The sequence below is a fragment of the Aliiglaciecola sp. NS0011-25 genome (assembly GCF_040370605.1).
Taxonomy (GTDB): Bacteria; Pseudomonadota; Gammaproteobacteria; order Enterobacterales; family Alteromonadaceae; genus Aliiglaciecola; species Aliiglaciecola lipolytica_A.
Window position 1 is genome coordinate 1 of sequence record NZ_BAABWR010000017.1, and the last position, 115343, is coordinate 115343.

At 41.6% G+C, this 115343-nt stretch carries 88 protein-coding genes and 1 pseudogene (1 of these 89 running past the window's edge); 58 read left to right on the forward strand and 31 right to left on the reverse strand.

Going from position 1 to position 115343, the window contains the following annotated elements; translation table 11 throughout:
* Both ABWV72_RS14990 and ABWV72_RS14995 read left to right on the forward strand, forming a co-directional pair.
* Positions 1-1477, forward strand: a 1477-nt coding sequence (locus ABWV72_RS14990) for a putative bifunctional diguanylate cyclase/phosphodiesterase (protein WP_353371466.1), incomplete at its 5' end; no start/stop codon positions are given.
* An 11-nt stretch (positions 1478-1488) separates the two neighbouring features.
* Positions 1489-4509, forward strand: a complete 3021-nt coding sequence (locus tag ABWV72_RS14995; protein WP_353371468.1) for a sigma 54-interacting transcriptional regulator — start codon at positions 1489-1491, stop codon at positions 4507-4509.
* Between the two features lie 6 nt (positions 4510-4515).
* Here the strand turns inward: ABWV72_RS14995 and ABWV72_RS15000 are convergent, their stop codons facing one another.
* Entirely contained in the window at positions 4516-6585 is a 2070-nt protein-coding gene (locus tag ABWV72_RS15000; protein ID WP_353371576.1) for a response regulator, read from the reverse strand.
* Positions 6586-7216: 631 nt separating this feature from the next.
* Between ABWV72_RS15000 and ABWV72_RS15005 the strand changes: the two genes are divergently transcribed.
* Positions 7217-8110: an MlaA family lipoprotein gene (locus ABWV72_RS15005; protein WP_353371470.1), complete on the forward strand. Its 894-nt coding sequence runs from the start codon at positions 7217-7219 to the stop codon at positions 8108-8110.
* Entirely contained in the window at positions 8100-10487 is a 2388-nt protein-coding gene (locus ABWV72_RS15010) for an efflux RND transporter permease subunit (protein ID WP_353371472.1), read from the forward strand. Before ABWV72_RS15005 ends, ABWV72_RS15010 begins: the two co-directional genes overlap by 11 nt.
* An 84-nt stretch (positions 10488-10571) precedes the next feature.
* On the opposite strand, the gene ABWV72_RS15015 is transcribed toward ABWV72_RS15010, so the two are convergent.
* Both ABWV72_RS15015 and ABWV72_RS15020 read right to left on the reverse strand, forming a co-directional pair.
* Positions 10572-11114, reverse strand: a complete 543-nt coding sequence (locus tag ABWV72_RS15015; protein ID WP_353371474.1) for a hypothetical protein — start codon at positions 11112-11114, stop codon at positions 10572-10574.
* A 37-nt stretch (positions 11115-11151) separates the two neighbouring features.
* Positions 11152-12156 carry a YHYH protein gene (locus ABWV72_RS15020; protein WP_303499360.1) on the reverse strand — a complete coding sequence of 335 codons (1005 nt, stop codon included), beginning with the start codon at positions 12154-12156 and terminating at the stop codon, positions 11152-11154.
* Positions 12157-12829: 673 nt separating this feature from the next.
* Here ABWV72_RS15020 and ABWV72_RS15025 point away from each other — a divergent pair.
* The 3 genes from ABWV72_RS15025 to ABWV72_RS15035 all read left to right on the forward strand — a co-directional run bounded on the left by ABWV72_RS15025 (position 12830) and on the right by ABWV72_RS15035 (position 17112).
* Positions 12830-14551, forward strand: a complete 1722-nt coding sequence (locus tag ABWV72_RS15025) for a purine-cytosine permease family protein (protein WP_342805070.1) — start codon at positions 12830-12832, stop codon at positions 14549-14551.
* Positions 14552-14564: 13 nt separating this feature from the next.
* Entirely contained in the window at positions 14565-16079 is a 1515-nt protein-coding gene (locus ABWV72_RS15030) for a mannitol dehydrogenase family protein (protein ID WP_353371477.1), read from the forward strand.
* A gap of 85 nt (positions 16080-16164) precedes the next feature.
* Positions 16165-17112, forward strand: coding sequence for a PfkB family carbohydrate kinase (locus ABWV72_RS15035; protein ID WP_353371479.1), 948 nt, complete (start codon positions 16165-16167; stop codon positions 17110-17112).
* A gap of 87 nt (positions 17113-17199) precedes the next feature.
* Here ABWV72_RS15035 and ABWV72_RS15040 read toward each other — a convergent pair whose 3' ends face one another.
* On the reverse strand, positions 17200-18129 hold the full coding sequence (locus tag ABWV72_RS15040) for a histone deacetylase family protein (RefSeq protein WP_353371481.1): 930 nt from the start codon (positions 18127-18129) through the stop codon (positions 17200-17202).
* A 69-nt stretch (positions 18130-18198) separates the two neighbouring features.
* Here ABWV72_RS15040 and ABWV72_RS15045 point away from each other — a divergent pair, with 69 nt between their 5' ends.
* The 3 genes from ABWV72_RS15045 (at position 18199) to ABWV72_RS15055 (ending at position 24333) form a co-directional block, all read left to right on the forward strand.
* Positions 18199-20877, forward strand: coding sequence for a bifunctional acetate--CoA ligase family protein/GNAT family N-acetyltransferase (locus ABWV72_RS15045; protein WP_353371483.1), 2679 nt, complete (start codon positions 18199-18201; stop codon positions 20875-20877).
* A 199-nt stretch (positions 20878-21076) separates the two neighbouring features.
* Entirely contained in the window at positions 21077-21946 is an 870-nt protein-coding gene (locus ABWV72_RS15050) for a tetratricopeptide repeat protein (protein ID WP_216049591.1), read from the forward strand.
* A 455-nt stretch (positions 21947-22401) separates the two neighbouring features.
* Positions 22402-24333: a putative bifunctional diguanylate cyclase/phosphodiesterase gene (locus ABWV72_RS15055; RefSeq protein WP_353371485.1), complete on the forward strand. Its 1932-nt coding sequence runs from the start codon at positions 22402-22404 to the stop codon at positions 24331-24333.
* A gap of 222 nt (positions 24334-24555) precedes the next feature.
* Here ABWV72_RS15055 and ABWV72_RS15060 read toward each other — a convergent pair whose 3' ends face one another.
* A complete protein-coding gene (locus ABWV72_RS15060; RefSeq protein ID WP_353371487.1) occupies positions 24556-26460 on the reverse strand; it encodes a propionyl-CoA synthetase in 1905 nt (634 codons plus the stop codon).
* 488 nt (positions 26461-26948) lie between these two features.
* Here ABWV72_RS15060 and ABWV72_RS15065 point away from each other — a divergent pair, with 488 nt between their 5' ends.
* The 4 genes from ABWV72_RS15065 (at position 26949) to ABWV72_RS15080 (ending at position 30720) form a co-directional block, all read left to right on the forward strand.
* Complete coding sequence (locus ABWV72_RS15065; protein ID WP_353371489.1) at positions 26949-27545, forward strand: YigZ family protein; 597 nt, start codon at positions 26949-26951, stop codon at positions 27543-27545.
* Positions 27546-27851: 306 nt separating this feature from the next.
* Entirely contained in the window at positions 27852-29015 is a 1164-nt protein-coding gene (locus ABWV72_RS15070) for an NAD(P) transhydrogenase subunit alpha (RefSeq protein WP_216049595.1), read from the forward strand.
* Complete coding sequence (locus ABWV72_RS15075; RefSeq protein ID WP_353371492.1) at positions 29015-29296, forward strand: NAD(P) transhydrogenase subunit alpha part 2; 282 nt, start codon at positions 29015-29017, stop codon at positions 29294-29296. The genes ABWV72_RS15070 and ABWV72_RS15075 overlap by 1 nt, the downstream gene beginning before the upstream one ends.
* 29 nt (positions 29297-29325) lie before the next feature.
* A complete protein-coding gene (locus ABWV72_RS15080) occupies positions 29326-30720 on the forward strand; it encodes an NAD(P)(+) transhydrogenase (Re/Si-specific) subunit beta (protein ID WP_216049597.1) in 1395 nt (464 codons plus the stop codon).
* Between the two features lie 400 nt (positions 30721-31120).
* Here the strand turns inward: ABWV72_RS15080 and ABWV72_RS15085 are convergent, their stop codons facing one another.
* Entirely contained in the window at positions 31121-32398 is a 1278-nt protein-coding gene (locus ABWV72_RS15085) for a YjiH family protein (protein WP_353371494.1), read from the reverse strand.
* A gap of 607 nt (positions 32399-33005) precedes the next feature.
* Between ABWV72_RS15085 and ABWV72_RS15090 the strand changes: the two genes are divergently transcribed.
* Positions 33006-34859, forward strand: a complete 1854-nt coding sequence (locus ABWV72_RS15090) for an acyl-CoA synthetase (protein ID WP_216049599.1) — start codon at positions 33006-33008, stop codon at positions 34857-34859.
* Between the two features lie 138 nt (positions 34860-34997).
* On the opposite strand, the pseudogene ABWV72_RS15095 reads toward ABWV72_RS15090, so the two are convergent.
* Positions 34998-35108: pseudogene (locus tag ABWV72_RS15095) on the reverse strand (short chain dehydrogenase); the annotation flags it as partial.
* Positions 35109-35487: 379 nt separating this feature from the next.
* Here ABWV72_RS15095 and ABWV72_RS15100 point away from each other — a divergent pair.
* The gene (locus tag ABWV72_RS15100; RefSeq protein ID WP_353371496.1) at positions 35488-35874 is read left to right on the forward strand and encodes a hypothetical protein; all 387 of its coding nucleotides are present in this window, start codon (positions 35488-35490) and stop codon (positions 35872-35874) included.
* Positions 35875-36277: 403 nt separating this feature from the next.
* Here the strand turns inward: ABWV72_RS15100 and ABWV72_RS15105 are convergent, their stop codons facing one another.
* From ABWV72_RS15105 to ABWV72_RS15130, 6 genes are all read right to left on the reverse strand, one after another.
* Complete coding sequence (locus ABWV72_RS15105; protein WP_353371498.1) at positions 36278-38317, reverse strand: serine hydrolase domain-containing protein; 2040 nt, start codon at positions 38315-38317, stop codon at positions 36278-36280.
* A gap of 188 nt (positions 38318-38505) precedes the next feature.
* Positions 38506-39963, reverse strand: a complete 1458-nt coding sequence (locus ABWV72_RS15110; RefSeq protein ID WP_353371500.1) for a flavodoxin domain-containing protein — start codon at positions 39961-39963, stop codon at positions 38506-38508.
* Positions 39964-39983: 20 nt separating this feature from the next.
* Positions 39984-40817, reverse strand: a complete 834-nt coding sequence (locus ABWV72_RS15115) for a DUF4198 domain-containing protein (protein WP_353371502.1) — start codon at positions 40815-40817, stop codon at positions 39984-39986.
* A 21-nt stretch (positions 40818-40838) separates the two neighbouring features.
* Positions 40839-41369, reverse strand: coding sequence for a DUF2271 domain-containing protein (locus ABWV72_RS15120; RefSeq protein WP_353371504.1), 531 nt, complete (start codon positions 41367-41369; stop codon positions 40839-40841).
* A 12-nt stretch (positions 41370-41381) separates the two neighbouring features.
* The gene (locus ABWV72_RS15125; protein WP_216049603.1) at positions 41382-41981 is read right to left on the reverse strand and encodes a PepSY-associated TM helix domain-containing protein; all 600 of its coding nucleotides are present in this window, start codon (positions 41979-41981) and stop codon (positions 41382-41384) included.
* A 329-nt stretch (positions 41982-42310) separates the two neighbouring features.
* Positions 42311-43333, reverse strand: a complete 1023-nt coding sequence (locus ABWV72_RS15130) for a 5'-methylthioadenosine/S-adenosylhomocysteine nucleosidase family protein (RefSeq protein ID WP_353371506.1) — start codon at positions 43331-43333, stop codon at positions 42311-42313.
* A 97-nt stretch (positions 43334-43430) separates the two neighbouring features.
* Between ABWV72_RS15130 and ABWV72_RS15135 the strand changes: the two genes are divergently transcribed.
* The 7 genes from ABWV72_RS15135 to ABWV72_RS15165 all read left to right on the forward strand — a co-directional run bounded on the left by ABWV72_RS15135 (position 43431) and on the right by ABWV72_RS15165 (position 50892).
* The gene (locus ABWV72_RS15135) at positions 43431-43571 is read left to right on the forward strand and encodes a hypothetical protein (protein WP_342805057.1); all 141 of its coding nucleotides are present in this window, start codon (positions 43431-43433) and stop codon (positions 43569-43571) included.
* A 62-nt stretch (positions 43572-43633) separates the two neighbouring features.
* On the forward strand, positions 43634-43957 hold the full coding sequence (locus tag ABWV72_RS15140; protein ID WP_353371508.1) for a hypothetical protein: 324 nt from the start codon (positions 43634-43636) through the stop codon (positions 43955-43957).
* The gene (locus ABWV72_RS15145; RefSeq protein WP_353371510.1) at positions 43935-44363 is read left to right on the forward strand and encodes a transporter substrate-binding domain-containing protein; all 429 of its coding nucleotides are present in this window, start codon (positions 43935-43937) and stop codon (positions 44361-44363) included. Before ABWV72_RS15140 ends, ABWV72_RS15145 begins: the two co-directional genes overlap by 23 nt.
* A gap of 483 nt (positions 44364-44846) precedes the next feature.
* Positions 44847-45680, forward strand: a complete 834-nt coding sequence (locus ABWV72_RS15150; protein WP_353371512.1) for a nitrate- and nitrite sensing domain-containing protein — start codon at positions 44847-44849, stop codon at positions 45678-45680.
* Positions 45681-45687: 7 nt separating this feature from the next.
* A complete protein-coding gene (locus tag ABWV72_RS15155) occupies positions 45688-46092 on the forward strand; it encodes a DUF2845 domain-containing protein (protein WP_216049608.1) in 405 nt (134 codons plus the stop codon).
* A 453-nt stretch (positions 46093-46545) separates the two neighbouring features.
* A complete protein-coding gene (locus tag ABWV72_RS15160; protein WP_353371514.1) occupies positions 46546-49884 on the forward strand; it encodes an MHYT domain-containing protein in 3339 nt (1112 codons plus the stop codon).
* A 15-nt stretch (positions 49885-49899) separates the two neighbouring features.
* Positions 49900-50892 (forward strand): response regulator, encoded by a 993-nt coding sequence (locus ABWV72_RS15165; protein WP_216049610.1) that lies wholly within the window; start codon positions 49900-49902, stop codon positions 50890-50892.
* Positions 50893-50972: 80 nt separating this feature from the next.
* Here ABWV72_RS15165 and ABWV72_RS15170 read toward each other — a convergent pair whose 3' ends face one another.
* Entirely contained in the window at positions 50973-51866 is an 894-nt protein-coding gene (locus tag ABWV72_RS15170) for an alpha/beta fold hydrolase (protein ID WP_353371517.1), read from the reverse strand.
* Positions 51867-52239: 373 nt separating this feature from the next.
* Between ABWV72_RS15170 and ABWV72_RS15175 the strand changes: the two genes are divergently transcribed.
* Positions 52240-53544, forward strand: coding sequence for a methyl-accepting chemotaxis protein (locus ABWV72_RS15175; RefSeq protein ID WP_353371519.1), 1305 nt, complete (start codon positions 52240-52242; stop codon positions 53542-53544).
* A 69-nt stretch (positions 53545-53613) separates the two neighbouring features.
* Here the strand turns inward: ABWV72_RS15175 and ABWV72_RS15180 are convergent, their stop codons facing one another.
* Together ABWV72_RS15180 and ABWV72_RS15185 are read right to left on the reverse strand one after the other, a co-directional pair.
* Positions 53614-55476 (reverse strand): glycoside hydrolase family 3 protein, encoded by a 1863-nt coding sequence (locus ABWV72_RS15180; RefSeq protein ID WP_353371521.1) that lies wholly within the window; start codon positions 55474-55476, stop codon positions 53614-53616.
* Positions 55469-57721 (reverse strand): glycoside hydrolase family 3 N-terminal domain-containing protein, encoded by a 2253-nt coding sequence (locus tag ABWV72_RS15185; RefSeq protein ID WP_342805049.1) that lies wholly within the window; start codon positions 57719-57721, stop codon positions 55469-55471. Before ABWV72_RS15185 ends, ABWV72_RS15180 begins: the two co-directional genes overlap by 8 nt.
* 348 nt (positions 57722-58069) lie before the next feature.
* Here ABWV72_RS15185 and ABWV72_RS15190 point away from each other — a divergent pair, with 348 nt between their 5' ends.
* Positions 58070-59530: an MFS transporter gene (locus ABWV72_RS15190; protein WP_353371523.1), complete on the forward strand. Its 1461-nt coding sequence runs from the start codon at positions 58070-58072 to the stop codon at positions 59528-59530.
* A gap of 13 nt (positions 59531-59543) precedes the next feature.
* Here ABWV72_RS15190 and ABWV72_RS15195 read toward each other — a convergent pair whose 3' ends face one another.
* The 5 genes from ABWV72_RS15195 to ABWV72_RS15215 form a co-directional block, all read right to left on the reverse strand.
* Positions 59544-60560, reverse strand: a complete 1017-nt coding sequence (locus tag ABWV72_RS15195) for a cupin-like domain-containing protein (RefSeq protein WP_353371525.1) — start codon at positions 60558-60560, stop codon at positions 59544-59546.
* 5 nt (positions 60561-60565) lie between these two features.
* On the reverse strand, positions 60566-61288 hold the full coding sequence (locus ABWV72_RS15200) for a SapC family protein (RefSeq protein ID WP_216049616.1): 723 nt from the start codon (positions 61286-61288) through the stop codon (positions 60566-60568).
* Positions 61289-61348: 60 nt separating this feature from the next.
* Positions 61349-62908: a tryptophan halogenase family protein gene (locus tag ABWV72_RS15205; protein WP_342805046.1), complete on the reverse strand. Its 1560-nt coding sequence runs from the start codon at positions 62906-62908 to the stop codon at positions 61349-61351.
* A 105-nt stretch (positions 62909-63013) separates the two neighbouring features.
* A complete protein-coding gene (locus tag ABWV72_RS15210; RefSeq protein ID WP_353371527.1) occupies positions 63014-65980 on the reverse strand; it encodes a TonB-dependent receptor in 2967 nt (988 codons plus the stop codon).
* A gap of 108 nt (positions 65981-66088) precedes the next feature.
* Complete coding sequence (locus ABWV72_RS15215) at positions 66089-68704, reverse strand: glycoside hydrolase family 16 protein (RefSeq protein WP_303499387.1); 2616 nt, start codon at positions 68702-68704, stop codon at positions 66089-66091.
* Between the two features lie 406 nt (positions 68705-69110).
* Here ABWV72_RS15215 and ABWV72_RS15220 point away from each other — a divergent pair, with 406 nt between their 5' ends.
* Together ABWV72_RS15220 and ABWV72_RS15225 are read left to right on the forward strand one after the other, a co-directional pair.
* Complete coding sequence (locus tag ABWV72_RS15220; protein ID WP_342805043.1) at positions 69111-70493, forward strand: malectin domain-containing carbohydrate-binding protein; 1383 nt, start codon at positions 69111-69113, stop codon at positions 70491-70493.
* Between the two features lie 73 nt (positions 70494-70566).
* Positions 70567-74007, forward strand: a complete 3441-nt coding sequence (locus ABWV72_RS15225) for a 1,3-beta-D-glucan phosphorylase, GH149 family (RefSeq protein WP_353371530.1) — start codon at positions 70567-70569, stop codon at positions 74005-74007.
* A 96-nt stretch (positions 74008-74103) separates the two neighbouring features.
* Here the strand turns inward: ABWV72_RS15225 and ABWV72_RS15230 are convergent, their stop codons facing one another.
* The 3 genes from ABWV72_RS15230 to ABWV72_RS15240 all read right to left on the reverse strand — a co-directional run bounded on the left by ABWV72_RS15230 (position 74104) and on the right by ABWV72_RS15240 (position 78105).
* Positions 74104-75906, reverse strand: coding sequence for a Kelch repeat-containing protein (locus ABWV72_RS15230; protein WP_353371532.1), 1803 nt, complete (start codon positions 75904-75906; stop codon positions 74104-74106).
* Between the two features lie 53 nt (positions 75907-75959).
* Complete coding sequence (locus ABWV72_RS15235) at positions 75960-76259, reverse strand: hypothetical protein (RefSeq protein ID WP_353371534.1); 300 nt, start codon at positions 76257-76259, stop codon at positions 75960-75962.
* Between the two features lie 274 nt (positions 76260-76533).
* Complete coding sequence (locus tag ABWV72_RS15240) at positions 76534-78105, reverse strand: sugar porter family MFS transporter (RefSeq protein WP_353371536.1); 1572 nt, start codon at positions 78103-78105, stop codon at positions 76534-76536.
* 203 nt (positions 78106-78308) lie between these two features.
* Between ABWV72_RS15240 and ABWV72_RS15245 the strand changes: the two genes are divergently transcribed.
* From ABWV72_RS15245 to ABWV72_RS15260, 4 genes are all read left to right on the forward strand, one after another.
* Positions 78309-79484, forward strand: a complete 1176-nt coding sequence (locus tag ABWV72_RS15245) for a sensor histidine kinase (RefSeq protein WP_216049625.1) — start codon at positions 78309-78311, stop codon at positions 79482-79484.
* On the forward strand, positions 79481-80299 hold the full coding sequence (locus ABWV72_RS15250) for a LytR/AlgR family response regulator transcription factor (protein ID WP_216049626.1): 819 nt from the start codon (positions 79481-79483) through the stop codon (positions 80297-80299). Before ABWV72_RS15245 ends, ABWV72_RS15250 begins: the two co-directional genes overlap by 4 nt.
* A gap of 248 nt (positions 80300-80547) precedes the next feature.
* Positions 80548-81588, forward strand: a complete 1041-nt coding sequence (locus tag ABWV72_RS15255; RefSeq protein ID WP_353371539.1) for an efflux RND transporter periplasmic adaptor subunit — start codon at positions 80548-80550, stop codon at positions 81586-81588.
* Positions 81588-84692, forward strand: coding sequence for an efflux RND transporter permease subunit (locus ABWV72_RS15260; RefSeq protein ID WP_353371541.1), 3105 nt, complete (start codon positions 81588-81590; stop codon positions 84690-84692). The genes ABWV72_RS15255 and ABWV72_RS15260 overlap by 1 nt, the downstream gene beginning before the upstream one ends.
* Positions 84693-84811: 119 nt before the next feature.
* On the opposite strand, the gene ABWV72_RS15265 is transcribed toward ABWV72_RS15260, so the two are convergent.
* Positions 84812-85651 (reverse strand): DUF2797 domain-containing protein, encoded by an 840-nt coding sequence (locus tag ABWV72_RS15265; protein ID WP_353371543.1) that lies wholly within the window; start codon positions 85649-85651, stop codon positions 84812-84814.
* Positions 85652-85972: 321 nt separating this feature from the next.
* On the opposite strand from ABWV72_RS15265, the gene ABWV72_RS15270 reads away from it, so the two are divergent.
* The 3 genes from ABWV72_RS15270 to ABWV72_RS15280 all read left to right on the forward strand — a co-directional run bounded on the left by ABWV72_RS15270 (position 85973) and on the right by ABWV72_RS15280 (position 90996).
* Entirely contained in the window at positions 85973-86446 is a 474-nt protein-coding gene (locus ABWV72_RS15270; protein ID WP_353371545.1) for a SixA phosphatase family protein, read from the forward strand.
* 85 nt (positions 86447-86531) lie between these two features.
* The gene (locus tag ABWV72_RS15275) at positions 86532-88469 is read left to right on the forward strand and encodes a tetratricopeptide repeat-containing diguanylate cyclase (RefSeq protein ID WP_353371547.1); all 1938 of its coding nucleotides are present in this window, start codon (positions 86532-86534) and stop codon (positions 88467-88469) included.
* 151 nt (positions 88470-88620) lie between these two features.
* The gene (locus ABWV72_RS15280) at positions 88621-90996 is read left to right on the forward strand and encodes a DNA polymerase II (protein WP_353371549.1); all 2376 of its coding nucleotides are present in this window, start codon (positions 88621-88623) and stop codon (positions 90994-90996) included.
* On the opposite strand, the gene ABWV72_RS15285 is transcribed toward ABWV72_RS15280, so the two are convergent.
* Positions 90997-91224 (reverse strand): YgaP family membrane protein, encoded by a 228-nt coding sequence (locus ABWV72_RS15285; RefSeq protein WP_342805031.1) that lies wholly within the window; start codon positions 91222-91224, stop codon positions 90997-90999.
* A gap of 228 nt (positions 91225-91452) precedes the next feature.
* On the opposite strand from ABWV72_RS15285, the gene ABWV72_RS15290 reads away from it, so the two are divergent.
* Both ABWV72_RS15290 and ABWV72_RS15295 read left to right on the forward strand, forming a co-directional pair.
* Positions 91453-91821, forward strand: coding sequence for a response regulator (locus tag ABWV72_RS15290; protein WP_216049634.1), 369 nt, complete (start codon positions 91453-91455; stop codon positions 91819-91821).
* A gap of 52 nt (positions 91822-91873) precedes the next feature.
* A complete protein-coding gene (locus ABWV72_RS15295) occupies positions 91874-93001 on the forward strand; it encodes a MalY/PatB family protein (protein ID WP_353371552.1) in 1128 nt (375 codons plus the stop codon).
* 25 nt (positions 93002-93026) lie between these two features.
* Here the strand turns inward: ABWV72_RS15295 and ABWV72_RS15300 are convergent, their stop codons facing one another.
* Positions 93027-94223: an Nramp family divalent metal transporter gene (locus tag ABWV72_RS15300; RefSeq protein ID WP_353371554.1), complete on the reverse strand. Its 1197-nt coding sequence runs from the start codon at positions 94221-94223 to the stop codon at positions 93027-93029.
* 269 nt (positions 94224-94492) lie between these two features.
* On the reverse strand, positions 94493-96673 hold the full coding sequence (locus ABWV72_RS15305; protein WP_353371556.1) for a TonB-dependent receptor: 2181 nt from the start codon (positions 96671-96673) through the stop codon (positions 94493-94495).
* Between the two features lie 152 nt (positions 96674-96825).
* Between ABWV72_RS15305 and ABWV72_RS15310 the strand changes: the two genes are divergently transcribed.
* Positions 96826-97488 carry a UPF0149 family protein gene (locus ABWV72_RS15310; protein WP_353371558.1) on the forward strand — a complete coding sequence of 221 codons (663 nt, stop codon included), beginning with the start codon at positions 96826-96828 and terminating at the stop codon, positions 97486-97488.
* Here the strand turns inward: ABWV72_RS15310 and ABWV72_RS15315 are convergent.
* The 3 genes from ABWV72_RS15315 to ABWV72_RS15325 all read right to left on the reverse strand — a co-directional run bounded on the left by ABWV72_RS15315 (position 97485) and on the right by ABWV72_RS15325 (position 99033).
* Positions 97485-98114 carry a tetratricopeptide repeat protein gene (locus tag ABWV72_RS15315; RefSeq protein WP_216049639.1) on the reverse strand — a complete coding sequence of 210 codons (630 nt, stop codon included), beginning with the start codon at positions 98112-98114 and terminating at the stop codon, positions 97485-97487. The two genes, ABWV72_RS15310 and ABWV72_RS15315, sit on opposite strands and share 4 nt — an antisense overlap.
* 181 nt (positions 98115-98295) lie before the next feature.
* The gene (locus ABWV72_RS15320) at positions 98296-98532 is read right to left on the reverse strand and encodes a TIGR02647 family protein (RefSeq protein WP_216049640.1); all 237 of its coding nucleotides are present in this window, start codon (positions 98530-98532) and stop codon (positions 98296-98298) included.
* 27 nt (positions 98533-98559) lie between these two features.
* A complete protein-coding gene (locus ABWV72_RS15325; RefSeq protein WP_353371561.1) occupies positions 98560-99033 on the reverse strand; it encodes a hypothetical protein in 474 nt (157 codons plus the stop codon).
* A gap of 184 nt (positions 99034-99217) precedes the next feature.
* On the opposite strand from ABWV72_RS15325, the gene ubiD reads away from it, so the two are divergent.
* The 21 genes from ubiD to rpsD form a co-directional block, all read left to right on the forward strand.
* Entirely contained in the window at positions 99218-100696 is a 1479-nt protein-coding gene (ubiD, locus tag ABWV72_RS15330; protein WP_353371563.1) for a 4-hydroxy-3-polyprenylbenzoate decarboxylase, read from the forward strand.
* A gap of 21 nt (positions 100697-100717) precedes the next feature.
* A complete protein-coding gene (gene fre, locus ABWV72_RS15335; RefSeq protein WP_216049643.1) occupies positions 100718-101416 on the forward strand; it encodes an NAD(P)H-flavin reductase in 699 nt (232 codons plus the stop codon).
* Positions 101417-101518: 102 nt separating this feature from the next.
* The gene (gene rnr / locus ABWV72_RS15340; RefSeq protein ID WP_353371578.1) at positions 101519-103927 is read left to right on the forward strand and encodes a ribonuclease R; all 2409 of its coding nucleotides are present in this window, start codon (positions 101519-101521) and stop codon (positions 103925-103927) included.
* A 2-nt stretch (positions 103928-103929) separates the two neighbouring features.
* Positions 103930-104670 (forward strand): 23S rRNA (guanosine(2251)-2'-O)-methyltransferase RlmB, encoded by a 741-nt coding sequence (gene rlmB, locus ABWV72_RS15345; protein ID WP_216049645.1) that lies wholly within the window; start codon positions 103930-103932, stop codon positions 104668-104670.
* A 311-nt stretch (positions 104671-104981) separates the two neighbouring features.
* Entirely contained in the window at positions 104982-106622 is a 1641-nt protein-coding gene (locus ABWV72_RS15350; RefSeq protein ID WP_342805024.1) for an AMP-binding protein, read from the forward strand.
* A 283-nt stretch (positions 106623-106905) separates the two neighbouring features.
* Positions 106906-108276, forward strand: a complete 1371-nt coding sequence (locus tag ABWV72_RS15355; protein WP_216049647.1) for a DUF4397 domain-containing protein — start codon at positions 106906-106908, stop codon at positions 108274-108276.
* Positions 108277-108573: 297 nt separating this feature from the next.
* Positions 108574-108942 (forward strand): 50S ribosomal protein L14, encoded by a 369-nt coding sequence (gene rplN, locus ABWV72_RS15360; protein WP_008846203.1) that lies wholly within the window; start codon positions 108574-108576, stop codon positions 108940-108942.
* 12 nt (positions 108943-108954) lie between these two features.
* Positions 108955-109269, forward strand: coding sequence for a 50S ribosomal protein L24 (gene rplX / locus ABWV72_RS15365; protein ID WP_216049648.1), 315 nt, complete (start codon positions 108955-108957; stop codon positions 109267-109269).
* A 16-nt stretch (positions 109270-109285) separates the two neighbouring features.
* Positions 109286-109825: a 50S ribosomal protein L5 gene (gene rplE / locus ABWV72_RS15370; protein ID WP_216049649.1), complete on the forward strand. Its 540-nt coding sequence runs from the start codon at positions 109286-109288 to the stop codon at positions 109823-109825.
* Positions 109826-109836: 11 nt separating this feature from the next.
* The gene (gene rpsN / locus ABWV72_RS15375; RefSeq protein WP_353371567.1) at positions 109837-110142 is read left to right on the forward strand and encodes a 30S ribosomal protein S14; all 306 of its coding nucleotides are present in this window, start codon (positions 109837-109839) and stop codon (positions 110140-110142) included.
* 12 nt (positions 110143-110154) lie between these two features.
* Positions 110155-110547 carry a 30S ribosomal protein S8 gene (rpsH, locus tag ABWV72_RS15380; RefSeq protein ID WP_216049651.1) on the forward strand — a complete coding sequence of 131 codons (393 nt, stop codon included), beginning with the start codon at positions 110155-110157 and terminating at the stop codon, positions 110545-110547.
* A 13-nt stretch (positions 110548-110560) separates the two neighbouring features.
* A complete protein-coding gene (rplF, locus tag ABWV72_RS15385; protein WP_216049652.1) occupies positions 110561-111094 on the forward strand; it encodes a 50S ribosomal protein L6 in 534 nt (177 codons plus the stop codon).
* Between the two features lie 12 nt (positions 111095-111106).
* Entirely contained in the window at positions 111107-111460 is a 354-nt protein-coding gene (rplR, locus tag ABWV72_RS15390) for a 50S ribosomal protein L18 (protein ID WP_216049653.1), read from the forward strand.
* A 9-nt stretch (positions 111461-111469) separates the two neighbouring features.
* Complete coding sequence (gene rpsE / locus ABWV72_RS15395; RefSeq protein ID WP_216049654.1) at positions 111470-111973, forward strand: 30S ribosomal protein S5; 504 nt, start codon at positions 111470-111472, stop codon at positions 111971-111973.
* Between the two features lie 6 nt (positions 111974-111979).
* On the forward strand, positions 111980-112162 hold the full coding sequence (gene rpmD / locus ABWV72_RS15400; RefSeq protein WP_216049655.1) for a 50S ribosomal protein L30: 183 nt from the start codon (positions 111980-111982) through the stop codon (positions 112160-112162).
* A gap of 3 nt (positions 112163-112165) precedes the next feature.
* Positions 112166-112600: a 50S ribosomal protein L15 gene (gene rplO, locus ABWV72_RS15405; RefSeq protein WP_216049656.1), complete on the forward strand. Its 435-nt coding sequence runs from the start codon at positions 112166-112168 to the stop codon at positions 112598-112600.
* Between the two features lie 5 nt (positions 112601-112605).
* A complete protein-coding gene (gene secY, locus ABWV72_RS15410) occupies positions 112606-113925 on the forward strand; it encodes a preprotein translocase subunit SecY (protein WP_216049657.1) in 1320 nt (439 codons plus the stop codon).
* A gap of 24 nt (positions 113926-113949) precedes the next feature.
* Positions 113950-114066, forward strand: coding sequence for a 50S ribosomal protein L36 (gene rpmJ / locus ABWV72_RS15415; protein WP_216049658.1), 117 nt, complete (start codon positions 113950-113952; stop codon positions 114064-114066).
* A 132-nt stretch (positions 114067-114198) separates the two neighbouring features.
* Positions 114199-114555, forward strand: a complete 357-nt coding sequence (gene rpsM / locus ABWV72_RS15420; protein WP_008846192.1) for a 30S ribosomal protein S13 — start codon at positions 114199-114201, stop codon at positions 114553-114555.
* A gap of 12 nt (positions 114556-114567) precedes the next feature.
* The gene (gene rpsK / locus ABWV72_RS15425; RefSeq protein ID WP_216049659.1) at positions 114568-114960 is read left to right on the forward strand and encodes a 30S ribosomal protein S11; all 393 of its coding nucleotides are present in this window, start codon (positions 114568-114570) and stop codon (positions 114958-114960) included.
* Positions 114961-114984: 24 nt separating this feature from the next.
* Positions 114985-115343, forward strand: the 5' portion of a protein-coding gene (rpsD, locus tag ABWV72_RS15430; protein WP_216049660.1) for a 30S ribosomal protein S4. Its footprint extends 262 nt past the window's final position; 359 of the gene's 621 nt are visible here — the first part of the coding sequence; its start codon is at positions 114985-114987; the stop codon falls past the right edge of the window.

Sequence of the window (115343 nt, forward strand, 5' to 3'; positions counted from 1 at the left end):
ATATGCGGTAGGGGCAACTGACTTTATTGCCAAACCTATTAGATGGCCAATTTTGGGTGAAAGAGTTAAGTACATCCTCCGTGCGAGTCAAGCCTTTGCAGATTTAGTAACGCAGCAAAAAGAACTCCATCAACTGGCTTTCTATGATACTTTGACTGGCTTGCCTAATCGCCAATACTTAATGCAAGATTTGCAACGTTTTCTTGCTTTAGCTCAGCGTAAACAACATCAAGCCGCAATGTTATTTATCGATCTTGATCGGTTCAAGCGGATAAACGACACCATGGGGCACAGTAATGGCGACAAATTACTGCGCAAAGTGGCTCATCGCCTACAAACTAATTTACGGGATAGTGATGTTTTTGCCCGCGTAGGACAGAGTCTCTCTTTAAATCAACCGCAACTTTCCAGTTTTGGCGGGGATGAATTTACCATTTTTTTAAATGGACTAAATGATGCGAATGAGGCCACCTTAGTAGCTGAAAGAGTTATTCGTAGCTTCAGTAAGCCATTTCAACTAGAACAGTTTGAAGTGGTAATTACACCCAGTATTGGTATTTCGGTATTCCCTAATGATGGAGAAGATGCCGAGACCTTACTTAAAAATGCAGACACAGCGATGTACTCTGCCAAACAAGCAGGCCGCTGTTGTTATAAGTTTTACCGTGACTCAATGAATGCTAAAGCTGCAGCTCGATTACAACTCGAGCAAGATCTACGTCAAGCGCTCAACGCCGGTGAAATCATACCTTTTTACCAACCACAAGTTTGTGCGCAAACGGGACACATACTGGGAGTTGAAGCGCTCGTAAGGTGGTTGCCAGCAAATGGAGGAATGATTCCGCCAGATGAATTTATCGCTATTGCCGAAGAGACCGGTTTAATTAATGTTTTGGGACAGCTTGTATTAGAGCAAAGTTGCCAGCAAGCCAAAATCTGGATGAACAACAATACGCCTGTCAGAGTGGCGGTGAATGTCTCAGGTCATCAATTTAGACAACATAATTTTACCGAAATCGTAGCTGAGGCCCTGCGTAACAGTGGATTACCAGCAGAGTTACTCGAATTGGAGTTAACTGAATCGGTGATTATGAGTGATGCCGAAGAAAATATTGCACGCTTGATTGAATTAAAAACCTTAGGGGTAACGTTAGCTGTCGATGATTTTGGAACGGGTTACTCGTCGTTGAGTTACTTGAAAAAATTCCCTATTGATATATTAAAAATTGATCGCTCATTTATGTGTGATTTGGACTCTGCACCTGATGATGTGGCGATTGTAGAAGCTATTTTAGCCCTTGCTCAAAGCTTGAATCTCGGTGTGATCGCCGAAGGTATCGAAGATGCTGGGCAAATAGAAATATTAAAAAATAGTAAACATTTATTGTTGCAAGGCTATTTATTCTCACGGCCATTGGCAGCTGAATATATAGCTCCTTTGTTAACTCAGAACTTTACTCACCTTATGCAAAAATAAGAATAATAACAATGAAACCTTGCAAGTCTGATGAAGCTGTTGAAGAAAATAAAGATCAAATAACACTGTTTATTGATGGTGATTTAGCCGCCGATTCTGAATATTCCGCGGCGATTTCTGCGCTCCAACACACCTTTGCTGCAAAGTACGATTTCGTTATTACAGCGCTGGCTGAGCAGAGTTTGCCAACGTCAATATTATTGCTTTGTCAAAATGAAGAGCACGGGACTTCTTTGAGCAACAGATTTAACTTGCATGGCTTGCAGGTATTTTGGTTACCACAAGACCCCTCATATCAACCGTTAAAACCATTAATAAACGGGCACTGGTATTTAGACTGGAAACAACCACCTACAGTCTTGCCAGTACTGTCGTTAATACAACAGCAGCATCGATTGCTGGCGGATTTCTCCACCACCAAGCAAAAACTATCGATGTTAACTGAGTGTTTAGGGGAAATGTCTTTGACCCTAAATTCGCATGGCCAAATAATTGAAATGAATGCGCCTTTACTAAAGGTTATGGGGGAGTCTGGGAAGTCAGTAATCGGTCAAACATTGCTTTCGTGTCTGCACATTCCCTCTTCAATCGCTAAACGTCGAATGACACAAATTTTGGCTGATTTAAGTCGTACTCACTCAATGACTAGGTTGCCACCATTTCCTGTTCAATTGAAAGATGCAGTGGTTATGCTCGATGGCTTTGTTGGCCCTTTTAATCATGATGACACTTTATTGATTTTAAGGCAGATCGCTAGTTGGCAGAATCAGGAGTGGTTAGAACAGTCGGCCGCAAAAAATACACCGGTAACGCTTTTGCTGGTGAATCCCGACGATTTTGCGGCATTTAATCAACAATATGGCCGCGATATAGGCGATCAAGTTTTAGCTGAAATTATACAATGTATGTCGGATTTATTGCGTTCCGCTGATTTTGCTAGCCGCTTTAGCGGAGCTGTATTCGCTGCTCATCTACCAGAAACGAATGAACAACAAGGTCAGGTTTTAGCATCTCGCATGCGTGAAATGCTGCGTAAAAAACGCTTTTCAGCTAAAAAAGTTAATTTGGATTTTAGTTTTGGCTTAGCCACTATTGAGTCAGAAGAACAGCTTAACGAACATTCTCCGTTAGAGCTTTTTCGACGAGCAAATGCCGCGCTACAAGCCGCGCGAAGCATCGGAGGCGGCACATTAGTTTGCTGGCAACCGAAATTCGACGCTAACATATTGGCTAATTTAGATCGCATGAGTGGTAAGTTTTCTGATGCCGCCGATGACGACTTCAAACTCATTACGCTGCAATGGGATATTATTCGTATTATCGGCAGTACACACGATTTGCAAAGCTTTTCTGAGCAAGTCTGTCAGCTCATCAGCAGCGGAATGTCATCGATGTATGCCGGATTATATTTAACCAAAGGCGATGGTTTAATTAATTTATCTTGCGCAAGTGAGCCTAAAGTAGAGGTGAAAAGTGTCCATCAATGGGTTACCACTAATATCCAGGTCGATAATCTAGATAATTTGACCGCTGTACCTTTACTTGAGCTGAACGCCACTACGCTTCAAGCTTCTGTACCTTTAGTGACTCGCGGTAAATGCCTAGGGGTTATTGTCTTGCGTTGGCATAGCAACCAGCAACCTGTGGCTAAAAAATACACTGAATTACTACAACAAGTCTCGGCGAACTTAGGTACTGCCATTGATCGAATTATATTGTTGGATCAAAGTCATAAACAGGGCAACAGCCCAGCGAAAAGTGAACCTGATAATCATCAAACCCACGAGTTGTTATTTGAATCTGCTGCGATGCGCACCTTGATGCAGCAGGTACAATTAGTAGCCCCAACAGATGCATCTGTGTTGCTTATCGGTGAATCAGGAACTGGTAAAGAAGTGATAGCCAGACAAATCCATAATCACGGATTACAGCCCAATAAACCCTTTATCACCGTCGATTGCAGTACCATAGTTAAACATCTGATTGAGAGTGAGCTTTTTGGGCACAGAAAAGGAGCCTTCACTGGAGCCACCAGTGATCAACCAGGAATGATTGCGCAAGCTGACGGTGGTACCTTGTTTCTAGATGAGGTAGGGGAGTTACCACTGGACATACAATCAAAATTATTGCGCTTCGTACAAGAGAAAACCTTTGTTGCCGTGGGCGATCAAAGGGTAAGGAAAGTGGATGTTAGACTGGTATTGGCAACCAATCGCAATTTATCAGATGAGGTGGCCGCAGGTCGTTTTCGTGCTGATCTTTACTACCGAATTAACGTTTTCACGTTAAATTTGCCTCCTTTGAATCAGCGTGGCGAGGACACCTTGCTGTTAGCGCGACATTTTTTGAAGAAGTTTAGTCAGCAATACAATAAACCAATTCTCGATATTTCGTCATCAGCAGTCGAGACATTACGTCGTTACAGTTGGCCTGGCAACGTAAGAGAACTTCGAAACTGTATTATGCGGGCTGTTATAACTTGCCCCAGTGACTATTTAGAATCTGAGCACTTGAATCTACAAGCGCCATCTTTAGAGCTGCAGCCCTCAGCTTCTCATGCCACGCCGAGTTTACAGACTGTAGAGCTTACCCAAGATGACGACGAAGAGCTGTTGCCGGCTTTAACCGTGTTGCTAAACAAGGTTGTCTGTCTGGCCACTCAACAACCAACATCTTTTCCGGTCACTGTTTGGTTAGAAAAACTATGGATTGAATTGTGTCTACAAAAATGGGGAAGCCTTTATCAAGTCGCACTCAAAGTTGAGCAGTCAGAATCGACTTTACGAAGACGCTCTGCAAAATTAAAAGATACTGCAATTGATCACCCTCTATTAGAAGAGTTAACTGTTGAATGCAGCTCGTTGCTGCAACGCTTCCTGGATGGAGACGCAATCCCCAATCTGTGGTCTACCTTAGAATCTACAATGTATGCAATTGTCGTTAGGCAACAGATAACCCAACAAGCAAAAGCCAAGTTATTGGATGTAACTCAACCCACTTTGCGTAAAATAATGCAACAATACCAAGGTTAATTTGGGTTAGTCTTTTAAGTACTTTTGAATCATAGAGAGCAGCGATACTTTATCAATTGGTTTGGACAGAAAATCGGTCATGCCTGCGGCTTTGCACTTTTCTCTATCTTCAACGTAAGCATTAGCTGTGAGTGCAATAATTGGCTTATTAAAGTTTAACTTTGTTTTTAATTTAACCGTCGCAGTTAAGCCATCCATAACAGGCATTTGTAAGTCCATTAAAATCAAATCAAATTGTTCAAATATACAGGCGTTAATAGCTTTTTCACCGTCGCTTACAATTGACACATCGTAACCAGCAGCTTCAAGCATTGTTTTGACCACTTCAGCGTTAATTTCATTGTCTTCGGCAACCAAAATTTTAAAACTACTTTGTGATGGTTCAGCTTTAGAATCCTGCAGTAAATGAGTTTTTTGTAATTGACGTAAATCACCCTCTAATTCTTGTCTGATAATAGGCTTAGCATGGGTGCGCCATATTACTTTTCGCACGTCTTCCGAACATTCTAAATCTTCGATAAGTGCTGAGACCAAAATGATGTAGGGGAGTTGCGTCCCCTTTTGTCTTAACAGTTCTTCAATTAAATCAACACCGCTCAAACCAGGCATCGATAGGTCGAGGATTAAGATGTCAAATTGTGAGGTGTCGGTGGTTAAAAATTGTTCCGCAGAATTGAAGGTAGAGGTGTTCATACCTTGTGATTTGGCAACATGCTCAATATATTCTCTACTCGTAATTAAATCATCGACAATGGCACACTTTAAATGCACTTGTGAGTGAATGTTTTCGACTTTCTCACTGTCTATTTCAATCGGTATTGATAGCGTAAAGCAACTGCCCTTAGCTAATTCACTTTGCACCGTGAGTTCACCTTGCATCAAATCAGCTAACTGCTTAGTGATAGCTAACCCCAACCCTGAACCTCCAAACAATCTAGTGGTGGATTGTTCTGCCTGCTCAAACTTATTAAAAATAGAAGACAGTTTTTGGGCTTCGATTCCAATCCCAGTATCTTTAACACTAATAGACAGCCAATACTTCTTGTTTTTAACGTTCACGCCAACAGAAAGGGTTATGCTGCCAACGTCGGTGAACTTAATGGCATTATTCAATAAGTTGTGCATGATTTGCGATAACCGCGTAGGGTCGCTTATGACACGAGTGGGCAAACTGGTTGTTTTGTGAAAATTGAAGGTTAAGTTTTTTATTCGACAATTCGCCGACTGCACAGATGCAACGTCATCGAATAGCTGAACTAAATCAAATGGTGTCCGTTCAATGCGTAACTTACCCGCTTCAATCTTTGACAGGTCAAGTACATCATTTATCAGCACCAACAATTGTTTGCCAGCGCTTTTAGCCTTTTTTAAGTAGTCATTACTTTTACTTGGATTATCGATGGCCAACTCTATCATGCCAAACAAACCGTTCATTGGGGTTCTCAATTCATGGCTCATATTGGCTAAGAATTCAGATTTCGCTTTATTGGCCTGTTTTGCCTGACGTGCTGACTCTTCGGCTTTGTGCAACGTTAAACGCAGCGACGCCAAACTACTTGTAATTTTGGCTTCCATAGGTCGAAAAATTAGAAGAGCTTCAAGCACTAATAATAGCAAGGTAAATAACCACAAAAACAATTCAATGTTTGCCACTCGCTCAACTCGTTCGCGCGCAGCCAACTCAAATTCCTGCACAACTTGATTAAGGGCAAAAAGAAGTTTGTCGGTTTCAGTTGTATTAAAGTGTGAAGGGATAGCTCCACATGTATCAGCAAGGCTACTAAAATTGAGTGCCGCTTCAGCGTAGTTTTGGCTTTTTAAATTTAACCCAAACTCACCAAAATACAGCTCTTGTACTTTAGCGGGCAAGTTTGGTAACTCACTTAGATAAACGCGATTACGCTCAAATGTTTCAACTGTGGATTGTAGCGCCTGACTTTGCTGCGATTTGTCATCTGGACAGGTTGATAGTCGAGTGACAAACAGTGCAATGCGTTGCGACAGCATGCGTTGTTGGCCTGCAATATTGACGATATAAGCATCATTCATTTGTGTTTTAATTATATACCGCAACATTAATGCAGAAACAGAGACTGTAGCCGCCACTAGGAAAAGTGCCACTATATAACGTGCTCTAATTGTTAAGTGTTTACTAAATAGAGTGGTTAACACATGATTTGCTTCTTTGAGATCGCTTATCAACTAGATTAGAGAGACGTGTGATAAATGCAACCCTTCGCGAAAAATTTTCGCCAAATTCAATATAAGAAAATGAACCCTAATTTTTGAGTAACCGCGCCTTTGTTGTTTTATTACAAAGTCAACTAGACCTTAATTACTGTAGCTATTTCTACTTGAGAGTAAGTTTTACAATTTTCTTTTCACTGAGGCCGCTATTAGTCATCCTAATCTGTGTTTCCAGTCCTTGATTAAACACATTGTATGGCCTAATTTTTTAATCATCAGCAGCTATTCGAAATCAGCGTAGGTAACGGATTTACTAGTCTGCCAAGAATATGATCGAATATTCACGCTTGATAGCGTACATCCTAATGCTATTAACTTTACAAGCATAAAAAAGTCGTAGCACTGTTTGGCAAGTATATTGCTATTTCAGATTAGTTCGCGCAATGGGAGTTGGCCAAAGCGTTGTCGACACACCTGTAGTTCTACAATTGGATGAGAACACCTTATGTTGGATTCAAATATGCTAAATCCGTTAAATAGATACATCACATTGGTATGCTTAATCAGTGTTCTGGTTGTCAGTGGATGCAGTTCTAGTCGTGTTGAGCAAGTCGATGCACAACCTCCAAGTAACCAGCAGATTACTATCAATACCTCCCAAGGGGAGCAGGTATTAACGCCTACAGTGGTCACTTATGATCCTGTTACGTTTGCGGACCCTTTGGAGTCAATCAATCGGCCTATTTTTGCTTTTAATGATGTTGTGTATCGTTATTTTCTAATCCCAGTTGGCAAAGGCTACGATGCTGTAGTGCCAGATCCTGTGCAAACCGGCATTGGTAATTTTTTCAGTAATTTACGGGAACCTCTCAATCTTTTAAATAATTTGGCCCAAGGTGAAGGTAAAAAATCGGGAACCAATTTGGGACGATTTTTAATTAACTCTACTGTGGGATTGCTGGGTTTGTTTGACCCAGCCGATGCTTGGTTTGATATGCCGGAAGAAACCGCAACTATAGGTGATACTTTGGCGTCGTATGATGTTGGTTATGGCAATTATTTGGTGTTACCAATCCTCGGTCAGTCAGATTTCAGGAACGCCTTTTCTACTCTTAGTGAAAGTATTTTGAGTCCCGTTCATGTGATTTCTGACTCGCCTGAATCAAGCTATTTACAAGGACTAGATGGTTTCAACGACTTTGTCCCTACAGCTCCCTCTTATGAAGAATTAAGAGCGCAATCTGATGATCCTTATACTTTTTTCAGAAATATGTATCTTCAGAGCGTAGAAAGGGATGAGCAATTTGAAGGTGCGCCTCAACAATTTTCCCCTTCACCTGCGAACAGTGAAAAAAATCGTAATAAAACCACTAATCTAGATTCACAGCAGAGGGCGGACAGTAGTGAAAAGTAATTTAGCGCAACTGTTGATCCGTCACAGCAAATGGATTCTGCTCGCATTTGTTATCTTGGGGATTATTTCGGCCTATTTTGCACAGCGATTTAGAATTGATGCTTCAGCAGATACATTATTGGTAAAGGACAATCAGCTTTATATTGAAACTCAGGTAATGAATCAAAAATTCTCGCCGGATGAATTTATACTTGTGGCTTATGAACCGAAAAATCACGCTGTTTTTTCAGATAAAACCTTCGAGCAACTTCAGCAACTTGGCGATGCTTTCTCGGCATTTCCCAGAGTTAAATCGGTAACCCACATACTCAATGTTCCGCTGCTCAGCAATGCCACATCGTTAAGTGCCGATTTAGATCCAGATGCGTACACTTGGGAATCACAGCGTTATTCAGCACAACAAATGCAACAAGTTTTTCAGGACCATCCGTTGTTTACTGATTTACTCGTCAATAAAAAGCAAAGCGCGACTGCTATCCAAATCGTATTCAAAAAAAATCGCCAATTAGTCGAGATTCAAAATCAGATCACAGATATTCAAAAAAATGCCCTTGAAAGGGAGTTAAGTGAGGATGAGCAAGAAAAAATAAACCTACTAAAAGCGCAAGCTGATCCTATCGACCAAGAACTGAAAGCCCAACGCAAACAAGAAATAGACAAAATTTATGAAATTACCGAACAATATCAACAAGACGCGAGTTTCTATTTAGGCGGGGCTTACGTGTTAGGCCAACAAATGATTGATATTATTAAGCGCGATCTTGTGCTATTTGGCAGTGCTATTGGTGGAGCTATTGTGGTGATGCTATTTATTTTATTTCGCCGCGTACGCTGGGTAGTATTACCGGTCGTATCTTGTAGTTTGAGTGTTCTATTAACGGTGGGAATCTTTGGTTTATTAGATCTGCGGACCACTGTTATTTCCTCAAATTTCATCGCTTTGCAGCTTATTCTGACTTTAGCTGTAATGATTCACTTGATTGTAGAGTATCGACAACTGGCTGTGAAAAATAGTCAAGACAGTCAATCCGAGTTATTAGAACAAACCTTAAAAAACAAGTTTAAGCCTTGTCTTTATGCTGGGTTAACCACCTCTGTTGGATTTGGATCTTTGCTATTTAGCGGGATTCAACCTGTGGTTAGTTTCGGTTGGATGATGATAGTCGCTATGATTATCTCTATTCTGGTGAGCTTGTTGCTGTTTCCTGCATTTCTATCGGTTTTATCCCATAAAGACGAAAGCGGTGAAAATCGAGTTACTCAAAAAATTATCAACGGCTTCACTGCGCTTAGCTTAAATTATGCAAAAACCATTGGCGTCTTGAGCCTAGTGCTGGTGGGGATATCCGTCATTGGGATTATGCGTTTGGATGTGGAAAATAGTTTTTTAAACTATTTTAAAGAGTCAACAAAAGTGCGCCAGGAGTTAACGTTTATAGACCAAGAGTTCGGGGGCTCTACGCCAATGGATGTGGTGTATACGATTCCCAATGAACAACAAGACAAACAACTAGTGTTAACTGCGGAGTCTGTCCAAACATTACAAAAAATCCAAGCCGTGTTGCAAAGTTATGATGCCATGGGCAATGTGACTTCGGTATTCAATTTTACCGAATTGGCGATGCGAATAAATGATCAAAAGCCGTTAACCGAGTACGAATTAACAGCCATTTATACTTTGGTGGATAAGTCGCTTAAAGATAAATTGTTAGGTGCGTATTTCGACCCTAAAACCAATCAACTTAGAATCAGTACTCGGATTAAAGACAGCACAGCTGATTTTAATCGTGCTGAATTTTTAGAAAATCTCAAAGCCGATATGCAAACAATTGGTGTCGATAAGCAAGACTATTTTTTAACCAACCTGTTTGTGCTGTATCAAGACATACTACAGCGTTTGTTTAAATCCCAAATTATGACGTTAGGATTAGTCTTTATCGCGTTATTCTTTGTTTTATTTGCGATATTTCGGTCGGTGCGCATTGCGCTGGTTGCCGTCATTCCCAACATTCTTACCACTATGACTATTTTAGGTGTGATGGGCTTGTTGGCAATTCCATTAGATTTAATGACGATCACCATATCGGCCATCGCTATGGGGATTGCGGTAGATGATACCATCCATTTTATTCATCGATATCTTGAAACCCAAAAAAGTTCAAAACCCGCTGAAGCGATTAAAAAAACCTTCAACAGCGTGGGTTACGCACTATTATTCACGACGACCATCATCACAATTGGCTTTGCATTGTTAAGCTTCTCTGATTTTGTACCTAGTATCTTGTTTGGGTTATTAACTGGCTTGGCGATGCTAATGGCGCTGTTGACTGATTCAACGTTGTTACCGGTGTTGTTAAAGCGTTTTGTGAAAAACTAGTTTTGGATTACAAATTGTGTAACCCAAAGATCCCCTCTGCATCAGTAAGACTGAGCAGAGGGAGTTTAGTTTAAACAAGAAGTTTTATTCAAACAGCTGAGCTGACGAAACCGTTGGGGTCAAGACGAAGCTGTGTTTTTCGGCTTTTTGTTTGTTTTTAGCCGTGATTTCCAAATTTTGCTCGGAAGGGGAGGTGCCAAATATATTGGCGTGGAAAGTGAGTTTTTCAGCGTCACTTTTAAGGGCAAATTTACCCATCACTGTTATTTGAGATAAGGGTTGCATCTGAGATAAAGATTGTTCTTCAGCATGATGATCAATAACCGGTGAAAGTATTATCGACTCTACCGCTATATTGCCGTGCTGGTCACTCATGCTTATTTGCTTTTTAACTTGCTGCGTGATTGTGGTTCGCTGATTATTAAATTCGATCATCGATACCACACCATCCTTATTCTCATCGATGTTTTCGATGCCAGAAACAGGTAGCGATAACACCATATACACATCATTTTCAATAAAGTTTAAAGTTCCGTGCTGAGCAACCATTAAGTGGGCGTTTACCGGTTGAAGTATGCCGTAGCAAAATAGCAATGCCGCCATCGTTAAAACTGCAAAATTATTCATGATGAGAGACGCTGTCTTTCGGTTTGACGCTAACATATTACAATGACCCTTTTATGCAACGTTGAAAAAATGGATAAGTATCAGTAGCAAAATAGTGGTAAATGCCTTCAGGAAATTCTGGCGTAACACCAATGCGACCATTACATTCGTCTAAGTCACCAGAGCCCTCAACATATTCCCAGTCTTGCAAGAAAGTGCCAAGTGGGTAAGTGTCAGTGGAAGGTCGACTATCACTAACTGACTCTACCAATTGATAGCTTCCCGTCATGGACGTTAGTTCTGAGCTGGCATCCAAGGCATCACTGTAGCCGTATCGGGCATAAATAGGGAAACCATCAGCGGCCCAACCAATGAGGGTCATTGCGTTGCTATTGCCATTTTGCAGTGTGATAAAGCCTTCTGGCATTCCGTGATAGTGATATGTACCATCAGGTTGCACGTGAGCATTATTGTCATCGGTACCAAAATCAAACACATTCTGACTTAGGGCTTCGATACTCCAATTTCCACTATTGTCGATTAGACTGCAGTCGTCACCTGAATCGTTACAACTTCCAGCAGTATCAGCGTCTATTTTTACGCCATTAAGCACATAGCCAACGGCACCTCGAGGCCCGCCTAATTGAGTCACATTGGTCGACTCTGTTGGTGCTAACGTATAGCTGACGGACACAGATTGTTCTGAAATCGTATTGGGATTACCAGCATTTGGGAAGGTACCTACAACGTGATCGGGTATACCATTGGCGGTTAAGTTACGGTTGGTTCCATCGCAAGACCAATCAGCATAGCTCGTAGCAGAAACTGATTCTGAGTCATTGTATTCGTTATAATAATAAGTACACAGCACACCATCGGTTGAGTCACTTGAATATGCAGTCCCATTGTCGTTACTCGTAGTGTCTTGATCGGAAGACGTTTGCTCTGAATCTGTCTCCGTTGTCTCGGTGCTTTCTCCATTGCATGCTGTTAACCAGCAAGACAGTGCTGCTACCGTCAGTAAATTTATAGAACAGGTTTTAAACCTATGTAACATTCTCATCAGTTAGATCCCTATAAGTTAACCATTGTTGTTAATCATGCATTGTCATAAATCTTGTACTGAGAGCTTAAAAGAGCAATGTGCAGAAGCGGTGCACAAACAGCGAAATTAATGTGGAAGTCGCGAAAACATCAATTTCAAGTAATGAAATGGGATATCTGCTAGCAAGATGACGCACACAATTTTCGCCATTTTGTGTTTCTTTCTTTTGTTCTTTTGATATTCGAGGGATTAGATTCTGGCTGAGAATTAAATTATTAACATTCAATCTGTCAAAAATAATTAACATTTTAATGCTTAGTGAAAAACTCTTCTAACATCGATTTTAATGTATCTTAAATTATCGTATCTAATTGAATGCTATAAATAATAATTTGAATTTTAGGTGTGTTATGAGATGCCTGAAAAGCACTTCAACTTTAACAAAATAGTAAATTTGCAACTTTTTTTAGGTTATTTAATTAACAATATATTGACCTTTACAGATAATTTGTGGGAATATGCTCACATCATGAGCATATGCGCATAATGGGGTTTTCTTTAGAAAACCTGAAATGATCAGTAAAAGCGAATCAATAGCATGGTAATGCCGTACTAAAACTATTATTTTGATTCATTTATTTTTATTGGGGCCGACTAGCCCACAACTACAATATAACGACAGGTAATAAATATGACACCTGATAAATATGAAATTAATCTGAATACTGTTGGTGAAGAGCAACTACCTATTCCTAAACATAAGTTAAAGGGATGGACACATTTTTTAGGCTTATATGCTGGTGAGCATGTTGCCGCTACCGAATTTGTCATTGGAGCCACATTTGTAGCCCTCGGCGCTACTATGTCAGATATTTTACTTGGCTTGTTGATCGGTAACGTTCTCGCGGTGTTGAGTTGGACATTGATAACTACGCCAATCGCCATTGAAACTCGCTTGAGTTTGTACACTTATTTGCAAAAAATAGCCGGCAATTCGATGACGACCCTTTATAACTGGGTCAATGTCATCATTTTCACGGTTATCTCAGCAGCAATGATTACGGTTTCTGCGACAGCCGTGAGATTCGCCTTGAATATCCCGGCGCAACTCAATTGGTATCCCACTAATTTATGGTTTGTGTGTGTAGTACTAGCGGTTGGAACCATCGTTGTTTTAGTCGCCATGTATGGTTTTACAGCGGTCTCTAATTTCTCGCGTATTTGTGCTCCTTGGTTATTTGTCATGTTTGTGTGTGGCCCGCTAGTTCTATTACCTGCACTGTCTCAACATGTACTAGGTGATACCAGCTTGAGCGGCTGGGCTGATTTTATGGAAATTGGTAGCTTATCGGTGTGGACAGGTGTGAACGCGAATGGCGAACCTGGTATTGGACTGTTGGAAGTGATTGGTTTTTCTTGGGCGGCCAACACTATTACCCACGTCGGTTTGATTGATATGGCACTTTTACGTTATGCGAAAAGACGTGCATATGGTTTGTGTACCTCAGCAGGCATGTTATTTGGACACTATATTGCTTGGATTTCTGCAGGAATAATGGGGGCAGGCACCGCTATCATTGTGAAAAAATCCATTATTGAATTAGATCCAGGTGACGTTGCTTTTCAAGCATTAGGCCTATCGGGCTTAGTGATCGTCATTGTGGCAGGTTGGACTACTGCAAATGCCAACCTGTACCGCTCAGGTCTTGCTGCGCAAGCTATTTTTAAAAACCAATCTAGAAACAAAACGACCTTGATTGTAGGAATTGTTGCCGTCATCATCGCCTGTTTCCCCTTTGTATTTAACAAAATGCTGCCGCTATTAACCTACGCCGGACTGTTAGTTGTGCCCGTTGGCGCAATCGTATTCACGGAACACTTTGTCTTTCCACGTATAGGTTTCACGCGTTACTGGGTTACCTTCAAAAACCTTACTCACAGTGTGCCCGCCGTTGCGTCATGGGGTCTTGGACTGACATTTGGGTTTGGGTTAAATGCGCTTGATGTGTTGTCTTTTTATTACCTATTTATCCCAACTTGGTTTTTCACAACTGTGTGTTACATAGTGTTGGCAAAATACCACGGCGCATCGGAAGAATATCCACACGAGAAACAGCAAATGGAAGTGTTTGAACAACGTGTAGAAGAATTCCAAGAGCAACAGGCTAGTCTGGAGCCAGACGTGCGCATTGATACTTCATTGTTTTCGAAAGTTCTTCAGGTGGTGTCCATTAGTAGCCTAATAATCACGACTATATTTGCAATTAAAACCATGTTTTTCAGTTCGGGTATACCCGCATATGAAGCCAATCGCGATCTGTTTCAAACTGTTGGTTTCGTCTGCACTATTACTTATTTCATTACTGCATATTGGAATATGCAGCGTAAAAAACAATTAACTACGCAAGCGTAGAAGGGGAAGGTTAATGAATACTCAATCCAATGTTCGTCTAAATGAAGATAACCTTCACCATCTACCTAGCGGTATTTCGGTGCCCAATTACGACCGTAAAAAAGTCAAAGCTGGAATTGTGCATGTAGGTGTTGGTGGTTTTCACCGTTCTCATGAAGCTTATTATACCGACGCTTACATGAATCAAACGGGCGACCTTAATTGGGGGATTTGCGGGGTCGGATTAAGAGATGCTGATCGCAAAATGAAATCAATTCTTGAACAGCAAAATTACCTTTACACGCTAATTGTAAAACATCCTAACGGCACGATAGAAAATCAAGTGATTGGTTGCATGACCGATTTCTTGATGGGATGTGATGAGCCTAATTCGGTCATCCAGAAAATGGCGGATGCCGATACCAAAATAGTTTCGCTAACGATTACTGAAGGTGGTTACAATTTTAATCCAGCGACCAATGAGTTTGATTTTGATAATCCTGATGTCATTCATGATTTAGCGAATCCATTTGCTCCTCGTTTAGTTTTTGGTTTTTTGACTGCTGCATTGAAACTGCGTATGGAAAGGGGGCTACCTCCTTTTACGGTGCAATCTTGTGACAATATTCAGCACAATGGTGATGTTGCCCGTAAAATGTTGCTGGCGTACAGCCGAAAAGTTGATTTTGAGCTGGCCAAATGGATTGAACAAGAAGTTCCGTTTCCCAATGCCATGGTCGATCGCATTACTCCGGTAACAACCCCAGCTGATATTAATTATTTGGCATCGGAAATGGGGGTATCAGATGAATGGCCAGTCACTTGCGAACCTTTCCATCAATGGATAATTGAAGATAAGTTCAGCGTAGGTAGACCGCAGTGGCAGAAAGTTGGAGCGCAATTTGTTGCCGATGTGACACCTTACGAAAACATGAAAATAAGACTGTTAAATGCAGGCCATTCAGTGCTTGGTATTTTGGGGTCAATCCATGGTTTTGAGACGATTGATGAGAGTATTCAAGATCCTGTTTTCCGTCAGTTTTTGCAATTATTTATGGACAATGAAGTCACGCCTATTTTGCCTCCGGTAAGTGGAATTGACTTAGATGAGTATAAACAAACGTTACTAATTCGCTTTGCAAACCCGAATATTAAAGATCATTTAACGCGAATTTGTTCTGAAAGTGCTTCGAAATTGGCGACTTTCTTAATTCCAACTATCAACGATAATTTGCGTCAAGAAGGCGATATCCAGTGCGCTGCACTGGTATTAGCTGCATGGTGTTATTACAGCGACAAACAGACTGATCGTCACGGCAAAGAGATCACTATCATAGATGTGATGTCTCAGCAGTTGCATGTTGCAGCCGCTAAATATGCAGTGAATCCCGCTTCGTTTTTGGAAATGACTTCAATTTTTGGAGATTTAAACAAAAACCAAGGTTTCATGGACGTCTATAAAAAACACTTAAAGGCGATCTATACCGATCCAAATGTGAAAAAACACATGCAGTCAATTATTAATAGCACAGCGTTAGCGGTATCTTAGGGATACTAGAGTTAATATTTGTGCTTTTGCATAACGTCGGCTAGCTTTAGTCGACTTGGCTTATTTTTAGAATTTTGGAGTTACTATGGCTATTCCTAAAGTTGCCGTATTTGGTGAGGCGTTGTTTGACATGATTCAGCAACAAGATGGAAGTTATCAACCTTTCATCGGTGGTTCACCGTTCAACGTGGCTAGAAGCTTCGTTAAACAAGCAATTGACTGTACTTATTTATCACCCATATCGACGGATTATTTAGGTGAAAAAATCCATAGTTCAGTCATTAGTGAAGGAATTCATGTTCCTGCAAATAATCGTTCAAGCAAAAATACGTCTCTTGCTTTGGTGTATAAAGCTGAAGATGGAAAACCGAACTACCGTTTGTATCGAAAGTCAGTTGCAGATTTAGATATTACCTCAGAAAAACTATTATCAATGCTGCCGGATGATCTTGACCTTTTTCACACCGGCTCTCTAGCAATCGTGCCTGAAATGCTCGAAGTGTTGATTCCAGTTATTACCACTTTGAAGTCACGTGGCGTGAAAATTAGTATCGATGTTAACGTCCGGAAAGGCGTTGAAGAAAATCATCACCAATACGTAGCGTCGATATGGCGATTCGTAGAGTTCGCCGATATTGTCAAGGTGAGCGATGAAGATCTAGAGCTAAAAGGCCTTTACGGTAAACCAGAATTTCATGCTAAATCTATGCTCGATAGAATGGAAAATGGCATGGTAGTTTTAACTTTGGGAGAGGGCGGATCGCACCTAATAACCGATCAATACAATTTATTTCAAGCAGTCCATAAGCCGGCTGTGTTTGGTGATACGGTAGGGGCTGGTGACACGTTTTTCTCTGCCATGCTTGCGCGCCTGTTAAAAAATGATGCGCTTTGCACCTCTGCCCCTGAAGAAACTTTGATGGATGGTCTAAGGTTTGGTGCTGTGGCTGCCGGTCTAAATGTTGAAAGCATAGGTTGTAATCCTCCTACTTTTGAACAAGTAGAAACCCTCATAAGCTCGCTAAACAAATAAATTCTGCAAATTACTCCCCACCAGTGGTAGCCACACAATATGATTGTGCTGGCTGCCAATATCAACGCTCTTGCAGCATTGTAAACCTCAGATCTTCATTAACGTTTTAATATGTGCAATAGCACCTGTTCTAAGTGCCGATAAACTGTACCCACCTTCTAAAAATGAAACTATTTTTCCGTCGCAACAGGTATCTGCGATGTCCATGATTTGCTGAGTTAACCAAGAATAATCCGAGTCTAACAAATCCCAATCTGCAAGTGGGTCGGTATGATGACCATCAAAACCAGCGGAGATAAGAATTAGTTCAGGTGCAAATTTTTGTAGTTCAGGCAACACCCGTTCAGCGTAACATTGTCGAAATGTTTGAGAATCGGTGCCGGCTGGTAATGGGTAATGTAAGCAATTTTCAGCGGCTTTTTTAGGTATGGTGTAAGGATAAAACGGATACTGGTATGAAGATAAAAATAGTATTGCAGGGTCATTTTTCAGAATGTCTTCAGTGCCATTTCCATGATGTACATCAAAGTCTAAAATTGCAATGCGTGTAAGATTATATTGCTCTTTGGCGTAGGTCGCCGCAACCGCAATATTGTTGAAAAGACAAAATCCCATGGCTTGATCTTTTTCGGCATGATGACCTGGTGGTCTTACGGCACAAAAAGCATTTTTAAATTTTTGATTGAATAAACCATCAATAGCAACTATACCTGCACCAGCAGAAAATAAAGCAGCCTCGAAAGATGCATGATTCATTTTCGTTTCATCATCTACCGGAAAGTACTGGCCTTTTGGCGGTGAAAATTGTTCAATCTGTTCAACATGGCGCGGAGTGTGAGTTTGCTTTAACAGATCTTTAGATACTTTTTGTGAAGGGATATTGAGTATGAAGTCAGCCAATCCAAATTGAATTAAGCCATCTTGGATTGCATGTAAACGAGCTGGGCTTTCAGGATGTTCATCTCCCATTTCATGGAGTAAACAATTAGGATGTGTAATAAAAGCCGTAGAAGACATAAAATAACCCTATAAGTTGTATGGGATAATGATAGCAAAACAAAAGCGCTAACATCTAAGAGATTTTAAATGAAACATTATTTACATTCATTTTTTTCCCCCAGTTCAATCGCCTTGTTCGGCGCAAGTGAGCGCGAATCATCGATCGGAAAGACGGTGTCTCTCAATTTAACCTCAGGTAAGTTCAAAGGACCTATTTATTTTATTAATCCTCGTCATGCCGAAGTCCTCGGTCGACGATGTTTCAACAGCATTTCAGAAATCTACAAACCCGTTGAATTGGCTATTATTGCCGCGCCCGCTTCGATTACCAATCAATTGATGGAAGAGTGTGGAAAATCAGGTGTGAAAGCCGCGATCATCTTATCTGCTGGGTTTGGAGAAGCCAATGAAGAAGGCAAAAAGCTTGAAGATGCAGTACAACAAACGGCCAAGCGATACAAAATTCGTCTTATTGGACCTAATTGTCTTGGCGTGGCTCGTCCGGTAACGGGTCTTAATGCAACGTTTCACTGTGGCGAAATTAATCAAGGTAGTTTGGCACTGGTGTCCCAATCTGGTGCATTGTGTACATCGATTCTTGACTGGGCTAAATCCCGTAAATTGGGGTTTTCTGCGGTGGTATCTATTGGTTGTGCTGCTGACGTGCAATTTGGGGAATTACTCGATTACCTAACCTACGATTCACGAACTAAAAGCATTCTTTTGTATATTGAAGGCATCAATCATGCCCGCTCCTTTATAAGTGAGCTAAAACGTGCGTCTCGGGTGAAGCCGGTTTTAGTGTTGAAAGTAGGGCGACATAATAAAGGTACCATGGCTGCGCAAATGCATACTGGAGTAACCTCTGGAGAGGACGACGTATTTAACGCAGTGTTACGCCAAGCTGGCGCGGTGAGAGGCTATCGAGTTTTTGATCTCTTTGTTGGCGCGACAGTGTTGTCTACCAACAAACGTTTAGAAGGTGAAAACTTAGCAATTATCACCAACGGCGGAGGTCCAGGGGCTATTGCTGCTGACCGCGCAACTGATTTAAATTTAAATTTAATTTCGTTAAGTGACGATACAGAAAAACAATTGAACCAAGTGCTGCCAGCCAATTGGTCTAAAGACAATCCTATCGATATTATTGGTGATGCAACGCCGGAGCGTTATCAGCAAGTTCTTTCCTTATGTTTAAAGGATAAAACTATGCATGGCATAGTGATTATTTTGTCTCCGCAATCAATGACGCAACCATTGCAAGTGGCCAAAGAAATTGTAGAAGCCTCCAAAAAATCATCAAAAGTTATTATTTGCTGTTTTATGGGCGGGGAAATGGTGGCTGAAGGAAGAACCTATTTAGAAGATAATCAAGTTCCAACCTTCACCACACCAGAAGCTGCCATTGAAGCATTTTCCTATTTGCGCAATTTTACTCGTAACCAACGTCTTTTATTGCAAGCACCCGATCCTTTGCAAAAGGAAGAAAAGGTCAATACTGAAGCGGCTAAGTCAGTCATTGAGCACGCGTTGAGTGAAGGGCGCACGGTCTTGACTGATTTAGAGTCAATGGCAGTCCTTGATTCGTACAATATTTCTACAACGCATGCTAGTTTGGCCCATGATATAAACGAAGCAATCCAGATTGCTAAAACCATCGGTTATCCCGTTGTGATGAAGGTTTACAGTAAAACCATTTCCCATAAGTCTGATGTGGGTGGCGTGAGATTAGGTATTTCAAACGACGAGGCGGTAAAAAATGCTTATCACGATATTATAGATTCGGTTTCCAAATACTTCCCCGAAGCGGAAATAAGTGGTGTAACAGTTGAAGCCATGTACATTAAAAAACGCAGCAGGGAAGTGTTGGTTGGCATATCTAATGATACTGTTTTTGGTCCAATAATTACTTTTGCTGCTGGTGGCATCGCAACAGAAATTATGGGCGACCGAGAGGTGGCAATCCCACCACTGAATAAAACCCTAGCCCGTGAGTTAATGAACAATACACGTATTGCCAAAATGTTAGGGGCATTTAGGCAACTTCCGGGATGTAATATGGGGGCCATTGAGCATGTATTGTTACGTTTATCTGAAATGGCCTGTGAGTTGCCTTGGATTAAAGAATTGCAAATTAATCCGTTGGTGGTTGATGAATACGACGCTATTGCTTTAGATGCTAAAATTTTCATTGAAGCGCATTCGCAAACCGGACGTTATGACCATATGGCAATTCATCCGTACCCAATGGAGTTGGCAAAAACAGAAGAGCTTAGCTCTGGTGTGTTATTGGAAATCCGCCCAATTAGACCAGAAGATGCTAATTTAGAACGTCAATTTGTGAGTACTTTGTCACCCACTGCAAAGTATTTTCGTTTTATGCAAAGCATTAAAGAGCTGCCGCAAAGTATGTTGGTGCGCTTTACACAGATCGATTACGACTTAGAAATGGCATTACTGGCAGTAATCAGCAGCGGCAAAATGGAACGTGAAATAGGCGTTGCTCGCTACATCACCAATATTGATAAAGTAAGTTGTGAATTTGCTGTCGTGGTGGCCGATGATTGGCATCGTAAAGGCATCGCTGTGCGCTTAATGAATGCACTTATAGAAAGTGCCAAGGCAAAGGGGTTAGAGCGAATGGAGGGCATGGTTTTGGCTGAAAACACAGGAATGTTAGGTTTTTGCGAAAGTTTAGGATTTGAAATCAAGCGTGATCCAGAAGATCGCAGTATTTTCAATGTGGTTAAATATCTACAGCAGTAAACTCACAATGCGCGAGTTTATTGTTTTATCTGCAATAAGCTGAAAACAAATTAAAAGGTGACAATTATTTTGTAACAGTCCATAGTGGATATTGTGTAAAAGCAATATAATCAATAAGTTATTTATTTTTTAACAAAAACTCGTTGCATAATTTATTGTTTTAAATATTAACCAACCTATGACACGGAGAGTTTCAACTATGTTTGTTCAGCTCAGAAAAATTTTATTGATTGTGGTAACTGTAACCGTCACACCACTGTCTATTGCCTTTGATTTTAGTGAATGTAGCGAAGATCACTGTGTGAAAACCTTCAAGGAATTTAAAAAGTATTCAAAAAAAGGTCACCCTAGCGCAATGGAGACATTAGGTAATTTTTATGTCACCGGATACGGTACGGATAAGGATAATTCGCGAGCGCTTCGGATGTACAAGAAGGCAGCTAAATGGAATCAGGCTACCGCACAGTATAAAGCGGGATTGATGTATATCTCAGGTGCTACGGACGACGACCCTAGCAAGGGAATAAGTTACCTGAAAAAGGCCGCTAAAAATAAAGTGTATGACGCAGCTTATGTCCTCGGTGTCGTTTATCTAGAAGGTGAGATAGAGGAAAAAGATTACGATGAAGCAAGAGAATGGCTAGAATTAGCATCTGAACATAATATGTCTAAAGCGAGTTATTTATTGGGCAAGATGTATGACAGCCAACTATTTGGTGCAGATCAACAAGATAAATCTATTGCTCTTTACAATAAGGCCGCTTATAAAATAGAAGCCGCTAGAGAACGTCTCATCGAATTAAATCAACCGCTTCCTCCAGGTAACGACAATAGCATAGAGCGTATTGTTGTTAACCCTCAAGACTTACAGGAATTCTTTATCGATCAACTGCAAATTCTGCGTAACACTCCAGCACCCAAAGTCGGGACCGGAAGCCGTATATCTGGACAAACTTGTGAAAAAATGATGTCTTGCGGCACCCTTGGTGGAGAAGATGCACAACGAATGCATACTGAAGTCCAAAGAGCCGTAGGAATGATTATATCCAGCAAATTCAGAATTGAATAAAATAGTATAAATTAAGAATTTCATTTGAGTTACTAGTCAAATCGAGGCTATGACTGTAAAAAAGCAATCTTTGTTGATAATGTCATCTCACTTTTGTGGATTTGATGACATTATCGCTCCCACCTGCTTTTACTCCGCTAAACTTAATTAAACACCCAAATATATGAAGTGACTAACTCGACAAAAAGGCCCAAAGCATCTTAAAAACTTTGCTGAAAATAGTTATAAGCATTAATAAACTCCAACAAGTTTCAATCCGCATAATTTCTGTTGCTAGCATTATTCCGATTTTGTAAGAATAGTTTTAGGTGTTGTTGGTTTTTGAATCAATAATTAACCTCATATTTTACTGAAATGTGCTATAAATAAGTTGAGGTAACGATTGGAACTTTCGAAATACGAACAGATTCCAAGTGGCTCCAGTTATGGATGTAGATTACAGAGCACAATAAAAAATGGTTTTAGAAAATAGTAGGGTTAAAAAAGCATTAGCCTTCCTCACAGTAATAATCTTTCTATTTTCAGTTGTTATGATTTGGAGTTTCTTTAAGCTCGACAAAAGTAGCCACTTCCATCAACTGAACATTCGTCATTTTAAACACACACTTGAATTGAATGGGTTAATTTCAGTTCCAAAACGCTTAGCGTCTGCAGGTAGCACGGCTGATATGACTGAGATTCGCTCTGTGATTGTGCGTATTCGTCAACAACCTTTTGAATGCCTTGAAATGGTTGGAGCTTCCGAACAATTTTTTATGGGCCTAATTGGCACCGATGAAGTCATTACATTGTGTGAGAAGGATTTGGAGGTTGCCAACCAAACCCTGCAGGTAATAAGCCAATATGAAAACGGTGAGATTACGTCACAAAACGTGCAAGATCAGTTAGTTTTCGCCCTCAATGAATTTCGTAATAATTCAATTCTATTCGAACAGCCTGTTGAAAAAACGGTTGATTTCATCTCCCAAATTACCATTTTACTAATTGTGTTCACATCGATGATAGTGTTGTTTTTTACACATATCATTTCAAAGGCCGTAACTGCTGTTCTGAATAAAAGAGAAGAGGCAATGAAGGCCCTTGCAAAAAGCGAAGAACGCATAAAACAGCTAGCCTATAACGACTCTTTAACTGGTTTGCCCAATAGAAACTTATTAGAACACACGATTAACGCCGCCGTTGCTAAAGCACATAGAAATAAAGCTCAATTCGCTGTGATGTTTATCGATTTGGATCGTTTTAAAGATATTAATGATACCCTTGGGCACTCAGTGGGCGACAAATTGCTAGTTGAAATGGCCGAACGCATAGCGCATACCGTTCGCGAATGTGATTCAGTGTTGCGTTTTGGTGGTGATGAATTTGTTGCCGTAACGGATTGCTTCGAATTAGTTGAGACAATTGATAATATAGCCCACAGAATCATAGAAGCCGTTCGCCAACCAATCAAATTAGCCAACATGGAATCTTTTATTACCGCCAGTATTGGGATTGCCTGTTACCCTCAAAATGGTGTAGATACCAACTCACTTTTAAAGCATGCTGATGCCGCTATGTATCAGGCGAAAAATGCAGGAAAGAACCAATTTCAATCTTACGATATGCAATCTGGAAGTAAATTAAATCGCAGATTAACCTTGGCGGCGCAACTTCATCAAGCCATTAATAATGAGGAACTAAGCCTTGTTTATCAACCTATAGCGGCTCTTGCTGATAATCGTACTGTAGGAAGTGAGACGCTGCTGCGTTGGACTAATGCAGAAAATGGAGCTGTTGGACCAGACGAATTTATTCCAATTGCTGAAAATGCGGGGCTAATTATTGATATCGGAAGTTGGGTGATGGAACAGGCTTGTCAGCAATGTAAAATTTGGCAAGACGCAGGCGCTACTGAGCATGCCATGGCAATTAACGTTTCGACTCTTCAATTGAAAGATAAACTTTTTAGTCAGCGCCTGTCTGATACGTTAAGTCGGCTAAATTTAGCTGCCGATTCTATCCATATTGAAATCACTGAAAACAGTGCAATCACAGAAGATAAAGTCAGTGTTCAGACGTTATATGAATTATCTGAATTAGGAGCCAAATTGTTACTGGACGACTTTGGCACAGGTTACTCATGTTTAAGTTATTTAAAAAACTTGCCGTTTGATGTATTAAAAATAGATAAAAGTTTTATGCCTGCAAATAACACTATTGCATCAACAATCATCGCTATGGGTCACGAATTGAATATGGAAATTATTGCTGAAGGTATAGAAACATATCAATGCTATCAATTTTTGCGTAACTTGAAATGCCAGTATGGTCAGGGGTACTTTTTCCAAAAGCCAGTTCCGGCAAATCAGTTCGATATTTTTAAAAATTTCACCGCTCAAGCAGTGTGACACACAATATTCCGGATTTTCTACTTTAAAATGACCTTTGACTAGAGTTGGCTAATCAGCATAGGTGTATTGATTGTGTCTGTTTCCTCAACGTTATTTTGGACATAAAAAAGCCCACTAGTAAGTGAGCAAGGGTGCGTTGGGAATTACACCAAAAATATAACGTACTGCGGATTTTCACATTTTGTGGTTTGTCCGCAGTGAAGTTTGAGATTTTTTGTACTAAGACGCTTTTTCAATCGTAATTAAGCCTTGTTTGTCCATAATCGAAGCGATTTCTGTGACACTTTCTGGATCATCAATAGTAGAAGGGATGTTATAAGGTTCCCCTGCTGATATCTGGCGTAATAATTTACGCAGAATTTTACCTGAACGTGTTTTAGGTAAGCGTTGTACAACAATAGCACGGCTGAAACAGGCTATAGGCCCTATCTCGTGTCTAACATTTGCAATCAACTCTGCTTGCAGCTTAGCTTCATCAATATCGACACCGTCTTTGAGAAGCACCATACCGATAGGCACTTGACCTTTTAAACTATCGTGGACACCAATCACACTGCACTCGGCAACTGCCGGGTGGGCGGCTAAAATTTCCTCCATTTCTCCGGTAGAAAGTCGGTGACCAGCAACATTGATGACATCATCTGTTCGACCCATGATGAAAACGTACCCATCTTCATCTTTGTATCCACCATCACCAGAGCAATAATATCCTGGATTTTGCGTAAGGTAACCGGCAACGAAGCGATCCTGATTGCCCCATATCGTTGGTAAACAACCTGGTGGCATTGGCAATTTAATAGCGATTGAACCTTGTTTGCAAGGCGGCATATGCTTGCCCTCATCATCTAAAATTTGCACGTCGAAACCTGGTACCGGTAAGGTTGCAGAGCCGGGTTTTGCGGGCTTTCTTTCAATTCCCAGCATGTTTGCACAAATCGCCCAGCCCGTTTCTGTTTGCCACCAATGGTCAATAACTGGCTTACCGGTTTTTTCGCAAGTCCATTGATAAGTCGGGGGATCGAGTCTTTCTCCGGCCATAAAAATAGTTTGAAGATTTTGCAACGGAAAATCGGCTAATAATGTTGCTTCTGGATCTTCTTTACGAATAGCTCGAAACGCCGTTGGTGCGGCAAATAAGGTTTTCACATTATATTCTTGTGCGACGCGCCAAAAAGCGCTGGCATCTGGTGTTCTGATTGGTTTGCCTTCGTAGACAATAGTCGTGCAACCTTTTAAAAGCGGTCCATAGACAATATACGAATGACCTACTACCCAACCTACATCAGATGCAGCCCAAAAAACCTCGCCTTGCTTCATGTTATAAACCGCATCCATTGAGTAATGCAAAGCCACAGCATGTCCGCCATTATCTCGAACTACGCCTTTGGGTTTGCCGGTGGTACCGGAAGTGTACAGAATATACAATGGATCTGTGCCTTTCACCGGCACACATGAGGCTGGTGTCGCTGCTGAGATGGCCGTGTGCCAATCTAGGTCACGACCCGCTATCAGTTCTGCTTTTGACTGTTCTCGTTGTAGCACGATACAGTGCTCAACTTTATGTTTCGCTTGTCGAATAGCTTCGTCAACATAAGGTTTATATTCGATAATTTTTGATACTTCGATTCCGCACGAAGCCGTTACCAACACTTTAGGCTCAGCATCGTCAATCCGCATTGCTAACTCGTGAGGGGCAAAACCACCAAACACGACTGAATGAATTGCTCCTAAGCGAGCCACTGCTAACATTGCAATAACGGCCTCAGCAACCATTGGCATATATATAACCACACGATCGCCTTTTCCTACGCCTTGTTCGGCTAAAACCCCTGCAAATAGCGCAACTTCGTCTCTAAGTTGACGATAGGTGTAACTGCTTTTTGAATTTGTGACGGGGGAATCGTAGAAGATCGCAATTTGCTCCCCTAGCCCTTGCTCTACGTGGTAATCCACTGCCATATAACAGGTATTCATTACGCCATCTTCAAACCAGCGATGAACCCCGTTGTTATCCTTACTCAATATGTTTTGGGGCTGGTTGTACCAAGGTAACTTCGATGCTTTTTCCATCCAGAATTTTTCTGGTTGAGTAATAGATAGGTCGTATTCACTTTTATAAGACATTTTGTTTCTCGCATTTGTAAGTTAACTCGTATCTTCTTTTCTACTTCTCTTGAAATTTGATTTGTAAGTCATCTTGAAAGTTTTCAGTTGTTAGATCATACAAGGGCAGAGAAATAAAGTAGATAAGACCTTGGGCGTATATAAGTCGTAATTTTACTGCGACGTTTTGATTATTAGGCTAACCGAGGGGGATTCGAGCTGAAAGTACGCCCGCCCTTAGATTGTTGACTTTAAGCTTTTGCTGTGGCGCGTTCCTATGATTAGACTCAAGTCATTTTCGCGACTGAAAAATAAATAGCTAAGATGATTTTATGCTGGCGCTTATAGGTTTTGTAGTCACAAGTAGTCGTGTAACGTCTAATTTTTTGAAGTTTGTGTTGAAAGTTTACGGTTTCTATTACGGGTTGTGCTTTGGTGAGCAAGGGACACACAATAACCCAGTCTTTTATACAATATTTTCCATAGGAATTAGGTATAATGCATTGCTTATGTCCTATCCTATTCCAGCAAAAATCACCGAACAGACCTATGAGGTCAAAAAGAGCAAGTTTATCGCCTGTGCTAGTTTCGCAAACAGTCGAGAGCAGGCTATGGAGCAACTTGCGTTAATAAAATTGCAATATCCCGATGCCCGCCATCATTGCTGGGCATACTTATTAGGTAACCCTGATTCACCTGCTAGTGTTGCTATGTCTGATGATGGGGAACCCAGTGGAACGGCTGGAAAACCGATCTTAAATGTACTCCAGCATAAAGGTATCGGCGATATTATGCTGGTTGTTACTCGTTACTTTGGTGGCATAAAACTAGGTGCTGGCGGGTTGGTAAGGGCTTACTCTAATTCTGCCCAACAAGTAATCGAAGCATTGCCCATTCAAGAGCAAATAGTGTTATTGCCTTTGCATCTGCTAAGCGACTTTAAACATGAACAATTTATACGGCACCTTACAAACCAGCATCATGGTGTAATCGATGAATGTGAATATGCGGAAATGGTGCGAATTCAGGTTTCCCTTCCTGATGCTGAAATACCTGCTTTTATTGCAAGTTGCCACAAAGTAGGAATTCAAGTTATTCAATCATAAGAAAAAGTTATCCCAATGTATTTATAAATGTGTTTCAAATAGAAAACCAAAATCGAATTATTTAGTGAATATTTTAACTGCTTAGTATGTATAAATAGCCTGTCCAATATAATTCCTCGTCGCCCTATATCCCTTGCTACCACTGCCCTTAGATGTAATTTGTCGTAATAATTGTGTTGTTTATCTCATGAATTTATTAAGAGTAACTTATCAATTTGATATTCTATATAAACAATATGAATAACTATTTCACAACATATACGGGCATAGTATCTACATTAAATCATTTAAATTAGGAGAGAGTATATGCCTGTTATTGCTTTTCCAGCTGAGTGTAAGCCTGGTGAGAAGCGTTGCTCAGTAATGCCAATCAACGTAAAAGCTTATACGCTATTAGGTGCTGATGTCTGTGTTCAGTCGGGTATCGGTGAGGCGATTCACATTCAGGATAGTGATTATCAAGACGCTGGTGCAGAAGTTATCACTGACCGAGATGAATTGTTAAAAAAAGCAGATATTGTACTTAGCCTACATAAACTTACAGCAGATGAGATTAGTTTGTTAAAACCAGAAGCGCTCATTGTTAGCTATTTGGACCCTTTCAATGAACAGAGTTTTGTAGATAAGTTATGTTCAGCCAATATTACTAGCATCAGTATGGAAATGATCCCCAGAATCAGTCGCTGCCAAAAAATGGATGCGTTGAGCTCTCAGGCGAGTTTAGCTGGGTATGTCATGATAATGCAGGCAGTTAATACACTCGACACAGTATTACCTATGATGATGACTCCGGCTGGTACTTTGAAGCCAGCCAAAGTGTTTGTGATTGGTGCTGGAGTGGCGGGTTTGCAAGCAATCGCCACTGCGAAGCGTCTAGGCGCTAGTGTGACCGCATTTGATACTCGCTCAGTTGTAGCTGAACAGGTTCAATCGTTGGGCGCTAAATTCCTTGATATAGATCTGGGGCAAACTGGCGAAACCGGTCAAGGGTACGCGCAAGCATTAACCCCTGAACAGATGCAAATTCAACAACGTGAACAAGCTAAATGCATAGCCGATTCAGATATCGTTATCACTACTGCACAATTGTTCGGTCGTAAACCTCCACAATTAATCGATGACGCTACCATAGCAATGATGAAACCCGGTAGCGTCATTGTTGACATGGCTGCGGAAACCGGTGGCAATGTCGCAGGATCAGTGGCTGGAGAAGTAGTTGTTAGACATGGGGTAAGTTTGGTTGGAACTGGCAATTGGGCTAATGGAGTGGCTAAGCATGCCACGCAAATGTATGCCAGCAACTTATATAATTTAATCAGTGAGTTTTGGTCAAAAGAAAACAACCGATTTGAATTGGACGTTGAAGATGAAGTCCAGTCTGGTTGCATCATTACCCACCATGGGAATGTTGTAAATAAGATGATTCAATCGTTCTACGAACAAGCTAGCAACCAGCAGGAGAAAGCATAGTGGAAGCCATATATTTATTATTTATTTTATTGTTGTCGATTTTTGTTGGTTTCGAATTAATTCAAAAAGTTCCGGCTACTTTGCATACACCTTTGATGTCTGGTGCTAATGCTATTTCAGGGATTACTTTAGTCGGCGCAATGGCCTTGGCTGGAGATGACAGTTTAGGTCAGTACGCTGAATTTTTAGGGGCGTTCGCGGTTTTTCTAGCCACGATTAACGTGGTCGGTGGTTATTTAGTTACCGATCGCATGCTTGCCATGTTCAAGAAAAAAAATTGATCCCAACTGAAGATTAAGAGGACTTTAAAATGATAGAAACTACTTCGACTTCAGCGTTGGTAATTAATCTTACTTATGTACTGGCAGCCGCGTTATTTATTTTTGGATTAAAACTTTTAGGTCATCCATCATCTGCACGAAAAGGTAACTTACTCTCAGCGGTAGGGATGCTTTTAGCCATTGTTGTCACCTTGTTTGACAAGAATATAGTCAGTTTTGAATGGATCGCTATTGCGATTGTTGCCGGCAGTATTGTTGGCTTCTTTGCCGCAAGATTAGTCGCGATGACGTCGATGCCAGAACTGGTTTCATTGTTAAATGGCATCGGAGGACTTGCGAGTGTGTTTGTGGCGTGGTCAACAGTGGAATCAAATGGCCAACTTTCTGGCTTCGTGATGTTGGTTACTTTTCTTGCGTTATTAATTGGTGCAGTAACCTTTTCCGGAAGTTTGGTGGCTTGGGCAAAACTAAGTGAACGGATCACGGGCAGAGCGGTAACCTTTAAAGGACAGGTGATTTTCAATTTACTGTTAGTCACAGCCATTTTATTTAGCGGGTATTTATTTATTGCGCAGCCAGAGTTTTCACCTGGTTTTACCTTGGTGCTGTATAGCGTGATGGGCTTAGCTCTGCTGTTCGGTATTATGCTAGTTCTGCCTATTGGTGGAGCAGATATGCCGGTGGTTATCTCGCTGTTAAACAGTTATTCGGGTTTAGCGGCCTGTGCTGCAGGATTCGCACTGCAGAATAATATTCTCATTGTAGCCGGATCCTTAGTTGGGGCCAGTGGCATAATTCTGACCAGTATTATGTGTAAAGCGATGAACCGTTCATTATCAAACGTCCTATTCAGTGGTTTTATGCCGGTTGTAGAGTCGACTATGGTAATTGAAGGCGAAGTAAAACCTTTATCTGCAGATGACGCTTATTACGTTTTAGAAGCAGCGCAGTCAGTGGTTGTTATTCCTGGTTACGGTATGGCTGTGGCCCAGGCTCAACATGCGATGAAAGAATTACAGGTGTTACTGGAAGAAAATGGAGCGGAAGTGGCTTATGCCATTCACCCTGTTGCTGGCCGTATGCCTGGACACATGAACGTACTTTTGGCTGAAGCTGACGTTTCTTATGAGCAATTATTCGAAATGGATGAAATCAACAAACGTATCGAAAATTTTGATGTGGCAATGGTAATAGGCGCAAATGATGTGGTTAACCCCGCGGCTCGAGAAATGAAGGGCAGCCCTATTTATGGTATGCCTGTTATTAACGCTGATTTGGCTAAAAACGTCTTTGTACTGAAACGAGGTATGGCATCTGGTTTTGCTGGAGTTGATAACCCGTTGTTCTTCAAACCAAATTGCCGCATGGTATTTGGTGATGCTAAAGAAACCTTAGGTGCCATCATAAGGCAGTTCGCTGATTAATTTCAGCCTCGATTTGATGTAATACCACTGTGCGCTTTTCATCTGGAAAGTGCACATTATTCCTCCCTTCAGCTATTTTAGTATTCTATTTTAGTGTTATTTAACAGCTACTGATTGGATGCACTTTGACATGCTGGACTGCTCTACTTTACAAATACCCTTACCCTAGGATTCAGCTGACACTAAAGCTGTGCAAACATATGAAAATGTAAACCTAAGCTCTTTGCAGCCTGTAATTTTATGTACTTAGACTTTATACACATTAGGTAGGGCTGTGACTAGGAACCGGCACAGCCAAACACAATCAAAATTCGACAATGTGATGCCTGATGCCTACTCCAGCTTAAAACTGACTCGCTGCGCTGGTTACTCATCTTGTTTATTGAAATAAACGCAGCCTTTAAAAAATTATATGCCCAGCTAAGGCAATAACAGGCAAAGTAACAATAGTGCGCAGGATGAAAATAATAAATAGTTCGCCAAAATTAACTGGAATTTTACTGCCTATTATCAAGGCACCTACTTCACTCATATAAATCAGCTGACAAACCGACAATGTCGCAATAACAAAACGGGTGAGATCAGATTCAATTGAACTGGCTAAAACTGATGGGATGAACATGTCAGCAAATCCCACCACTATTGTTTTAGACGCTTCAGTGGCTTCTGGTATTTGTAATAGTTCAAGAAAGGGGATGAATGGCATGCCTAAGTAACTAAAAATAGATGAGTGCTCTGCTAGTATCAGAGCAATAGTCCCAATAGCCATCACCACTGGAATTACACCGAATATCATATCGACAACATTTTTAATGCCTTCTACAAATACATATTTGAAACCGCCCGCTTGAGATGCTCGAGTGAGCGCTTGTTCAATACCCCATGAAAATACATGGTGTTCTTTAGGCACGGTTTCATCATCCGCATGTCTTGGTGATTGATCTATGTAATGATCTTTTTTCCAAGATAAAGGAGGCAATTTGGGAACGATAATGGCGGCAACGATGCCTGCAACACTGACAGTAAGATAAAAAGGGATAAATAAGTGTTCTAATTTTACCTGCGTAATTACCACTAAACTAAATGTAATAGAAACTGCTGAAAATGTGCTGCAAATAACCGCAGCTTCGCGCTCCGTATAAAACCGTGACTCATATTGTTTTGAGGTCATTAAAATCCCTACACTTCCATCACCTAACCATGACGCCATACAGTCAATTGCACTTCGTCCCGGTAAGTTAAATATCGGACGCATAATTTTGGTCATCAACGTGCCGCAAAATTCGAGTAGCCCGAAATTAAGCAGTAATGGTAGTAACATTCCCGCGATTAAGAATACTGAAAACACTACAGGTAATAAATCATTGAGTACCAAGCCACCTGTATCACTGGAGGTAATGATGGTGGGCCCTACTTGAAGGTAGGTTAAGAGGATAAACACAGCGCCGAGCACTCGCATGAGTAACCAAAAAGGTGTGACCGTCAGCAGGGTATTAAAAAATGCACTTTGTTGCACGGCTCTAGGTTTACACAAGGAAACAACACTTGATGCTATGGCCATGAAAATCACGATAATCGTCATCACAAGTTGAATGTTCTTGCCCATTTCGGCTTGTAATGCTTTGGAGGCGACTGCAATGGGAATAGTAATGGCACCATCAATACTAATGGGTGTCATAAACAGTAGTAATCCAATGAGGGAAGGGAGGATAAAAGTCAGTAGTGTCTTTAGACTGTGTTGTTTATTCAATTTTATTACACCGGAATATTTAAGGTGGAAATCACCCTTTTTTCAAAGGCGATTAAACCTGCTTTATTGTGACAATTATGTCTCAGCAGTGTTGTTTGGGAGGCAAGGTTAACCGCTTATTTGGGTTATGTAAAATGTTAACTTATGCATTCGCAGACGCATGTGGATAATGCATAAAAATAGTCTGATTAGTAAAAACCTAGTGCTTAGCAGTGGTAGCTATAGCTGAATAACGTAGATTAAAGATTCCTGTTCATTTAACAATCTGAATCGGCTAAGTCGCTTTGGTTTATTCAAACCCGGTAGCGGCTACAGAAGCGTTGTCCTGAATATAGCTACTATCCCTCGCTACTTTCGATTTGAACGGTCACCGGGGATTCAGCATTGCTTTGCACAATAGCAGGGGAGGCACTTGCTTTGCGTGCCAAATTATGTGAAAACATGAAGGGTAAATATGGAAAATATGAGGCAAGATACATATTCATTTTAGGGAAATGAATTTTTATTTGCCCTTTACTTACTAGAGGAGAACCCGATGACGGATTGGCTTGAGTCACCCCTATTGACATTATCAGACGTGGAAAGATTTGAGACTGAAATGCCGCTTCTAGATCGTCTTGCTGGAGACAGTGTGTACGATGTTTTCGTCCAAGCAGCTGAGCGCCATGCTAATCGAACCGCATTGACGATGCTGATGACCGGAGATGACGACGAACAGCCTCGCCGAGTCAGTTACGCCGAGTTACTGGAACTTGTTCATCAGACGGCTAACCTTTTCACGAGTCTTGGTGGCGAGCGGCCCGGAGTCGCGTTCATGTTGCCGACGCTTATCGAGACCCACGCCGTTCTGTGGGGCGCGGAAACTGCAGGTTACGCGGTTCCGATCAATTTCCTACTTCAACCGGAGCACATCCGTGGTCTGATTGAAGCCTCTGGGGCGAAAATTCTGGTCACGTTCGGGCCACATCCGCAGCTCGATATCTGGGAAAAGTCACTCGAGTTGAAACAACAGATGCCTGATCTGATCGTTGTGCGCGTCGCTCCGCCAAGCACTCCGGCTGTTGATGGCGTGATTGATTTCTACGCCGCGATTGCGGCTCAACCGACCGATAGATTGACTTTCGAAAAACCTGGCAGCGGTACTGACGTTGCTGCGTACTTCCATACTGGAGGCACAACAGGCGTGCCAAAACTTGCTGCCCACACCCACGTGGGCCAGCTCACAGCCGCATATGGCTGTGCCGCATTAATGAACCTCGAGTCTGCTGACGTTGTGACCGGCACGCTTCCAATGTTTCATGTCGCGGGCACGATCCTAATCGGTATCAGCACATTCATCGCTGGAACAGAGGTAGTTATCATGTCGCCATCTGGACTGCGCAATCCTGCGATGGTCAATAATTTTTGGCGGATCTGTGAACGTTATGGTGTCACGGTCGCTGGTGGCGTGCCGACGTCAATCGGTGCGATCATCCAAGTTCCTGTCGATGGGGCAGACATCAGCTCAATACGAAGCGGACTCACCGGAGCCTCATCGCTTCCTGTTTCTGTGCGCGAAAAGTTTGAGTCGATCACCGGCATACAACTCAAGGAGATCCTAGGCATGACCGAGGCATCAGGTCTCATCTCTTGCAATCCGTTCAAGGGCCAAGGCGGTGCCGGTTCGGTGGGATTGCGTCTGCCGTACACTAAAGTAACCGTTCGCCGCCTCGAAGACGATGGTTCACTTGGTGCGGAATGCGAAGTCGGTGAAATCGGCGTGCTGACCATTGCTGGGCCAACGGTCTCACCAGGCTACCGGAACGCCGAACAAAACGAAGGGACCATAGTCGACGGTGTACTCAACAGTGGTGACCTCGCCTACACTGACGCTCAAAGCAGGATTTACATTGCGGGACGGTCGAAGGATCTGATTATTCGCAGTGGACACAACATCGATCCGCTGATGATCGAAAATACCCTTCAGCGCCACCCAGCGGTGGCGGTCGCGGCGGCAGTGGGGATGCCAGACGTATACGCCGGCGAACTGCCGACCTGTTACGTGCAACTTCTCCCGAACATGACTGCCACCGAAGACGAACTCAGAGCGTTTGCCCAAACCGAGATCAGCGAACGGCCCGCATGGCCCAAACATATTCATATTGTTGACTCCATCCCAGTCACGGCGGTTGGAAAGATCTTTAAACCAACGCTTCGTCGCGACGCGGTCAAGCGCGCCGTCGAATCTATCCTCACCCAGAATAAACTCACTGGTGACGTCAATGTTACCGTCGGTGGTCCACGAGGAATGCGAGTCGAGGTTAAACTCTTTGGCGCTCAGCAAAGCGACGCTACACGACTTCAGGATCTGTTGGATGCCTATTTGTTTGAAGCGACGGTTACCAGCTAGGCATTGGCAGTGAATGTAAGTCGCAGAAAAGACCGGTAACTGTTACACAGGGAGCGTAGATAGCGGTGATTAGAATGTAGAATAAAAGCAGCCTTTTAAAGGCTGCTTGATTTGCAAAAAATTTCCAATTAGTTACCCATTAAAATGTCCCACTTTTGTATATAAATCTTTGATTGATTGCTCATTGCTTATATCTACAATATGGTCAACATTTCCTGAGCGACCTGCGGCTGTTACAGGATTTTGGTTTGTAACACTCCAGTCCGGCCATTTAGGCTTGTGAACCTAAATGCTCCTTGTAACGATACACGGGGGGTATTGCTTCCAAACTTGACTCAGATATCACAACGTTTTATGGTCAAACAAAACATATGTTGACCTTCAATGTTGAGTGAAATTACACAGCTTCTTAGAAGGCGAAAAAAGATAGTCAACTCAAGCACTTTCTACCCCAAAATGCTTATTTTGTTGTGCTGTGTATTTATTATTTCACCAACTAGCGCCCATGTTATTAAAGAAAATAGCAATCATCATGATCTTGATGTGATAGTCGACCTACCATTTGCAACTGCCTTTGAACGCAAGGGTATTAATCTCCTCAATTGGCAGCATTGGCCTTATAGTCGTTATGCTAGTCATCATCCAAGAATTTGTCACAGTGGCGACCATCCATTCTGATCCTGACGCTTTCGCGCTTAAACAGGTTAAACAAGACTCATTCAACCTAACGACGCTTAAGGTAAATGTTGGAAAGGAAAAAGAGCTTAAGTTACTCGAACTACTGAAATCAAGTCAAATGAAGGGCTTTGCAGTAATGAATGGCGGCAAGTTAGTTTTTGAAACTTATGATCAAGGTATGCAAAAGCACTATATTCAAGTTTTAAAATCTCCCTCAAAAACGTTTACCCTATGGACTACTTGGAGAAGTAGAGGAATACAAAAATCATGTATGGATGTTGAGAGACGACAACTTGCCAAACACCAGTGGTTCATTCGGCCAATTTATTTTTGCTGATTACAACAATCAAACCGTTATAGTCTTTTGGGCAAACTGTTCGAACAATAGTCATTTAGAAAATAATGAAAAATACCTGCGAATTGTCCGTGCGATTGGCAAGCGAATTAGCCAAAAAGGTGTCCACTAATATTATGCTAAGACTGTCAAAGTCGTTAACCTGAATATGTCTTTTTAGAGAGCATGTTACAAACATCTATGGTGACATTTGGAAATTATAACCGTTAAGTGGAATGAGCGTAGCTCACCTGAATGCCCACAGATCAAACCTAAACCGCTTCTGAAAAGATAGTTACGAAATGTCCGCTTCTAATAATTAAGCAAATTTTTACGAGACCCATATGCCCTTATCTGACACATAGTTGAAGTTGTGCAACGAGCGAGCACCAGTCGTACTTGACAGCTATGGCATTTGCTCAAAGATCACGCCCTGAGTTCTACCATCACTAACATCTACTTTAATTACTTTGCCACTTTCGTCACGTATAAACGTCAAGTCGCTCTCTAGAAAGCCCAGCGAGCTAAATACATCCTTCTCAGTTGGCGTTAATTTTAATTCAGGAGAGCCATACAGTTTAAGCATTAATTGGTCATCTTGGTTCACGCTAATGGTATAAAGTACTTCAAGTTCGTCAGAAAAGTATCGCCCCGTATACTCCAATAATTGCGCCCTAGAGGGCTCGACCAATGTTAACTTTTCAAATTCATAGTCGGTTCCGCCAGCCTGAACTGTTAGCCCTGCAACCTTATTACTTTCGATGTGGTAAGAGATATTAAATCGTCCATCGCTAGTAGTGAACTCAGTGTTAGATTGTGTGATAAGGGGAGTAGTCCCCCCCCCATTAAACTCCATTTTTAACTGCTTATCAGTAGCTTGCATGATGATATTCAGGCCAAGCGTTTCTGACTTGAATGTGCCTGCTAACAAATCAAGTTGTTCTGTTGAAAGCGATACAGAATCGCTCTTTGATTCTTGTGACGCATTATCTTCAGACTCTTCCATAAAATATTGTTTAAAAAATAAATCGGCAATTTTATCTGCAATGCTTAAACTAAAAGTTGCGTTATTGCTGTTAACAAACACACCTTTTTTAATTTCAGGGTAGTACATATAGGCGGTTAAATGTGCCATATCGCCACCATTGTGTGAGTATCTAATCAAGCCTTTATCTTCCTCTACACCCAGCCCTAGCGCGTAGGTGAGTTTTTCGCCGCTATTGAGTGTGCCAATAGTGGTAAGTTTTTCAATAACATCAGCTCCCCCTAATGTTTTGGCATTGAAGTTATTGGACCATTTGGCCATATCTGCTGCTGTGGTATAAATTCCTCCGGCGCCTGGTGCTGTATATAAATCCCCAGTTTCACGATAGCCGTGTTTGCCTGCATCATATCCCTGTGTCGCGTTGTGAATAATATGCCCAGGGTCCCTTCTGACGTAAGTACTGTGCATGCCAAGTGGGATAAAAACATTGTCTTTCATCCACACCGGAAAAGACTGCTCGGTAATACGTTCTACAACGTGGGTCAGCAACACAAAAGCGGTATTGTTGTAATTCATTTTTTCGCCCGGTGAAGCTTGCAACTTAGGTTGCTTCTGGACAATTTCTATCGCTTGCTGCTTGTCGATGTAATCTTCACCATGCCATCCTCGCATTGCTAGAAGACCGAACATTTCCCGTAATCCATTGGTGTGATTTAGTAAATTTTTAACGGTAATGGTTTCCCCAAAATCAGGTAGCTCAGGTAAATATTTGCGAATATCGTCATCTAAGTTAAGTTTGCCTTGTTGCTCTAATAGTAAAACACCCATTGCCGTGAATTGTTTGGATACAGAGCCTATATTGGTAGGCATATTAACTTGAAAAGGAATATCAAAGGCAAGGTTGGCCATACCCAACGATAAGCTGTGAGAGATCTTTCCATCTTCAATTATTCCTGCGACCACGCCAGGTGTGTAATCATTATCATACGCAATAAGTAATTGCTTTAATCTACTCTCTGGCTTGTTTGCGATGGGCTCATTCACGTGAAGCTGTATCGTGTAGCCACCAGTATTATTTTCCCTATTATTTTTTTCAACCTCGTTTTCAGCTGCACTGACAGTGATGCGGTATTTACCTGTTTGTTGGGTGTCAAAGGTGAAATGCTCTATGCCTTTTTGCGTTCTATTAATATTTTGTATTTCTATTCCAGATGGATCGAAAATTTGTACCTTTACATTCAAACTTTGTTGATTTACTTCACCAAATATAAAGTGGTTGTCAGCCGTCTCAATAATATATTCATGTGTTTCACTTTTAGTTAGCTGGGCATGCCTTGGGGCAGCCTTAATTGTCAAAGCGTCGGTTGAAAGGCCTTGATTTTTAACTATATCTTTGTGAGGTTGTGCGGCGCATGCGCATACAAAAAAAACGACTAAGGCAAAAAAATAATGTGATTTCATAGACTAATCCCTTAAGCAGTAAAAATCAGTATGGTTGACGCTGATTTATAAATCAAATTACTTACGATTGTGCTGACTATGAATCAATGGGGACGGAGCCAATGAGATGACCTGTTTTCGGACCTACAACAGTTAATTAAGATCTCACTCTAGCAAGGCAGACCAAGGCACAACCCGATCGTCGCTGGTTAATACAAGTCTCGTCGATAACGTCCGTTTGCTAACAATGCTGATGTATTTTCCTGCCCTAGATACTCGGTTAACACTTGATGAACGCCGTCACCCATTCCGGCTTTATTACCACAGACGTATATGTCTGCTCCTTTATGTACCATGGTTTTCAGTTTTTCTGAATTGATATGAATAATATCTTGCACGTAGGCTGGCTCTTGAGGGGCTCTTGAGTACGCAAAATGTAAATCAGTAATCAAACCACTTTGTTGCCAACTCTCCAATTCACCCTTGAGCATATTGTCGTTTTGTGGGTCGCGTTCGCCATAAATCAGCCATACCGGCCCAGTTTTTCTTTCAATCGCTCGTTGTGCGAGTTGCGCACGTAAGCCCGCTAATCCGCTGCCTGCGCCGATCAAGATTAATGGACGTATTGCACTTTTAATGTGACAGCGACTATTCGCGCGAATAGTTCCTTTGGAAATATCGCCAATTTTACTGAATTGAGTAAGCCAACCGGAGCCGATTCCAGGTTTACCATCAGGGGAGGTCTGTAGTCTGACAATTAATTTAAGTACGTTTTCATGGTGTGCAGAAGCGACTGAGTATTCTCTATTTGGCAGAGGGACTAATGAGCTTAACCAAATCGCTGGGGGAGTATGCTTAGAAGTAAAACGCTTTGGCAATACAACAGTGCTTAAGTGTTGTTTTAGCGGTTGACTCAGGCCATTTTTAGTTACCAGCATACGACCATCTAGCTGATGTTTGTTTAACCAATTCTCAATATTTTTTGCATCATTGCGTGGCTGAATAGAAATCACATCACCAGCTTGCCAACTAGGAAGTTCAGATTTCACGCTAAAAGTCAGTAAATACAAAGGCGGATTATCACTTTTAGGATTGAGACATTGGCGATCGATGAGTTGCCAATCGCAGAAATGATCCGCTGCCTGTTCAGTTTCAGTTAGCGGCATATTTTGACTATCAAGTTCAATCACTTCAGCTTTAGATTTAGCGCCCAAATTGGCTAAACCGCTATGCAAATTGTGACCAAATGCACAAAAGTGTTCATATGTACTATCGCCTAGAGCAGTGACTGAATATTGTAAATGTGACAAATCAATAGCTGACTTTTTGGATAGTATATCTTGATAAAAACGCTGACCATTATCTGGTGGCTCGCCGTTTCCGTAGGTGCTGACCACAAAATGGGCCTGTTTAGTGGCCTGCAAGGCTTGTTTGTTAACTTGGTCAAGAGGCAGTAAATTGACTGCCTCTTGCGTGCCGAGTTGTTGGGCTTTTTTAGTTGCTAATGCTGCAGCCGAACCACTTTGACTGGCATAGGCAATTAACGTTGAAGCGGCTAAATTAATTTTAGGTTGCGTGCGCTTGTGGCGCACATACAACCCGATACACCAAAATAACCACGCTAAGGTTAAAAAAAACGCCAGACTAATTCGCACTGTTTCGTTCAAAAGATATCTTCCGAGTTTGGTTACATTGGTAACACTTCAAGTGTTGCTGCGTAACTTCCTGTGCGCTTAGTTGCTGGCGCTGAAACCTGATCATCTTCATATTCAGCTTCTAAAAAGTAACGTCCAGCAGTTGGCCAAGTTACTACAAATTGACCTTTATCGTTGGTGGTTAGTTTAATTTCGTTTTGTTGATTACGGTAACGAACTCCATCAGGAATGATTTCAATAGAGGCACCTTTTGCGGGTTTGCCATCAATTAAAAGTGTAAATGTAGCGGCCTCACCGGCATATAAATCATTTGGGTGAGTCAGCGGGACCATTTCTAATCCTTGATTGGTAGGGGCAAAAACGTCGTCGCTTGGTGAACCTAAGGTTACAAAGGTTTCAACCCGACGATAACTGCGGCTAACTCGTAATTTTTTTGCGTCCTTAGGAACAGCTGTGGCGAATTCAGAATCCTGAGCTGTTTGTCCACGTCTTGGCCACATTTTACGTTTACCATCTTCGTCTTCCCACATAGCACGTAAACCGCCGCTGCTGGTGGCTAGCTTGTATGTGCCTTCTTGATTCAATTGAATATCAAAGGTACTGCGATATTGACCTTTTGCCGCATTTAGAAGTTCTACGGCGTTACCTTGAGGTCCATATGCCTTCACGCCGGCTAGATTCATGGCTACGTGATCAGGAAAAAATAATGTATTGGAAATTGCTGCGTCAAAGGTCACATAAGGCGCATCGCCTGACAATACTGTCGAACTAGGCAACATCCATGCTCTATGCGCTTGGGCTTGCATCGCGACTGAAGCAGTTAGCATGCCCGCAGCTAAAAGTTTTAATAAATGTGTGGTTTTCATGTAATTTACTCCAGTAAATGGTTAATCGTTAGTCTGTAAATTCAAGCTAATATTACCCAGCTCTGATTTACCGCTTTTATAAATAGGTAAAGTAGAAGTATCTAGCGGTAACGTCAGTGGTATCTCTATCAACTCTCTGCCACCGACTTCTCGTGCCGCTTCAATGCGTAATTTATAATCCCCAGGCTCTAGCCCTTTCAATTCATCTTTATCTAGGTCGATACTAATTTGATGACTTCCTGGGCCTCTTGTGGCCGACGTTAGGCCATCGTAGGGTAAATTCAAGCTGCGCCCCCCTCTGCGCCACCATTGGCGCATGTCTTTCAACCATTCCTGACCTTCATTGTCTGCCATCTTAACGTCATACCATACTGCGATTTGGGTAGATTTTCGGGCCTTGTTTTCCAACCAAACGGCGACGTAAGGACTATGATATTCAGCTACATTTAACTGCGGGATATCGACCTCAAGTGCTAACTTCTGACTATTCGCATAACTAGAAAACATGCTTAAAGTAGCGCTTATAATTAATAACTTTTTGGGTATGAACATATAGTTACTCTTTTAGTGAATAAACAGCAGCATAAGCACTAGCGGGATTAACACTCCTAAAGCCGCTAATGGCGCTGTTGACTGCCTATGGGAAGATTGACGCCACAACAAAATTAAGCCAGTGCCACTAAAAATAATGCAACCACCGGCAAAGATATCGATAAACCAACGCCAAACCGTGCCGCTGTCGCGGCCTTTATGTAAATCATTGAAGTATGCTAACCAGCCTCTGTCCGTATCTTCGTAAACAAATTCCCCAGTTTCGGCATCGAGGGCCAACCAAGCGTCACCCCCAGGACGGGGCAATGGCAGATAAAATTCTGTGCCATCCCATTCGCTGCTGTAGTGACTTGGCAGAACAATTTGATGATTTGAATAGAGCCAGTCTTCGATTTCAACAGATAGCTTTTGCGGTTGTTCACTTGCACTTAACCACTGCTGCATAATGACATCTGGCACCTGTTCTTCTACGCTATTAAATGTAGGTTGGGCTGGTATGTCAGCTGCATGGTTAAGGGTAATGCCAGTTACTGCGAAAAGTAGCATACCCGCCATACATACAGAGGCGCTAATCCAATGCCACTGCCTAACTGTACCCAATGAAAATCCCATTGCCCTACCTTATGTCTAATATTGTTAAGCTAATTTACTTATAAACTTAATGGCACCGTCTGAAACATCAATGCCATTTAACAATGCTGGCAACCTCGATTTTTGTTGATTTGCGAGGGCTAAAATTTATCGCCGAAATACTACATAAAATTAACCGTAATGTAAATATGAATACGAACCATTCTCAATAGAGGGCGTGGAGAGGGGAGAAATTGCGTGTTACTGGATAATTTAATTAGGTTTTTTGCGGCTTTAAACAAAAAAGACCTTTTAACTAAAAGGTCTCTTAAACTATAAATGCTATTTAAGTTGGATTGTGTAAATTGGCTTTATTGAGATTGAGAAGGAAGTTCAGATTGAAATTTGACAATTTGATCTAACAACCCAATCAGCAACTGAGCTCCGGTTCCTGATGCAATTCCATCAAATACGTTTTCGACATTTTTACCTTGCTGACCACCTGCTAAATCACTCACTGAGCGTATTACAATCCAATCTACGTCATTTACAAAACACACTTGCCCAACTGCAGCTGATTCCATTTCTGCGACTTGCGCATCATAGACCCGTTGTAGCCAATTTCGATATTCGGCATTATCTAAAAACACTGAGCCGGTAACTCCATTACCACCTACCTTTATATTGATAGGGTGTCCAGAAGGCATTTTTATATCGTCCATTGAAGATAGGGCTTTGTGGGTTAAATCTAATAGTTCTGGGGTGACGGTGAAATAGGGCATCTGTCGCGGTTCTGACCAGCCTTGTTTAATCACTGACATTTCTTCAGGATGAATAAAACCAATATTTTCATATGCAGGCGCATTAGGATCATTCTGTTCACGCTCCTCGTAGCGTTTTAGCGCATGTTCGTAATAGTCTGGCAGTATATAACCCCCTTTATTATCTGCTTGTGGATTAGCGTAAACGGATTCATCATGAAAGTACCAACGTTCAGGAATGGCGATGTCACCGGGTTGAAAAGCCGGGTTCACGCCACCTGCTATTCCCATCATTACAACTCTATCAATTGGAAAGTAGTCTAATGCCATTTGCATCGTCATTGCTGCGTTAGGCACGCTAATGCCGGTGGTAAAGATCACAATAGGCTCACCTTTAAAGTGTCCTAACTGATATTTAACGCCTTTTATGGTCAATGTTTGCTCAATCTGGGCATCAGGTATTTTCGAAAAAGCCGCGTCGATAGCTTGGATCTCTGGTGAATATGCTGCGACTATTGCGGTCCATTTTTCGCCATTTGGAAACTCTCTAGGACCATATTTTTCTGCGTTTTGCGGTGAAGCAAAACAATTAACAGTGAAGATAACAATAAACAAGGTAGAAATTTTGAACATTTTTGGGATCCTGTGAAGGTTTGAACACGTCTAATCGCTAGCAGGTTGCTCGATTTGAATTTGAAACAGTGTCTAACGAGATTAATAGATCAATCAAGTGAAGTCTTTGAAGGATATGGAGCAACAACAGGACATCATTAAAAACGTCAGAAACAAAGTAAGTGCAGCTCAAAAAGCAAAAAGTACACCAAATTTAGAGTTTAAAATTTATGTTGAAAATATTCCCCAAATTGAGTGAGTTATGAGCATTAAAATAGTATCTCTGCTAAAATCGTATTGGTTCAAGTGAATTGGTAAATTATGAAATTACTATTGATTTTAATTTTTATATCGGTTGCATTCCCTGTGAAATCGAAAGATTACACTGTCAATATTTTGGATTTATTTAAAGACGATATTGAAGCGACGCATCTTACTCAATATTACACCGATATTTATCAGGCAGTGGATATCACGCCTTCGTTTACATTTTATCCGTCAAAACGAGGATTGAAGATGGTCAACGAAGGAACTTTAGATGCTGAAGGGTTTCGGCTTGATGTGGTAGGGGAGCACTTTAGTCAATTAATTAAAATCGATGAGTCTATCGGACATTTGCAGATTGGATTTTTTTTGTTTAAATAAAAATGATTGTAAAGTTGATGAATCTTCTATCGTCGGCGTTTTATCTAGTTTCCGCGGTGCAGTAGACTTTTGTGCTGAATCTAGCATTGAGTGCCATTTTATTGAAAACATTAATTCAATAGCAAAAAAATTGGATACCGGACTGTTGGATGCAATTTTTGCCACCGATATAGAAGCGCAAAAAATACTATGTGCATCTAGCTATGATTCGTTTCAATTTTTACCCAGCCAAGTATCTAAACTGCCACTTTATCACTATGTCAATAAGCGACATTTAAGCTTGAAACAAGGGTTGGAAAAATCCATACGTGAGGCAAAAAACAATGGCAAGCTTGCCATTCAATTTTCCAATCATACACTTACTAATCTAAGTTGCGAAAAGACTGTAACCTTCATCACTCCCTAATCTTTAGAGTATATTGGAATTGGGATTTGCTGTCTTTTTTTCGATACACGGCCAATATCTGAAATACTGCCAAATGTCAGTAAACTATGATTCTGAAAAGCTAAAAGGGAAATAGGGCGCACCAAAATGGGGCGATGGAGCTGGCAGTGTGCAATAAATATTGTTCGTCTTAGCCGATTCTCATATTAAAAAGTAAAAAATAGCCTGATATTTGTCAACAGATTGTTAGTTGTCTATTTAAAGTGGTTTTGCTTATTATCAATCAATGTCTTCCAGCATTTATATATCGCAGTGGCTTAATAATTGCTTTGTTAACAGTAATGTTGATTTTAAGCGCTTAAACAAATTCACAGTACTAATTTATAGGTGATAAGGCCCGTCGACTTTTTATTCATTGGTTAAAAAGTGTTGATTAGTTATAAGCAATTTAGATTACAAAGCGATTAGCTTATTTTTCGTTCTGTTTCCCAATTTAGGATATACATGTTAGAAACTTTTACCATCATATTAACCGTTTTAATATTCGCTTTGGTTTTCGTTAGAGCTTATACGAGAATTACGGACCGTATTAGGTTGATCCGCGCTCTGGATGTGATTACCCAACTCCGCAGTTTAATCGGCAACTTGCAGCGTCACCGAGGACTCAGTGTCGGCTATTTAAATGGTAATCTGCGAGTCGAGCCATTAATTATTGAGTTGCGCCAAAAAATTGATCTAGGGATAGTAAATTTAGACAAAGATGACGTATTTAACAAACAGTCTCGCTGGCTGAGTTTTATTGACCATTGGCCACGTCTTGAAAAAAATGGTTTTTCGTTAACTATCGCAGAGAGTTTTACGCAACATACTAGTTTGATAGAAAACCTCTTAAGGTTAATGGAAGTTGCTGCTGATGATTGGAAAAAGACGCACAAGTTACCCAGAGAAATTTTAGACCTGCAATGTATTTGGAAAGAGTTACCTATGGCTGTCGAGTTTATCGGTCAGGCAAGATCAATAGGAATCGCCGTTGCCTCCTCAGGTGAGATAACCAATATGGACAAAAACAAGCTGAAATATCTTGAACAGAAAATTCAAGAATACTCGATGACTTCTTTTAGCCTATTGGCCGGCCTTTCAAATGAGGAGAGCAAACGTTTAATCGTTGAAGCCAGAAACGCGTGTAAAATATTGACTGGGACTATTAAACAGGAACTCATCCAACCTACAGATATTAATATTGATGGCGACAGCTATTTCACTATGGCCAGCAATACAATGGAATCAATGAACAGCCTTCTAGATAACGAAATTAAGCGAATTAAAGCTTACACCTAAAATAGTCATGGTAGTAAAAGCCCCATTTCCCTCGTTGATTTTCCCCACTGACTTGCTAAAGTCAGTGGGGTTGCAGTTTATAAAGTTAATTCATGGAGAAGCAATGGTGTTTGGATTTCGCAATAAATTAGGTTTCGGACTGTTGATCTGCGCCAGCATTTTGAGCCATTCTGTTTATGCTGATACGTTGCGTTGTGGCTCAAAGTTAATTAAAACCGGTGACACTACCTTGGATGTAATTTTAACCTGTGGCGAACCTAGTTTTAAAGAAGACTTAACTACCCAGCAGAAAAAACACCGTGGCGTTAAACTAGAGCGCTATCTTTACAAGCAACCAAAAGGTCAATTTCATAAGATTTTGGAATTTCGAGACGGAGTGCTTATTAAAATAGAGAATGGCCCAAGAAGTTAAGTTGCTCGTCTTATTCCCCTTCAAAACCTCGTTCTGCTGTATATAAGTCGCTAAATAAACGCGTTTCAGCTGTTGCTAAACAACCTTTTTACTCTTGTTTTCGGTCTCATAAATTTGCTTATGGCTATTATTGTTACCTTTTAACTAGGCGTGCCGAGACGAACCTTAGTTTATGTTGTAGAGTTGTAGTTCAAGAGTTGTTAATTGACCGCATTTAGGGTTCATTGCTACTATGCAAAACAACAGATTAAAATGATTGTTTTTGATAAAAGTAATCGCTAAAAGATCAACTAAACTTCACATACTTTGCCCTTTAGACGTTTATTCCTGTCTCGGTTAAGCTAACGATTTTAGTTTAAATATTAAACGCGTGTTAGGCTGAGAATTCCTTCCATGAAAACAAAAGTAATCTTTAACAATGGCAAAATGCTGTAAGGACAAGGCTCCGCTTGAATGAATAACAATATTAAAAATGTTTTTGAAGCAGTACCAAATAATTTGTTAGTCATCGGAGAATATAATTTCTGGTTGGTTGCCCTGTCGGTATTTATTGCAATGTTTGCTTCTTTCATGGCATTTCAAGTGGGGTACCAAGCCGCTAATTCGTTATCGCCTAAACGGCGACAATTAGCATTGATGGTTAGTAGCATCGCCTTGGGAGGTGGTGTTTGGTCGATGCATTTTATTGGTATGTTGGCATTTGATTTATGTACTGATGTCAATTATGGCATGTCGTTAACACTGATTTCATTGATACCTGCGATCGCTGCGTCTTGGGTCGCTCAAAACCTTCTCATGCAAGAGAACATAAGTCGAGCGCAATTGATATTAGGCGGGATTTTGGTAGGGTCAGGCATAGGCTCTATGCATTATATTGGAATGGCGGCTATGGAAATGGCGCCATTACTTCGTTATGACTTACCAATGTTTATGCTATCTATTTTAGTCGCAGTTGGCTTAGCTTTTGTCGCACTTTATTTTCGTTTTGGCTTAGATAAGTTTACCCAAATTAAGTTAAGTGAATTTTCTAAGATGTGCATAGCCAGTGTGGTAATGGGGATCGCTATATCCGCTATGCATTATACCGGCATGGCCGCAGCCCGTTTTGTGCTACCTGAAGGAATGGAGTTATCACAGCAATCTGAACACATTTCACTTTTCCTCGCACTTACTATCGCGTTTATTACAGTTGTTATTATCGCGCTGGTAATTGCGCTGAATTTCGTTTTCAAATATAAAGATATTTCAGCTCGTTCGTTACAGAATGAAAAGCGCCTAGTAGCAACTATGGATACCGCCGTAGATGGAATCATCACTATCGATGAATGGGGCAAAGTAATCAGTGTAAATCGTTCAGTCGAGAGCTTATTGGGTTGGTCGGCAGAGGATTTAATTGGTAAAAACGTCAACAAAGTTGTTCCCGCTCCACATCATGACCAACATGATAGCTACATCAGTAATTATTTGCGCACCAGAGAAGCTAAAATTATTGGTGCAAGCAGAGACGTTGAGGCTCTTACTAAGCAAGGGCAAACTATTCCCGTCAGATTATATATAGGTCACGTTGAAATTGAAAACCAACACCTATTTGTTGCGTTTTTACGTGATTTACGTGGAAGACTAAAACTACAATCTGAGATACGCGAAAACGAAACGCGTTTTCGTTCGCTGTTGAGTAACCTACCAGGCATAGCTTATCGTTGTTTAAATCAAGCAGAATGGCCATTTTTATTTATCAGTGATGAAGTGGAGAATATCCTCGGCTACCCTGCAAAAGACTTTATTTTACCCAAAGGGCAACGTCGTTTTGCGGATTTTATTCACCCTGATGATAACGAACATATTATGGAAACCGATTTTGATAACCCTGATGGGTTTGTGATTGATTATCGAGTTATTGATAGGTTTGGTGAGACGAAATGGATGCTGGGCTATGGTCGCGCGATTAGCAGCGAAGATGGCAGTGAAAATTATCTTGATGGGTTTATTATGGATATCACCCAACGCAAATCTATCGAGCAAGAGTTGGTGCAGGCTAAGAACAAAGCCGAACAAGCAGCCTCTGCTCGTGCTGCTTTCCTAGCGAATATGAGTCATGAAATTCGCACTCCCATGAATGCTGTTGTTGGCTTTAGCGATATTCTGCTTGATAGTGAACTATCTTCAACCCAGAAAAAGCATGTCACTACGATTAATCAATCCGCTAAATCTTTGATGCATATTCTGAATGATATTTTGGATAGCGCTAAGTTAGATAAAGGCAAGTTTCAATTAGAATATCGCGATTTTTCTATCGTCGAAGAAATTGATGCCGTGGTATCAACTTTATGGCTACAAGCCCAGCGAAAAGGGGTCTCTATCGATCTTGAAATCGCCACTGATATCACCGGTAACTATAATGGTGTGCCTGATCGAATTCGCCAAATTCTAACCAATATAGTCGGCAATGCGGTCAAGTTTACCCACAAGGGTAGCGTCACTATTATGTTGTCAAAACATACTGATGAGATGGTCAAATTTGAAATAAAAGATACCGGTATTGGTATGTCAGAAGAACAATTGCAAAACGTTTTTGAAGCCTTTGAGCAAGCTGACGAATCAATGAGTCGACGCTTTGGTGGCACAGGTCTTGGCACGACTATCAGTAAACAGTTGGTTGAGCTGATGGGGGGAAGTATTTCCGCTACGAGTCAATTGAATATTGGCTCCGTATTTACCTTCACGCTGCCACTTAAGAAAGTCGACGGTAAAAGCCAAAAAGCCGCAAAACTATTGCCAACCAAACTGCCCAAGTTACGCATTTTAGTGGTTGATGATCTGCAACAGAACATTGATTTACTAACGATTTTGTTAACTCGTGCTGAGCATACTGTTATTACCGCTCGCGACGGGGAACAAGCCCTGATTCGGATGCGAAATGACAAACCTGACGTGGTACTGATGGATATTCAAATGCCAGTGATGGACGGGCTAAGCGCGGCACAAAAACGCAGGGAGCAAGAACAGCTAGAAAAATTACGGCATATTCCCATTGTTGCGCTAACGGCCAGTGTGCTAGAAAAAGATCGTCTGTCTGCTTTAGAAGCGGGAATGGAGGGGTTTGCTAACAAACCTGTTAACTTTGAACTGCTTACTTTTGAAATTGCTAAAGTATTGAAGTTACATCGAGATGTCGATGACACTATTTCTGTCGAACAACAGTTGGACCACTTATTATCAATAGATATTGATAAAGGCACGAAATTATGGGGCTCTAAAACCACGTTATTTCAACAAGTCAGTGAGTTTATTCGCGACTGTGAAGCCAAATTAGAACAATTAACGTTTTTTATTGAAATCGCAGAATGGTCTGAACTTGAACAAAGCGTTCATGCATTGAAAGGAGTTGCAGGCAACTTATCATTAGCTAAATTTGCGGGGATTGCGTCTGAGCTGGAAAATAATATCGAAAAAGCCGACGCTACAAACTTGCTTAAAATGGTTCAATCTATGATGGATGAGCTGCATAAAATTGCAAAAATTATCGGTATGCGAAATCAACAGATGAACCAAGGTTTGGTTGAAGAAGATGAATTCTTGAGTAATGACGCTTTGTTACTAGTATTAGATCAATTAGTTGAGATTGTCAGAAAAAATGAGTTTGATGAATTACTAATTGATAAATTGTCGTCACAGAATAAGCATCCATTGTTTGCAAAAATGGTTGAAATTGTCGAAGTCTTAAATGATTTCGAATTCGAAAAAGCAATTAATTTAATTGAACAAATGCAAAGTGAATTGCGCGTCAGTTAGAGATGGGAATAGACTATGTATACAGCAGTTAATCGACAAAAACTTCTGGTGGTAGATGATGAACCCGCTAACCTGAGGATACTGAATCAAATCTTAAGAGAGTCTTATTCTCTAACCTTTGCGAAAAGCGGATTTGAAGCACTTGATCTGGTCGAAAAAGTTAAACCCGATTTAATCTTGTTAGACGTTATGATGCCAGGAATGACTGGATATGAAGTATGCACCGCGCTTAAATCCAACGATTTAACCAAACATCTTCCAGTCATTTTTATTACTGCGTTAGTGGATGCTACAGACGAAGCTAAAGGGTTTGAAGTGGGCGCGGTAGATTACATATCCAAGCCTATTTCCCCAGCTGTAGTAAAAGCCCGTGTCGCTACTCATTTATCTTTAGTCGATGCAGAGGAGTTGCGTCGCACACGTTTGCAAGTTATCCAACGCTTGGGTCGAGCATCAGAATATAAAGACAACGAAACCGGAATGCACGTAGTTCGCATGAGTCATTATTCTAGATTATTAGCTCTGGCTTATGGATTTTCTGAGAGTGCGGCAGATGACTTATTTCACGCTGCGCCTATGCATGATATCGGAAAAATAGGTATCCCAGATAGAATAATGCTCAAACCGGCACGGCTTACTGTTGAAGAATTCGAGATAATGAAAAAGCACCCAGAAATTGGCGCTGAGATTTTAGGTGAATCGGATTCAGAACTCATCGATTTAGCAAAAGTCGTCTCTTTGACTCATCACGAAAAATGGGATGGTAGCGGCTACCCTAAAGGGTTGTCTGGAGAAGATATACCTATTCATGGTCGTATTGTCGCATTAGCCGATGTTTTCGATGCGCTCACTAGCAAACGTCCATACAAAGAAGCTTGGACAATTGAAAAGACCATGGAGTTTTTGCAAGAACAAAAGGGTAAACATTTTGATCCCAAAATCGTTGAGCTATTTCAGCAAAATTTAGACAAAATGTTGGACGTGAAAAACCGTTTTCAAGAAGACTAGTTTTAAACAACCAAATAGCCATTAGAACCTGCTGCGCAAAGGTTAATCTAGGTTGTCTTAAAGACGCGATAAGCTATTAATCAATGATGTTCCCTAGCGTGCTGAATAATTTCACTGGCAATGCTGGGAATCAGCTGCACTGGTAGGTCATGTCCCATTCCAGGGTAAATTTTCAGTTTACTATTTGGGATTGACTCAGCTGTCGCCCTTCCGCCCGCCACATGCACTAATTTATCACTGTCACCGTGGATTACTAAACTTGGCGTGGTTATTTTGGAAAGTGCTGGCTCTCTATTTTCAGCGGCTAAAATAGCCAAAAATTGTCTCGCCGCCCCTCTGGAAGGTATGCCTCGTTGTAGCATGCTCTGGACGTAATTTTGTAGATATGGGCTAGCGGCCGGATAGTCGGGACTTTCTATGGCGCGCCACTTTGATACATGGTGGTTTAGCACATCTTCGAACTGGCGTGACTTGGGTCTACTGATTAAAAGCGGCCTAATTGATCTATGCACAGTTGGTAACTCTGGGTTTCCAGTGGTGGACATAATCGAGGTTAATGTTTTAATTTGCTGAGGATGATGAATCGCTAACAATTGCGCGATCATCCCCCCCATTGACGCGCCAACTACATGCACCTTGGGAAGGTAAAGTTCATCGATTAATGCACTAACATCTTTTGCCATATCATGCAGCTGGTATGGGACCTTGAGAGACCGCCCCATTTTGTATTTAAACAACGTCCAAACTAAATTAGGCAAACCTAAGTGATTTAAGTTTCCAGAGCGACCAATATCACGATTATCTAACAATAATACTTGGAAGTTAGCGGCTACCAAAAGATTGATTAGTTCTATTGGCCAGCCGGTTAACGGAGTGCTTAAACCATGAATGAGTAAGATGGTAGTATTTGATGGTATTCCATGTAGCTGATAGGCAATATTTACACCGTTAACCTTGACTAACTTCTCTTGCATTGATTACTCCCAATATATTGTAATTCTTTAATAAAAGAATTTTTACCCACAAGTATTTTATGGGAAAAAATTAAACCCAACTGTCGGTAGTAATACTTACCATGATGATTTTTAACGTTTTATTCTAGCAATTAGCATACTGTTTGAATTGTTTTGTTTGGCTTTTATGTTAGTTTATTTTTAATAATAAAAATAAACAGCATCACTAAAGCGTATTTACTCGGGACGGGGTTGATTAAACAGTGTTATAAAATCTAATTGAGCAAAATTATTCGAGCTTTAGCTGAAAATACATGTCGCCTCATTGAGGCCGCAAAACACTGTCATATTCGCACTACACCGTCATATTGACGGTTCAAATTGAGAAGTTGTAATGTTTAACCGTGACCTAAAACAAAAAATAGTTACCTTAGAAAACTCCTTGAGCGAACAGGTTTCATTAGTCAATTCAATCCAAAATCATGTTGCTTATATTGAATTTACTCCCGATGGAACGGTTTTGATGGCCAACTCGTTATTTCTTTCCGTAGTTCAATTTAACAATGATGAAATTGTAGGACGACATCATCGTATGTTCTGCGACAATGAGTATGTTAATTCTAGAGGATATTATGAGTTTTGGCAGAAGCTGCAATCAGGCGAAAGTTTTTCAGGGACGTTTCCAAGGCTAAATAAACATGGCCAACAATTATGGTTAGATGCAACGTATTTTCCGATTGTTCATGCCGGTAAAGTGACTAAAATAGTTAAAATTGCGACGGATGTGACCCAACAATATACCGCGTTACAGACTCAACTTGCGATAAGTAAAGCCCTAGATTTGTCAATGGCGGTCATAGAGTTTACTCCTCAAGGGAATATTTTATATGCCAATCAAAACTTTTTACAAACCATGGACTGCACGCTAGAAGATATACAAGGAGAACATCACAGAATCTTTTGTTCAGATAAGTTTTATCAAGACAACCCGACTTTTTGGGATGATTTAGAAAGTGGCAAGCTAACCTCTGGAATGTTTGTCAGGAAATCGTTTAGTGGTCAAGAAATATGGTTAGAAGCCACTTATAACCCGATAAAGTCAGAGACCGGGGAAGTTATTAAAGTCATTAAGTTTGCTGCAGATATTTCCGACCGGGTGAAACAAAACTTAGCTGTGTCTGAAGCAGCAGAAGTGGCTTACTCTACTGCAGTTGAAACTGCTCAAATTGCTATGCAAGGTTCAGAAACGTTAAAAAATGCCGTTCTTAATTCCAGCGCAATAGAGCAAGAAGTTATAGAGTCTGTAAAGTTAATTGAAAGCTTGGGCAATCAGTCAAATTTGATTGGTAGTATTGTCTCGACAATAAGCTCTATCGCCGATCAAACTAACTTGTTAGCACTGAATGCCGCAATTGAAGCAGCAAGGGCTGGGGATACAGGGCGAGGTTTTGCGGTTGTCGCGGATGAAGTTCGTCAACTGGCTGCTCGCACAAGTAATTCTACCAATGAAATTGGCGATGTGGTGCGTTTGAATCAAGAATTGACGGATGAGGTTACTCGTCATATCAATTCCGTTTCTGATACCACAAAAAAAGGCACAGACTTATTACAAGCAGTTGAAACGGCCATTCATGAAATTAAAGAGGGCGCTGAAAATGTATCTCGTTCTGTCGCAGGGTTATCTGACAATACTCAATAGTTTTACTCAGAAAATTGTAAAACTGGAATGTCATGTATTGCCTCTAAAATCGCAAAATGAGACATAACTCTAGCTTGCTGTTTTTAGTGGGGTGGGGGTTCCATAGGTCAAACCATAACCGATGGGGAATTTTATTTGGTAGCTGGCATTGTCTGCGTCTGTGGCATCCAGAGAATTTTCAGGCCAGCTGAAACTCAGTTGCCCTGAGAAGGAGGCATCACCAAATATAACATCTGCGATACCTGCGCCTTCTGATCCCGGCAGCCAAGCTGCTACAAAGGCCGCAGATTGGTCCAACTCAGGATTAATTAGCAATGGCCTACCGGAAACCAACAAAGTCACTACGGGTATTCCTTTGTTAACTAACAAATCAATAGTTTTCATCGCCAGAGGGTCAATCATGCTTAACGCTAAAGAGTTACCTGATGCCGACTGGATTTGTAGTTTTCCATTTATTTGTTTACCTGACTCGAACATCACATTGTCACTATAACGAATGTCGCCTAGTCCTTCTGCATAAGGCCGCTCGCCTACAATCACTATTGCGACATCAAAATCTTGCGGTTTGACTGCGGCTATTTTTGACTCGGGTATCAATTCAGCGTTAGCGTTGAGTGCTTTGATCCCCTGCCAGATTGAGGTTGCAGCTGGAAATTCTTGATTACCATCAATGCCTTGCCAAGAAAGTGTAAAACCACCGCATTGATGACCTATATTGTCTGCATTGGTTCCTGTTACCAACACCCTTGCTTGTTTGCTAATTGGTAAGATGGCGTGTTGATTCTTTAGTAACACCAATGATTTTTGAACCGCTTCACGGGCAATATCACGATGCAGCTTTGAACCAAAATTAGCATCTTTTGCCAATGCACGCTTTGATGGTTGAGGTTTATCAAATAACCCGGCAGCCATTTTGACTGATAAAATTCTTCGTACAGCGTCATTTATACGTTCAATTGAAACCGTTCCTAATTCCACATGGGCGCTTAAATGTTCAATAAATTCTTTCCAATTATCAGGCACCATGAACATGTCTATCCCTGCATTGACCCCTTGCGCTACCGCCAAATAAAAGTCTGCAGCAAGATCATCGATTCCCTGCATATCGGAAATTAGAAATCCTGGAAATTGCATTTTTTGTTTTAAAACACTGGTGAGTAGATGGCCATGGCCGTGACACTTGTCACCATTCCAACTGCTAAAAGAGACCATAATAGACAGTGCGCCAGCTTCAATTGCTTGGTAGTAGGGGCGGATGTGAATTCGTTCTAAATCTTGCCAATCGAGTAATGTATCTCCCTGATCGATTCCATGCTTAGTGCCGCCATCACCGATCCAGTGTTTAGCGCAAGCTAGCACTCCAGAATGGGTTAAGTCGGTTTGTAGGCCTGTGATCATTGCGCTGGCAAATTGACAGACTAAATTAGTATCCTCGGAAAAACTTTCATAGGTTCGCCCCCAATGATAGTCCTGAGCAACGGCTAAATTAGGTGAAAAAACCCAATCGACACCCACTGCGCAAACTTCTTTGGCAGTTACCCTTGCGATGTTTTCAATAAGCTCAAAGTCTGCACTTGCCCCTAAGCCAATATTGTGTGGGAAAATGACCGCATCTTTAACGTTGTTGTTACCGTGTATCCCATCGACACCATAAATAATCGGGATAGCTAAGTGGTTTTCATCGGCTTTCATTGACGCCAGCCAATAGGCGTCGGTCATATCCAACCAGTCTTGTAATTCGTTGTTACTTGGAGCTGAACCTGCTGCACTTAAAACTGAACCAATATGATATTGATATATCTCCTCTGCAGAGCAAGTAGAGCGCTCTGTTTGAGTCATTTGACCGATCTTTTGCGGCAATGTCATCGACGATAGAAGTGTCTCCACATGGTCAATTATTTGCTGATTAAATCCGCTATTTAGTTTAACCATTGGTTAATACAAACTCCGTTATTAAGCTCGCTTTGGCGCTACCTGAAATCCATAATTGAAATTTACCAGCTTCAATATTCAATTGCATGTGACGATCATAGAATGCCAACTCAGATTGTTCCAGTGTAAAAACAACATCGACTTTTTGACCAGAAGGAATAAAAACACGTTTAAACTGTTTGAGCTCTTTTACTGGGCGGGTGACACTGCCAACTAAATCTCGAACATACACTTGTACAATTTCTTCTGCAGCATAGCGTCCGGCATTTTTGATGGTCACTTGGGCTTTGATTTGTTCGCCAGATGAGAAGGACTTTTTGTTCAAAGTTAAATTCGTATATTCAAAATACCCATAGGATAACCCGAAACCAAACTCAAAAAGAGGCGAGAAATGGGTATCCAAATGCGTTGCTGCCATACCCAGTGAGGTTTGTGGGGAGCGCTCAGGAACATCATTCATGTGAATGCATTGTTCTTCGGTAGCCGGTTTACCGCTATGCTTTTGGTTGTAATAAATTGGAATTTGCCCCACTTTTCGGGGAAATGAGACTGTTAATTTTCCCGATGGCGATGACTTTCCTAATAGTAAATCGGAAATCGCAGGTCCTCCCATAGTGCCTGGGTGCCAAGCATAAAGAATACTATCGACCTTATCCAAAATGGGTTCTATGGTGAGTGGTCTTCCTGCCATAATTACCAGTACTATAGGTTTACCAGTAGCGGCGATTTTCTCGATTAACCACTGCTGTTGTCCCGGTAAATCAAGCTCAGCGCGGCAATGGGCTTCGCCAGATAAAATGGATTCCTCCCCCAAACATAAAACCACAACATCTGACTTTTTGGCTATCTCGATGGCGTCGAAAGCTAAATCAGTATTGTGAGTTCGGGTATTTTGTAATCCTTTGGCGTAATTTAGCGTTACCTGTTCACCCAAGGCATCGTTAAGGGCCTGTCTAAGGGTAATACTATGTTCTTCTTCACCATCAAAAATCCAAGTGCCTAGTTGCTCGTAACCGTCATCCGCCAAAGGTCCAATTAAGCCAATACTGGTTAATTTTTTACAGTTTAGCGGTAACCTTTGGTTATTGTTTTGCAGTAGTACGCAGCTTTTTAGCGCTAATTGTTTGGCTATTTCTAAGTCGTTATTGTCGTAATACAAGGGGCCTTGTTGATGGGCTCTGCGCTTTTCGTGTGCCTCATAGTCAAGATCGAATAGGCCTAACTTTTCTTTTAAATGAAGTATTCTGAGTACCCGCTGATCAATTTCTTGTTCACTCACCTTGTTGTTTTCAAGCAAGCTCGAAAGATTTTCACGATAGGTAGTGCTGACCATTTCCATGTCAATACCCGCGTCAAATGCTGTGAAGGCGGACTCTTCAGCGTTTTCGGTCAAACCATGAATTTGTAATTGTGCTATGGATTCCCAATCACTCACTACAAATCCTTGATAATGCCACTCTTTACGTAATATTGAGTCCATTAGCCATTTATTACCACTGGCAGGTAAACCGTCTAAATCACTGAAAGACGACATAAAGGTGGCAACACCTGCATCGGCGGCGGCTTTAAAGGGCGGGAAATAAATATTACGTAGCTCATTTTGTGGAATATTGGTGGTGCAATAATCTCGACCACTTTCCGAAGCTCCGTAGCCTACAAAGTGTTTCGCACAGGCGGCAATGGCTGTTGAACTCTGCAAGTTATCGCCCTGAAAACCTTCCACCATGGCCACTCCCATTATCGAAGATAACACAGGATCTTCACCAAAACTTTCAGCTATACGTCCCCAGCGAGGGTCGCGACTAATATCTATCATCGGAGCAAACGTCCAATTAATCCCCACATTTGAGGCTTCTTTGCCGGCAATTTGTGCGGCTTTTTTTACTAATACTGGATCCCAACTTGCTGCTTGGCCCAACGGAATTGGGAATATTGTTTTGAAGCCATGGATCACGTCTCTGCCGACTAACAGCGGAATCCCTAATCGACTTTCTGTTGTGGCAATACGTTGCAGTTTCGACAGTGTCTTCGCACAGACTTCATTAATGACTGAGCCCACAAGCCCGTCTCTGACATCTTGTTCAAGTTGTACACTGTCGTTGCCCATTACTTGGCTAAGCTGTCCAATCTTCTCATCTATATGCATTTTTGAGAGAAGGTGAGTGATTCTGTCAGAGTAACTAACAGCTACACAGTTCGATGATGAAGGTTGGTCAGTTGAAAGCATAGATTTGCCTGATTCCATAAAGAAAAACTCTTCGCTAAGACGACAACGTCTTGTGAAGAGCCTTTGTTAACGTTTTTATCATTAACCTTAACCCCCTTATACAACAATTCAAATTAAACAAGCCAAAGTGGACTAGCCGAGAGTTAAGGCGGTCGGTTGCTACTCTTCCTTCTGAATAGCCCTTTACACAAAGTTCCTTGCTTAATCACTTTGCCCGTTTGACCGCTTCGACGTGTGTATTGCCACAACTTACCGTTTTTCGTTTGTCTGGCGCTCGATAAAATGTAATTTTATTGTTAACTAGTTTTATGCTGCCCGTTAATTCGAGCGCTCAACCTTAACCTGATACACACCGGAATCATTTCAATGACCAAGAGTAATGTCGCGACTTCTGCCCAAAGCGCTATTCAGGTAACCGCAAATCGAGACAAAATTCCCTTATTGCGCAAGTTCATTTACGGCTTAGGCGCACTGGTTAATAACCTGCTTGGTGCGGCAATTGGCGGAATGGTTATTGTGCTAAATTTAGGTTTAGCCATGAATCCGGCGTTGGTTGGTTTGGTAAGTGCGTTACCGCGGCTAACAGATGCGTTAACTGATCCATTGATGGGATATATCAGTGATAACACCAAAACTAAGTGGGGACGCAGGCGGCCCTATATATTTTGTGGGGCTATCGCGGCTGGGATTATCTATGCATTGATTTGGCAATTGCCTAGAGAACAAAGTGAAATGTTCTATTTCTGGTTTTTTCTCATCGGTTCTTTGTTTTTTTATTTGGCCTACACGGTATTTGCAACGCCTTACATCGCTTTAGGTTATGAATTAACCCCTGACTATCATGAACGCACCCGCTTAATGGCAGTGCAAAACTTCATGGGCCAAATGGCATATCTCATGGCTCCGTGGTTTTTGTGGTTCATGCAAAACGATAAGTTGTTCGATGACATGATTCAAGGCGCGGGGTGGCTGGCTATTATTATTGGTTCCTTTACGATTTTTGTGGGTATTTTGCCTGCGATATTCTTAAAAGAACCTAATTTGGCGATTTTGGATAAACCCGCTCAAACCGACACTGAAATTCTCAGTCCTGGTATTAAGGGGTTTTTCCAAGGGTTTGGCGAGGCCTTGAAAAATAAACCTTTTCTGTGCCTATGTGGCGCTACTTTTTTGGTCTTTAATGGCTTTATGATGGTTTCTTCGTTCCAGTTTTACGTGATTATTTATTATGTTTTTGCTGGTGATACTAACCTCGGTTCAGAGTACGCTGGTTGGGCGGGCACTCTTTCTGCAGTCTCTACATTTTGTGTCATATTCATCACCGCAAAACTCTCTACTTTATATGGCAAGCGTAAAGCGTTTTTCATTGCCATTGGATTTTCCATCGTTGGTTACGGATTAAAGTGGTTCTGTTATACACCTGAAAACCCTTGGTTGATTCTTATTCCTGTGCCTTTTATTTCATTTGGCTTAGGAGGTTTATTCACACTTATGGGCTCGATGATTGCTGATGTATGTGATTTTGATGAACTAAAGACATTTGCTCGTCGCGAGGGGATGTTCGGTTCGATTTATTGGTGGGTGGTTAAATTGGGCATGGCCGTGGCGCTAGCAGCTGGTGGTTTTATTCTGATTGCTACGGGGTTTGATGTTGAACTTGGCGGAGAACAATCGCACACGACTATCACCTTGATGCGTTTGGCTGATGCGGGCATCCCAATTGTATGTTCGCTGATTGCAATAGGGTTAATCGTGATTTATCCAATCACGGAAACCACAGCTAGACAAGTTCGCGACCAGTTAGAAGCACGTAGAGGTAAAGTATAGACTTTTCGTTACACTATCGGTTTAATTTGTTTAATAACTGACTGCGTAGCTGTCTCGCCAAGGTTTCATCTAAGGGGCTTAATATTCCTTTTCTAGTGGCGGGAATATGCGCGTTTTCTGCAGGATTAAATACGTAGTGTTGAAAAACATCCTGCCACACCTGACGTTGCGATTCAGGTAGATCACGAATGGCTAATATTGCGTGATTGAGTGCATCTAGCGGCGTGCCCATGTAATCCGGAACTTGACGCCACCAGTAGTTCAGTAAAACGTTAAATTCAGTCAGCCCTTCAACATGATGCCACCACATACTGGGAATGAAGATACAATCTCCCGGCTCAAGTTCAACGATAAAACAGTGTTCAATTGCTTCGGCAAACTTAGGGTATTTTTCGAAATCTGGATGATGAAAATCCACTAAACTAGCTGATTGTCCTGCCGGCGTATAATCCAACGGACCTATATACAGGTTAGCTAACTGCTCGGGGGGAAATAATATAAACCTACGTCGGCCGACTACATTGCATGCAAGGTTATCTGGTATGTCGTAGTGCGCAGCTATACGAGAACGGTTACCAGCCCAAATACTGACTAACGGCGAGTCTTGCAATGGCGGTAATTTGTTATGTTCTGTGAATCCCGGCAAAATATGATTCACCGAGGTTGAGCCTAGATAAGTGGAAGGTGAATCCTTGCTCCCGGCAAGCGCAATCATTTTGTTAATCAGGGTTTTAAAAACGGTGGTTTTGGGCTGAAAATTGAAGCCTTGCAAATCGTCATTATAGAAAAACCGGCCAGCCACTTCTGGTGGTGCCACAAACGCCTGAACGGGATTGTTGTTGGCCCATTGATTTAAATAATCAGCTGCACATTGAGGTGATTCTAATCCCGCTTTTACGGATGGCCAATCTGCCACTAGACCTCTAAAAATACAGGGTAAAGAACTACTTAGTTGTGCTTGATTTAAGTCGGCTATTGTACTGTTAAGCACTTCTGTTAAGCTATTTTTTGAATCGAAAGGCAATTTCATAGGGCTTACAACGACGCGTTTTTCTTTTCAATTAATAGTGATAAGTTCGACATGGACGCCTCCATCATATGCATCATTTGTAAGTATCCTTGTTGGTGTAACTTTTGTAAAACATCCCCTTGAAGGGCTGCTACTTTTTCTTCGTTAACACTGTAAAGACTATTTAACTCATGATTAGAGCCGTCTTTTAACTGTACTTTTATACTAACCGGTTCAATCAGCTCATATTGCATAATGGTGTCTATAAATTCATCAGTTTGAGAATGTCCTTGATGAATGGTTTGCAGTACAGAATTAATATTTTGCAAATAATCACTTTGCCCACCTTGTTCCAGAAATACCTTCTCTCCGGCAGTTTGACTGACTCTTGGGCTATCCATATCCACAAATACCACGGGATCTTGTTTCAGTACACCATCAACTTGCACGTTTTGGAAGCCAATCAGAAAAGGGCGTCTACGAATAGTTAGCGGAATATAGTTGGCCTGCCAGCCTGAATCGTTTAGATAAAGGTTCTCTAGTGGGGCAAACCCAAAAAGCGCTATAGCTTCGAATTTTCCAGTGTCAGTATGTTTGTGAAAAAATAGAGGATACAAGCCCTGAGCTTCACGAAACTCAGATACAAACACATTGGTAAAACTAATATCATCGCCAAGGTTAGGCAAAAAATCCGTGATTACCTGCAAATCTTTGTGGGTGACATTATCCAGTAGTTGATGGTTGGCCATTAGCTTTTCCTAATTAATATTTGGTGAAGGTGGTTCGCTTTAACAGTTGTGAACTTAAACCTAAATTCGTTGCAATCCATATTGATGAATTTTGTTAATCAGTTCCCGATTGGTGGGTAATCCTCTGAGTAACTTTTCTGTCATTTGCTGGTTTTTTCTAAAGTTTTCCAGCGCAATTTGCTGATTATCAGAGCGTCTAATCGTTTTAGACTGCTGAGTTTTAAAGCCCATTCCGTATAATACATATTGATAACTTGCTGACGGGAATACCTCATCGGTTTGGGTAAAATCACTGTGCCATGGTGATTGGTGTTGCCACAATTCCATCAGTTCTGTGAGCCCCTCAGGAATAGTTTCAGCTCGGCAATTGTCAATCCAATAATCAGAATCAGTACGTTTGGTCAGTACATAATGCAATTTTAGAAAATCGATGATTCTGTCCCAGCGATAACGAAATTTATTATTGAATCGTTTTGCGACTATATCCATTACGTTGCGATTGGCTGGAAGCTGTTCACTGATCATCGCCGCAGACAATTCCACTAATACCAATGCGGAGGCTTCCAGTGGTTCCAAGAATCCAGCCGATAAACCAACAGCAACACAGTTTTTATGCCAGAAGGTTTCGCGATGGCCCGGCACAATGGGAATTTTACGAACATTAAGTTCATCAACCTTATTGCCAATACTTTCACGAATATACTGACGCAATTCCAATTCAGCTTGCTCATCACTGATATGTGCTGTGGAATAAACATGGCCAACACCGCGACGCGAAGGTAAACCAATGTCCCAAATCCAGCCGGCGCTTTGTCCAGTCGATATAGTATGCGAGGCAATCGGGCTTTGTTCATCAGGGTAAGGCACATGTACCGCTAGTGCGGCATCATTAAATAAAATGTCCTTTTTGTGTATAAATGGTATTTGATAGTGTTTACCAATTAATAATGCATGGAATCCACTGCAATCGATAAATAAATCACCGTTAAGATCATTATGTTGTTTCGTTGATAAGCTTCGAATATCGCCATTTTCATGGCTATTAATTGCGATTACAGTATCAAGTATGTGTTTGACTCCAAGCTTTTCAGTGCAATGCTGTTGTAGGAACGCCGCAAATTTACCTGCATCTAAGTGATATGCATAGTTGGCAACATGGGCGAATTCTGGGGTAGTGTTTTGTTTTGGTGCTAAGTCTCGCTCACATATTTGCCCCTGAAATGACACTGCATCGGCAAAGGGAATATGCGCAGCTTGCTGTTGCCAAAATGGCGCTAAATTAATTTGTTCATAACCTTGAGGCAAAACCAGTGGATGGTAATAGGCATCATCTTTTGCTCCGGTCACCCATTTAGCAAATTTAGCACCTTGTTTGAATGTGGCATCGCAGCAGCGGATAAAGTCGGTCTCGGTAACACCCATCTTACGCAGGGTTCCGCGCATAGTTGGCCAGGTTCCTTCGCCCACACCCACAGGTTTCACGTCTGGTGATTCAATTAGGGTAACTGATATACCTTGTTCTGAATGAGCCATGTGCTCAGCGGCAATTACGCCAGCGGTGAGCCAACCGGCTGTGCCACCCCCTACGATGACAACATTGCGAATTTGATTAGTTGACAAATTATACTCCCAGCCACGCTTTACATTGATTCTATATTAAATGTAAATTTACAAAATAATAACAAAAAGCCGCCACTAAGACGGCTTTTTCTTGCTTATTTGCGCTTAAAATGAATAGCGCGCACCAAAGTTATAACGGGTACCGTATTGACGAGCAAACAAGAATTGCTCTTCATAACGTCCGTAACCTTCCTCGGTTTCATTGGTTAAGTTAAGCCCTTCAAAGAATACGGTTAGATTGTCGTTAACATCGTAGTTAATGCTCATATCGTACTGCTCATATTCTTTAAAAAACTGTGGAGGCGCTTCAGCTGTGCCTTGTGCCTGACCTATACCAATTAGGTAGGAATCACGCCATGCATAAGTGAGCTTGGCCGATAAACCGTCTTTTTCGTAAAACACTTGGACGTTTGCTGAATCACTTAGCCCATTTAATGGAGACTGTACCGAGAAGTTTTCAGTGTCATAGTTCACGTCACCATCAACTAATGTCATGTTAAAGGCAGCGCCAAAGCCACTTTCACCGAACAAATGTTGAATCGCGAATTCAATCCCGTCTACCATCTTTTTCTCGCCGTTTGACGGCTGACTGACTAGCCATTCAACTAGCGGATCGTCGTCACTTTGGCGAACGATTTGAGTTTCACAACAATCGTCATCTACGCCGCCGCCATTATCAATGATTTGTTGCCAAATCGCGCCATCGGTAGCTTGTATGCCATTAGCCACTAAATCTGCTTCAGCTTGAATAGCCCTTGGTCCAATATACGGGTCTCGGAGGCCATCAACTGTGATAGTAGTGAAGGTATTTTGAATAAAGTTCTTTACGTCTTTGCGGAAATAGCCAAGTGACGCGTAACTGCCTTCTTCATAGTAATATTCAAAACTGAAATCTAAGTTAGTGGACTCAAATGGCAGTAGGTTGGTATTCCCTGAAGAGCCTGTACGACCGCCGGGCTTGGGACTTCCTGATAGAGATCTCGCGCCTATCAAGTTGCCAAGAGGTGCTCGAGTGATAGTTTTACTGGCAGAGAATCTAGCAACAATATCGTCAGTAACTTCTAATTTAATGTCTAAATTAGGTAGCACTACATCATGCTCGCCGGTATAGGTCACAGTACCGCCATCACTTGCACGATAGCGCATTTGCCACTCAGTGGGGTTTGTCCAAACTAGGTAGTCTTCCACGCTATCTTGTAACACTAAGCTGGTAACGTCAGTTTGCTCATAACGTACGCCTATATTCACATCCAAAGGCATATCTGCAATTTCAAAATACATATCTGCAGATAGGTAGGCGCTTTGGGTTTCTTCTGTTAAATCTGCACGGCTATTGGTACCAAAATCAGGATTAAGAGGGTCAGTTGAAAATCCAAAATAGTCCTGCATTCTAGCAATCACTTCTGCATAATCGAAGGTATAGTAATAGTTAGTGACGAGGTTACTCCCGCCATTTGAAAACTCATCTAAAAAGTCGCCGGTATCGGTTCGGGTGAACATGCTATCTGGGAAAATGGCTTGGTTTCCATTATAACCATTAGGTCCAACATTACCGTTATTGGCAGAGTATCCACCAAAATATTGGTCCGTGTTGGCTAGACCAAATTGCACTTTTGTCAGGAAGCTATCGTTGGGGTTAACCCACTCAGTATCTAATTGGATTTGTTCAATGGTTGACTTGCCTTCTGCACGTCCAAATTGAGCGAAAAGGGGATCAAAATCACCCGGATCGGCTTCTTCTGCGCCATTCGGCCAGGTGATATCAAACTGCGGGACGCCGCCACCAGAGAAATCATAGGTTTTTGTCACTATGTTATTCGGCCCTAAAATGACGTTGCCAGAGTGACCTGTGCCATTATCTGCGCCGTTATCTGTTGTGGTTTTAGAGTCGTGGTAATCAAGCTCAACATGAAAGTTGTCAGTTGCTTGCCATTCAAAGTTAAAGCCAATGGAGTCGCTTTCTACTAACAGTGTTTCAACGTTAGCTGAGTGGGCAAAATCGTTGCTTGATTCAGTTAAGCTAATTGCCGAACCTCGCTCATCTAACTCGTACGAATTTATGTTTCCGCCGAAGTTAAACCAAATTCCAAATCCTTGACCAGATGTGGCGGTTTCTGATTCAGAGTAGACATAATCTAAAGTGAAAGTCATATCGTCACGTGGCGCATATTGCAGCGTCGCCATGCCGTTTACACGTGTCCGTTCTACATTATTAATATTGTATGAGATTTGACGAGGTAAATAGGTGTGGCCAGCTTTCCCGTCTTCCAATGAGCCGTCTAAGGTATCTTCTTCTAAACTGCTCGCGTCAGGGCGTAAATCAATAAAGTCAGTGGTTGTGCCAAGAGATTGATCCGCTTGCCAGCCCGGAACATTTGCACTTTGTTGCTGGAAGTTACGTTCTTGCATTGATAACGAAATTGCCACACCAAACGTATTATCAGCAAAAGTATTGCTATAAAGAGCTGACAATTCAGGCGTGATATCATCACCTTCTACATTCGATTCATCGTAAATGCCCTTGGCTGACACAACATACTTTAAGCCTGGACTGCTCAACGGTTTGGCGGTAATAATATTTACTGTTGCACCTAAACCACCACTTGGAACGTCAGCGCGTCCGGTTTTATATAACTCTAGTGCGCTCACACCGTCTGAAGACAAATTCTCTAAATCGTAAGAACGGGTATTTCCTGTCCCTGGCATTTGTCGACCATTTAAGGTGACCAAGTTAAAATCAGGTCCAAAACCACGAACGGTGATTTGGCTACCTTCACCATTTTTACGGCTGATTGTCACGCCGGGAATACGTTGCAAAGATTCAGCGATATTGGTATCTGGAAATTTCCCCATTTCCTCAGCAGAAATAGCGTCAACTACCCCTTGTCCATCGCGTTTAATGTCCATTGCTCGTAACAATGAACCGCGAATTCCCTTTACTTGAATCACTTCTACATCATCTTGCGAAACCGCAGCGTCTTCTTGTGCATTGGCGGCGGGTACTAAAACCCCACCTAAAAGCATAGACATTGACGCAGCTAAGTATTTTTTCTTGAAGGTCATATGTTTCATAGTTGCCCTACTTAATTGTTCTTTATTCTGTGTAAACCCTTTGGGCTTTATATCTTTGTGTGTAGACACAAAACCCAGTAAGCAGTAATTAGTTTTTATTTCGAGCTATCATTCAGACGTAATCTTTACGTTATCAATGCGGTAAATTGCGCCGTCACCGGTGCCCCAAGCTGGGAATATCATTAAGACGTCGATAGCACTGATATCCAGCCCCGCGTCGGAAAGTGTCAGAAGATCAAATGTGTAAGTTTGCCATTCGCCGGTTACCGGAACTTCGCCTTCTTTACTCGCTTCAAGGGCCAATTCCACAGCGGTTTCTGCGCCTAAAGACTCCACTTTAAACACCCAAGCTGTAGTTTCACTTGGTGTAGCAATTACCTTCATATCGAATTGAATAACCCCGCTTGTTAATAGGGTTGTTGCGTCAAACTCTGCGCCATCTTCTGCTAAGAAACCCATTACCGTTGGCGTTGCACCGATTTGGAATTCAGCCGTCGCTCCATGTGCTGCATCCCCATCTATTTCAACAGTTGGTGTTGAACCACCACAGCAATCCCACATTGGCCACTGGGCATTTTCTTGGTCAGCAAAAAGCGTAATTGAGGGAGGTGGTGGGTTGAATATCTTGGCATTATCGACGCGGTAAACAGCGCCTTCTCCTGCACCCCATGTAGGGAATATCATGACCACATCAATAGCGCTTAAGTCAAGGCCGGCATCCGCCAAATCTTGTAAGTTAAAAGTGTAGGTCTGCCATTCGCCTGTTACCGGGGCAACCCCTTCGTTGCTGGCAGATAAGTCCAGTTCTACTGCTTGTGCTGCACCATTACTCTCTACTTTAAACAACCAAGGCGTAGTGTCGCTAGCAGTACCTGTGACAACTTTCATTTCAAATTGGATTACACCAACGGCTTCTAACAAACTGGCATCGAATTTTACCCCGTCGCCAGATAGGAAGCCCATTACCGTTGGCGTTTCACCAATGCTAAATTCTGCAACTGTGCCGTGTTCTTCATCATCAATCGCTTCAACAGGTGTTGATCCGCCGCAACAATCCCACAGGGGCCATTCCATATTGGTTTGGTCCGCAAATAACACCAGTTCAGGATAGTCGATGGCAAATTTTACGTTGTCTACACGATAAGTCGCGCCTTCACCTGTTCCCCATGCAGGGAAAATCATGATGACGTCGATACCAGTTAAATCCAAACCTGCATCTGCCAAATCTTGCATAGAAAATGAATAGGTTTGCCATGTACCTGCAGTCAATGGATTTCCGTCAACGTCCTGTGTGATATCGAGTTCAACTGCCTGACTAGCACTGTTACTTTCAATTTTAAATTTCCACACCGCGTTAGCGTCGCTTGGCAATGAAACAACTTTCATTTCGAAAGTTAAAGCACCAGCGGTTAACATAGGGGATGCATCAAAACGCACAGGCGTATCAAGTAAGGTTGTGTTAAAACCCATCACTGTAGGCGCAGCTCCAATCACAAATTCAGCCACTGCACCATGCTCGGCGTCATCGGTCTCAATAGTAGGAGTAGAGCCACCACAACAATCCCAAATGGGCCAATCCGGATTGGCCGCATCGGCAAAAACGGTGAGTTCTTGAACCACTCCTGTTGAAGGAGGTTCAGGAATCGGAGCCTTGCCTGTTACCAAAGCATCATCTTCATCTTTATAACCACCGCGAACTGTTTCGCAACCTTTACCCGTCATCGGGTTGGTTGAACATTCGTAAACACGAACATAATCAATAATGTAACTTTGTCCGTTGGCAAATGCGGTTTCATCGATACCTAGGTTGTTTACGTTTGAAGGCCAATCTCCACCTACTGCTAAGTTGAGTAGAATGTGGAAATCTTGATCAAATGGCGCAGCGTCCCAATGTACTTCTTTTTCACCAGTGGCAATATCGAAGTATTCAGAGAACCAACCTTGATGAACTAAACCAGAGGCTTCTCCTTTACTGTTGTAACGGACTTCTGAAGCCATTTGAGTTGCATATAAATAGCCATCGACATACCAGCGAATTTCGCCTTCTTGCCATTCTATGGCGTAGGTGTGGAAGTCATCAGCTGGATTGGCACCATCTGGCAGAAGATATTCCTTACCGGATGATTCATTTTGCGGCCAGTCGCGACCATAGTGCAAAGTACCATGGACATATTTTTCTTCGTTACCGTCGGCATCTACTACACCCAAATTAACCGCTTCAATAATATCGATTTCACCTGACTTGGGCCAAGAGCCATAAACTTCGTCGGTAGGTAACATCCAAAATGCCGGCCAACTACCTTGTCCAGAGGGTAATTTAGCGCGCATCTCAAAGCGGCCGTATGTCCAGTCACCCTTATATTTCGTTCTTAATCGCGCAGACGTATAGGGTAGTTCGGCACCTTCTTCGGCAGGTTTTGCGACAATATTAAGCATACCATCTGCGACAAAAGAGTTTTCAGAGGAGTCGGTGTAACATTGTTGTTCATTGTTCCCGCCTCCGCTGCAATTGACTTCATGACTCCATTTGGTTGAATCGATACTATCCCCATCGAATTCATCATTCCAAATCATCACCCAGTCTTCGACTGGCGCGGACGTATCAACTGCTTTTAAATCTGTATCTGAATTAGAACCGCCGCAACCAGTTAAAGATATCGCGATAGCGGCACCTACAGATAGAGACAAGTTGCGCGTCGTGTGCTTTACGCTTTTTATTCTCATTGTGTTCTCCGAAAACAAAACCAAAGTGATTTTGACTGGTTATTAATCCGATGCTTCTGCGTTATGTCGTCACAGTGAATTATCAGATTCCAAACCAGATGTTAATTGCCTGATTTGATATGTAACACAAAGGTTAATAATCTGCGGGCGAAAATCGATAAGGCGGGACTAGTAGGAGATGGAACGGACTTATACACTAATTATACCAATTTTGAGAGCTAGGTATAAATCGAAAATACATTCTAAAGCCGCTATTTTAAAGGCTTTTTGGGTTTTTTATGGGGGTGAGGCCAGTTGGCCGCCTCACTAGTCCGCTTTACCTCGTTTACGTTGCATGCCGCAAAAGTTTGCATACAGTTAGCAACAAATTTTTAATAATTTAACGTTATTTAAACAAGGGCTGTGTATGAAAAGTTATCATTTTTCGCGGTTTATCATATTGTGCTTTTCATGCTCCTTTATATGGGTAGGTGCAGGGTGTACAAATTCTCAAGTAACACAAAATAATCTTCAACCAGCATCGCCCAAAGGGGCATCTGAGGTTTTTGCAGCCTCAGTAGTACATGCAATTAATGTTGGCGGTCCTGAGTACCTTGGACAGGACGGGGTTCTTTATCAAGCCGATACGTTTACAGTCGCCAATACTAAAGGACAGTCAAAAGGAATAAAAGGAACTCAAGATCCTAGGTTGTTCGAAACCTATCGTATAGGCGATATGAACCTTCCTCTAGCAGTAAAGAATGGCATTTATGACGTTACCTTAAAGTTCGCAGAGCCGACAGATATGCGGGCATCGGATAGGCTGTTTAACATTAACATCGAGGGGCAAAATCAAATACAAAACCTTGATATAACCGTTGCCAGAGATGGTAAAAAATTATCAGCACTAGTGCGCACTATACCGAATATTAAGGTACAAGATGGTGAACTGAATATTGTCCTAGAAGGGGTTAAAAATGCACCTGTTTTACATGCCATTATTGTCCGCAGTAAACAACGAGATCCACAGCATTGGCAATTGGTTTGGGGGGACGAATTTAACTATTCAGGCGCGCCAGATACAGAAAAGTGGAATTATGATATTTGGCCTGCTCGTAAAGTAAATGATGAGGATCAAACTTACACCAACAGATTGAAAAATGTGCGGGTAGAAGACGGTGTACTTGTTATTGAAGCCCATAAAGAGCAGTTTGCAAATGCAGAATATACCTCGGGGCGAATTCACGCCAAAGACAAAGGTGACTTTCTATACGGAAAGGCAGAAATTCGTGCTCGAATACCAGCGGGACAAGGCACCTGGCCGGCAATCTGGATGTTACCTAGTGATGCTTTCAAATACGCTACCAAATGCAGTTCTGATAGCGAATGGCAAGGCAATAACGAATGTGACGCATGGCCTAACTCCGGTGAAATCGACATTATGGAGTATGTTGGTTACGACCCTCACAATATCCACGGAACTGTGCATAACAAAGCATACTATTGGGTTAACTGGGAGCAACGAAAAGCCAGTATCGACGTTGGCCCTGAGGTCAATAACGACTTCCAAATTTACTCTCTGGAGTGGGGACCAGAGCATATCATTATTGCATACAATGATATTCCCTATTTCTACTATTCGAATCAAGGCGAAGGTTGGCAAGCCTGGCCCTTCGATCATCCCTATCACATCATTCTAAACCTTGCTATCGGGGGGGGCTGGGGAAGGGCTGGTGGGCCAATAGATGACAGTATCTTCCCTGTGAAAATGGAAGTCGACTACGTTCGAATTTATCAGCTGGAACAGTAATCATAGATCTTCAACTTTTTAATCATGGGTGGCGACACCGGTTAACAATTTACTTAACAAAGCAGTTAAAAATATGAAAAATACGATAAACCAAAAGATTAATGGTTCATTTGTCAATTTGGCCGGTGAACGTTATTACAAAATTGAAAATGTTGATCAAATGCCGGCTTTTTTCATAAGTTTGGTATCCGATAGCGACCATTGGCTTTTTGTTTCATCAACAGGTGGCTTAACCGCAGGGCGCGTGTCTCCTGAAACTGCCTTGTTTCCGTATGTTACAGTAGACAAAATCCATGAAAGCTGTCATCACACTGGGTGTAAAACAGTGTTTAAAATCATTCTGGATGACAAAGTTAATCACTGGGAGCCGTTCAATTATCTGCGCGAACACAATTACTCCCTGAGCCGTAACCTTTACAAAAATACCTTGGGTAATAAGCTGTGTTTTGAGGAAATAAATCATACTTTGCAATTGGTATTCCGCTATACCTGGGCTACTAGCGACGAATACGGATTCTGTCGCACCGCTGAGATAGAAAACATTTCAGAACAGCCAGTGAACGCTGAAATACTTGATGGGTTGCTCAACATTTTGCCCGCTGGCACCCCACGATTTACCCAATCTCAGTCAAGTAATTTAGTCGATGCGTATAAGTTTAATGAACTTGACGAACACACTGGAACCGGCATTTTTACTTTATATTCAGGCATTACAGACAGAGCTGAACCTAGTGAGTCGTTGCGAGCTAATGTGGTGTTTTGCTTAGGCTTGCAAGAACCAAATATTTTATTATCGGAAGAGCAAATTAACAGTTTCAAAAATCAACAAAAAATCGTGACTGAATCCTCTTATCGTGGAGTTCGTGGCGCATATTTGGTGAATAGTAAATTTGAACTAATGCCATCTCAGCATAAAAGCTGGATGTTAGTCGCAAACGTTGAACAAGACCAAAAACAAGTTACTGCTTTACTTGAGGAGTTAAATTCTCCCAGTACTTTGCAAAGCAAAATAAGCTCTTCGATTGCCGCAGGCAGTGATGCTCTTGCTAGAATTATGGCCAGTAGTGATGGTTTTCAGCAAACCAACGAAGAAGAAGTGTCAGTTCACCACTATGCGAATACCTTGTTCAATGTATTGCGTGGCGGTATTTTTAATGATCAATATCTGATTACAAAAGACGATTTTATTAAAACGGTGAAAACCTTTAATCAAGGGGTTTACCACGCCAATCAGAATTTCCTCGCAGCTCTGGATGATAAATTCTCTGTGCAAACATTAATAGCGGAAGTAGAGCAGGTGGGTGATCTGCAACTGCAAAGGCTGGCGTTTGAATATTTACCTATTACCTTTGGACGCCGCCATGGTGATCCAAGCCGCCCTTGGAATCAATTTGCGATCAATTTAAAAGATAAACAGGGCAATCCACTGCTTTCCTACCAAGGCAATTGGCGGGATATTTTTCAAAACTGGGAATCGCTCACCTTCAGCTACCCGCAGTTTATTGAAAGTGTCATCGCCAAGTTTTTGAATGCCTCAACAATGGATGGCTATAACCCTTACCGTATTACCAAACAGGGAATCGATTGGGAAGTGGAAGAGCCGGATGATCCCTGGAGCTATATTGGCTACTGGGGAGATCATCAAATTATCTATTTGCTGAAAATGTTAGAGCTGTCAAAGCAGTTCCACCCCGAAAAACTCAATCAACTTTTAGCTGCTGACATATTCAGTTATGCAAACGTGCCATATCGGATTAAGGATTTTGACGCGCTATTGGCGAATGCGAAAGATACCGTTTCATACGATGAAGAGTTAGCTGCAAAGATTGAGCAACGAGTACAGGCGATGGGATCGGATGGCAAATTGGTGTTGACTAAAAGTGGTGAAGTTTACCAAGTTAATTTAGTCGAAAAGTTGTTGGTTCCTTTGTTGTCTAAGCTCAGTAATTTAGTCATTGACGGAGGCATCTGGCTTAATACTCAGCGACCAGAATGGAATGATGCGAATAATGCATTAGTGGGGCAAGGTTTATCCATGGTCACCTTGTATTACATTCGTCGCTACTTACATTTCTTTAAAACGCTTATCGCGGAGCAGCAGCAAGACGTGCAATTATCATTGGAAGTGAACCAGTGGTTATTAGATAGCTGCGATGCTTTACACGCTATCGCGCAACAAATAACCCAAGGTTCGGTTTCAAACACTGCGCGTTTTGAGATGATGCAGCGCCTTGGCTTGGCCGCAGAAGCTTATCGCAAGCGCGTTTATCAAGCTGAGGGATTTACTGGCAAAACGACTCAGGTGATGCGCCGAATCCATGTCCTTATTGATGATGCTTTGTTAGCTATAGACCATAGTATTCAAAGTAATCGTGCTGAAAACGGGCTATATCATGCTTACAACGTGTTGAAACTGGAACCGCAATGTTCACAAGTAGGGCATCTTTATCCTATGTTAGAAGGTCAGGTTGCGGCGCTTAGTAGCGGTGCAATTAAAGGTGAGGAAGCCATAGCGGTATTAGATGCGTTGTTTGATTCAGACATATACCGTGCGGACCAACAAACCTTCATGTTGTATCCCGATAGAGTGCAAAGTCGATTCTTAGATAAAAATAAAGTACCTAAAGGTGCATTAGATAAATCAATTCTTTGCCAACAAATGTTAGCCAACAACGATGAGCGTCTGATTATGCTAGACAATCGAGGGATACTAAGATTTAGTGCAGATCTCAAAAATGCCAATGATGTTGCCGACTTAATTGATACTTTGGTTTTGCAATACGGCGAACAACTAGGGGCTGAAAAAAATCTTATTTTAGCTGTCTATGAAGATGTATTTAAGCACAACGCCTTTACTGGTAGATCCGGTGGTATGTTTGGCTTTGAAGGACTTGGTAGCATCTATTGGCACATGGTTTCGAAGTTATTACTTGCGGTAAAAGAGCAGTTCTTTCAGGCAATTGAAGAGCAGCAAAGTGAGCACCTAATTAAGCGCTTAGGTGAACTTTATTATCAAGTGCGTAAAGGTATCGGCTTTAACAAAACCCCTGAACAATATGGTGCTTTCCCTACCGACCCATACTCACATACGCCAAAACATGCAGGTGCTCAACAACCTGGAATGACTGGCCAAGTAAAAGAGGAAATTCTCACCAGATTTGCTGAGTTTGGCTTGCATGTAGCCGATGGTAAAGTGAGTTTCAATCCGGCTTTATTGCGCAGCCAAGAATTTTCTGCAGATGCCACAAACTTTACATACCTCGATATAGACGGAAACTGGCAAAAGCTGGCTTTACCTTGCAAAAGCTTAGGATTTACCTGGTGTCAGGTACCATTTGTATATCATTTGAAAGAGCAGGGGGAAGGTGAGATTTGCATTCAATACTCAAATGGCAAGATTGAAAGATTGCAGCAAAACTGCCTAACTAAACAACAAAGTCAGATGTTGTTCGATCGTTCAGGGCAAATCCGAAAAATAGACCTGAGTTTAAATAAACAGCAATTGTTTAGCTAAATTTGGATTCACCGCTGTACTTGCGTGATATAGATATCGTGTGTACAGCGGTGATACTTGGATAACAAGTAAACAAGATTTTAAATAACTAGCGTGTTATTCACTGTCAGCGGATTGTTGCTCTGCTGCTTGTTTTTGTTTCTCTGCTTCTTTTTCTTGCTTTTCTTCCTCTGCAACAGCAGACAATAAACTTTCGTATTCAGCTTGCATGGCGGCAATGTCCATTTTGACGTCGCTGCTCCATGTTTGACCAAAGTCATCGGTACTGACGATTTGTCCTTGATCGCACAAGAAGTAAATACGCTGCCCGTTAGTTAATTTAGGCAAGGCTATTTCACAATCTGGTTTAGCTGTGCCACGCATAGTCCAGTCTTTTCTTGAAACATCCTCACTATTCGCGGTGGTACTAATAATTTGCAGTTGTTTAACTGTTTTATCTGCTCGTCCAAGGGTAATAAGGGTTTTGTCTTCCAGAACAATGGGTAACGAACGATCTGTAGTATTGTCCCCAAAAGTTTTTAAACTGCGGTTAAGGGATATCCAGCTTTGTCCGTAATCAAAGCTAACGGCCTGATCGCCTATACCATCCCATTGACTAACCTCTAAGCCAACCAATACGCCATTTTCCAGTTGTGAAACTTGCACCATTGGTGAGGATTTCACGCTACTCCACTGGTTAGATTCGACGTCGAAATCATGAAGCTTGTTATCGTTAAGCACTCTGAGTTGACCATCGGCGCTTAAAATCGGAAATAACCCACCGTTTTGCACCCAAAAATCATTCGGGTTTTTTCGTTCAAAATCCCCTATACGCTGCCAAGACAAGTCGTCTTTATTGATGCTGTAGAAGTAATGATTTTTTGCCGAAGCGGTCACTGCAAATAGCGCCTCCTTGGCTTTACCAAACCAAATAATTGACTCTGCTGCTGAAACTGGCTGAGTTGCTGTCCAACTTCCTTGCAAACTGTCGCTAACAAATACTTGTCCGCGCTCGGAGCCAACTAAAATTTTACCGTCTAACTCTAAAACACTGGTTAGTTGTCCGTTTGTCGGTAAATCAATTTGAGACCAACTATTGTCTTGGTTTACAACGTGTAACTGACCGAACTTAGCGGCCACAGCCCGTTGTTTGTGGTCTTCTAAAATCAGGGCTTGGCTGCCATAGGCATTGTTGCGTGAGAGGCTACTTAATTTGTCGCGAAATTGGACAAACTTGTCATCTTCCCAACCAAGTGATTGATTGAAATTAACGCTGCTGGCTAAATTGGGGAAATGTTCAATAATAAAATCTTGCAGATTTTCCGCTTCACTAATACGCGTGACATAGGCTTTGCTAGAAGAGCGATTACTCCAAAAGGAGGTTTCTTTAATATTCAACAAAGGTTGGAAAACCAAACTACCTAAATTGGTAAACTCACCGGCTTTTACGTTAAACGTACCAGCTGAAGCATATACGGGCATAGTCAACCAAGAGCTCATATTGCCATCGGAATAAAAACTATAAAGAGAAGCAATTATGTATTGCCCTTCTGGCATGCTGCCGGCAAATAACTGACTATCTACAACACCTTGCGAGTTAGGTGAAAAAGTATAAGCTTCAGGATCCCACTCCACTTCATCTTCATTGAATGCTTTGTTTTTGGCCGCGGCTTTCGCTTTTGCCTCTTCAATCGCGGCCTGCTTAATTTGCTCGTGATTGTCCATTCTAACTGCTATAACTTCGGTCCATCCTGCATGCAGTGGTGCTAACCGACCTGTGTTATTTATTACTTGAAGTGCAACTACACCGTGATTCTGGGCAAGTGGCTGGCTACTATCTAAACGTGTTGATTTGATTTCATAAGTAGCGCATCCATTCAGAAAAGCGCCAATTACAAAAATGAGAATCAATTTTTTCATCGATTTTTCCATTAAAATATTAAAAATGCGACCAGCCACTATCATTCAATAGGTTAGTTGTACTGACCAAAAACTTGGGAAAATGGGTTTTGATAGGAATCAAGCTCCATTTCTACCGCAAGATAGAATGGTGCTTTAGGTGGGGGAGTAAATTCTTTTTGTTTCGCAAGCTGCAAAAAGCACTGATTGGTTTGAGCATCTTTATTCGTCAACGTTTGTACTGCTTTACCCTTTTCATCGAGGGTAACCACTAAATCAACATTCTTCTTAGCGCATTTATGCGCGTCCGCATACAATGCCTCGATCTGATAATTATTGCCAGAAGTTTGCTCATAATCTTCGGCGCTTAACAACTTATTTTCAGCTTTTCATTGTTCATAAGTCTTTAAATCGCGTTATCACCTTCGCTTGGCGGCGTAGAGGCACATCCGTAAATAACAACCATTAGTAAAATCAGAATAACTTGTTTGTGCGTAACTCCTTGTTTTGTCTCTAATATCCATAATCGAGAACTATATGAAATGTTAGCTGGTTAGCCTACATCAAGACTTTTTTTGGCAACTAAATTATTATTCCCCTTAATCTGATTAGGGTTTAGCGCAAGGCTCGTCTCTATGTTTTGGCTTTTTAGCGCACCAAAATGTGCTCCAGCTCTTCCAGAGATTTGCCTTTGGTTTCAGGTAAGTAATAGATGATAATCGCTAAGCCAATAAGCGCAAAAATTGCATAAAAAGCAAAGGTATAAGTGACACCTAAGGTGGCTAATTCCCATGGGAAGATGAGTTGCACTAAAAAGCTTACCGCCGAATTAATTAAACCCACAAACGAGATGGCAATGCCGCGAATTCGGTTGGGAAACAGTTCTGAAAATAACACCCACATGACGGGGCCAAGAGAAATGGCAAAGCAAGCGACAAAACCTAATAAACTGATGAGCACCCATTTCTGGTTGACGTTGATCGAAGCAGCAATGAGTTCCGATTCATGTTTCAGTGCTATATCAGCGCCTAAATGCGTAACCAGTGCGGCTTTAAATTGCAAATCGTTCATGTACGTTGTTTGGGTCAGCGCCGTTTGACTTTCGTGGCTAATTTCAACAGGGATTTCGGTTAATGCTTTAGCATCTAACTGATAACTTGCTTGACCAAATTGAAACGCCATCATGGCCATACAAACAGCGATGCCTGATACACCAAATATCAATAATGCCTTCCGTCCCACTTTGTCGATCAGTAATATGGCAAATACGGTAAACAGTAAATTAATTAAGCCCACTAAAACGGCTTGCATAAAGGATGCGTCGGTACCGAATCCACTTTGCTCAAATATCATAGGCGCATAAAAGAACACCGCATTAATTCCGGTAATTTGTTGTAAAATAGCAATTGAAATACCGATGATCATTACCAAGCGCATATTCGGTTTAAGCAATGTTAGAAGTGAGGTTTGCTGTTGCTGGTTATCCTGTTTTAAGCCTGCTTCTATGCTATTAAGTGTATCTTCTAATTCGGCTTCAGGAACTGTTTTACAAAGCACTTGTTTGGCTTCGTCCGGCCTGTTTTTCAGTAATAACCATCTTGGACTTTCTGGTACAAAATTCAAACAAAAGAAATATAACAACGCTGGGATTGCTTCTAGGCCTAACATCCAGCGCCAATTCCATTGTTGAATATTCCACGTATCTTGTTCCGGTGTTGTTGCGGAACCAAGTTGTAAAATTAAATAATTAGTGAAAAAAGCAGCAGAGATTCCAATAACAATGTTCAATTGATTGAGTGATACCAGTCGACCACGAAACTTGGCAGGGGCAATTTCAGCGATATACATAGGAGCGATTATCAATGCTGCGCCAACACCAAAACCACCTAGCATTCTCGCCAGAACTAAAATCAGAAAACTGGGGGCGACTGCCGACAATACGGCAGATAATAAAAATAGGAAAGCGGCGACTTTTAGTACCGTTTTTCGACCAAACTTATCTGCTAGTGGACCTGAGATCATCATTGCTAAAGTAGCCGTAAGGGTAAGTGATGCAACGGCCCAGCCTAGTTGTAATTTGGTTAATCCAAACTCGGGCTCGATAAATTTCACCACACCAGAAATAACCGATGCATCGAACCCCATTAAGAACCCACCTAATGCAGCAATAAGTGAAATAAAAGCGACGTAAAAAAGTGAAAATGAAGTGTGTTTTGACATATTAATCGCTCTTGTTTTAGGGCTGGATTAGCAAGTATCAATTTCGTGATATTAGTGAATTTAACGATTTACGTTAACTTATTTTTTACTTTTAAAGGTGAATATACGGTAAAGTGGTTCGCCGCTGCGGTAGGGCGGACTGCAAAACTGGCGGTTCGATCGGGCAGAGTGTAAAATTTTGATTCACCTTCGAAAGGTTCACTATGTTGCAAAAAATAACGGATTTTACAAAACGCTTTATTGCTAATCAGCCGAGTCGGAAGTTTTGGTTGTGGCAAGTTGGTTTTTGGTTATTTGTCAGTGTTATGAGCTTTGCGGTACTCACCCTTTGGTACGGTCCATTTTCTTGGCCTCACATCCTGCATATTATACTCCAAGCTCTGTTAGGACTAATGTTGTCCTTGGTGTTGTATTGGGTGTTCATGCACATTTGGGACAAAAGTACTCGTTTTCGAGCGCTAGTTGGTTTTATCACCGTCATGCTGGTGTCGTTTGTTTGGACGTTGGCTCGTGTATATGCCTTTATTTCTCTTACTGGCGATGGCACCGAATGGACGCAGTTTGGTGGTTGGCATTTTGCAAGTATTTTCATCTTTCTATGCTGGGCCGGTCTGTTTCATGGCATTCGATATTATGAATTGTTGCAGACTGAACACATTATATTGTTGCAAGCGGAATCAGAAGCCAAAGAAGAGCAGTTGAAACGCATGAAAGCACAAAATGTGGCAAGAGATGCACAACTTAAGATGCTTCGTTATCAGCTCAATCCGCATTTTTTATGCAATACCTTAAATGCAATTAACTCGTTGGTTGAAAGCAACGAAACTGTCAAGGCTCAAAAAATGACAGTCCAATTGAGCAAGTTCTTGCGCTATTCATTGGATAATAATCCAGATACTAAGATTCCGTTGGAAACCGAAGTCAATGCGTTAAATTTATATTTGGAGATCGAGAAGACCCGTTTTGAAGATCGTTTGCGATTGGATTTTGAGATTACAGCTGAAGCCAAATCGGCTTTGTTACCCAGTCTTTTATTGCAACCCATTATAGAAAACTCAATGAAACACGCTATTGCGCAAAGTGAGTCTGGTGGCACAATCGAGTTTAGAGCCGATGTTGTTGATCATCGTTTAATACTACAATTAAGTGATACTGGCTCTGGGGCTAAAATCGCTAAAAGTAAATTGAAAAGCTCTACCGGACGTGGTGTTGGTTTACGCAATACTGACGAACGCCTCAAAGCACTTTATTCTGATGATTATTCAATGGATATCAAGTTATTACCATCAGGTGGCCTGAAAACCATTATCAATATTCCTTGTGAATACAATCTAGCGGATAAAGTAGACAGGACCAATACCAAGGAAAAAACTGCATGAACAAGATTCGAGCCGTTATTGTCGATGATGAGCCGCTTGCCCTTAATGTACTGCGAGCAAAATTGAACCAGTTACCACAAGTGGAAATTGTTGGTGAAGGTAAAAATGGTCGTCAGGCGATTGAATTGATAATGGACTTAAATCCCGACTTGGTTTTTCTCGATATTCAAATGCCTGGGTTGAATGGTTTTGACGTGGTGAAAAACCTGCAAAGTGAACTGGTTCCTTTGATTGTTTTTACCACGGCATATGAACAATATGCATTAGATGCTTTTGATGTGCATGCGGTTGATTATATTCTCAAACCCATTGATACGGAGAGAATTCAAAGAGCAATTGAACGAGCCCAAGAACGAATGGCGGCAAATGAACAGGTGGATTATAAAATACCAATTATCGGTGCCATTGATACCATTAGTCGCAGAGAAAGCAATTTTGAGCAAGACGAAGAACTTGCGGCTAATCATGCAAACAATAACCTAGAACGTAAAATTGTGATTAAAGAGCGGGATGAAATTACCTTGCTCAAACAATCCGATATCGAGTGGATTGATGCCGCTGGGGATTACGTGTGTTTGCATGCTGAGGGAGAAACCCATATCAAGCGTATTACTCTCAAAGAATTGCTAGAAGAACTTGATGATACAGTTTTTAAGCGGGTCCATCGCTCCACTATCGTCAATCTGAACTTCATTGAAAAAGTCATACCACATACTAAAGGGGAGTTCTTTTTACAGCTCCAAGGGGGCACGGAGCGGATTAAAGTAAGCCGAAATTACAAAGAATCAATTCGTACCTTTCTAACTGAAAAATAACCATTTATTATTTTTATCATAGTGAATTCGACCAACGCCTTTTTTATGCGTTATTCTCAGTTGTATTTGATATCCTCTAATGCTCTTATAACATTCCATTAACGACTGGCTACATCAATAACTACAGGTTAGATGAAAAACTCTGTTATTTCAGATATCTAACTGAGTTTTAATTTTTATGATGAAAATAAAATCAAAATGGCCGTTAGTTACGTAACACTTCAAAACTTTACATGGTGAATAAACGGATGAATTACATCACGACAATACTGTTGCTTCCTATCATACTTGTCACATTGACGATTTTTCATTCTGCTCATGCTCAGCAATTTGGCGCCAAAGGACCAACAGAAGTTATTGTAAATAGTGTTAGTTTAGACACTCAAAGCTCTTCGGTGGAGGCCGTGGGTTCAGCTGAAGCTATAAAATCTGTGGATATCTTTCCGGCTACCGCAGATAGAGTTGTGGCCGTAAACTTTGTACCTGGACAAAAAGTTGTGCAAGGTCAGGTATTGTTAGAGCTTGATTCTCGTCGTCAAAAAGCGGCTTTACAACGGGCCAAGATTCAACTTCATGATGCGACTAGGAATTTAACTAGGTTACAGCAAAGTAGTAGCAAAGGTGCGGTAACAGAAAGCGCACTAGATGTGGCGTCAACTGCTAAAGAGTTAGCAAAAATGGATGTGATTGATGCTGAGATAGAATTACAAGACAGAATAGTCATCGCGCCTTTTACAGGTTATGTGGGACTCACTGATGTGGAAGTTGGCGACCGCATTACCCAACAAACATTAATCACAACTTTAGATGACCGAAGCCAATTGTTTATCAATTTCCGTGCCCCAGAATCTGCCGCCAATACGCTAGCAAAAGACAGTTTAGTTACCGTACAACCATGGACCAATCGAGAAGCGACACTAGAGGCTGAAATTGCCCAGTTAGATTCAAGAATCAGTGATACTGATCGCACTATTTTAGCTCGCGCTATTTTAGACAATGCACAAGATAATTACCGTCCAGGAATGAGCTTTCGCGTCAACATCAGTGTGCAGGGGCAATCTTATCCAGTTATTCCTGAATCAGGCCTTTCATGGGGCGCAACCGGTGCATACATTTGGAAGATGGTAGATGGTAAAGCGGTAAAAGTTGAGGTGCAAATTAAACAGCGTATGCGCGGTTATCTGCTGGTAGAAGGAGATATAAGCAAAGGTGAGCAATTGATTGTAGAAGGTATTCAACGTTTGCGACCAGGGCAGGCTGTTAAAGTCCGAGCACAGGAGACAAATTAATGAACTCATCTTCCCATCATCAACAAGACTTACCGTCTTTGTCGGTGCGCCGACCTGTACTTATCGTAGTAATCAATTTGTTAATCATGATAGCGGGAATTGCTGCACTAAGCGGTCTTGAAGTACGTGAATTACCCGATGTAGACCGTCCTAGGTTAACTGTTTCTGCTAGCTATCCGGGAGGTTCACCCGAAACTGTTGACATGGAGGTAACGAGTCGACTAGAAGGCGCTATTGCGCGCGTAAGTGGGGTTGACTCCATCAGAGCACAAAGTGAAGAGGGCAATTCACGAACCGTTGTGGAATTTCGTCCCGGTATCAATTTAGAAGACGCTGCCAATGAAACCCGTGAAGCAATTAGCCGAGTGCAACGGGAATTACCCGATGAAGTTGAACGACTTTCTATTATCAAAGCGGATAACGACGCACAAGCAGTAGTTAGCTTAGCTGTTTCCAGTGACAACATGAGCATGGAAGCAATGACCGAAATGGTTGAAACTGACTTAGCGCCGATGTTTCTGAGTATTCCTGGAGTCGCCGATGTGCGGCTTAATGGTGACCGAGAGCGGGTGTTACGGGTCACAATCGATCCTTTACGATTAACCAGTTTTGGCTTATCAGTAACAGATGTGGCTGATGCCCTCAGACTTGCCCCTTTCGATGTTCCAGCGGGTAGCCTCAGGTCTACCGACCAAACACTGATTGTTAGAGCAGACGCGACCTCAGTGACCACAGATCAAGTTGAAAATATTGTTATTAGAGGCGACACCCGTGTGGCAGATGTGGCAAGTGTGTATTTTGGTCCCGCGGATGCGCAAAGTCTGGTGCGACTAGACGGTACCCCTGTCATCGGGTTGGGGGTTTTACGGCAAGCCAGCTCAAACACCATTGAAATTTCAAATGAAGTTCTGAAAATGGTCAAGCAACAACAGTTGCGATTTCCAGAGTTAAATATCGTCGTCACCTCAGATGATGCGGAATTTATCCGTGGCTCTGTAGAAGAAGTAATTACCTCGTTGACGTTTACTATTGGCCTAGTTGTATTAACGCTTTGGGTGTTTATCGGCTCCGGTCGGGCAACAATTGTACCTGCACTTGCTATACCAGTGTCTTTAGTCGGAGGTTTGGCGGTGATGTGGATGTTAGGTTTTTCGATAAATATTCTCACACTGTTGGCATTGGTGTTGGCCACAGGTCTGATTGTTGACGATGCTATTGTGGTCTCAGAAAATATACAACGACGGCGCTCGCTCGGTTTAGGGGCAAGAGCGGCGGCGGTTATCGGCAGTCGCGAGGTGTTTTTCGCTGTAGTAGCAACCACAGCCGTATTGGCCGCAGTGTTTATTCCTATTGCATTTTTGCCGTCAACGGCGGGACGTTTATTTCGTGAATTTGGTGGTGTCTTAGCCAGTTCAGTGATTATTTCATCTTTTGTGGCTTTGTCTCTAGTGCCGGCATTAACTGCGAGACTACCAATTAAGAAAAATAGTAAGCATTTTTTGGGCGGTTTTGGGCAATGGTGCTCTCGGGGTTACGAGCGAAGTCTAGCTTGGAGCCTACGCTATGGCTGGTTAATTTTATTACTCTCATTGGCTGCTGGGGCATACGCCGGTTATTTATATCAATCATTAGATAATGAGCTTTTACCCAACGAAGATCGCGGTAATATCCGTATTTTTGCTCGAGGTCCCGATGGTGTAGGGGTTAACTTCATGGATCGCCAAGCCATGCAAATGGAAAATGCATTGATGCCTTATGTTGAAAAAGGTGAGGTTAAATCAATTTATACCGTAGTCGGGCAGTGGGATCCTAATATTGTGTTTATTACGGCGCCTTTGGTGCCTTGGGATGAACGTAGTCAATCGCAACAACAGATTATTGAGCAATTACAAGCTGAAGTTGGCGCAATTCCCGGCGCGCCTGGTCGAGCTTTTGGTTCGAATAGTCTAAATTTACGGGGCCAAGGCGGAGGATTGGAACTGGCTTTGACCGGCGAAGAGTATGCTGAAATTTATCAGGCTTCGCTAGATTTTAAAGCAAACATTGAACAACAGCTTTCAGGGTTTGGCGACATTCAAATTTCCTATCAACCTACGCAACCGCAATTGCGAGTGAATATAGATAGACGTCGAGCTGAAGAGTTAGGGGTATCATTTTCGGATATATCAACCACCCTCAGAGCGGCTATCAATGGTGATGACATCGCAGATTTGAATGTGGGTGATCAGGCCATACCAATCATTCTGCAGGCATCTAATGCCAATTTAGCTAATCCTTCTGATCTCACCAACCTTTATGTATCTTCACAAAATGGTGGTTTAGTACCGCTATCTAGTCTTGCTTATATAACCGAAGAAGGTGTTGCTTCAGAACTTGAGCGTCACGCTCAACGCCGCTCCATTAAATTAGAATTAGAATTGGTTGATGACTCTTCGATGCAAACATCGGTAGATAGTATTCGCCAATTAGCCCAAGAAACCTTGCCGCCAGGAATTGGCTTAGTGTTTCTTGGTGAAGCTAAAACATTCGAAGAGACCTCACAACAAGTGCTGATGACTTATGTGTTGGCGTTTATTATAGTTTTATTAGTACTGGCGGCTCAATTTGAAAGTGTGAATAGTGCTGTGGTGGTGATTTTAACCGTGCCTTTTGGTATCGCATCTGCCTTATTCGCTCTTTATATCACTGGAATTTCGATTAATATTTATTCGCAAATTGGTTTGGTGATGTTGATAGGCCTATTGGCTAAAAATAGTATTTTGCTGGTGGAGTTTGCCGACCAAATGCGTGATCAAGGCTACAGTGTTTATGCTGCCATTATAGAAGCCGGCAAAGTTAGATTACGGCCGATTATGATGACCTTAGTGTCTACCATTTTAGGTGGTTTACCTTTAATCCTCTCTACCGGTGCTGGAGCTGAAGCTAGAAACGCTATTGGTTGGGTCGTTTTTGGTGGGCTTGGAATTGCAGTGGTGTTCACCCTTTATCTAACTCCAGTGCTGTATTTAGGATTAGCCAGATTCACTAAACCAAGAGCAGACGAAGCCAAACGTCTTGATGAAGAACTAGATAAAGCCAGTGCCGCGGGGATCGCCGTAGAATAGGTTTTAAATTTGCCAATAAATTATGCTGGCAGACAGTACAATGTGCCTACTGTCTGCCTAGCCAAATAGTGTTAGATTTACTGCTATCGTCGCTAAAAACTAACCTATAAATAATTAACTTAGTTGGTTGTAATGTCTAAATGGTACCCTGAGTATTTACGCATATTAATCACCCGATCATTATCTAACATCCAGTATTGTCCCTTGATGCCATTTAGCACACCTTCAAACTCGAATTCTTTATCCAAATTGATTGACTTGATTTTACTTGGGTACTCAGACACAGGGTATTGAATGTCAATTGCGGGCATATCGATTAGGCTGATTGCTTGTAGCCCATATTGTGAGCCAATATCATCTAATTCCATTTCCACTAAACCAAATAAGTGTTCTCGCATGGCAATTAAGTCAGCTTCTTTAGGGTGCTCTTTGAGCATCGCTCGCCAATTCGTTTTATCGGCAATATGTTGCTTAATTACCGTTTCAACTAAGCCACTGAGCAACCTGTTCTTTACCCGTAAAATAGGTATTGCTTGAGTTGCTCCTTGGTCGATCCAGCGGCTTGAAACACCATCGCTAACGTGCCTAGTAATCCCCACTTTTAAGGTGCCGGTATTGGCTAGATACACAAAATGATCGTTCATGCAGTTGTCTTCCCCCCATTGGGGTTCACGACACGTTCCTTGCTCATAATGGCAAGTTTCAGGTTTGATTATACAAGTATCGCACTGAGCTAGTTTCATTAAACAGTGATAACAATAGCCTTGATTAAAGCTTTTTTTGGTTTTTGTATTGCAATGGACACAATTAATCACGCCCTGATAGCTTACTTTCAGCGCGGTTCCAATTAATGGATTCATGCTGATGTGCGAATCACCAATAGGTAAACTATATTCAACCGTAGAGCCAATTTCAGCTTGACCGCGCATTTTGCGAATATTTCCAGAATAAGTGGGCATTAACGTTACTTCTTAGGTTATTGGGCGTTATATATCGCCGTCAAAATAGTGAATCTACTTATTATGATGTGGCACTAGTTAATTAAGTTTTGTTGTTCTTTTGTTGTTTAATTAGCACCGTCATGTTTTAGGCTAGATAGTTTCCATTTGAAGATAATCTAGTACAAGTTGCGAATGCTAATTGAATCTCTGCTTGATATCAAAAATCAGAGTAAATTTTGTATGGAAACAAACTTTTTGCACATTTTCCGTCTATGTTTCACTTTAGATTAGCATTTGAGATATATTTGACTTGGGCAAATTACCGATGCGGGATCCATAATGATAAAATTGTTGTATGCAGTGTTACTTTTATTGCCACTAAATGGCTACTGTTATGACTTGTATCTGGTTCGCCATTTTGAAAAACAATCTGGTGGCACCGATCCTGGATTGACTCAACAAGGCCAGCTTCGTGCTGAAGCCCTTGCTGATTATTTAATGCCGAAAAATATTCAACACATTTATTCAACTAAGTATCACCGAACCAAACAGACAGCCCAGCCTTTCTCAAAACGATCAGGACTAGGTGTGCAATTCTACTCGCCTAAGCAACTGACAGCTTTTGCTCAGAGTATCAAGGCACTGCAAACTAATGTGCTGATAGTCGGTCACAGTAATACGACTCCTGAGTTAATTTCTGCGTTAGGGGGCGTTGCTACTAAAATTGATGAAAGTGAATATGGTGAACTGTTTATTTTGCAAATCTGTGATGATCGTGTAAACACCAAAAGTATATTTATCTCAGCGCCTTAAGCTATTTTTAAAGTTTTTCGAATCGTTTAATAAGCATAGCTAAGGTATGAATTAATATAATTTCTTGGATGAAAAATGCACTACAATGAAAACTCAGTTTTCATCAGTGATGGTTAGAGGAAAATTTTTGTATCAGTTTATGCGACTTATTGTCGCCTTTATCACGATAGGATTAACAAGCTTGCCGTCAGTTGCTGCACCTATCAGTATGTGGCAATCGCCCTATAATGAATTGATTTCACAAAAAGCCAAGGAACCGGCGGCAACATTACAGAAATTGCTTGAAAACCCGCCATCAGTGGGACAAGACAGTTTGCAGCATGCTCAGCATCATTCTACTTTGAGTATGGTTTACTACTCGTTGTCTTTTCCTGCTAAAGCATTAAAACACGCTAGAACCGCCCTTAGCTTTATCGATGCAAAAACCCAACCTTGGTTATTTCATATGACGAAGCTCAACGAAGCACAGGCTTTGGATTTTGTGGGCAGACCTAAAGAGGGTTTAGTCGGCAGCAGCGCCGCGTTAGTTTGGGCCGAATTAAACAACGACGTTAATCTGCTAGTGAGTGCTTTATATGTAAGGGGCATAATTTTTAATTCATTAGTGGATTATCAAGGCGCATTAGTAGACCTGCAACGAGCTTACGAACTTGCGCCGCAATCTGTACTGCTAAGCCGTGGAGACGTTGCTGGCATTTTAGCTTTGGTATATGAATATCGACGGGAAGATGCCCTTTCTATCCCATTTTTTGAAGAAGCCGCAAACTTTCATCAGCAAAATAAAAACTATTTGGAGCTGAGTATTGCGTTATATGGTTTGGGCAGAGCGAATAAGAACGTCGGTAACCGTGAACTAGGTCGCTCTCAATTAGAACAATCACAAGACCTAGCCGAGCAAGTGGGGGATGAGCAGGGAGTGGCATATGCGTTGAAAGAAATCGCGGGTATTTCTTTGATGGAAAATAATTTTTTAGAAGCAAGGTCGAAATTACAACAGGCCTTCAATATTTTCGAGAAAAGTCAAAATATTTACATGCTTTTAGATACCAGTTTATCTTTGTTAAAAGTCGCTATAGCAGAAAAGAATATTGAAAACGGAAAACAATATTTAGCAGCCGCTAAATCTTACATCGATCCAGATAATATGCCGGTACAAAATATCTCGCTTGAAGAAATGCATGCCCGTCTATTGGCATTAGAAGGTAAGTACCCAGAGGCATTCGAAAAGCTAGAAGCAACAGTATCTTGGAAACAACGAGTTTTGAGTCAACAAAGTACCCAGCAATTACACAGTTTGCGGTCTAAATATGAAATCGAAATTAAGGATCGGGAAAATAAACTATTAGAACAAGAAAACCGTACACAGCAAATTAGCATCAACGATGTGGAGACTAAAAATTTACAGTTATTAATGCTATTTGGAGCAACTTTAATCATATGTGGTTTATTGATTGTATTGGTGTATCGCACTATCCAAAATCGAAGCAAATTGGAAAAGTTAGCGAATGTAGACGGTTTAACTGGATTGGCCAATCGTCGCCATGCTTTTGAGTTACTACAACAACAAATTGAGTTGGCCAGTCGACATAAATTTAAATTGTCAGTGGCCATTGTTGATATCGATTTGTTTAAAAAAATAAATGACACCTTTGGTCATGCTGCTGGTGACGAGGTGTTAACCAGTTTTGGTGGCTTATGTTTAGATACTTTCCGTCAAACTGATGTAATAGGTAGAATTGGCGGTGAAGAGTTTATGATCGCATTGCCCCATACATCCCTTGGTGATGCTGAAAAAACCCTTAAAAGTTTGTCCCATAAGGTTAAACAACTACCGATTTCATTTGATCTAAATGGACTCAGTCTATCTATCTCTACCGGTTTAGCCGAATATGCTCAAGGCATGACACTAGAGTGTTTAATGGCGCAATGCGATAAAGCCCTTTATCAAGCGAAACGAGGGGGGAGAGATAAGGTTGTGATTTTTGATGAGCAAGATCCATCATTACTGCAATTAGAATTATAATAATTAACCAAAAGCGCATTTTACATCTAATCTAGAGTAGTGAATCAATTCACCAAAACACTTTTGCCCAGCAGACTTTTAATCTGGATTGGTATTCTTCAAAGCTGTACAATTTGGTTTTTCCTTTGATTCCAACGGAGCGCCTCCGCTATTGCAACATATCCCGCAGAAAGGGTTCATACTCACTCGTAAAGTGGTTGAACGAAATGGTTGTGCCTGTATCGAATTTTGGTTGAGCACCGAACAAGGACCAGTAAAAATCATTACTGATCAACAAAAACCAGTGATGTTCATTGCAAATCACGATGTATCGCGCGCTAGGGCTTTGTTAAATCAATCGGGGATTGCGCTTGAATTCAAATCAGTAAAGTTAAAAACATTCGAACAAACTTCTGTGAACGCCCTGTATTTTGCAACTACTGGGCCTTTTTATCGCGCCAGAGATATTCTTGCCGCCGCAAAAATCACTGCATTCGAAAATGACATCAGGTTGCCCGATAGATACATGATGGAGCGTTTTATCTGTGCTGGTGCTTATTTTACCGGCGAGGTTCAAAATGAGCAGAGCAAGGCAACGTCTGGCTATATTTCGTTGAAAAATGCTCGCCTCAAACCCGCTGATTACATTCCGAAACTAACCTTAGTGTCTCTTGATATTGAGTGCAGTATGGACGGCGAACTATATTCAATTGGACTATCTAGCGGCGATTTTAAACAAGTCATAATGATCGGGCAGCCGGAAGATAATCAGGATTGGCTGATATGGGTTGAGGATGAAAAACGTCTCATTGAACAATTGAATCTATCTATTACCCACTTTGATCCAGACCTTATTATTGGCTGGAATATCATTAACTTCGATTTCAAAGTGTTGACCCAAAGAGCCAACAAATTGAACGTGCGATTGCGTCTTGGGCGAGATGGAAGTGACGTTTACTGGCGTGAGTCGCGAAATGATAGTAACCAGGCGTTTATGAATATTGCTGGACGAGTGGTCATTGATGGTATCGATAGTTTGAAAACAGCGACTTACCATTTTGATAGTTTTAGTTTGGAAAATGTCGCTCAAGCATTACTTGGAGAGGGAAAAGACACCACTGATGTGGATAATCGTGTTGCCGCTATTACCCATGATTTTAATCATAACAAACTAAAATTAGCTAAATATAATCTGCAAGATTGTGTGTTAGTGGAAAGAATCTTTGAGCATACCAACTTAATTAGTTATTTACTGTTACGAAGCCAATTAACTGGGCTGGAACTGGATAAAATTGGTGGTTCTGTAGCTGCCTTTATTAATCTCTATCTGCCTAAACTCCATCGTTCTGGGTATGTATCGCCCAATCGACCCGCAAATGGCGGGTTAGCAAGTCCTGGCGGATATGTAATGGACTCATTTCCTGGCTTATACAAAAACGTATTGGTACTCGATTTCAAGAGTCTTTACCCTTCTATCATCCGCACTTTCAAAATCGACCCACTAGGTTTAGTGGAGGGGTTACTTGAGCCGGAAAACGCTATTCCGGGCTTTCGTGGCGGTTTATTTTCGAGGGATAAACACTTTCTTCCCGATATTATTACCAGCTTGTGGCGACAAAGAGATGAGGCAAAGCGTCAACAGGATACGGCTCGCTCGCAAGCAATTAAAATCATAATGAATTCGTTTTATGGTGTTCTGGGGTCTGGTGGCTGTCCCTTTTATGACACCCGCTTAGCAAGTTCAATCACTATGCGCGGCCATGAAATTATGCAAACCACCGCTGCATGGATTGAAGAAAAAGGTTACAAAGTCATTTATGGAGATACTGACTCTACTTTCGTTTGGCTAGAAAATACTAAGGGAGTAGAACAAGCGTTGGATATAGGAAAGACTCTTGAGCGAGAGATTAACCAAATGTGGCAACAAAAAATTCAACAGCAACTCGATTTGACATGTCACCTAGAAATAGAGTTTGAAACCTTATTTTCAACCTTTTTGATGCCGACCATTCGGGGCGCTGAAACGGGCAGCAAAAAGCGCTATGCAGGTTTGAAGTATGCTTCAGGTAAACAACCTGAACTCATATTTAAAGGTTTGGAAACGGTTCGTTCTGATTGGACCAAACTCGCTAAAGAATTTCAACCAACCTTGTATAGAATGGTGTTTGCTAATCAGGATGTAAGTGCTTACTTGCTTAATGTGATAAGAAAAATAAGGTCAGGGGAGTGTGACGAACAACTAGTATATCGAAAACGACTACGCCAACCTTTGGTCCAATACACGAAAAATGTGCCACCTCACGTAAAAGCTGCCCGTATTGCCGATGAGCAAAACAAACAGCTCAACAAACCACTTCGTTATCAAAACAAAGGCTGGATAAGTTATGTGATTACCTTAGATGGTCCTCAGCCTGTAGATTACATTCATTCAGCCTTAGACTATGAACATTACATTGATAAACAAATTAGGCCCATCGCAGAAGGTATTTTACCTTTCATAAATGTCTCCTTTGAAGACATCACTAGCGATCAACTGGGCCTGTTTTGATCATTCTGGATGATAAGAGTCATCTCTGAAGTCAGGGTATGTATCAATTCCAAGTAATTTATACAGTAAGCAAAATCCAAAACTGCTGGTATAAAATAATGCTGCGCCAATTACACCTAATACAATGCTTATTGTGGTACCGTATAAACCTTCAACCGCCATTGCCAAAAATGCAAGTGCTAAAATTGAACGAATTGCTGTATCTAATATGCCAACATTTTGTTTCATTTTTCTATCTCCTAATCCGATGTACTTATCTTAGGCTTATGGCATAAATTGATGTTGATCTGAATCAACTTAACAACACCTTTGTGAGTTATTTGCTTTGTGAAGCTGACGAATCATTAGCGTCGTACAGATAACGAAAGTTTCGGTGTTAGACTTTTTTACAATATAAAAATTGGCGCATACAGAGTATATTAGCGGACATATGTTTTATGAGAATAGGTTGGATTGATGCACAGAATACTTGTAATTGACGATGATCAAATTACCTTGGAATTAATACAGCTGATTTTAGAAGAGTTTGTTGAAGGTGAGGTTATTACCATAAACAGTGCCGTTGATGCTGTGCGTTATATAGATAAAAATGACATGAATAAAATTGATTTAGTTATCTGTGATTGGCAAATGCCGGAACACGATGGTATTGCGTTGTTGAAAACGGTTCGTTCGAAACGTCAGGACTTACCATTTTTAATGGTGACAGGAACAGCAACCAGAGATCTTGTTATGTCTGCTAAAAAAGCCGGCGCCTCAGAATTTATTGCTAAACCATTTAAAAATCATGACTTAACCGATAGAGTAGCGAAATTGCTAAAATAAATAGATTCTTACACTATCCGCTTTACTAATTAACATTGTTAAAGGAACAATCATGCAGTTTGATGATGTCATCGACAGGTCCGCTACTCACGCATTCAAATGGGAAAAATACAAAGGGACAGATATCTTACCTATGTGGGTTGCAGATACTGAATTTGCGAGCCCTAAAGCGATACAAACAGCTCTTGCGCAACGTGTGGAGCACGGCTTGTTTGGGTATACTTTGCCAGCACAGTATACGCCGGCAAATGACGCTGTTGTGCGTTGGTTAAAAGAGCAACACGATTGGCAAATTGATCCTCAGTGGATTGTCTGGACACCAGGTGTTGTGCCTGCTTTCAACGTAGCGTGCAAAGCTTATTGTGAGGCGGGGGATTCGGTGATGATTCAAACACCTAATTACCCACCTTTAAGAGCTGCTCCGGGAATTAGTGGACTAAACAGAATTGAAATCGATAGCGTTGAGATTGACGGTCGATGGACTCTGGATTTTGCGCAATTAGAAGAACAGGCGAGTGATCCTAAGTGCAAGTTGTTTATCATATGTAACCCTATGAATCCTGTTGGCTCGGTATTGAGTGAAGCTGAACTCACTAAAATTGCGCAAATTTGCAATAAATATGACGTCAAGTTGTGTTCAGATGAAATTCATTGTGATTTAGTCCTAGATGAATCGAAAAAGCATTTTCCTGCTGGGAACTTCGCTGGATTAGAGCACAACTCAATTACGCTGATGGCCGCGAGTAAAACCTTTAATGTTGCAGGTTTAGGCACATCGTTTGCGATTATTCCTGATAGTAAATTACGCGCTGAATTTGTAGCGGGTATGCAAGGGTTTATCCCTTGGGCAAATGTTATGGGACTGGTAGCAACCGAAGCTGCATTTACTTTATGCGACCAATGGCATTCTGAATTACTCGATTATTTGCGCGCAAATTTAGCCTATGTCGAGCAACAGGTAGAGCAAATTGAAGGGCTTAGATTGTTAAAAGTGGAAGCGACCTTTTTGGCTTGGATAGATGCCAGTGGGTTAGGCTTAGACAACCCACAATCTTATTTTGAAAGTAAGGGAGTAGGACCCTCACCAGGCGTTGATTTTGGCAATAAACAATTTGTTAGAATTAACTTCGGTTGTCCAAAAAGCATGCTTGAAGAAGCATTTAATCGACTAAAATCTTAATTTCTCCGGCTGGGGCGTAAAAATATCAGATAAAAACACTGACTATTTTATACAGCCCCAAAGCTGAAACGAATGCGACTATTAAACCTCCAAACAGGTTGGCTAAGATTCCGTTTTTATGCTGACCCATTAGTTTTTCGTTGTTTAAAGTCCAGATTAAGAAGATGGCAATAACCGGTAACAGCAAACCGTTAGCCGCTTGCGCAAATAAAATCGCCGCTAAGGGTTTTATGCCAATGCTGGCAAAGAGCACACCAACAATCATCACTGTAATCCAAATACACTTAAATCGCTTATCGGCAAGTTCGGTTTTCCAACCCAGCGCGCCGCTAACAGCGTAAGCTGCGGCTAAAGGGGCGGTAATCGCACTAGTGAGTCCAGCTGCAAATAAGCCAATTGCGAAGAAAACATTGGCATAGCTACCCAATAAGGGGGCCAGTTGTTGACCTATGTTAGCGGCGTCTACTTGAGTTTGTGTGGCAAAAAAGGTACTTGCTGCACAGGATAAAATTGACAGTGTAATTAACCCACCTAAACCAATGGATAAGGTGCTATCAATCCGATTATTTGTTAATGCAGAGTCTAGATTATCTTTATCAGGGGCGTTTTTGGACACAATACTGGCGTGTAAAAATAGGTTATAAGGAACAACTGTTGTCCCTATCAAAGCCATTATCATTAAACTGCTACCATCAGGAAAATCAAATGCCAAAGCACCCCGAACAATGTCTTGTAAACTTGGTCCAGCAATAAACATAGTGGCAATAAATACGGTAGACATGGTTAAGACTAAAGTGATCAGCGACTTTTCTACCCACTTGTATTGGCCGGTTAGCAGTAGGCCACTTGAAATTGCAGCCAGTAACCATACCCAGTGAGTTAATTCTCCGCCAGATAAACCAGATAGACCTATAGCAGCACCTGTTAAATTGCCACCTTGATAGGCCGCATTGCCTATACCTATCGCACTTACGACTAACAGGCAGGCTAGCATTTTTTTAATACCACTGAATTGTTGACTAATAGCTTCAGCTAAGCCACTACCTGTAACCAACCCTAAGCGCGACGCCATTTCCTGTAATACAAAAGTGGCGATAACTGAGAACAGTAACGCCCAAACCAAGGCAAAACCAAAGTTTCCTCCTGCTAGCGTGGCAGTGGTCACAGTTCCAGGACCAATAAATGCAGCGGTTACCAACAGCGCAGGGCCGAATTTTTTCATAATGATACCAATTTTATCTTAAACCCTGTTCACACTGACTTTCTGGGTAATTGAGGTGGACGAAATGAGTGATAAGTCAGCTTAACGCAGAGTAAGATTGTTGTCACTTGCTTGGCTCTACATTGGCATGCAAAGTGTCGCAGATGGTGCTGATTTTTAAATGAATTGTTTTAAGACAGGTGGTATGGGAGTTCGATTACTTGAGTGGGAAAAATGACGTTACAGCAAGTGATTGGTGCAACGTCATTTATATTAGAATATGAATTATCTTAGAAGTTTAATCTTGCTCCGACTACCACTGAGCGACCCGGTAAAGGGGCGACATCTTTGATAAAGGACGCATGAACCCGAGCTTCTTTATCGAGTAGGTTATTGCCTCTAACAAATAACACCAATTCATTGTCGGCTACCTCGGTGTAATAATTATAAGCCGCATTTACTAAGGTATAACCTGCAGTTTCAGTTTCATAATCAGCGATATCGGTTTGCTTAGCGTTGTAGGTTGCCCCTACTTCAGCGTGCCAATAATCACTTTCAAAGTGCAATCCAAAACCAATTCTTGCTGGTGGAATACGAGGCAAGTTTTCACCACTGGTGAGTTCTGCTTTTGTTATATCGGCAAAAGTTTCCAAGCGAATTTGCTCAGTTATGTGCCAGTCTATTTCCGCTTCGAAGCCATAAATTTCAGCATCTTGCTGACGGAATAAATATATTGCCAGACCTTCATCTTCATGATCATGGTCAGCATCAAGCTCTTCGTCACCTTCTTCTTCACTATGAATATGACCATCTTCAGATACTAATCCGGTATTTTGTTGGAACAGGTAGTTGTCGATTTGATTGTAAAAAATACTAAAGGTCGCCTCTACGCTGTCGCCGGAAGTGTGATAAGTCAGATCTAGGTTGTTTGATATTTCCTTTTCTGCGTCTTGTTGGTTCTGGACTATATGGTATTCACCAGCTTCGTCACTGGGTTCAATATCAAATCCAGCACCAAGTTCGTATGTGCTAGTTGCGATATGCAGACCGTTTGAATACATCTCAGCGGCAGAAGGTGCTCTTTCAGAACGAGCATAATTAAATGACAATGTAGCGTTGTCTTGAACGCTCCACACCACACCTGCCGATAAACTTAATGCAGAATAACTTGCATCATCAAAGAAAATCTCATCAGTGTGCTCATCTTCCGTTGATTCGAAAAAGCTGTTATCTACAGAAATATCACTTTTTTCATAACGGAAACCCAATTGCCATAAAAATTTATCGACATGTTTCTCTTCAAGCACAAAGAGCGCAAGTGAGTCACTTTCTGAAGCAGGGGTAAAAGCTTCATCACCCAATGCTGAAAAATCACTGTTGGTGTAATTGAGGCCGATTACCCCTTCCCAACCATTGATACTGCGATGTTTTCCCCACAAACGGGACTCGATGGATTCATTATTAAACGTTGTACCTATAGCGCCATCTTCAATTTCACTATGACTGTAATCGGTGTAAGCACTGCGGAATTTAAATTCACTGAAAAAGCCATCTAGATCATGCAGATCGACTAACATTTGGTAACGATCTTGGTCTAATCTAGCAAAGACTTCCTCTTCTTCATGCTCTTCTTCTTCTTCCTCATGCTCTTCTTCATGAGAATGACCAGGTATACCATAATCACTTTCTAATTGGCCGAACGAGAATGCTACATTGAGATTATCTGAAGCCCAACCTAAACCTGCGGTAAAACCGTTTGAATCGATAAACGAATTATCTAACTTACCACTGTCTTCGGTGCCATCAATATCTGCGGAACCTGGAATGGAATAGTTTTCAGTTTCTCTATCAAATGCATCAAAATGCCACATTACTGTGTCATTGCCGCCATCCACATTCAGATTAAGTAAATCTTCACTCGAAACAGAGTCATGTAAGTAACTAACTTTACCTTCAATCTCATCTCGTCTTTGCACAGGTAAACGATTGTCTACGATATTTACCACACCACCAATTGCGCCGCTTCCGTACAACAGCGTTGCAGGTCCTCGTAACACTTCTATTTGAGTGGCGTTAGCTGACTCTGTGGATACTACGTGATCTGGTCCTACTCTAGATGCATCTGACGCATCTAGACCGTTTTGTAGAACTTTAACTCTTGGGCCATCAAGGCCTCTAATAATGGGGCTACTTGAAACCGGTCCAAAATAGGTGCTATGAACACCGGGAACGTTTTTTAATGTTTCACCTAGAGTTGGAGCAATTCTCGATTCTAAATCCTCACCTGCGATAATTGAAACTGGCGTAGCAGACTCGAGCACAGTAGGATTAAGGGGATTTGACGTAATGACCAATTTTTCTATTTGTTGTTCATCTTTTTGAATTGGTTTGGTTTGCGCGTTAACTTGGTTAGAAACACTTAGTGCTAGTATAATGGTACTGGTGAGTAAAGAGTATTGTTGCGATAGCACGACGAGCTCCTTTATATAGAATGTTAATGCAATGTTATACTGTATCAATTGATATATTATAACGTTCTAAGTGGTTTTTTTGTCAATGTTTTTTTTCAGTAAATTTCAATGTTAAATGAATCTAAAATCTGAAATGCCAATAGGAATGAGTTTTGCCATTCGTAAAACCTGACGCTTTACAACAGCTTGAAAAAATATGCAGGCAGTATCCAACACTATTACATTCACCACATTATGTGACGGGAATTGTCTTTGCTGTTAGCTCTGCACCCGAGATACCTATGCCTGATGTTTGGCTTAGCTGGGCATTTCAGCAGAAGCGCGGTGACGTTTCAGAGTCGGAAGTGGATCATATCGCTGAAGTTTTGATGGCTTTATTGCAACATGAGTTAGCGCAGATGCGCACAAATAATATTGACTATCCAGGCAAAGGCCAGCCTCTGCCTGATAACTTAACCGCAGATATTCCTGTTAGCCAATGGCTGCAAGGTTTATTGGCTGGGCATAGTCAGTTGGAATCGGTTTGGCAGGGATGTTGGCAACAAGTGCAAGTAAAACAACCAGAAAAGCTGAGTGTATTCCAGCGTGACTTAAAACATTGTTTATTGATGTTTAGTTCGTTTGCCAATATTCCTATTGCACTTGAACAAGCTAAAAGAGTGAATAACCTGAAGTTACTTGAAAACCTTCCCAAGATTTACGCATCTTTGCCAGCCGCTTTGAAAACTTATGTGGATTTATCAGGCCAGCTTGCGGAGTTTTTACCCGACCAATTTGAAACCTTTGTGCAGTCTACGAAGCCTTCCTCAGATTAACTATCTAACGGACGTTTAGCTTTTCTGACGGCCTTTGGATGCATTAACTTTTCTAAATCATGCATACAATTGGCAATTCTTGCGTGGGTTTTCTTGTCATTTGTGATGGCGTTATACAACCAATGATAAGCGTCTTCATAATCATAAGGGCTGCCAAATCCATCGATGAATAAATCGGCAAGTTGAATTTGAGCTTTGAGGTTTCCTAGGGCGGCGGCCTCTCGTAAATAGATAACTGCACGCTGCTTGTCTTGTTGAACTAGTTTACCCGCAGAATAGTATCGACCTAACTGCTCCAAAGCGGCAGGAAGTCCCTGATCGGCAGCTTCTTGCATATAACTAATGCCTCTAGTTGGTTCTGCATCAACACACACCCCCCAGGCTAACATATCGCCCCACAAAAATTGAAAAGAAGGAATCTTTAGGGTTTCCGCGCGTGCTTCAATGTCTTGCACAAGTTGGCATCTGTCGAGCACCACACGGTCGAGGTGTTCATTGCGATTTATCAATCCAATCAATTCATCTTGAGTGTATAACTCAACCGCTTTTATCGGTTCTGCACCGTGCAAATTAAACGACAACAAAGCCAATGATGTAATAAATGAAGTAAACTTAAACAGGCGCATATCAAATTTTCCGCAGAGTCAAAAAATTAACCAACTATAATGATTGTATCGACATTTACGCAAAATACTAAATACAAAAGCACATTTAGGCACGGGGCACCCAAAGAGCTGCCCTTAGAATACAACAAGATGACAGCGACAACAGTCGATACAACCGTTGCCTACCGTATTTATACAAATTCTATCGGGAAGTTAGGGCGGACTGAATAATTTGCGCGTGTTCTGCTAAATCATGTCCTAAATCAGTTAGATAGCCGCCATCTGGTTGACTAACCACGCCTTTGTCAAATAACCTTTTTGCTGCATCTACCATTGACTGTTCAGCATCGTGATGGATTTTTAGTCCTTGCATTAAACTTTTGTTGGGGAATTTTAAGATTAGATTAAGTTCTTCGGTGAGCTCGTTGTTAAAAGGCATAATTTACTCTTCTTATAATGTTGAATGTTATTTTCGTTTTACATATTTTCCGTCAAACAGGGTTGTCCAAGTTTTGCCATTGTTCTGGCTGGACTCCCAATGTTGACGTACGCTTTTGTCGGCTGATGGCGTCCAAGTAATTCTGTGCACAATATTTTCTCCTTTAGGTGTTTTTCCCGGACCTTCAAGTACCATAGATTGCCCGTCAAATTTGCCATTCAAAGACAGAAGTAAACCGCTATTATCTACCCAAGTTTGATGCCATTGTTGGTTGCTAACATCAAATATATTGATGCTTTGACCTTGGTAGCCTGAAGGCGTTTGGTATTCTTCTGTTAAAATACATCCGTTTAGTTGTGAGGTGATTTTATTTATTCCAACAATTTTGTGTTGTGGAGAATATACGTCCCAAGTTCCTAGCCAGAAATCAAATTGCCTATGGGCAGGGCTATCACACGCTGCTGACGCGTGAAAACTCATTATCGAGATAATTAATAACACACTGCATCTAATGTTCGATTGCATAGCTTTTGTACAATGGAAGATCACCTGTGTTTAGATTATCCCTGAATTGATAAAATTACAAAAATTTAACAATTTATTTTTACAACTAAATTCTCACATCTCTCGTATAAAGCTTCCCACGGGTTTATACTTATTAGTTCTGAATAGATAGCGGTTCAACATGAAATACAAAGACTTACGAGATTTTATAGCGCAGTTAGAAAGCAGAGGTGAACTTAAGCGAGTTTCCCTTGAGGTAGATCCTGACTTAGAAATGACCGAAATCGCCGATCGTACGTTACGTGCTGGTGGACCCGCTATATTATTTGAGAATCCAAAAGGCTATTCGATTCCTGTTTTAGCGAACCTTTTTGGTACTCCTGAACGTGTAGCCTTAGGTATGGGCCAAGAAAGTGTTGGCGCTCTACGGGAAGTTGGAGAACTATTAGCCTACTTAAAAGAACCCGAACCGCCCAAAGGTTTAAAAGATCTGTGGGAGAAACTGCCGGTGTTCAAGCAAGTGTTGAATATGCCAGCCAAAGAAGTGCGTAAAGCCGTTTGTCAGCAAGTGGTGATTACCGGCGAAGATGTAGATTTGTCGACATTTCCCATTCAAAGGTGTTGGCCAGGTGATGTGGCTCCTTTGATTACTTGGGGGTTAACTGTTACCCGAGGTCCAAACAAAAAACGACAGAATTTAGGCATTTACCGACAACAAGTGATAGCCAAAAATAAAGTGATAATGCGCTGGTTGTCCCACCGTGGTGGTGCCCTGGACTTTAGAGAGTTTTGTCAGCAAAATCCCGGTGAAAACTATCCGGTATCAGTGGCTCTTGGGGCTGATCCAGCAACCATACTTGGCGCCGTAACACCGGTTCCAGACAGTCTGTCAGAATACGCATTCGCAGGCTTATTGCGGGGAGATAAAACCGAAGTAGTTAAATCTATCAGTAATGACCTTCAGGTACCGGCCAATGCTGAAATTGTATTAGAAGGATACATTGCGCCCGGTGAAACTGCACCAGAAGGACCTTATGGTGACCATACTGGGTATTATAATGAAGTGGATGAGTTTCCGGTCTTTACAATAACCCATATAACTCATCGAAAAGATCCCATATACCATTCAACTTATACTGGCAGACCACCTGATGAGCCAGCAATATTGGGCGTTGCGCTAAACGAAGTGTTTGTACCCATTCTACAAAAGCAATTTCCTGAAATTGTTGATTTTTATCTTCCTCCAGAAGGCTGTAGTTATCGGTTAGCAATAGTGACCATGAAAAAACAATATCCTGGTCATGCCAAACGGGTAATGATGGGAGTTTGGTCATTCTTACGTCAGTTCATGTACACCAAGTTTGTGATAGTTTGCGATGACGATGTGAACGCCAGAGATTGGAAAGATGTTATCTGGGCAATCACAACGCGAATGGATCCATCCAGAGATACAACGTTAATCGAGAATACGCCAATCGATTATCTTGATTTTGCGTCCCCCGTTTCAGGATTAGGTTCGAAAATGGGAATGGATGCTACCAATAAAATGCCGGGTGAAACCGATAGAGAATGGGGCGAGCCGATTGAGATGGATGCCTCAGTTAAGTCCTATGTAGACGAAATCTGGGACAGCTTAGAGCTGTTACCTAAATCTGATTAATAAAGAGAAGCTAGCGTTTTTATGTCACCAATAAGTTGTAAAGTAGAATCAATTGAGCCGTTAACCGACATTGTTAGTCGAGTAAAGTTGGCTGCATCAAGTCCAGTGTCGTTTAAAGCCGGACAATACGTGAAAGTTATTATGGGTGAAAACGATTCCCGACCTTTCTCTATAGCCAACTCGCCGGATGGTAGTAACCAAATCGAGTTACACATAGGGGCAGGTGTTGGCAATGATTATGCCGGTCAAGTGTTAGAAAAAATGAAGACCAAGGGTGAAATCGATATCGCTGGTGGACATGGTGAAGCATATTTACGAGACGAGAATATTAAACCCACTATTTTATTAGCTGGCGGAACGGGGTTTTCATATACATATTCTATTCTCCAACAACGATTAAAAATCGCCGATACGCAACCTGTATTTTTATACTGGGGAACTCAGACGTTAGCTGATATGTATGAATACGAAGCGCTGATTGAACTGGAGAAAGAGCATTCGAATTTTCGATTTATTCCGGTAGTAGATGCACCTGATGAAGATTGGCAAGGTAAATCCGGTTGGGTTCACCAAGCCATATTGGCTGATTTTGTCAGTTTAGAACCCTATCAAGTGTATGTTGCAGGTCGATTTGAAATGGCCGGTGTGGCTCGAGACGATTTCCAAAAACAAGGCTTATTGTTGGAAAACCTGTTTGGAGATGCTTATCAGTTTATTTAAAGTGTATGCCTAAACACATATTGCAGGGCTATTTGGCTGCTTTTGAATAAAATTTGCCCAAAATTTCAAAAAAACATAGTTTAGTAACAATCAATGACTATAATGCCGAATATGAATATAAAAAATAAACAAAATTTAGAAAAAAACGATCCTCATTTCCTGCGCGAAAAAGATAAATATGAAAACCCTGTAGCAAGTAGAGAATACTTGCTACAGGTGATGGTAGAGCAAAAAACTCCCCTTACATTTTTAGAAATTTGCCAATTAGTTAAAGCCTCAGACGAAGATAGCCGTGTGGGTGTTCAACGACGCCTAAGAGCTATGGAACGGGAAGGTCAAATTGTCTTCAATCGCCAGAAAAAGTATGGCGTGGCTGATAAGATGGAACTGATTAAAGGTCGTGTTATTGGTCATCGAGATGGTTTCGGCTTCCTAAAACGCGATGATGGCGAAAAAGATTTATTTATCCATCAAGCTCAAATGCAAGCTCTGCTTCATGATGATGTGGTGTTAGTAAAAGAAAGCGGAACAGATAACCGTGGACGCAGAGAAGCTAGAATCGCCAGAATTATCGAGCCACGCACCGAACCAATTGTTGGACGTTACTTTGTAGAGCACGGTGTAAGCATGGTTATCCCTGATGATAGCCGTATTGGTCATGAAATTATGATCCCTTCTGAGCATGTTAATGGTGCTCGCCAGGGAAATGTTGTTGTGGTGGAAGTCATACAGCGTCCCCGCAAACGCGTAAATCCTATTGGCAAGATATTAGAAGTGCTTGGCGAGCATATGGCCCCAGGCATGGAAATCGAAATGGCATTGCGCACTTTTGATATACCTCATGAATGGCCAAAGGCTGTCAGTAGACAAGTTGCTAGTTTACAAGAACAAGTTCCTGAAGAAGCAAAGCAAAATCGAATTGATTTGCGTCAATTGCCACTGGTTACTATTGATGGTGAAGACGCGCGTGATTTTGATGATGCGGTATTTTGTGAGCCTCTTGACGAAGGAGGTTGGCAGCTTTGGGTTGCTATTGCTGATGTCAGTTATTATGTGAAAACCGGCACCGCATTGGATGATGAAGCACAACAGCGCGGTAATTCAGTTTACTTTCCTGAACAAGTAGTTCCTATGTTGCCTGAAGTATTGAGCAACGGGTTATGTTCCCTTAATCCTGAAGTTGATCGTTTGTGCATGGTCTGTGAAATGACGATTAGTGCGCTCGGAAAGCTGCAAGATTACCAGTTTTATGAAGCCGTTATGAATTCTAAGGCTCGTCTTACATACACCAAAGTGGGTGCAATATTAGACGGCGATCCAGAATTACATAAACGTTACATTGAGCACGTTCCCCATTTGCGTAATTTGCATGATATGTACCGTGTGCTGAAAAGAGCACGTAATAAGCGGGGCGCGATTGAGTTTGAAACTCAAGAAAGTAAATTTGTGTTCAATGCACAACGGAAAATAGATCACATTGTTCCAGTGGTGCGCAATGATGCCCACAAGCTGATTGAAGAATGTATGATTTTGGCAAATGTGTCGGCGGCTCAATTTTTAGAAAAAAATAAAGCGCCAGCATTGTATCGAATCCACGATGAACCGAATGAAGACAGATTGACTTCTTTTACGTCTTATTTGAAAGAAGTCGGCATTGAGCATCGCATAGGTAAAGAAGCTAAACCGCAAGATTTCACCGATTTAGTGGGAAAAATACAAGGTCGTCCAGATCAAGAGTTGATACAAACTATGCTGTTGCGTTCAATGAAGCAAGCGGTATATGACAATGACAACATTGGTCACTTTGGATTGGCTTTAGAAGCTTACGCTCATTTTACATCGCCAATTCGGCGCTATCCTGACTTAGTGGTGCACCGCGCAATTAAAGCGGTTCTTGATAAGCAAGCCAGCCGTAAAAGCAAAACCGGTGGTAAGTCATACAGCGAAGAAGAGGTAGAGGCGCTAGGCGAACAGTGTTCAATGACTGAGCGCCGAGCAGATGATGCGACAAGAGACGTGGCTGATTGGTTAAAATGTGAATTCATGTTGGACCACGTAGGCGATGTATTTGAAGGCGTTATTGCATCTGTTACCGGTTTCGGCTTTTTTGTGCGCTTGAGTGAGTTTCATATCGATGGATTGGTACACATCTCATCATTGGAAAATGACTACTATCATTTTGATGAAGTGAAACAATGTCTGGTTGGTGAAGCTATGGGTAAACGTTACCGTTTAGGTGATCCCCTCAAAGTTAAAGTGGCAGCGGTTAATCTGGATGAACGAAAAATTGACTTTATCTTAGATGAACCTAAGGGCCGCAGAGCTCGCAAAGCTGCCGGAAGCAAGCCTAGAAAGGCGACCGATAAAACGCAATCAAAAGGCGAACCCAAGGAGTCGGCCAAACAAGGTGCGGCGAAAAAAGGGGCTGGTAAACCAAGCAGAAGAGCCACAGATAAATCATCGACTAAGGCTGCAAAGTCTAAACGTCGTTCAGCAAAAAGGAATAAATAGGCATGGCTCAGCAAGAGTGGTTATATGGTATTCACGCTTTAGAAGCAGTTGTTCAGCGCGAACCCGAAAGACTCATAGAGTTGTTTGTGCTCAAAGGTCGTGAAGATGATCGATTGTTCAACATAATCAATCAAGCTCGACGTTTTGGGATTGCTGTGCAATTTTGCCAACGCAAAACCTTAGACGATAAAGTGGATGGTGAACAACACCAAGGAGTCGTTGCTCGAGCTAAACCTGGTAAGCAATACAGTGAAAATGACTTAATGGCGATAGTTGAAAGCAATGATAAGCCGTTTTTGCTTATCCTTGACGGAGTAACCGATCCTCACAATTTAGGTGCTTGTTTACGTACTGCAGAGGCAGCTGGCGTTCATGCCCTAGTGGTGCCCAAAGATAAGTCAGCGGCATTAACACCTACAGTACGCAAAGTTGCCAGCGGAGCTGCTGACGTAATTCCATTAGTGCAAGTCACCAACTTAGCAAGAACCTTAAGGGAACTGCAAAAAGCTGGAGTATGGATTGTTGGCACTGCAGGCGAAGCAAAACAGAGCCTTTATGAGTGCTCGTTTAATGGCCCTATTGCTCTAGTCATGGGGGCTGAAGGCAAGGGCATGAGACGATTAACCCGAGAACATTGCGATGAGCTTATCAAACTGCCAATGGCTGGCACCGTCACTAGTTTGAATGTTTCAGTTGCAACTGGGGTTTGCTTGTTTGAAATAGTCCGCCAAAGACAAGTTTAGTCATTCTACAATATGGTTTATTCACTTACCTCAAGCTTTCAATGTCAGTGAATAAACCATCAGCCCAACCTCTGTTTACCTGCGCTAATACTAAGTTAAAATTCATTAATAACTCGCTGCATTTTTCAGTAAAAATATGTTGAATAGTTTTCTATCATCAAAAATGATTATTGATTCATCGAAAATAAGGTTCATTCAGCCGCAAGCAGTGTTCTAATAGTGTTATCTTTTTGTTAATTTAAAGACTTAGACGGTTTATTCATTCAATCAATGAGTAAATTTAACCTAGTCGGAACGAATCAGGTATCCAAATGACCACTAAAACGCCTCTAGAATTATTTTACGAAAAAGTAAAATCACACCCCAATAAAATATATTTAACTCAACCTCAAAATGGCAAAGTAACTGAATATAGTTGGCAGCAAGTGGATCAAAAAGTACGTCAAGTGGCGCAAGGTTTGACCAATTTAGGGTTACCAAAAGGCAGCCATATTGGACTTATTTCAAAAAATTGCGCCGAATGGTTCATCACTGATTTAGCCATAATGATGGCCGGACACATTTCAATACCGATTTTCCCAACCGCCGGCCCTGACACAATATCCTACGTGTTAGATCATGCTAAATGCCCAGTCGTTTTTGTGGGTAAGTTGGAACATGCGGCGGAGCAAATTGCTGCAATTCCTGATGGTATTAAGAGTATTGCTTTTCCATATGCTGGGAACATGTGTGACGTCGATTGGGAAACTTTCACCGCAGGCGGTGAGTTCGAGGGATATCCCGTACCCGATATGAAAGATGTTATGACCATTATTTATACATCAGGAAGTACTGGTGCGCCTAAAGGTGTTGTACAAACCTATGAATCTGTTAGCTGGACTGCGAAATCGTCGTTATCTGCATTAAGTGTCAATGAACAAGACAGAATTCTAAGTTATCTACCCCTTGCTCATATTACTGAGAGAATATTAGTCGAGATGGCGAGTTTATATTCTGGGCTACACATATTTTTCATCGAATCGTTGGACACGTTTAAAACAGATATTCAGCGCTGCCAACCTACATTGTTTATATCTGTTCCAAGACTCTGGACTCGTTTTCAAATGGGGGTTTTGGCGCAAATGCCCCAGAAGAAACTTGAGCGTTTATTACGGATACCTATTATTGGAGGTATTGTCGCTAAGAAAATTCGTAAAGGCTTGGGGTTAGATAACGCCCGTCTGTGCGCCAGCGGGTCTGCACCAATTCCTCCCGCCACAATCCACTGGTTTCACCGCATCGGCATAGAAATCTGTGAAGGCTGGGGCATGACAGAAAACTGTGCTTATGGAACTAGCAGCGTGCCTTTCCGTGAAGACAAAATTGGTTGTATTGGTAAAGCCTATGAAGGTGTCGATATTCGTATTGCTGAGGATGGGGAAATTCAAGTTAAAGGCCCCTGTAATATGAAGGAGTACTATTTAGAGGCTGAAAAAACTGCCGAAGTCTTTACTGAAGATGGTTATTTGCGAACCGGTGATAAAGGCGAATTAGATAATGAAGGGTATATTCGTATAACTGGACGCTTAAAAGATATTTTTAAAACCGCCAAGGGTAAATACGTAACGCCGGTGCCGATTGAATCGTTAATCATGGAAAATGAAATAGTCGAACAGGTTTGTGTAACGGGCAGTGACCTCAAGCAGCCTATCGCATTGTTGATTATTTCCGAAATAGCGAGAAAACAAAGCGCCGAACAAGTGATTAGGTCTCTCGAAGAAACCGTACATAAAGTGAACGCCAACTTAGAAAGTCATCAAGTTTTAGATAGATTAGTAGTTGTTGAAGATGATTGGACGATTGAAAACGACTTATTAACGCCAACTTTGAAAATAAAACGGCATGTTTTAGAGAAAAAATACAAAGATGTGATTAATGCACCTTACAAAGAAAAGGTGGTTTGGTTATCATAGGCGGATATTTCCATCTCACTTAATCTGATTTGGATATAAACTACTAGCGAAATGGTGGGCGGTAATTAACAGTTTTCATTTTCAGTAGGGGCGGTTGAATTAGGTAGTTGTCATTTTTTATTGGCATACTTAAAGTCACTGCCCATTGTTTTCTATTGGAGTTTACGAGTTTTTTGAAAAGATTATCTAAAGATTTGAACTTTTATTTAGTGTATGAATCGTAACTTCGTTATAGAATCCCCTGCAATTAGGTTTTGCGCTTGTTTTTAAGGAAAGTGTTTTAATGCGAAGTAAAGTTAGTTTTGCCCTGATGGGTGTGTTATTGGCCACAGGGTTAACAGCCTGCAGTAGCTCAGATGACAATGATACTGAATTCAGTTCTTCTGGTTATATTCAATTTTACAATGGTTCCACAAATAGTGCTTTAACCACTATGCGCGGCACTGAAGAAACGCAAGTTCTAGCATCTGCGTCTTACGGTGATGTCACTAGTATGATCCAGACCGATACGGGATTTACTGAAATTGAGTTTTATCGGACAGATTCAGATGACCAAGAAGTGATTCTTGAGACTCGCGATATTGATTTACCAAATGGTCAGAAAACGTTGGTAATGCTAACCGGTGATTTCACCGACCCAACGTTCAATGAATATCGCTTTGAGCGCGAAGAGCTTGATGACCATTTTAGATTATTTGCTATTTCGGTTGTTTCTGACCAAAGCAGCTACGATTTGTATATGAGTGATTCAGGTTCTCCGTTTAGTGAAGCTAACTTGTTATCTACCATAAATTACGAAAGCTTGGATGAGATGGTTTACTGGGCTCCTGATGACGATGACGAAAACTTCGACGAAGGTAGCTATACTATTTACCTAACTGAACCTGGTTCAACTGACGTCATTTTTGAGTCTAATACAGTTTCATTCCAATTTGCTACTGAGTATGTTCTAGTCATTCGCAGCAGCAGTGGTGCGATTCAAGATGATATCGAAATTGATTTAGTGCTTAACTCTTCAACAGTGTCGAACCTTGATGATGTTAATGCGAGCGCTCAATACCGTCTTTACAACAGTCTAGACAATGGCGCCGTTGAATTTACCTTAGAAGGAAATGAAGTAACTGATCCTTTGCAAGTAAATGCAAATGAAAAAACTGACTTTAATGATATCGAATTCGGTGATTATCGTTTATCTGCTGAGCTAACAACTGACGGTACTATTAACTTTAACAATCGCTTAGTAACGTTAAACCAAGGTGAAAGTAAGGCTATCATCATCTATCAAGATGCTAACGATAAGCTAACTTCACTATCTTTCGATGAGAGTGATCAACCTCAGGTTTACGATAAAGAAGTGGTAGCCGCTAACTTAGTTTCTGATTTCATCGACGTTGACTTATATTTTGTACGTAAAGACGAAACCATTGAATCTGCTGAGTACCTAATATCAAGTATCGACTTTGGTGAATCTAAATCGGTTACATTGCCAAGTGATTTCTATGAATTGGTAGCGGTATTCGATGACAATGAAGATACCCAAATCTTATTGGATAGAACTGAACTACTAGGTTTAAATGAAGAAGCAAATTATATAATTACTATTGAAGAGTCGTTAGATTCTCCAACAGGATATAAGATTTCACTTCTATATTAATCAATTGATTCAGTAAAAATCGGCTCCTTAGAGCCGATTTTTTTATCCAACAAGTTATTTCCCCACAGCTGTTAAACCTTCCTTTGTAAATCTATATTTACTGATTACCACTTATTCTACAATTATTTTGAAATTGCGCTATCACACAGCTTTATTTTCTGTTATAGTTTCGCGCCCTTTTTATAGGGGTATGTATGAATTTTCAGCAAGCGAAAAAGCATTAAACTTTTAGTTTGTTAGAATTTTTGTAGCTTAAACGACCCGTGAGGGTCTTAATTTAAACAGCGGAGCACTAACATGATCCAAATGCAAACTAACCTGGATGTTGCCGACAACTCCGGCGCTCGCAGGGTTCAGTGTATTAAGGTTCTTGGTGGCTCGCATCGCCGTTATGCACATATCGGTGACATCATCAAAGTTACTGTCAAGGAAGCAATTCCTCGTGGCAAAGTAAAAAAAGGTGACGTTCTGAATGCAGTGGTGGTGCGTACTAGGAAAGGCGTTCGTCGAGCTGATGGTTCTACTATCCGTTTTGATAATAACGCAGCTGTTTTGCTTAACGCAAACAAGCAACCTATTGGTACGCGTATCTTTGGCCCGGTCACTCGTGAGCTTCGTGGAGATTCATTCATGAAGATCATTTCATTGGCCCCAGAGGTACTATAAGGAGTCACGATAATGGCTAGAAAAATTCGTCGTGATGATGAAGTAGTCGTATTAGCAGGCAAAGACAAAGGAAAACAAGGCAAAGTCCTTAAAGTACTAGCGTCTGATGACAAGCTAATAATAGAAGGTGTGAATTTGGTGAAGAAACACCAGAAGCCTAATCCTCAAATGAATGTCCCTGGCGGCATCATTGAAAAGGAAGCAGCAATTCACGTATCAAATGTAGCGGTTGTTAACCCAGCGACGGGTAAAGCAGATCGCGTTGGTTTCCGTTTCGAAGATGAGAAGAAAGTTCGTTTCTTCAAATCTAACGGCGAACTAGTTTAATTAATTGGAGAGTACGATGGCGAAACTGCATGATTTCTATAAAGAAACAGTAGTGGGCGAACTTGCGAAGCAGTTCAACTACAAAAGCGTCATGCAAGTCCCTCGGATCGAAAAAATCACCTTAAACATGGGTTTAGGTGAAGCGATAGCGGACAAGAAAGTTTTGGAAAACGCGCAGGCTGATATGGCTGCGATTGCTGGACAAAAACCAATTGTTACTGTTGCTCGTAAGTCTGTAGCGGGTTTTAAAATCCGTGAAGGTTATCCGATTGGCTGTAAAGTAACCTTACGTGGTGAGCGTATGTGGGAATTCTTGGAACGTTTGATTTCAATCGCAATTCCTCGTATCCGTGACTTCCGTGGCTTGAATGCAAAATCATTCGACGGCCGTGGTAACTATAGCATGGGTGTACGTGAGCAAATTATCTTCCCTGAGATCGACTTTGATAAAGTTGATAAGATTCGCGGTATGGATATTACTATCACTACTAGCGCAAACTCAGACGATGAAGCAAAAGCGCTTTTAACCGCTTTTAACTTCCCGTTTAGAAAATAAGGTGTAGGGTTATGGCAAAAGAATCAATGAAAGCGCGCGAAGTAAAACGCGCCAAGCTAGCAGCAAAGTACGGTGCTAAACGTGCTGAGCTAAAAGCGATTATCAGCGATGTTAACGTTACTGATGAAGAACGTTGGGATGCTGTTCTTAAGCTACAACAACTTCCACGTGACTCTAGTCTATCACGCAAGCAAAACCGCTGCCGTGTAACTGGACGTCCACATGGGTTCCTACGCAAATTTGGTCTTAGCCGTATAAAGTTGCGTGAAGCAGCAATGCGCGGTGAAGTCCCTGGCCTTAAAAAAGCCAGCTGGTAAGGAGTAGCCAATATGAGCATGCAAGATCCTATCGCGGATATGTTTACCCGCATTCGTAACGGCCAATTGGCAAGCAAAGTAACAGTTGCTATGCCTTCTTCTAAACTTCGCGTTTCAATCGCTAAAGTTTTAAAAGATGAAGGTTATATCTCTGACTTCGCTGTGTCTGGTGACGTTAAGCCTGTAATTGAAGTAGCACTTAAATACTTCGAAGGCAAAAAAGTAATTGAGAGCATTGAACGAGTCAGTCGTCCTGGTCTGCGCATCTATAAGAAAAAAGATGAGCTTCCTAAAGTGATGGGTGGTTTGGGAATAGCTATCGTGTCTACCTCAAAAGGTGTGATGACTGACCGTGCAGCGCGTAAAGCTGGCATGGGCGGTGAGATCATCGGTTATGTAGCGTAACGGGAGATAGAATATGTCACGTATAGCAAAAGCTCCTGTCGATATCAAATCTGGTGTAGAAGTAACTATCGCTGGTCAAGATGTCACAGTTAAAGGAAAAAACGGTACTCTAAATCGTTCATTCAACGACGCAGTTGAAGTCGTACAAGAAGAGAATCAATTGAAAGCACTTCCTCGTGAAGGTTTCGCTAACAATTGGGCTCAAGCTGGTACAGCTCGCTCTTTATTGAATGCAATGGTACATGGTGTATCTGAAGGGTTCGAAAAGAAATTACAACTAACAGGTGTTGGTTACCGTGCTCAAGCACAAGGTAGCAAACTTAACCTAACGTTGGGCTTCTCTCACCCAGTAGTTTATGAAATGCCTGCTGGTATTTCGATTGAAACTCCTACCCAAACTGAAATCGTCGTCAAAGGCGCTGATAAGCAAGTGGTAGGTCAGGTTGCAGCTAACATCCGCGCTTATCGTCCACCAGAGCCTTATAAAGGTAAGGGTGTTCGTTATGCTGATGAAGTTGTGCGTCGTAAAGAAGCTAAGAAAAAGTAGGTAGGTGATACGATGGATAAGAAATCAGCTCGCTTGCGCCGCGCTACCCGCGCCCGCAAAAAAATTAGTGAACTGGCCGCGCATCGCTTGGTTATTAACCGCACACCTCGCCACATATACGCGCAGTTAATCGCGCCTAGTGGTTCAGAAGTGTTAGCGGCGGCTTCTACTGTTGAAACAGAACTTCGTAATTCCCTTAAATCTACGGGTAATTCTGAAGCTGCTGCAGCAGTAGGCAAAGCGATTGCAGAACGCGCTATTGAAAAAGGCATCAAAGAAATTGCTTTTGACCGTAGTGGTTTCAAATATCACGGTCGAGTTAAAGCATTAGCTGACGCTGCACGTGAAGCAGGCCTTCAGTTCTAGGAGTTAATTATGGCTAAAGTAGAAGTTCAACAACAGGGTGACCTGTTAGAAAAGCTGATCGCTGTAAACCGTGTATCAAAAGTAGTTAAAGGTGGTCGTATCTTTAGCTTTACTGCTTTGACAGTAGTTGGTGACGGAAATGGTCGTGTTGGTTTTGGTTACGGTAAGGCACGTGAAGTACCTGCTGCAATCCAAAAAGCTATGGAAAAGGCACGTCGCAATCTTGTGAACGTAGACCTTAACGGCAACACGCTACAGCATCCAATTAAAGGACGTCACTCAGGCTCCAAGGTTTACATGCAACCAGCATCAGAAGGTACTGGTATTATTGCCGGTGGTGCAATGCGTGCAGTTCTTGAAGTTGCAGGTGTACAAAACGTACTTTCAAAATGCTACGGCTCAACAAACCCAATCAACGTTGTTCGTGCAACAATCAATGCTTTAGTAGAGATGAACTCTCCTGAAGGGATTGCTGCAAAACGTGGATTGCCTGTTGACGAAATTTTGGGGTAATTGAACATGGCTAAGATGATTAAAGTAAAGCAAACTAAAAGCTCTATTGGTCGTCTACCTAAGCACAGAGCTACATTGACTGGTTTAGGTTTGCGTCGCATCGGGCATGTTCGTGAGTTGGAAGACACCCCAGCCGTTCGTGGCATGATCAACCGTGTATATTACATGGTCGAATTAGTGGAGGAGTAAGAGATGAAATTAAATACTATTGCTCCTGCACCTGGAGCTAAAAATTCTGGTAAGCGCGTAGGTCGCGGTATCGGTTCAGGTCTTGGAAAAACTGGTGGCCGCGGTCACAAAGGTCAAAAGAGTCGCTCTGGCGGTTCTGTTAAGCCTGGTTTTGAAGGCGGACAAATGCCAATCCAGCGCCGTCTACCTAAGTTCGGTTTCACTTCTCGTGTATCCTTTGTTTCTGACCAAGTTACATTGAGTGAAATTGCTAAAGTAGAAGGTGATGAGGTTTCACTAGTAACTTTGAAAGCAGCAGGTCTTATCAAAAAAGAAATGCTAAACGTCAAAGTTATGAAAAGTGGCGAAATCTCTCGTGCAGTTACTGTAAAAGGTTTAAAGGTATCTAAAGGCGCACTTGAAGCAATTCAAGCAGCTGGCGGTAAAGTAGAGGAATAAGCTAGATGGCAAAACCAGGACAGGACTCAAGCGCTAAAGGCGGCTTGAGCGAGCTTAAATCAAGACTATTGTTCGTACTAGGTGCGATCATTGTATTTAGACTCGGTTCATATGTACCTATTCCTGGTATTGATGCCAATGTGTTAGCTCAGTTATTTGAGCAGCAAAAGGGCACTATCGTGGAAATGTTTAATATGTTTTCAGGTGGTGCACTTGAGCGCGCATCGGTTCTTGCCCTAGGTATTATGCCATATATTTCGGCTTCAATTATCATGCAGTTGCTTACAGTTGTGCATCCGCCGATGATTGAGTTGAAAAAAGAAGGCGAAGCCGGACGTCGTAAAATAAGTCAGTACACACGTTACTTTACGTTGGTGTTGGCAACTTTCCAAGCAATTGGAATAGCGACTAATTTACCTAACTTGATTTCAGGTTTGGTGATTGCTCCTGGTTTCGGTTTTTACTTTACAGCGGTAGTGAGTTTGGTTACTGGTACCATGTTTTTGATGTGGTTAGGTGAGCAAATTACCGAAAGAGGTATCGGTAACGGTATCTCCATTTTGATCTTTTCTGGTATTGTTGCCGGTCTGCCTACAGCGATTGGTCAGACTGCGGAGCAAGCCAGACAAGGTGACCTGAATGTACTATTGTTATTGTTGATTGGTGTAATCATTGTTGCCATCACTTACTTTGTAGTGTTTGTTGAACGTGGTCAACGACGTATTGTTGTTAACTATGCGAAGAAACAGCAAGGCCGTAAGGTTTTTGCAGCACAAAGTACGCATTTACCTCTTAAGGTAAATATGGCCGGTGTTATTCCTCCTATCTTTGCATCTAGTATTATTTTGTTCCCTGGAACTATCGCAAGTTGGTTCGGTCAAAATGAGTCATTCTCCTGGTTACAGGATGTGGCTTTGATGTTGTCCCCTGGGCAGCCTTTGTACGTAATGTTATACGCTGCGGCGATTATCTTCTTCTGTTTCTTCTATACTGCGTTGGTATTTAACCCACGTGAGACAGCAGATAACTTGAAAAAGTCTGGTGCTTTTGTACCTGGTATTCGTCCTGGTGAGCAAACGTCTCGTTACATCGATAAAGTAATGACACGCCTTACTTTGGCAGGCGCACTTTACATAACCTTTATTTGTTTGGTGCCTGAATTCATGTTGATCGCTTGGAACGTTCAGTTCTATTTTGGCGGTACATCACTACTTATTATCGTGGTGGTAATCATGGATTTCATGGCGCAGGTGCAGACTCATTTGATGTCACATCAATATGAATCTGTTCTTAAGAAAGCGAATCTTAAAGGCTACGGTCGTTAAGATAAGCGTTTACGGAGTGGTGATATGAAAGTTCGTGCATCCGTTAAAAAGATTTGCCGTAGCTGCAAAGTCGTAAAACGCAATGGCGTGGTACGTATAATTTGTAGTTCTGACCCTAAGCATAAGCAAAGGCAAGGTTAATCGAAATGTGGTATTTGGGTGAAATCGGTCATACTACCGACTCACCCAAGCTTAATTTGCAATTTGGTCATCGGGTAAGTATCCTATCGGGCTTTTTAGGCTGATGACAATAATTTAAGAGGAGTGCTGTTAATGGCCCGTATCGCTGGCATTAACATCCCTGAACACAAGCACGCTGTGATTGCTATCCAATCAATCTATGGCGTAGGCGCGACACGTGCGAAAAGCATTTGTGAAGCTGCTGGTGTTACAGAGTCAACCAAGATTAAAGATCTTGATGAAACAACGATTGACAAGCTTCGTGACGAAGTCGCGAAATTCATGGTAGAAGGTGATCTTCGCCGTGAAGTGTCAATGAACATCAAACGTTTGATGGACCTAGGTTGCTTCCGTGGTATACGCCACCGTCGTAGCTTACCTCTACGTGGTCAACGCACTAAAACAAATGCGCGTACCCGTAAAGGTCCTCGTAAGCCAATTAAAAAGTAAGCGAGGTTAGTTATGGCTAAAGCACCTACAAAAAGCACGCGTAAGCGCGCAAAACGTCAAGTTGCAGACGGTATGGCTCATATCCATGCGTCTTTCAACAACACAATAGTGACAATTACTGACCGTCAAGGTAACGCCTTGTCTTGGGCAACGTCAGGTGGTTCAGGTTTCCGTGGTTCACGTAAATCTACCCCTTTTGCTGCACAGGTTGCTGCTGAGCGCGCAGGTATTGCTGCTCAGGATTACGGTTTGAAAAACTTAGAAGTATTCGTAAAAGGTCCAGGTCCAGGTCGTGAATCTGCAATCCGTGCTTTGAATGCAACTGGTTATAAAATCACTAATATTACCGATGTGACACCTATTCCTCACAACGGTTGTCGTCCACCGAAAAAACGTCGCGTTTAATCGACGGACAGTTGGAGAAAGATCATGGCTAGATATTTGGGTCCAAAACTCAAACTTAGTCGTCGCGAAGGAACAGATTTGTTCCTTAAAAGTGGCGTTCGAGCAATTGACTCGAAATGTAAGATAGATACTGCCCCAGGTCAGCATGGAGCCCGTCGTGGCCGTTTGTCTGATTACGGTGTGCAGCTACGTGAAAAGCAAAAAGTACGTCGTATGTATGGCGTATTGGAAAAGCAGTTCCGTAACTATTATAAAGAAGCAGCGCGTTTAAAAGGCAACACAGGTGAGAACTTGCTACAGCTTTTAGAACAGCGTCTTGACAATGTTGTTTACCGTATGGGTTTTGCTAGTACACGTGCTGAAGCTCGTCAGCTAGTAAGCCA

Excerpts from the sequence above, each read along its gene's own strand:
- ABWV72_RS14995 (WP_353371468.1), top strand. The coding sequence starts at position 1,489 with ATGAAACCTTGCAAGTCTGATGAAGCTGTTGAAGAAAATAAAGATCAA.
- ABWV72_RS15000 (WP_353371576.1), bottom strand. The coding sequence starts at position 6,585 with ATGTTGCGGTATATAATTAAAACACAAATGAATGATGCTTATATCGTC.
- ABWV72_RS15005 (WP_353371470.1), top strand. The coding sequence starts at position 7,217 with ATGCTAAATCCGTTAAATAGATACATCACATTGGTATGCTTAATCAGT.
- ABWV72_RS15015 (WP_353371474.1), bottom strand. The coding sequence starts at position 11,114 with ATGAATAATTTTGCAGTTTTAACGATGGCGGCATTGCTATTTTGCTAC.
- ABWV72_RS15020 (WP_303499360.1), bottom strand. The coding sequence starts at position 12,156 with ATGAGAATGTTACATAGGTTTAAAACCTGTTCTATAAATTTACTGACG.
- ABWV72_RS15025 (WP_342805070.1), top strand. The coding sequence starts at position 12,830 with ATGACACCTGATAAATATGAAATTAATCTGAATACTGTTGGTGAAGAG.
- ABWV72_RS15030 (WP_353371477.1), top strand. The coding sequence starts at position 14,565 with ATGAATACTCAATCCAATGTTCGTCTAAATGAAGATAACCTTCACCAT.
- ABWV72_RS15035 (WP_353371479.1), top strand. The coding sequence starts at position 16,165 with ATGGCTATTCCTAAAGTTGCCGTATTTGGTGAGGCGTTGTTTGACATG.
- ABWV72_RS15040 (WP_353371481.1), bottom strand. The coding sequence starts at position 18,129 with ATGTCTTCTACGGCTTTTATTACACATCCTAATTGTTTACTCCATGAA.
- ABWV72_RS15045 (WP_353371483.1), top strand. The coding sequence starts at position 18,199 with ATGAAACATTATTTACATTCATTTTTTTCCCCCAGTTCAATCGCCTTG.
- ABWV72_RS15050 (WP_216049591.1), top strand. The coding sequence starts at position 21,077 with ATGTTTGTTCAGCTCAGAAAAATTTTATTGATTGTGGTAACTGTAACC.
- ABWV72_RS15055 (WP_353371485.1), top strand. The coding sequence starts at position 22,402 with ATGGTTTTAGAAAATAGTAGGGTTAAAAAAGCATTAGCCTTCCTCACA.
- ABWV72_RS15060 (WP_353371487.1), bottom strand. The coding sequence starts at position 26,460 with ATGTCTTATAAAAGTGAATACGACCTATCTATTACTCAACCAGAAAAA.
- ABWV72_RS15065 (WP_353371489.1), top strand. The coding sequence starts at position 26,949 with ATGTCCTATCCTATTCCAGCAAAAATCACCGAACAGACCTATGAGGTC.
- ABWV72_RS15070 (WP_216049595.1), top strand. The coding sequence starts at position 27,852 with ATGCCTGTTATTGCTTTTCCAGCTGAGTGTAAGCCTGGTGAGAAGCGT.
- ABWV72_RS15080 (WP_216049597.1), top strand. The coding sequence starts at position 29,326 with ATGATAGAAACTACTTCGACTTCAGCGTTGGTAATTAATCTTACTTAT.
- ABWV72_RS15085 (WP_353371494.1), bottom strand. The coding sequence starts at position 32,398 with ATGACACCCATTAGTATTGATGGTGCCATTACTATTCCCATTGCAGTC.
- ABWV72_RS15090 (WP_216049599.1), top strand. The coding sequence starts at position 33,006 with ATGACGGATTGGCTTGAGTCACCCCTATTGACATTATCAGACGTGGAA.
- ABWV72_RS15100 (WP_353371496.1), top strand. The coding sequence starts at position 35,488 with ATGCTAGTCATCATCCAAGAATTTGTCACAGTGGCGACCATCCATTCT.
- ABWV72_RS15105 (WP_353371498.1), bottom strand. The coding sequence starts at position 38,317 with ATGAAATCACATTATTTTTTTGCCTTAGTCGTTTTTTTTGTATGCGCA.
- ABWV72_RS15115 (WP_353371502.1), bottom strand. The coding sequence starts at position 40,817 with ATGAAAACCACACATTTATTAAAACTTTTAGCTGCGGGCATGCTAACT.
- ABWV72_RS15120 (WP_353371504.1), bottom strand. The coding sequence starts at position 41,369 with ATGTTCATACCCAAAAAGTTATTAATTATAAGCGCTACTTTAAGCATG.
- ABWV72_RS15125 (WP_216049603.1), bottom strand. The coding sequence starts at position 41,981 with ATGGGATTTTCATTGGGTACAGTTAGGCAGTGGCATTGGATTAGCGCC.
- ABWV72_RS15130 (WP_353371506.1), bottom strand. The coding sequence starts at position 43,333 with ATGTTCAAAATTTCTACCTTGTTTATTGTTATCTTCACTGTTAATTGT.
- ABWV72_RS15140 (WP_353371508.1), top strand. The coding sequence starts at position 43,634 with ATGAAATTACTATTGATTTTAATTTTTATATCGGTTGCATTCCCTGTG.
- ABWV72_RS15150 (WP_353371512.1), top strand. The coding sequence starts at position 44,847 with ATGTTAGAAACTTTTACCATCATATTAACCGTTTTAATATTCGCTTTG.
- ABWV72_RS15155 (WP_216049608.1), top strand. The coding sequence starts at position 45,688 with ATGGTAGTAAAAGCCCCATTTCCCTCGTTGATTTTCCCCACTGACTTG.
- ABWV72_RS15160 (WP_353371514.1), top strand. The coding sequence starts at position 46,546 with ATGAATAACAATATTAAAAATGTTTTTGAAGCAGTACCAAATAATTTG.
- ABWV72_RS15165 (WP_216049610.1), top strand. The coding sequence starts at position 49,900 with ATGTATACAGCAGTTAATCGACAAAAACTTCTGGTGGTAGATGATGAA.
- ABWV72_RS15170 (WP_353371517.1), bottom strand. The coding sequence starts at position 51,866 with ATGCAAGAGAAGTTAGTCAAGGTTAACGGTGTAAATATTGCCTATCAG.
- ABWV72_RS15175 (WP_353371519.1), top strand. The coding sequence starts at position 52,240 with ATGTTTAACCGTGACCTAAAACAAAAAATAGTTACCTTAGAAAACTCC.
- ABWV72_RS15180 (WP_353371521.1), bottom strand. The coding sequence starts at position 55,476 with ATGGTTAAACTAAATAGCGGATTTAATCAGCAAATAATTGACCATGTG.
- ABWV72_RS15185 (WP_342805049.1), bottom strand. The coding sequence starts at position 57,721 with ATGGAATCAGGCAAATCTATGCTTTCAACTGACCAACCTTCATCATCG.
- ABWV72_RS15190 (WP_353371523.1), top strand. The coding sequence starts at position 58,070 with ATGACCAAGAGTAATGTCGCGACTTCTGCCCAAAGCGCTATTCAGGTA.
- ABWV72_RS15195 (WP_353371525.1), bottom strand. The coding sequence starts at position 60,560 with ATGAAATTGCCTTTCGATTCAAAAAATAGCTTAACAGAAGTGCTTAAC.
- ABWV72_RS15200 (WP_216049616.1), bottom strand. The coding sequence starts at position 61,288 with ATGGCCAACCATCAACTACTGGATAATGTCACCCACAAAGATTTGCAG.
- ABWV72_RS15210 (WP_353371527.1), bottom strand. The coding sequence starts at position 65,980 with ATGAAACATATGACCTTCAAGAAAAAATACTTAGCTGCGTCAATGTCT.
- ABWV72_RS15215 (WP_303499387.1), bottom strand. The coding sequence starts at position 68,704 with ATGAGAATAAAAAGCGTAAAGCACACGACGCGCAACTTGTCTCTATCT.
- ABWV72_RS15220 (WP_342805043.1), top strand. The coding sequence starts at position 69,111 with ATGAAAAGTTATCATTTTTCGCGGTTTATCATATTGTGCTTTTCATGC.
- ABWV72_RS15225 (WP_353371530.1), top strand. The coding sequence starts at position 70,567 with ATGAAAAATACGATAAACCAAAAGATTAATGGTTCATTTGTCAATTTG.
- ABWV72_RS15230 (WP_353371532.1), bottom strand. The coding sequence starts at position 75,906 with ATGAAAAAATTGATTCTCATTTTTGTAATTGGCGCTTTTCTGAATGGA.
- ABWV72_RS15240 (WP_353371536.1), bottom strand. The coding sequence starts at position 78,105 with ATGTCAAAACACACTTCATTTTCACTTTTTTACGTCGCTTTTATTTCA.
- ABWV72_RS15245 (WP_216049625.1), top strand. The coding sequence starts at position 78,309 with ATGTTGCAAAAAATAACGGATTTTACAAAACGCTTTATTGCTAATCAG.
- ABWV72_RS15250 (WP_216049626.1), top strand. The coding sequence starts at position 79,481 with ATGAACAAGATTCGAGCCGTTATTGTCGATGATGAGCCGCTTGCCCTT.
- ABWV72_RS15255 (WP_353371539.1), top strand. The coding sequence starts at position 80,548 with ATGAATTACATCACGACAATACTGTTGCTTCCTATCATACTTGTCACA.
- ABWV72_RS15260 (WP_353371541.1), top strand. The coding sequence starts at position 81,588 with ATGAACTCATCTTCCCATCATCAACAAGACTTACCGTCTTTGTCGGTG.
- ABWV72_RS15265 (WP_353371543.1), bottom strand. The coding sequence starts at position 85,651 with ATGCCCACTTATTCTGGAAATATTCGCAAAATGCGCGGTCAAGCTGAA.
- ABWV72_RS15270 (WP_353371545.1), top strand. The coding sequence starts at position 85,973 with ATGATAAAATTGTTGTATGCAGTGTTACTTTTATTGCCACTAAATGGC.
- ABWV72_RS15275 (WP_353371547.1), top strand. The coding sequence starts at position 86,532 with ATGAAAACTCAGTTTTCATCAGTGATGGTTAGAGGAAAATTTTTGTAT.
- ABWV72_RS15285 (WP_342805031.1), bottom strand. The coding sequence starts at position 91,224 with ATGAAACAAAATGTTGGCATATTAGATACAGCAATTCGTTCAATTTTA.
- ABWV72_RS15290 (WP_216049634.1), top strand. The coding sequence starts at position 91,453 with ATGCACAGAATACTTGTAATTGACGATGATCAAATTACCTTGGAATTA.
- ABWV72_RS15295 (WP_353371552.1), top strand. The coding sequence starts at position 91,874 with ATGCAGTTTGATGATGTCATCGACAGGTCCGCTACTCACGCATTCAAA.
- ABWV72_RS15300 (WP_353371554.1), bottom strand. The coding sequence starts at position 94,223 with ATGAAAAAATTCGGCCCTGCGCTGTTGGTAACCGCTGCATTTATTGGT.
- ABWV72_RS15315 (WP_216049639.1), bottom strand. The coding sequence starts at position 98,114 with ATGCGCCTGTTTAAGTTTACTTCATTTATTACATCATTGGCTTTGTTG.
- ABWV72_RS15320 (WP_216049640.1), bottom strand. The coding sequence starts at position 98,532 with ATGCCTTTTAACAACGAGCTCACCGAAGAACTTAATCTAATCTTAAAA.
- ubiD (WP_353371563.1), top strand. The coding sequence starts at position 99,218 with ATGAAATACAAAGACTTACGAGATTTTATAGCGCAGTTAGAAAGCAGA.
- fre (WP_216049643.1), top strand. The coding sequence starts at position 100,718 with ATGTCACCAATAAGTTGTAAAGTAGAATCAATTGAGCCGTTAACCGAC.
- rnr (WP_353371578.1), top strand. The coding sequence starts at position 101,519 with ATGCCGAATATGAATATAAAAAATAAACAAAATTTAGAAAAAAACGAT.
- rlmB (WP_216049645.1), top strand. The coding sequence starts at position 103,930 with ATGGCTCAGCAAGAGTGGTTATATGGTATTCACGCTTTAGAAGCAGTT.
- ABWV72_RS15350 (WP_342805024.1), top strand. The coding sequence starts at position 104,982 with ATGACCACTAAAACGCCTCTAGAATTATTTTACGAAAAAGTAAAATCA.
- ABWV72_RS15355 (WP_216049647.1), top strand. The coding sequence starts at position 106,906 with ATGCGAAGTAAAGTTAGTTTTGCCCTGATGGGTGTGTTATTGGCCACA.
- rplN (WP_008846203.1), top strand. The coding sequence starts at position 108,574 with ATGATCCAAATGCAAACTAACCTGGATGTTGCCGACAACTCCGGCGCT.
- rplX (WP_216049648.1), top strand. The coding sequence starts at position 108,955 with ATGGCTAGAAAAATTCGTCGTGATGATGAAGTAGTCGTATTAGCAGGC.
- rplE (WP_216049649.1), top strand. The coding sequence starts at position 109,286 with ATGGCGAAACTGCATGATTTCTATAAAGAAACAGTAGTGGGCGAACTT.
- rpsN (WP_353371567.1), top strand. The coding sequence starts at position 109,837 with ATGGCAAAAGAATCAATGAAAGCGCGCGAAGTAAAACGCGCCAAGCTA.
- rpsH (WP_216049651.1), top strand. The coding sequence starts at position 110,155 with ATGAGCATGCAAGATCCTATCGCGGATATGTTTACCCGCATTCGTAAC.
- rplF (WP_216049652.1), top strand. The coding sequence starts at position 110,561 with ATGTCACGTATAGCAAAAGCTCCTGTCGATATCAAATCTGGTGTAGAA.
- rplR (WP_216049653.1), top strand. The coding sequence starts at position 111,107 with ATGGATAAGAAATCAGCTCGCTTGCGCCGCGCTACCCGCGCCCGCAAA.
- rpsE (WP_216049654.1), top strand. The coding sequence starts at position 111,470 with ATGGCTAAAGTAGAAGTTCAACAACAGGGTGACCTGTTAGAAAAGCTG.
- rpmD (WP_216049655.1), top strand. The coding sequence starts at position 111,980 with ATGGCTAAGATGATTAAAGTAAAGCAAACTAAAAGCTCTATTGGTCGT.
- rplO (WP_216049656.1), top strand. The coding sequence starts at position 112,166 with ATGAAATTAAATACTATTGCTCCTGCACCTGGAGCTAAAAATTCTGGT.
- secY (WP_216049657.1), top strand. The coding sequence starts at position 112,606 with ATGGCAAAACCAGGACAGGACTCAAGCGCTAAAGGCGGCTTGAGCGAG.
- rpmJ (WP_216049658.1), top strand. The coding sequence starts at position 113,950 with ATGAAAGTTCGTGCATCCGTTAAAAAGATTTGCCGTAGCTGCAAAGTC.
- rpsM (WP_008846192.1), top strand. The coding sequence starts at position 114,199 with ATGGCCCGTATCGCTGGCATTAACATCCCTGAACACAAGCACGCTGTG.
- rpsK (WP_216049659.1), top strand. The coding sequence starts at position 114,568 with ATGGCTAAAGCACCTACAAAAAGCACGCGTAAGCGCGCAAAACGTCAA.